The organism is Roseobacter sp. OBYS 0001, assembly GCF_019654895.1.
Classification (GTDB): Bacteria; Pseudomonadota; Alphaproteobacteria; order Rhodobacterales; family Rhodobacteraceae; genus Roseobacter; species Roseobacter litoralis.
In genome coordinates this window covers 1-100,341 of sequence record NZ_BPES01000015.1, presented here as the reverse complement: position 1 = coordinate 100,341, position 100,341 = coordinate 1, and the positions used below count along the sequence as shown (strand labels likewise).

Sequence of the window (100,341 nt, the reverse complement as noted above, 5' to 3'; positions counted from 1 at the left end):
GCTCTGGCTCTGGCTCTGGCTCTGGCTCTGGCTCTGGCTCTGGCTCTGGCTCTGGAGAATAGGTAACCGGCGCTTCCGGCGGATCAAGCGCTTCGACCGTCGTATCCGCTGGGCCCTCGTCAACGGCGGCCTGTTCAATCGGATCTGGTTCCAGCGCGCGGTCGTCAGAAGGTGCTGACAAGACCTCGATGTGCGCCTCCTCGGGGGGCACGACCTGCGCCGCCGCTTGCGCCTCTTGCGCAGCAACGGCGCGCGGTTTTACGTCAACCGTTTCCGCGACCCCGCCATCGTCAACGATCGCTTCTAGTCCTTCATCAATCTTGGACGACGACTTGAACAGTTTGTCTTTGAGTTTTTTGAAAAACGCCATGCGCGGGCCTGCCTCTTCACCGGTTAATGCTCATCTAAGAGGATTTGCCGCGAAACGAAAGGCCCGAGCCGTTTTGGGTCAGATTTCCTCGGGGAAGTGTTTCATTACCATGCGAATGGGGTTCGGTGCCGCCTGACCCAAACCGCAGATTGATGCATCTACCATTGCGGTGCTCAACTCTTCCAGCAACCCGGTGTCCCACTGGTCCGCCTGCATCAGTTTGACTGCTTTTTCGCATCCGACCCGGCATGGTGTACATTGCCCGCAGCTTTCATCTTCGAAAAACCGCAGCATGTTGAGCGCCGCCGCCCGCGCGGAATCCTTGTCAGAAAGAACCACGACCGCCGCGGATCCGATGAAAGAGCCAAGCGGTTGCAGTGTGTCAAAATCCAGCGGCACATCACTGATTGATGCAGGCAAAATGCCCGACGATGGCCCGCCAGGTTGATAGGCTTTGAACAGATGGCCGTCAGCCATGCCCCCTGCGGCCTCGATAATGTCAGTAATTGTTGAGCCTGCTGGCAATAGATAGACGCCGGGTTGCGCAACCCGTCCCGAGACTGAATAGCTGCGCAGTCCCTTACGGCCATTCTTTTCGGTTGCCGACAGAACCTCCGGACCCTCGCGGCAAATACGCGTCACCCAATGCAGCGTTTCGACATTGTGCACCAAAGTTGGTTGGCCAAAGACACCAACCTGCGCCACAAAGGGCGGACGGTGTCTCGGCATGCCGCGCTTGCCCTCGATGCTCTCAATCATCGCGCTTTCTTCACCACAGATATAGGCACCAGCACCACGCCGCAGGTCGATGTAACCCGGAGTGACAATCCCGGCCTCCTCCAGCGCTTTTATTTCACGCGCAAGGATTTCCAGCACCGCAGGATATTCGTCCCGCATGTAGATAAACGCGGTCTCGGCTTCGACGGCCCAAGCGGCAATCAACATGCCCTCAAGGAAAAGATGCGGCACGCGCTCAAGATAATAGCGGTCCTTGAACGTGCCGGGTTCGCCCTCATCCCCGTTCACCGCGAGGTAACGCGGCCCCGGATTGGCCCGCACAAAGCCCCACTTCTTGCCAGAGGGAAAGCCAGCACCGCCCAATCCGCGCAGCCCTGAGGCCAGAACGTCTTCTTGGACCTTTTCCCAATCGCCGGTTTCGCGCAGGGTTTTCAGCGTTTCATATCCGCCTTCAGCGGCATAATCGGAAAATGTCTCATAGCTCGGGATATGCGCGTGCGTATCGCCCGCCGCGATGGCAGCAGTGACCTTTTCCGGCGTGGCGTGATCGATATGGGCATGACCCAGTTCCAGAACCGGCGCCGTGTCGCAGCGCCCCATGCAGGGCGCGCGCAACACGCGGACTTCCCCCGGGTTCAGGCCATTTTCAAGGGCGGCCTTCAGTTCCTGCGCACCCGCCAATTCGCACGACAGGGAATCGCAAACACGAATTGTCAGGGCCGGTGGCGGCGTTTCGCCTTCCTTAACCACGTCGAAATGCGCATAAAACGTCGCGACTTCGTAGATTTCAGCCATCGACATGCGCATCTCTTCGGCCAGCGCACGCAGATGGGCGGCGGACAAACACCCGTGGGTGTCCTGAATTTTGTGCAAATGCTCAATCAACAGATCGGCACGGCGCGGCGCATCGCCCAAAAGCGCGCGAACCTCATCCCAAGCGGTGTCCTGCAGCTGGCGACCTTTCGTATGCCGCCGCCCTTTGCCCTTGCCAGACTTCCAGACACCTTTTTCGGGGGTCTTGTCGCTCGTATCGAGTGCCATCGGCATATCTCCCTGTCCGCAAACACCACGGAGCATGCCCACGTGATTTCCTGATGCCCAGCAATATCAGTCTGAACAACGCCACGGTAGTTTAAAACACGGCACCACAGGCAGCCATAAACGACACTTCTGTGTCCGATCCGAAACTTGCGTCATTAACCGCGACGCAACAAGCGCCTTGGAGGCGCGGCGACAAAGAGGTAAACAAAGAGTTAACGAATAAAGCCCACGTGAGGGCGGTGCCGGCGCGTCACGATCTGGCGAACTGTAGCACCACAGGCCCTCTGGCGTCAGAAGGCTTCCGTTTGAAACGTAGTATCCAAAGGTGAGTAAACATGCGAAAACGACCATTGTTCATTCCAGTAATTGCGGCCCTTTCTGCGATGCTTTCTGGTGGGATGGCTCTTGCGGCGGAACCAATGGACGGTCGGACTTTTGATGAATACACCCGCGGCAAAACGCTGTTTTATGGCCAGAATGGTGAGAAATACGGGGCGGAGGTCTATCTCGATGACCGTCGTGTGAAATGGTCGTTTCTGGACGGAAAATGCAAGGAAGGGTTCTGGTACGAAGAAGCAGGGCAGATTTGCTTTGTCTACGAGGATAACCCGACACCGCAATGCTGGGCCTTTACCAAAGAAGATGGCCGCCTTTCAGCCCGGTTCGAGAACCTGCCCGGCGCGACCGAATTATACGAAGCTGAAGACGTGAACGAAGAGATGATCTGCCTCGGCCCCGACGTCGGTGTCTGATCCCCTGGAGCGTCTGACAAAATACCTGAAACATCAAGTATCACGTAACGCGTTGAAATATTTGATTTCAGGCAGCGTTACATGATTCAGGTTTTTCGCATGATGCTTCAGAACAGCGACCCTTGTTCCGGTGGTTTGCCCGCTGACTTTTTAGACGCGGTCTTGCCGCCCACTGTCACGCGGCCATCGGCGAACTGGATTTCCAGACTGCTGGCCGTTTTCGCGGTCTTGCTGTCTGTCACCACGGCCCCATCCGATCGCACAACTGCAAAACCGCGCGCCAGCGTGGCCTTGTAGCTGAGTGTTTCATTCAGCCGTCCCAACGCATCGAGCTTGCGGCGGGCCGCATCGAGGTTTTGCTCGCCCACTTTGCCCAAACGCTGCACCACATCCTCGAAATGCTGTTTCTTGCGTCGATATTCCTGCTCAAGAACTGCCGGGCGATATCGCCGCACCCTTGTTTCCAGTTGCTCTTTGCGCGTCGCCAGCGCGCGCAACAAGGCCGGTTGCAGACGGCGCGCCTTTTCTTTGAGCTGCCGGTCCTCTGCCTGCACAGCGCGCGTCAGCATCGCCGGTCGCAGTGACCCGCTGACATCCGCCAGCCTTATCTTGCGCCGCTGCACCCCGGACATCAGCGCCGGGGCCAGCCGCGCGCCGCGCGTGTCGACCAGTTGACGCGGGCTCTCAAGCAAACTGTCCGGGCGCGGCAAGGCGCGGGCCACGTCGCGCAAACGCTGGTCCCGGCGGGTCAACCCCTGACTAAGCGCCTGACGCATGCGCGCATCCTGCTGCTCGACCCATGCAATAAGCTCATGGCGCACCGGCACGGCCAATTCAGCCGCAGCTGTGGGTGTGGGCGCACGTTTGTCAGATACGAAATCGATCAGCGTGGTGTCGGTTTCATGCCCCACCGCCGAGATCAGTGGAATGTCTGACGCCGCCGCCGCCCGCGCGACACTTTCCTCGTTAAACCCCCACAGATCCTCGACCGATCCGCCGCCGCGCGCCACGATGATCAGGTCCGGGCGCGGCAAAGCCCCGCCCGGTTCCAGCGCGTTGAACCCCGCGATGGCAGCCGCAACCTCGGGTGCACATTTCTCACCCTGAACAGCGACCGGCCAGATCAGCACCTTGCGCGGAAAGCGGTCCCTCAGGCGGTGTAGAATATCTCGAATCACCGCTCCTGTCGGCGACGTTACAACCCCAATGATTTCCGGCAGATAGGGCAGCGGACGTTTGCGCGACGTCTCAAAAAGCCCCTCCGCCTCCAGTTGCTTTTTGCGCTTTTCCAGCAGCGCCATCAGCGCGCCCTTGCCCGCGACAGCCACCTCATCCACATTCATGTTGTATTTGGACTGCGCCCCATAGGCGGTGATGCGCCCTGTCACGACCACCTCGAGCCCCTCTTCGGGGATCACGCTCAGCCGGGCGACCTGTCCTTTCCATGTGGTGCAGGACAGTTGGTTCCGATCATCCTTGATGTCGTAATACATATGGCCCGATCGCGCCTTGATCACGCGGCTGACCTCGCCACGCACCCGCACGCGGCCGAACTCTCCTTCCAGCGTGCGTTTCACCGCACCAGAGATTTCACTGACCGTAAATTCGGGCGTATTCTGACCCGGTGTGGGATCGTCAAGCAAGTCCATGGTGCCTCGGGTGTTGTCACAGGTTCCCCGCCAGCTTAGAACGCCCTGAACATAAGGCCAAGCAGATCGGGAGCCCTTCATGAACATTCTTATTCTCGGCAGCGGGGGACGTGAACACGCTCTGGCCTGGGCGGTCAAACAGAACCCTAAATGTGATCGCCTGATCGTGGCCCCCGGCAACGCAGGGATCGCGGGGATCGCCGAATGTGCGTCCCTCGAGATCGAAGATGGCGGGGCCGTCGCACGCTTTTCGGATGAAAACGCCATTGATCTCGTGATCGTCGGACCCGAAGCCCCCCTCGCAGCGGGTGTTGCTGATCGCTTGCGGGATGCAGGCATTTCCGTTTTTGGCCCCGGTCTTGATGCAGCAAAGCTGGAAGCATCAAAAGCCTTCACCAAAGCCATCTGCGATGCAGCCGGTGCGCCCACGGCCGCATATGCCCATTTCACTGACCGGGCTGCGGCACGGGCCTATGTCGAAGCACAAGGCGCACCGATTGTTATCAAGGCAGACGGTCTTGCAGCGGGCAAAGGCGTGATCATCGCCCAGACGGTCGACGAGGCACTGGACGCCCTTGATGACATGTTCGGCGGCAGTTTCGGTGACGCAGGCGCAGAAGTCGTGATCGAAGAATTCATGGAAGGCGAAGAGGCGTCCTTCTTTGTGCTGTGCGATGGCGAAACCGTGCTGCCCATCGGCACGGCGCAGGACCACAAGCGTGTGGGTGACGGCGACACCGGCCCCAATACCGGCGGCATGGGCGCCTATTCCCCTGCCCGGGTGATGACGCCAGAGGTAACGCAGGCGGCGCTTGAGCAGATCGTGCAGCCGACAATGGTCGAAATGGTGCGGCGCGGGACACCCTATCAGGGTGTGCTCTTTGTCGGCCTGATGATCCAAAACGGTGCGCCGCGTCTGGTCGAATACAACGTGCGCTTTGGCGATCCCGAATGTCAGGTCCTGATGATGCGCCTTGGCGCGCAGGCGCTGGATCTCATTCAGGCCGCCGCCGAAGGCAGGCTGGATGAAGTGCAGGTCAACTGGGCTGATGATCATGCTCTGACGGTCGTGCTGGCCGCGCGCGGATATCCCGGAAGCTATGAAAAAGGGTCTGTCATCGGCGGGCTGGACGGTTTTAAAGAGGACAGCAAGCATATGGTTTTCCATGCTGGCACAACCCGTAAGGACGGCCAGTACACCGCCAGCGGCGGGCGGGTACTTGGCGTTACGGCGCGTGCCTCATCGCTCTCCGAAGCGCGAGAGCAGGCGTATGGCATGGTGGATCAGATCGACTGGCCGGAGGGGTTTTGTCGCCGTGACATTGGCTGGCGGGCACTGGACTAGAAACTTGTCGTTAATTCGCGCAAGACAGAGCGGCGGCAAACGCGCCGCGTGAGGTGTCCGTCCCAAGACGTCGTGTTTCAAACAGGCCATCGCTATACCGGATGGCCTGTAATTCGGCCCAATCTGCACGCGCGAGAATCATTTCCGGAAAGCCATCACATTGCCTGATGCCACCGGCAATATCGCGCTCTCCGATGCGGTGATTGGTGACACCGCCAAGCGATGCAATTTCACTAAGCTGGCGGTTTTGATAGCGCCAGATGCGCAGTGTTTTCGCCAGATGGGGGCGGTCAACATAGGCGATCTCAACATACCCATCCCCGTCAATATCAGCGGCGCCCAAAGGGGCAAGCCAGCGAAAACGGGTGCCTATATAGGGGGTAGCCGTTACAAAACCAGAGGCGTCATAGATAACCAGCCGCGCGCCTCTTGATTGATCACTTTCGACAACGATGACTTCGGGCAAGCCGTCTGCGTCAAGATCAACGATCCGGGGGTGCGTATCTTCAATAACCGATGTTACAGGCAGTGTAAAACGTCGGATATCCCCGGTGGCCAGCGTGATGACGAGCGTCTCGTGCTCAACATCATCGCCAAGGACCGCATGGGCATATCGCTGCGTCGGACCTGCGTAGTCTGCCGAAATGATTGCCTCGGACGCCTCTGCCGCTCCCTGCAACAAGCACAACACTGGCAGCGCGCGGCGAACGAAACAGAGCAGGCGGCGCGCCAGAAGACGCCGCGCCCACGCCTTCATCAGATCTGTTTTTCGGGCATTTGTACGATGAGGCCGTCCAACGCATCCGTCACTTTGAGCTGGCAGGTCAGCCTGGAACGGGCCGGGTCAGGCTGATAGGCGAAATCAAGCATGTCTTCTTCCATATCGTCCTTGCCGGGCAGTTTTTCGATCCACGCGGGATCAACATAGACATGGCATGTGGAACAGGCACATGCGCCACCGCAATCGGCCTCAATTCCGGGAATGTTATTGTCGCGCGCGCCTTCCATGACCGTCAGGCCATTTGCGACCTCAACAACATGCTCCGTCCCGCCGTGTTCAATATAGGTGATTTTGGCCACGTTCATCCATTCCTTCTTGCCGTGTTCAATCCGTTCAACGTCGGCATATAGAGCGCGTGCGCCTGTTTTGCGACCCCCTTCGCAGAGGATTGTTTTTGATTTCTTTTGTTCTATATTTGTTCTTATGCAGATCATCACATCTCGTGCCGCCCCGGCAACTGATACGAAAACCGCTGGGAAATGGCCAAGCCCACCCGCCTGCCTTGTCGCGCGACAATTGACACAGCCGCCGCAAAATGCGCGTGTCGCCGTGGCCGGTATTGTCATTTTGAGACAACGTCCCGGCACGGCCAAGGGGGTTATCTTTCTCACGCTGGAGGATGAAACCGGCGTTGTGAATGTGATTGTCTGGCGGAATATCTATGAAAAGTTCCGCCGCGCCGTAATCGCAGGGCGCATGCTGCGCGTCACAGGCAGGCTTCAACGCGCCCATTCCGTAACCCATGTTCTTGCAGAAGAGATCGAGGATTTATCACCTTTACTGGATGGTCTTGTGCAGGAAAACCAAGCCTCCGAGTAAAACTACCTTTCCAGACAAGAAAAGGACGCGCCAAAAGCGCCGCTTTCAAAAACCTAAACGCGATTTCGCATCCACTGGCCGCAATCCATGTCGACGTGAAACACATTTCGGACCAACGCGGCTTGGAGTGGCGCAGCCCATCTGCTATCGTATATCCGTAGAACCCCTACCAAGATATTGAACGCACGACGTTATGCCACGGTCGCAAGTATGCGCATAATGAGCGCAGACGCTTTGCGTGGCACTGTCCAACTCTGAGGTGTTCGGTGCACCGATCCCTGGTTGGGTGAATGCCTATTTCCTACACCGCACCGCTGCGGTTCAGAAAGGCGTTGTGAGCGCACATGAGCAAAGCAAAGGCCACACCTTCGTTGAAAAACCGCGCCTGGTCACCAAGGCCCGAAACTCAGCGCAACACTGTCAGAACCCGCGCGCGTGCCCCGGCATTCATTCAACAATCAGAATGGACGACTTCGGAACGCAGCCGCGTGGCTGAGTTGCTTCGTCTGATGGCACCAGCCATTTGAGATACGTCAGACTACATGTTCGGCAAACCTCTGGAAATCTGCCGGTACTGCCGAACTATGCGCCAGCGCGGTGACCTTCTGTTCGAACTGAGCAGCAAAGTTCCGAAAGCCGTCACACTCAACGCGCATAATGGACAAGAGCAGGCCCAACGACGTTATCCCGCAAACAGACGGCCCTTTTGCACGTTGCCAAGTCCAAGCTATGCCTGTCGGAGCAACAGTACCACGCAACGCCGGTACAAATCGGCGGGGTGAAGAGCCACCATAGCGGAACAGGGAAACCATGCTTGCAAAGCTCTTGGAGCCGGTACGAAAACGGTCGCAGCATTCGAGAGGATCGACGCCCTTTCGAACGGTCCCTCAAAGCCTGTTCAAACGCCGCTACAAGCCTTTTTGAATACGTCCTTCAACGTCCCTGTGAATACAGGAACTCCTGCGCCGGCAACGCCCCGGACTAACAGCGCCCGGAAACAGTGGGTATTCACTGTGGCAATGATTACCACGACGACATTCAAAGCGCAGGAAAGCAAAGTTGCCAGTGCTTTCCCCCGGGGGTCACCGGATCGAGAAAATCGCCACCCGTAACCGGTGGGAACACTCCGTGAAACGCGTTCCCAAATCCGATCCGCAATCGCCCAAGGTCAAAAACAGGCGTCCGGTATCAAAACCAGTTCGACACCGGCAACGCCTGTTTTTAGCGGATCATTCAGCGAGGGACAGCGCCACGAAACGCGGATCGCCCGCACGTCGCACGAGTAACAACAGCGATTTGCGCCCTGCGTCCTTGGCTTCTTCGACACGGGTTTCAAGATCCGCGATGCTTGTCACTTTTTTCTGACCTGCTTCGGTGATGACATCGCCCGACCGCAGACCCTTCTCAAAAGCTTCCGACGCTTCGTCCACTTCCATGACCGCCAGACCTTCGGTCTCCGGTTTGGCACCAAGTTGCTCGCGCAGCTCATCGGTCAGCACCATCAAGGTGAGGCCCATCATTTCAGCAGAGGTCGGCGCGTCTTCCTGCGGGGCCTGCGCGACGGCAGGTGTCGCGCCTTCGGCTTCTTCACGGCGGCCCAGTGTCACAAGCAGGGTTTTTGTCTCATCGCCCCGCCGCACGACAACGCGCACCGCTTCGCCCACAGGCGTATTGCCGACCTGACGCACAAGACCGCGTGTGTCTTCAACGTCGCGCCCGTCAAAACTGATGATCACATCACCGATCTCGATGCCTGCATCCAGTGCAGGCCCCTCCAGCACACCGTTCACAGCAGCACCGTCGGTCGACGCAAGCCCCATGGCTTCGGCCATGTCCTCTGTCACGTCCTGAATTTGCACACCCAGCCAGCCGCGCCGCGTCTCGCCAAACTCCTGCAGCTGGTCAACGACGCGCGTCACAACATTTGAAGCCATCGAGAACCCAAGACCGATCGAGCCGCCGGTCGGTGACAGAATAGCGGTGTTCACGCCAATCACTTCACCGTCCATGTTGAACAACGGGCCACCTGAGTTTCCGCGGTTAATCGCAGCATCGGTCTGGATATAATCATCATAACGACCGCTGAGTTCCCGGTTGCGCGCCGACACGATCCCGGCCGAGACGGAAAACCCCTGCCCCAGCGGGTTGCCCATCGCGATCACCCAGTCGCCGACCCGCGAACTGTCACTATCCCCAAAGGACACAAATGGCAGTGGTTCGTCCGTTTCGACCTTCAGCAAGGCGATGTCGGTGTTCGGGTCCGTTCCCACGACCTCGGCAACCAATTCACCGCCGTCAAAAAATTCAATCAGAATTTCGTCAGCCCCTTCAATCACGTGGTTGTTGGTGACGACGTAACCATCTTCAGAGATGACAAAACCGGACCCCAGCGCGGACGACCGGCGCGGTGCCCCTTCGGGCCCATTGTTACGGTCCCTGAAAAAATCCTCAAAGGGCGAGCCTTCCGGCACTATACCTTGCGGTCCGGTCCGACGTGATACCGTGGTAGAGGTCGTGATATTGACCACCGATGGGCTGATTTTTTCAGCCAGCGGCGCTAGGCTTGCAGGCTGTGCCAGCACTGTAACGGGTGCAACAAGGGCGAATGCCATCGCCAAAATAGCAATCACCAAAAATCGAAACCGCGTCTGCGCCGGAACTCTATGTGGCATGGATACCGTCTTGGATGTCATGCGTCGTCTCCTGAAATACGTTGTTGCCTGTCATACTTTGCGCCTACTTTGCGCTTAAAGCCAGTCTGCATGTAGCCATATAGGCCTGAAGGGATAGATGGGCCACCCTCGCGCGGTTTCAACTCCCTGTGAACGTGCACGCGGTTTCAAACCCCGCCAAGCTGCCAGGCGGCCCAGACCAGAATAAGCCCGCTCACCGCGATCAGCCAGCCCATTTGCCGCACCGCCGTCTCCGGCAGGGAGCGCAGCATCTCAAGCATACGTTCAATAAGCGAAGGGGCCAGCGCATAGGCCAGCCCCTCGATAATCATAACCAACCCTAAGGCCAGAAGAAGCGTGCTCACCGGGTTTCGCCCTCGTCAGACCGCGATCCCTGATCGCTGCGCAGGTAGTTAAAGAACTCGCTGTCCGGGGACATGACGATGGATGAGTTGCCGCCTTGCAATGACCGTTCATAGGCGGTCATCGACCGTGTGAACTCAAAGAACTCAGGGTCCGCACCGAAGGCGCTTGCAAAGATGGCGTTACGTTCCGCGTCAGCCTGACCACGCACGATATCCGCTTCGCGTGTCGCCTCGGAAATCAGCTCGACGACCGTACGATCTGCCAAGGCGCGCACACGTTGGGCGGCTTCTTCACCGCGCGCAATCTCGTCCGCAGCTTCGCGTTCCCGCTCCGCCCGCATCCGCGCAAAGGTCGCGTCAAGGTTTTGTTCCGGCAGGTTCGTCTGCTTGAGACGCACATCAACAACCTCAAGACCAAGCGGCAGGGCACGCTGGCGTGCCTGCGACGTGATCCGGGCCATCAACTCTGCGCGATCCGCAGAGAGAATGGTGTTGGATGTCACCCCGTCAGAACCCAGAACCGCACGGATTGCCGGGTTCAGGATACCTTCCAGACGGTCTTCAGCGGCCCGCATGCCACCGACACCCACAGCCTGTCGAAACTGCACAACGTCAGAAATCCGGTAGCGTGCAAAGGCGTCGACGACCAGACGACGATCATCCGATGGCGTGACTTCGACGATGTCGGTATCGAGCGACAGCGTTCGGTCGTCATAGCGCACGACCTCTTGGATGAACGGGATCTTGAACGCGAGGCCCGGATCTTCCTTGACCGATTTGATCTGGCCGAATTGCAGCACAAGCGCTTTTTCACGTTCGTCCACAATGAAAACGGAACTCAGCACGCCTACAACCGCGATCACCCCGATCGGGATCAGAAATTTAGTTGCTTTCATCAGTTTGTTCCTCCAGTCGGACGGCGCAATTCATTGAGCGGAAGATAGGGCACGACGCCTTGTCCACCTTCTCCACCAAGACCACTTTCAAGAATGATCTTGTCGACGCCGCCAAATACACGTTCCATGGTCTCCAGATAGAGACGTTTGCGCGTCACATCAGGTGCCTTGACGTATTCCTCGAGAACAGATGTGAAGCGTGCCGCCTCACCCTGTGCTTCGTTGACCTGCTGTGCGCGATAGGCTTCAGCCTGTTCCAATCGGCTTGCAGCTTCACCGCGTGCGCCCGCCGTGACCCGGTTCGCATAGGCATCAGCCTGACGTTCCAGACGGTCACGCTCCTGCTCAGCCGCCTGCACTTCGCGGAAGCTGTCGATCACTTCGCGCGGCGGGTCGGCCTTGTCGAGGTTGAGACGAATGATGTTCACACCACTGTCATAACCGTTGAGCGTCGACTGGATCAGTTGCAGCGCTTCATCGGCAACCACCTGACGATCCCGGTTAAGGATCGGCGCAAGTTCGTTACGCGCAATCACTTCGCGCATCGCTGATTCAGACACCGCACGAATTGTTTCCTGTGGCTCAGCAAGGTTAAAGAGATATTTGGCCGGATCACTGATGTTCCAAACCACCTGAAAATCGATGTCGATGATGTTCTCATCCGTCGTCAGCATCAGACCACTGTCCGTGCGCGCACCGATGTCTTCGGTTTGTTCGCGCGTCACAGGAAGGACTTCTGCCGTAACAAGTGGCCATGGCGCAAAGTTCAGACCCGAGTTTCCTGTGGCCGAATACTCGCCGAGGAACAGTTCAACCGATTGTTCTTCGGGAGCGACCGTATAGAGGCTCGCCATCAGCCACGCACCAAAGGCTGCCAGAGCGGCCAGCCCGATTGTGCCACGCGTCAGCGCGGGTCCACCGCCGCCACCGCCACCGGTGCCACCGCCGTTACCATTGCCGCCTTTGCCGCCCATGAGGACGCGCAGACGTTCTTGACCCTTTTTGACCAGTTCATCTATCTCAGGAATTTGCGGCCCTTCGCCGCCGGGACCGCGCGGACCGCCGCCGCCCGACCCACGATTTCCACCGCCCGAACCGCCGTTCGGTTTATCATTGCCCGAATTTCCGCCGCCCCCCCAGGGGCCGCCATTGTTGCCAGCCATTAAGTTCTTTCCCTTCTAAACCGCATAACGTCACGATCAAACCAAGTCATAGGTACGTTGCCCTGCACGGAATTCAAGCCGTGCGCATGGGAGAACGCATCGTCACGATCTCTTCCGACATTGTGGGGTGGACCGCAACCGTTCGGTCAAAGTCTTCTTTCGTTGCACCCATCTTGATGGCGATGCCCGCCAGTTGGATCATTTCACCCGCATTTGGGGCTACAATATGACATCCAAGGACCTTTCGCGTCTTTATCGACACAATGAGTTTCATCAACACGCGGTCCGGTTTTCCGGCAAACGCAGTCTGCATTGGCCGAAACGATGTGCAATAAATTTCAACTGGTTCCTGTTCGCGGGCCGCTTCCTCGCCCAGACCGACCGTGCCCATTTCCGGTTGGGTGAAAATTGCGCTCGGGATCAGGTCGTGATCCACAGCCGTTGGATTGCCTTTGAAGACAGTTTCGACAAAGGCCATGCCCTCACGGATCGCGACCGGCGTCAGGTTGACGCGGTCGGTAACATCCCCGATCGCATAGATGGAGGGCACCCCGGTCTGGCTGTAGGCGTCAACTTCGATCTGCCCACGCCGACCCAGTTTCACGCCAAGCGCTTCAAGCCCCATGTCTTTGGTGTTCGGGTCCCGCCCTGTCGCGAAGAGAACCACATCAAAGACCCCTTCGGTGCCGCTGGTGGATTTTACCCAGACCGGGCCTTTTGTCGCAGCGCTGCTGTGCATTTGTGCAAGTTCTGCGCGATCCTGCGCCGTCCCGCCCATGGCGCCGCCTTCGGACATGCTGTCATGCTCTCCCGCAGGGGCCATCTCGAGGATGTTCGTGCCGACCTTGAGGTCGACGCCGCGTTCGCGCATTTGCTCCGCGACAAGGCCACGGGCCTCATCATCAAAGCCGCGCAATATCTGCGCACCCCGGTAGTATTGCGTGACCTTGACCCCCAACCCGTTCAGGATCCCGGCGAATTCGCAGGCGATGTAGCCCCCGCCAACGATCAGTACCGATTTGGGCAGGGTCTCCAGATGGAAAATATCATCGGACACAATGCCAAGATGGGCATTGGGCATATCTGGTCGCACGGGATGACCGCCGGTTGCTACCAGAATATGTTTGGCGGATTTGGTTTGCCCGTCTGACAATGTCACCTCATGCGGGCCGGACACTGTGGCGCGTGCATCAAATGTCTCAACACCTGATTCCGATAACAGCCTGCGATAGACCTGCTCAAGGCGGTCCAGTTCTGCGTTCAGCTTGGTTTTGAACCCCGGCCAATCAAAGCTGCCTTTTTGCATGTCCCAACCATAGGCCTGCGCTTCATCCGGCATGCCCGCATATTCCGAGGCGAATACCATCAGCTTTTTGGGCACACAGCCGCGGATCACGCAGGTTCCGCCGTATCTGTCTTCTTCTGCCAGAGCCACCCGCGCGCCTGCTTCGCTGGCCGCCACGCGCGCCGCTCTGACGCCCCCTGAGCCGCCACCAATCACGAAAAGATCATAGTCAAAGTCAGTCATGCGAAGGGCCTTTCTCTTTTGTGTATTCTAGTGGCCCTAGCCAAAGACCACTTTGGATGCGCTCGCCCGTGCATAGGTCAGGTCAGACAGGCGCTGGTCTGATCAATCGCTCAGATCGCTGAACAGATTGTCACTTTCGGCAAAAACCATGCGTTCGCTTGCAACCGTTCCATCATTGATGTCGCGCACCTCGACCTTTCCGTCCCCAAAGCCCAGAACGACCGTGTCGCAGATATCAATCAACAGACCGTTCTCAACCACACCCGGCAGCTGATTAAGCGTCATCGCAAGTTGCCGCGCATCGCCGATCCGCTTGAGATGCAGATCAATGATGTGGTTGCCTTCGTCCGTCACGAAAGGTTTGTCGCCATCCATCCGCAGGCTGCTGTCGCGCCCCAGAACGTCCATGGAGACGAGGGTTTCATCAACCAGCGCATGGGTCGTTTGCAATCCAAAGGGGATCACCTCGATCGGCAGCGGGAAGGCGCCCAGCGTCTCAACCTCTTTGCCCACATCGGCAATCACGATCATGCGATCAGAAGACGTCGCCACGACCTTTTCATGCAGCAAGGCACCCCCACCGCCTTTGATCAGATTAAACGCGCCATCGAATTCATCCGCACCATCAATCGTCAGATCCAGCCGCTTGGCCGCATCCAGTGTGATCACATCAATACCGACCTCACGGGCCAGTTCCGCAGTGCGCGTAGATGTCGGGACCCCTGTAATATGCAGCCCTTCGTCGCGCACCCGCTCCCCCAGACAGCGCACAAGCCAGGCCGCCGTTGACCCGGTGCCCAGCCCCACCCGCATACCATTTTCTACGAATTGTGCGGCCCGTTTGGCGCAGACAAATTTTGCCTTGTCGATCGGCGAGAGTTCTGAAGACATCGATGGCTCCTTGCGCGGCTTCAGGGGCCTTATAAGAAACATGCAGCCAAGGTGCGAGAGCGATTCTTGCATCCCCACCGAATAGTGAGGTGCAGCACCGCTTTAGTTATGTGCGTTTTCCTCTTGAGGAGGTCGCTTTTCCTGAGGTCCTTTGCCTTCGAATCCGCTATGGAATGGCTATGAGCACAGCGCGCTACATTCTTCACTATGCCCCGGATAACGCCTCTTTGGTGATCCGTCTGGCGTTGGAAGAACTGCGCCTTGATTACACCACGCAACTGGTGGATCGCCAAAATTCGGCGCAACACAGCCCGGCCTATCGCGCCCTGAACCCGAACCAGTTGATCCCGGTGCTGGAAACGCCGCAGGGTCCGATCTTTGAAACCGCTGCCATACTGTTGTGGCTGTCCGATACACACGGGCATCTTGGCCCGGGCGCTGATGATCCGCAAAGGGCGGAACTGCTGAAATGGTTGTTCTTTTTGTCCAATACCCTGCATCCTGCGTTGCGTATGTTGTTTTATCCCGGCGCTTATATTGGACGCGACGTGGATCATGTGTCGCAGCTCACAAAGATGACGCAGTCCAACATCCTGCGCCTGCTGGGCCTCATCGATCAGCGATGGGCAGATGATCGCCCGGGCATTTTGCTGGACCTTTATCTGGGCCCCATGATGCGCTGGCTGGCGCTTTATCCGACGCAGAGCGACAGAACATGGTTTGACCTCACGGCCTTTGGCGCGATACACGCAGCTCTGCGCAACCTTGAACAACGCCCGTCAGTTGAGACCGCTCAACAGGCCGAGGGACTTGGCCGCGATCCGTTTACGTCCCCTCGCCATCCAAACCCGCCAGAAGGAAGTGCCACTTAAATGTTTTTATCTGTCTTTGATATGTTCAAGGTCGGTATCGGCCCCTCATCCTCACATACGATGGGGCCCATGGTCGCTGCGGCGCGGTTTCTGGAGATGATGCGCGCGTCCCCCTTCGAATTTCACGGGATACGCGTGTCGCTGCATGGCTCACTTGCCTTCACGGGTGTCGGTCATGCAACGGACCGGGCCACTATTCTGGGCCTCGCGGGGTTTGTCCCCGACACTTATGACGCCGAGAAGGCCGAAGCGGCACTGGCCGAAATAAAAGCCACAAAAACCCTGAACGTTGAGGGCCTGCAACCCCTGCGGTTTGACCCTGCAACCGATCTGATTTTCGACTATGAAACCCCGCTCAGCGGGCACGCAAACGGTATGATGATCCGCGCCACAGATGCCCAAGGCGATGTCACCCTGCGCGAGGTTTTCTATTCCATCGGCGGTGGATTTGTGATGACCGAAGCGGAGCTTTCCGCGGGCAAAGATACCGATGAAACCGGCCCACCCATTCCCTACCCGTTCAAATCCGCCGCCCAGATGCTTGAGATGTCGACCGCCTCCGGCAAGAACATTGCCGAGATGAAACGCGCAAATGAAATTGCCCGTGGCTGTCCGACCAGCCTCGCAGAAGGCACCAAGCGGCTTTGGCAGGTGATGGATGATTGCATCACGCGTGGGTTGACGACCGATGGTATTCTGCCCGGCGGCCTGCAGGTCAAACGCCGCGCCAAAGGCATCCATGACGCGCTTTTGGCCGAACGGGGCATGAACCTCAACGCGCCCCACACGATCAACGACTGGATGAGCGTCTACGCGATGGCCGTCAACGAGGAAAACGCGGCCGGTGGTCAGGTGGTCACGGCCCCCACAAATGGTGCTGCGGGCGTACTGCCTGCCACCTTGCGCTATTATCTGGATCATGTCCCCGGCGCATCAGAGTCCCACATCGAGGACTTTCTGCTCACGGCTGCAGCCATTGGCGGCTTGGTCAAGTTCAACGCCTCGATTTCAGGCGCTGAGGCAGGGTGTCAGGCCGAGGTCGGCTCTGCCGCAGCCATGGCCGCTGCGGGCCTGTGCGCTGTAATGGGCGGCACCCCCGCACAGGTGGAAAATGCCGCCGAAATCGCATTGGAACACCACCTTGGCATGACCTGCGATCCGGTCAAGGGTCTGGTGCAAGTCCCCTGCATTGAGCGCAATGGCCTTGGCGCGATCAAAGCCGTGTCGGCAGCATCCCTCGCCTTGCGCGGCGATGGTACGCATCTTGTCCCGCTGGACGCCTGTATCGAAACCATGCGTCAGACCGGCATCGATATGTCAGAAAAATACAAGGAAACGTCGCTCGGCGGATTGGCTGTGAATGTGCCGAACTGCTAAGTGCGCAAAACAACCTCTGCTTGCAATGCTGTCCAGATCGCTTTAGGCTCCACCAATGACAATTGACCGGCCCTTTCTTGGCATCATGCTGATGCTGGGATTTTGCGTGCTTGCGCCTGTCGGCGATGCGATAGCGAAAATCCTCGGACAAACTGTGCCAATCGGCCAGCTGGTTTTGGTGCGTTTTGCGGTGCAGGCTTTGTTGCTGATCCCGTTGGTCTGGCTCACACGGCGACGCTGGCGCATGAGCAAACGGGTGACTTGGCTGACATTCGTGCGCACCATTCTTCATATTGTAGGTATCGGCGCCATGGTTACCGCGTTGAAATACCTGCCACTTGCAGATGCTGTTGCGATCGCTTTTGTGATGCCGTTCATCATGCTGGTGCTGGGTAAATACGCGTTGAACGAAGAAGTCGGTGCGCGCCGTATCATTGCCTGCGCGGTCGGTTTTCTGGGCACCTTGCTTGTGGTGCAGCCCAGCTTTGCCCAAGTTGGCTGGCCTGCCCTGTTGCCCGTAGGCGTGGCGATCAATTTTGCCCTTTTCATGCTGGTCACCCGCCAGATCGCAAAGGAAACCGATCCAATCAGCCTGCAGGCGGTCAGCGGCGTGATGGCAGTGTTTGTGATTCTCCCGGTTCTTTTGATCTTTCAAAACAGCGGTTTTTTACAGCTTCAGATTGTGCATGTGTCGTCCTATGACTGGACCTTGCTGCTGAGCATCGGCCTATTGGGCACGGTCGCGCATCTGTTAATGACGTGGTCGCTGCGGTTTGCGCCCTCGGCCACGCTCGCGCCGATGCAGTATCTGGAAATTCCCTTTGCAACGATCATCGGGTTCATGGTGTTTGGTGATTTTCCAAATCCGATGGCAAGCGTCGGTATTGTGATTACGATTGCGGCGGGTCTCTATGTGGTACTGCGAGAGCGGGCCATCGCTTTGTCGCTGACAGCCCGAGCAACGCCTGCACAACCGGCTGAAGGAACGCGCGCGGCATGATGCACAGCATCACCGGGGCATCCGTTTCAATCGAAAACGGTCCGGTTGTACGATTTGACGTCCCTGCCTGCAAACCGGGCGCGAAGTCGATACCGTCAATCGGCCAGAACAGCCCCTTGGACCGCCCCCGCACAGGCCCCATCGGAAACAGGGATACTCGTGTTCCTGCTGGGGTTGGCACATTGAACGCGGGTGGGCACAGGAATACGATGTCGGTTGCGCCCAACAGGACGATATGTCGGTCTGCCCGTCGTATTATCGTATGCAACGCCGCCAGCGCGTGATCAATCTGCCCCCCGCAAAACCCGACGGCAACCACCAACGGCGCAGAAACATGCCGTAGCGCCTTATCGAAATCGGTGCTGTCCTGCTCCGCGATATGATGAAACCGCTCCGCCGCGATGCGCACGCGCGCGCGGTCCGAGATCGAGTCCATATCCCCGATGACCGCGGCCACATCGATACCAGCCTCCAAGGCCAGATGCGCACCACTGTCGACAGCAACACATATCGGCGCCAGCGCCAGCGCGCTCGCGACATCATCCACTGTCGCCTCGCCCCCGCCAATCAGGGTTAACGGTTTAGTCGTTTCTACAATTGTATACGTCATGAAAGTTTATGGTTCATTAGGGACACACGCCACAATATTGCCATGATCTGGCACGATTAATAACACTGTCTGATGCTCCTTGGGGCTTAGCTAAAATGTTAGACACCTTGTTACCAAAACGCACGGGACGCGCATGAGATGACGAATGACAGCAAGGTCCTTACGGTATCCTATGGTACATTTTCCTGTACTTTAGAAGGGTTTGACGACGCCCTTGGCACGATGAAGGACATCGCTGAATTCTTTCGCGACATTGCGGCAGAGGACAGGTTCTTCGGGGCAGAGCCGCCGCAACCAGATGCAGAGGCGTTGGCGCATAAGATCCAGCAAACCCGGGCCCAGCGCATTGAGGCTGATAGTTTTGATGGCCAAATCATGCTTAAAGCGCATGATCAAACAGCAGCCGTTGCACAGGAGTCCGTGCTCAGGACAACGAACGCAGAACAATCAGCCCTAGACAGCGCAGCGGCTTTCTTCGCAAAACCAGTGACCACGCCCGCAATCGTTCAGGATGACATGGAAGCGGAAATGACGGCTCAGGCTTTCAAGACCGTGGCATCGTTGGCAGGTGTGCGCCCGGCATCTGAAACGTCGTTTTTGACAAAACAAAACGTTCCCGGCCAGACCACCAAATCAGCCGGTAGCTCTTTTGAGAAACGTGAACGTCTGCGCGCGGCGGTGTCACGACAAGAAATGCAGGCGCAGGATGTCGGATACGATGAAGACGCCGAAGCACCCAGCGAAGTTCTGGGTTTTGACGGGTTGAAAGCGCTGCGCACAGCGGAGGCACGCAGCCAAAGCAATGTGATCTCCAACGCTGCTCAAGACATCGAGGGCGCGCTGCAAGAAGATGCTGAACATGAGGATAGCGCGCGCAAGACTGTTGCAGAGGACGTTGACACAGACGACATTGATGCGGTCCTGCGCGCTCTTGAAGCGGGCAATAACGCAAATGCTGACGATCAGGTATCTGGTCTGACTGGGGAAACATACGACAGCAAACCGCACCAGCGGGATGAGGCAGCAGACCCTGAACCGCTTATGTCGCAAACTCAAGCCAAGCCTGTCGATGTGCCAATCTCTGGATCAGGTGCCGCGCGCAAAGATGCATCCCAAATCAAACAAGACGCAGAAGACGACCTGTCACGCTTGATGGCGGAGGCGGATCACCAGATGGAACAACCAGATGGTCAAACGCGACGCAGCGTTTTTTCACAGTTGCGCGCCGCCGTTGCCGCACGCCGTAACGACCAGTCACTTGAAAACGAGACCGCAAAACGCGCCAAAGACGTACAAGCCTACCGCGGCGACCTTGCAGATGTTGTACACCCGCGCCGCGCTGTATCCGCCGGGGAAAGCTCCGAGCGCCATTCAGGTGCCCGCCCCGCCCCGCTGAGGCTCGTGGCAGAACAACGGGTAGATCACCGTGTGCGAGAGACCACCGCTCTGCGCCGCACGGACGACACGTAGAAGGAAAGTACCAAAGCTGGCAAGGGCAGCGTTTTCGCCACCCGTGCGGCCGCGCATGGGGCACAAACCTTGCCAAAATTACAGGAAGCGGCGGCTGCATATGTCAGCCTTGTCGAAGGACGGGCAGAACTCTCGTTCCAGCAGCTTATGTCGCGCAGAAGACAAGTCTTTAAATGGGGTTTCAGCCGTGAGGATGGCCTGCGGTACTTTGATCACTTGCTGCGCGCAGACAAGATAACAAACGTCAAAGGCGGCTGGTTTACTGCGTCTGACAAAAACAGATAGCCACCGGACCGACACGCAACGGTTTAACGCGATCCAACTGAGCTGCGCGCCGAAAGGGTCGTTCAGCCTTCGGGTTGATCCGGGTCTGCCTGACCGACGCCTTTGAAAATAAACTTGAACGGCAAGGCCCAGAACACCCCAAGAACCACATATACCAACAATTCGACCCAGAGCGAGGGGCGTTCAAGCCAGTTGATCACGGTAATGCAGGACACAATATAGACCGGCAGCCCGATCAAAAGGATCAGCAGTGCAAGGCGGCGTCTGGCTTTGTAACTCAGCGACATGGGGTTCCTTATCAATCGGCGAACGGATCCGTGACGAGGATGGTGTCTTCCCGCTCCGGCGAGGTAGAAAGTAGGGCGACGGGGCAGTCAATCAACTCTTCAACGCGGCGCACATATTTGATGGCGTTGGCAGGCAAATCCGCCCAACTGCGCGCGCCTTCGGTGGATTCCGACCACCCAGGCACTTCTTCGTAAATGGGACGGCAGCGCGCCTGATGATCCGCTGCGGTCGGCAAGTAATCCATGCGCTTGCCATCCAGCTCATATCCAACACAGATCTTGAGCGTCTCGAACCCGTCCAGAACATCAAGCTTGGTCAGGGCAATCCCGTTGACGCCGGATGTCGCACAGGTCTGGCGCACCAGCACGGCATCGAACCAGCCACAGCGCCGTTTGCGCCCTGTCACCGTGCCGAACTCATGCCCACGTTCCCCAAGTCGTTGGCCATCGGCATCGTCGAGTTCTGCCGGAAAGGGACCTTCACCCACCCGCGTTGTGTAGGCTTTAACGATCCCGAGCACATAATCGATCGCGCCGGGGCCTACACCGACACCGGTCGCCGCCTGACCTGCAATCACGTTTGATGAGGTTACAAAGGGATAGGTGCCAAAGTCGATATCCAAAAGCGCGCCCTGTGCGCCCTCAAACAGAATACGCTTGCCCGCGCGCCGCTTTTCGTTGAGCACCTTCCACACGGGCGCTGCGTACTTGAGGATGTGGGGTGCGATCTCGATCAGTTGCGCAACCAGCGCGTCCCGGTCCACCGGCTCAATCCCGAGGCCTTTGCGCAGCGGATCGTGGTGCTGCAGCGCACGATCCACCCGCGCTTCGAGCGTGGCAGTATCGGCCAGATCCGCGACCCGGACCGAGCGGCGACCGACCTTATCCTCATAGGCGGGGCCAATACCCCGGCCCGTCGTACCGATCTTGGTGCCTTTGCTCGCGGCTTCCTCGCGCGCACGGTCCAATTCGCCATGAATGGGCAGGATCAGCGGTGTGTTTTCGGCGATCATCAAGGTCTCGGGAGAAATATCGACGCCCTGCCCGCGGATAATGTCGATTTCCTTGATCAGGTGCCAAGGGTCCAGCACAACGCCATTGCCAATAACAGACAGTTTGCCGCCCCGCACCACGCCGGAGGGTAACGCGTTCAGCTTGTAGACTTTGCCATCAATGACCAGCGTATGTCCGGCATTGTGACCGCCCTGAAAGCGCGCGATCACATCCGCGCGTTCAGACAGCCAGTCGACAATCTTGCCTTTTCCTTCGTCGCCCCACTGAGCGCCCACAACGACGACGTTTGCCATATCTGGTCCTTTTGTATTCGGATGAAACCCGCGCCGGTATAGCGAGGCATGCGCCGGGGCGAAACCTCAAAATGTACGCCGCTCGATTGACGCAGCACCTTGGAAGGGTAATAGACATTCCCGGGCCGCAAGCATCGCTTTCGGCGCAGTGCAGCAACCGGACGGAATGAAAGACATGGGTATACTTACACGTTGGATGGGCGCGTTCGTGCTCTTGGCGGCCACCTTCAATCCAACCCAGTACAACTATATCACGTGGCTACAGACATATGGTGCGCAAAACCTGTCGATTGCCGTCCTTGTAGGGCTTGTTCTGGCCGTCGCTTATATCATTTTCCTGCGTGCAACGCTGCGATCCATCGGCCCCCTTGGCATGGGCCTTATCCTTGGGATATTCGCAGCCGCGGTCTGGGTCCTGCATGACTTTGGCGTTTTGGCGCTGGATAACCAGAATCTGAATGTCTGGCTGGCGCTCTTTGCCTTGTCTGCCGTTTTGGGCATCGGTCTGGGGTGGAGCCATGTGCGGCGCGCTCTGTCCGGTCAAACAGATGTGGACGACATTGACGACTAACCATCGGCAAATGCGCGCGTTCGACAGACCCGCGCGCTTCGGCCTTTCAGTTATTCTGTCAAGTGAACAGGCTGACCATGCGGTGTGTTCAGATAGGCCGTTTCCCAAGCTGCTTTGATCGCGGCAATGTCGGATGTTTTTGCCATGCCCTTGGACACCAGTGTGTTTTCCAGTGTTTCGAGCCAAGCCAGAAAATAGTCGTCACCGCCATCCAGTTCTTTGCTCAACCCGTGGCGCTTGAGTGTACGCGAAAAAGCCGCCGCCCAATCGGACCAAGGCAAATGGCCCGTTTCGTTCAAACGCACGGTGACGGCGAAAACCTGCGCGTGCCAAGGTTCTGAAAACACAGGTTCCGGTGGTGTCATGTGTCCGCCACCAGATAGCTTTGCCACAGGTCCAGCACGACTTCATCGTCGGGATGCTCGGGATGCGCCCAGAGTTCGGCAGCACGAAAGGCGACCGCATAAAGCGGTTCCGGCGCTTCGCCAAGGTGATGCGCGGCACTGTCAGGCAAAACATGCGTGCCGTGAAAACGGACGATGCGTCCCCGCATACCCGCCGCATAGCGCGGCAGGCGCGTGTGGCCCCCATCGACAAGGCAGTTCGCCGCAATCTTGCGCGTTTTGACGGTGTCGCCGACACTGAAAAGCTGTGGCACCTGCGACGGTCGGTCTGCTGGACCGCCACGGGCAAGCACGCTGTCCACGTGTTCGGCGCGCAACGCACGCTCTGCCAGTGGGCTCGGCGCCGGATCTGCGGCGGCGTACTCACGCGCATCCACTACCCCGGTTTCAACCAGCAGGTCTGCCAGCCCGGCCATCCATTTTTCGTAATAACTAAAGCGCGCATAATCCGTGGGTGACAATTTTTCGCGCGCATGACGCGAGATATCGATGTTCCACTGCCCCAGAACGCCAGAGGCAAGGGTCACTGCCAAAGCGCGCGCGTGCCAGTCCTCTTTGAACTTCACGCTCTCGTTTTCCGGTATCACGGCACCATCGCCATACCGCCCCCCCATGTCGTGCGGACGGGTCATGTCGTGCGCGCCTCGGGGCTGTGCACAAGGCCCGTGCCGATCATGCTGTCGCGGGTTACAAGGTCCATCAAGGCTTCTTCATCCCAGCCGTCCGTCCCCTTAGGGCGTTGCGGAATGACCAGATACCGGACTTCGGCGGTGCTGTCCCAGACGCGCACGGCCCTGTCGGCGGGCAATGCGACCCCAAAGTCGGCCAGTACCTTGCGCGGCTCACGCACAGCGCGGGCGCGATACGCATCTGATTTGTACCATGTCGGCGGAATGCCCAGCAAGGGCCACGGATAACAGCTGCACAAGGTACACACGACCATGTTGTGAACCGTGTCCGTGTTTTGAACGGCCACCATATGTTCGCCCTGACGGCCATAATATCCCAGTTCGGACACGACCTTTGTCGCATCCTCCAGCAAAGCGGCGCGGAAGGCAGGCTCCAGCCACGCCTTTGCCACCACATGCGCACCGTTACGCGGGCCGATCTTGTTTTCATAGGTATCGATAATCGCATCCAGCGCCTGCGGATCGACCAGACCTTTCTTGGTCAGCAGCGTTTCCAGCGCTTTGATGCGCAGTACAGGGTCGCCGGGCAGCAACGAGTGCGGGTGATCGTGGTCATCATGGTCATGCGGCATAGCACAAAGATGCGTCCAAGCGGGCATGTTTGTCCAGCCGCTTTGGAACGGAAATTTTCAACAAGACAGATCCGCCTGCCACCGAAAGTACCGAGGCACATGGGTTTGCATGCCAATAGCAAAGCCGAAATGCGACAGGATTACACCCCATTTCACACCCGCAATCCAAGCCGCAGGCAGTCGTATTTCATCGCAGCCCGTAACGTCGGTTTGAATCCTCCCTTGCGGGTGGGGGCAAACTTGCCTAGATACGCCCAAAGTTGCTCTGAACCATACAGGTCCTTCATGGAAAACGTCGTCCTGATCATACACCTTATCCTCGCCTTGGGGCTGATAGCCGTCGTGTTGCTGCAGCGTTCCGAGGGAGGGGGCCTTGGCATGGGTGGCGGCGGTGGTGGTGCCATGACCGGTCGCGCCGCGGCGACAGCCTTGGGCAAGGTGACATGGGCGTTGGCGATCGCCTTTATCTGTACGTCGATGACACTGACGATATTTGCAGCCGAGAACGCATCGGGGTCTTCGGTGATTGACCGCCTCGGCGTCACACCACCCGCAGCGGATCGCAGCGACACACCCGGCGTGCCGGAAAGTGATCTGCTGTTGCCCCCATCCGCGGATGAGAACGCCCCCTTGGTTCCAACGCTGGAATAACAAAAACACTACAACACCTTGAGAGCTGTCAGGATTTTGCAACATCATATTGCGAGTGGCCTTGCCTTGCCGGTCCGAATCCTGCTAAACTTTACTCCCGTGGTGCTGCGACTTTTCGCAGTCGAAAAATCGCGAAACTGACACTATTTCGCGGCGACGCACGGGAGCAGCTCAAGCAATGGCACGATATATTTTCATCACCGGAGGTGTGGTTTCATCGCTTGGAAAAGGGCTGGCATCCGCCGCTCTGGGCGCTTTGCTGCAGGCGCGTGGTTTTTCCGTACGGTTGCGCAAGCTTGATCCCTATCTGAATGTTGACCCCGGAACGATGTCGCCCTTTGAACATGGCGAGGTCTTTGTGACCGATGATGGCGCGGAAACAGACCTTGATCTGGGCCACTACGAGCGTTTCACCGGCGTTGCGGCGCGCTCCACCGATTCCGTGTCCTCCGGCCGCATCTATTCCACCGTTCTGGAAAAGGAGCGGCGCGGCGATTACCTCGGCAAAACCATTCAGGTGATCCCGCATGTCACGAATGAGATCAAGGATTTCATTGGTATTGGCGATGACGAGGTCGACTTCATGCTCTGTGAAATCGGCGGGACGGTCGGCGACATCGAAGGTTTGCCGTTTTTCGAAGCGATCCGGCAATTCACCCACGATAAACCGCGCGGTCAGTGCATCTTCATGCATCTGACGTTGCTGCCCTATCTGGCCGCGTCAGGCGAACTGAAGACCAAACCGACGCAGCACTCGGTCAAAGAACTGCAATCTATCGGCATCGCGCCTGACATTTTGGTATGCCGCTCCGAACATCCTATCCCGGAGAAAGAACGCGAGAAAATTGCGCTGTTTTGTAATGTGCGCAAAGAATCCGTTGTGGCAGCCTATGATCTGAAAACCATCTACGACGCCCCTCTTGCCTATCACGAACAGGGGCTCGATCAGGCCGTTTTGGATGCGTTTGACATTTCCCCCGCGCCCAAACCCGACCTGACGGTCTGGCGGGATGTCTCGGATCGCGTGCATAATCCTGAGGGCGAAGTCAAAGTAGCGATCGTTGGTAAATATACGCAGCTCGAAGACGCGTATAAGTCCATCGCAGAGGCCTTGACCCATGGCGGTATGGCAAATCGCGTCAAAGTTACTGTTGAATGGGTGGACGCAGAAGTGTTCGACACCCAAGATGTCGCCCCGCACCTTGAGGGCTTTCACGCGATCCTCGTGCCCGGAGGTTTTGGCGAACGCGGAACCGAAGGCAAGATAAAAGCGGCCCAATATGCCCGCGAGCACAAGGTGCCCTACCTCGGTATTTGTCTCGGCATGCAGATGGCCGTGATCGAAGCGGCACGCAATGTGGCGAACATCAAAGCCGCCGGGTCCGAAGAATTTGACCATGAAGCCGGCAAAAAGCGGTTCGAACCTGTTGTCTATCACCTCAAGGAATGGGTACAGGGAAATGCCAAAGTGTCCCGCAAGGTTGGCGATGACAAGGGCGGGACCATGCGGCTCGGTGCATATGACGCGACCCTGACCGCGGGCACGCGCGTGGCTGATATCTACCACACCTCCGCCATTGATGAGCGGCACCGTCACCGCTACGAGGTCGACATCAAGTATCGCGCGCAACTCGAAGACGCCGGTCTGGTGTTCTCCGGCATGTCCCCTGACGGGAAACTGCCCGAAATCATCGAATGGCCCGATCATCCCTGGTTTATCGGCGTGCAGTTCCACCCCGAGCTGAAATCAAAGCCGTTCGATCCGCACCCTCTGTTCAAGGACTTCGTCCGCGCGGCAAAGGACATATCGCGGCTGGTGTGAGAAGCGCTGCAGTTTATACGTTGCCGAAGTGCATCAGCACGACAGTACCGTTGTTGCGCAATAGCAGGATTACCGCACCTTTCCGGTTGTCCGGGACAAATTCGTCTTTTCCGCGTCTGCTAACCTTTTTAACCATGTACTTCTGTTCGATCTCTGCACGAAACGTCCCTGCCATAGTGTTTCTGTATTTCTGTTCGCCAGTGCACTTGAATTGATCAACCTTACCTTCGAGGTAGGTGTAGACCTCATCCCTTGTGGCAAAGGTCACAAGTTGCTCCGGTTTTCCTTTGATGTGGGCAAATGAGCGACCCGTTGTTTCATATGTGCGCGTCCGGATCTTGTCCTTGAGATCATCTATACGGGCACCCCATTTAACTGCCGCTACTGCCTGCTTGTCGCGCGCCTCCTGTTCTTCTCGCTCCAGCCTCTCAGACGTGGTTTCGACGTGCTCTGCGGGTTCCGCTACAGCACCTTCCGGCGCCAGAACTAGCGCGCCATCCACGATATCATAAAGTTTATCGGCAGCGAGCTTTTCCTTATAGTCCACCGTTCCCTTGAGCAGTTGGTGTGCCTCGAAGCCCTGGCCGGTGCGCATCAATCCGCTTACGCTGTTGTAACTCTTTCCTTTAATAAGGATTGCGCGTTGCAGCGGCGCCGGGCCGTTACTTTGGTCCGCCATCCGCTGAAGAGCCTGCAAGCGCGCAACCACAGGACTGATCTCTGCGGCTTCATGCATCCGCGCCAATGCGCGGTCGGGCCCGGTCTGTGCCTCTCCCCGCTTTTGCGCCCTTGCCAACTGCGGGGTGGGTGCCGCCGCCTTGGGTTGCTGCGTCGTGTAGGACATGGGGTTATGCACTCTCTGGTTTGCGCCACTCGCTTCTAAAGCGTAGGCGTAACCCGTTTTGCAATCAATGGTTTTGCAGCAGCAGCGCTTTCAGGCGCAATCCCGTGGTCAATGGCACGCAAAAGCGCCCCACGACCGGCAGGCCGTCACATCGTTACCTTGCAACAGAGCACCAATGCGAGACCAGTCGACCGTCAGAATGGCTTTTCCCGTTGCGCGCAGGCTTGGCTTCGGTACATCGTCACCCATGCTGAGCTATCAACATATCTATCACGCAGGAAACCTCGCAGATGTGCACAAACATGTGCTGCTGGCGTGGATTCTGTCTTATATGGTGCGTAAGGAAAAACCTGTTTCCTACATCGAAACGCACGCTGGGCGGGGCCTTTATGACCTGCAAGACCCCGCAGCACTGAAAACAGCGGAGGCTGCGGAGGGCATATATAAAGCCAGCGATTTTTTCGACGACGCACACCCGTTTGCTGGCGTCCTGACCCAAATCAGGCGAGATTTCGGGGCGTCGTTTTATCCCGGTTCCCCGCTGATCGCCGCATCCCTGCTCAGACCCGGCGACCGGATGCACTTTGCCGAACTTCACCCGGCCGAATTTGATGCGCTGGATTTCAACACGTCCTCCACCGGCGCGAAATGCTACCAGAAGGATGGGTTTGAATTGGCCCATTCCATTTGTCCACCGACCCCGCGACGTGGCGCGATGCTGATCGACCCGAGCTACGAAATTAAGACCGATTACACCAAGATCCCGCAGCAAATCTCCAAATTGGGGAAATCCTGGAATGTTGGCGTCATCTGCCTGTGGTACCCGATCCTGACAGTCAGCCAGCACATGGGCATGTTGCGATCCTTGCAACAGGATCATCCCTCCGCTTTGCGTCATGAGGTTCGTTTTCCGCCCGCGAAAAAGGGGCATGGCATGATCGGTTCGGGCATGTTCGTGATCAATCCACCCTACGGTCTGGCCGAAGAAATGGCCCGTCTCGGGGCGCATTTTGGACAGTCACACAGCCCTGCCAAGTAGTGCTTTGAAGCGCATCATCCCCTCTGCACTGCGTAAAAACACGGATTGATCTGGTCACAGCAGTGTTATTAAACAATCGGACGGCTTATGCCCATGATGTCCGTGCATATCTGGCCGACCTCGCGTGAATTGAGATAAAAGATGTTTGAGCGATTGTTTCCCCGCCGAAAAGCCAAGGCGACCCCCCTGCCGCAACCCAATGCCCAGTTGGCGCTTGGCGCATTGCTTGTGCGGGTTGCCTTTGCGGATCGACAATACAGAGCGTCCGAAGTGGGGCAAATCGACCGTATTCTAGCGGCGACCTTTGGGCTCAAACCGCTTGAGGCCGCAAAATTGCGCGCAACCTGCGAGGCGTTGGAGCGTGACGCCCCCGGCACACCGGAATTTGCGCGCATTCTGCGCGATGAGGTGCCTTACACCGACCGCCGCGCCCTCGCGCAAGCCATGTGGTCGGTTGCGCTGGCCGATGGGGAACGCGACGCCGATGAAGAAGTCATGCTTGAAAACATCGAAGAGGCATTGGGCCTGAGCGCGGATGATATCGCCGACGCGCGTAAAACAGCCCTGAATGACGATTGAGATTGGCACGCCCGAGAAAGGTATTTATATCACTCTCATGTTTGCTGATTTCCTGAAAAGACTGACCCAGTCTGACGCCGAAGACTTTCCCGATGAAGACGCACGTCTTGCATTGACCGCGTTGCTGGTGCGGATCGCTCGTTCCGACCATGACTACAGCACTGCGGAGCGTGAGCGCATCGACAGAATTAATGCGCGCAGATACGGTCTTGGTCCGGGCGCGGTCAGCGCCCTGCGCGAAGAAGCCGAAGCGCTGGAAGCCGAGGCGCCCGATACGGTTCGATTTACCCGCGCGATCAAAGATGCAGTCCCCTATGAGGACCGTCTGTCCGTCGTCAAAGCCCTGTGGGAAGTGGTGCTGGCGGATGGTGCTCGGGCACAGGAAGAAGACGCGCTGGTCCGCATGGTCACGAATTTTCTGGGCATCAGCGACCGCGACAGCGCGCTGGTCCGGCAGGACATAAACCCTCAGGCATGATTGCCAGTTTGCCAATGTATGAAACCCCGCACACCCGTGCGGCGCATGATATATATTGGCAAGCCATCCGCGATACCTACGGACGCGGCCCAAAGCACCTAAGCCGCGATTTGGACCCGCATGACTGCTGGGAACGCCACGATCTCGTTTTGTCACAAACATGCGGGCTTCCCTATCGCAGCGGCCTGCACGCGTCGGTCTTGCTGGTCGGGACACCGGACTATGGGGTGGCCGATTGCCCACCCGGTTACTATCGATCCCATTTCATTGTGCGGTCATCTGACGAGCGTATGCAGATCACGGATTTTGCCAGCGCGCGTTTTGCGCGCAATGATGTGCGGTCTCAATCCGGATGGGCAGCTGCTGAACAACACCTGATTGACCACAAGGCCGGTTTCAGCTTTGCGACCAACTGCGTTGATACAAGAGCACATCGCGCCTCTGCCGAAGCCGTCAGCACGGGCATGGCGGATATAGCGGCGATTGATGCGGTGACGTGGGCCTTGTTGGAACGCGACACGGACCTGACCGCCGCCTTGCGGGTGCTGGTCTCGACCGCGCCAACGCCGGGCCTGCCCTATATCTGCGCGCGCGGACAGGACCCTCAGGCGCTTTTTGCCACAATATCGAAGTCAGTTGCAGGCTTGGAACCGCATATTCGCGCAGCATTGATGATCAAAAACATCGTGCATATTCCCGCGTCCGCGTATCTCGCGGTGCCGCTGTCACCGACATCAGGATAAAATAAGTGGCGCTAATGCGCATATTGACCTAGCGGAAACTGAAAATACACACTTTCAAAGTTGCCAAACCAGCAAATTTCCTTCCTTATGCCTTAGCGAAATAAGCAAGAGATCACATACGTGAAGCCGCAAGCGCCCGTCATTGAGATGAAAAACCTGCACAAGGCCTATGGAGCGCTTGAGGTGATCAAGGGCGTCGACATCACAGCACCCAAAGGACATGTGATATCGCTGATCGGGTCTTCGGGCTCTGGCAAATCGACGCTGTTGCGCTGTTGCAACCTGCTGGAGGACAGCCAGCAAGGTGACATTCTGTTCAAAGGGGAACAGGTCACGTGGAAGGGCGAGGGTCATGCCCGCCGCCCCGCTGACAGCGATCAGGTTTTGCGCATTCGCACAAACCTCAGCATGGTGTTCCAGCAGTTTAACCTTTGGGCGCATATGACCATTTTGCAAAACGTCATGGAAGCGCCGGTGACTGTCCTCAAGCGGGACCGTGATGAGGTCGAAAAAGCGGCGCGCGGCTATCTCGACAAGGTTGGTATCGGCGACAAATGCGACGTCTACCCTGCGCAACTGTCCGGTGGCCAACAACAACGCGCAGCAATCGCGCGTGCACTCTGCATGGAGCCTGAAGCGCTGCTTTTTGATGAACCAACCTCGGCGCTCGATCCTGAACTCGAGCAAGAGGTGATCAAAGTCATCAAGGACCTCGCCAAGGAAGGGCGCACCATGCTGATCGTGACGCATGACATGAAACTGGCCGCTGATGTGTCAGACCATGTCGTCTTTCTGCATCAAGGTCTGGTAGAAGAACAAGGGCCGCCGGAAACGCTGTTCGGCGCACCCAAATCAGAACGCCTGCGCGGGTTTCTTTCGGCAACCCAAGCAGCGTAAACAAAAATAAAAATTGGGAGTACTGATATGAAAACACTTATCCTGACGACTGCCACACTGGCCCTGACAGCTGTTATGGCGCTTGCAGATGGTCACGGAAAAACCGTGCGCATGGGCACTGAAGGTGCCTACCCTCCGTATAATTTCCTCAATGACGCCGGCGAAGTCGACGGATTTGAGCGCGAGCTTGGGGACGAACTCTGCGCGCGCGCAGAACTGACCTGCGAATGGGTCACAAACGAGTGGGACAGCATCATCCCCAACCTCGTTTCCGGCAACTATGACGTCATCATCGCAGGCATGTCCGTGACCGATGAGCGTGATGAAGTCATTGATTTCTCTGAGCAATACACCCTGCCAGATCCTTCTGCCTATCTGTCCGCCTCTGCGGATGTGGACCTTGAGGGCGGCGTGATCGCGGCACAGGCCAATACGATCCAGGCAAGCTTTATCGCCTCCTCCGGTGCGGTACTGGTTGAATTTGCGACCCCGGAAGAAACCGTCGCCGCCGTTAAAAACGGTGAAGCGGACGCGGTTCTGGCGGACAAAGCATTCCTGTCCGAACTGGCAAATGCCGATCCGGACCTGATGTTGCTGGAGCAAAACGTCATGATTGGTGGCGGCATTGGTCTGGGCCTGCGCGAAAGCGATACGGAGCTGAAAGAAAAGTTCAACGTGGCGATCCGGTCCATGAAAGAAGACGGCAGCCTGAATGCCCTGATCGGCAAGTGGTTGCCCGATCTGGAACAGTTCTGATCCATTCAAACCGGCGCGCGCCACCGCGGGCGCCGGTTATTTAAAGCGAGACATATTATTTTCAGCTTTTGCACAGATCCAAGTCTTCTGCCTGACTGGCAGTGGATGTCGTGCTATCTGACGACGCCAAAACACATGTCGCTCTATTGGTCCGTGCTGACCGTTTTACTGCTGCTGGCGATCACAGCACCCGTGGCACTGGCCTTTGGGTTTGGCGGCGCATCCGCTGCGCGCTCAAACATCGCGCCGCTGCGTTGGTTTGGAAAATCCTATATTGCAGTGGTGCGCGGCGTGCCCGATATCGCGTTTTTCCTGTTTTTCGTCATCGCGTTGGATCAGGGCATCGAATACCTCAGACACAAGGCGCTGTGCCCCGACTGGTCGGAACCGATCCGACAGGGGAATGATTTTGTCGTCTGTCAGGCGGCAAAAATGCCCTTGGGCTCGGCCCCGCAGTGGGTCCATGAGAGCTATGGGTTCGCTTTGGCTGTCCTGACATTTGCCCTTGTTTTCGGCGCTTTCGCAGCCAATGTCCTCTTTGGGGCCATGCGGGCCGTGCCGCGCAGCCAACTTGAAACCGCCGAAGCCTATGGCATGTCGCGGCGCCAAACCTTTTGGCGCGTGTTGGTGCCGCAGATGTGGGTCTATGCCTTGCCGGGTCTGTCCAACCTCTGGATGGTACTGATCAAAGCCACGCCGCTGCTATTCCTGCTGGGTGTTGAAGACATCGTCTATTGGGCCCGCGAATTGGGTGGGACCAAGACGCCCCGCTTCACGGATTACCCGCATGGCGACTGGCGCATGTGGTATTTCCTCGCGCTGCTGGTCTTTTACCTGCTGTTCACGCGCGTCTCCGAGGTCGTGCTTGAACGGGTCATGGCGCGCCTGACCCACGGTCAGGCAACCGCCGCTGGCGAAGCCCAGAGAAAGGCCGCCGCATGAGTTGCTGGCAAACCATTCAGGATTATGGCCTGCGCGCGATCGGTATTGGCGAACGGTTGCTGCCCCGCGATGATTTCACGCTGTGCCAACAGTTTACGCTGATTGGGTCTGGCATGATCTGGAACATCTATTTCGGTCTTGTGGCGCTGATCTGCGGGTTTTTTCTGGCGACAGCCGTAGCCGTCGGCAAGGCATCCCCTCGCAGGATTTTCCGCAAGCCATCTGAGTGGTTCATCTTTATCTTTCGCGGCTCACCGCTCTTTATCCAGTTCTTCTTCGGCTACTTCCTGTTCCTGAGCCTCAAGTCCGTATCGCCCATATTCGACCCCTTCACAGCCGCCTGGCTCGGGGCGTTGATCGTGCTGTTCTTCAATACGGCCGCTTATTCAGGTGAGATCTTTTACGGCGCGTTGCAGTCCATACCCAAAGGCGACACCGAAGCCGCAGACGCATACGGGATGACCGGATGGGCCCGGTTCCGGCGAGTCATCTGGCCAACCATGCTGCGGCTGGCCTGGCCTGCTTACACCAATGAGGCGATCTTTTTGTTTCATGCAACTGCGCTGGTCTTTCTGTCCGGGTTCCCTGCCTGGCAACAGCGCGGCGATGCACTCTATTATGCCAGCTACTTCGCAGACAAGACGTTCAATCCGTTCGTGCCCTACCCGATCCTCGCGGGGTACTTCATCCTGCTCACGCTGATCGTTGTGGGGATATTCGGGCTGGTCAACGCGCGGCTGAACCGTCATTTGCCGCAAGATGCCAGACCTAAATTGAGGTTGCGTCCCAACCTGATCCGGTAGTATCCATAATTTGATCAAATTATCCGTGGCGCTGGCCGTGGTACGGGAGGCCGCACCGTTGTTACCAGCCCATAAGACTGGTGCTGTATGAAGAACTGGCTTCGAAAAAATCCACAGGTCCGCACGATCCGGGTGGCGGCTTCTGACCTGAATGGTCAGGCGCGCGGCAAACGCATCCCGTCGCGCTATGCAGATAAAGCGGTCGAGGGTGGCACGCGGTTTCCCATGTCGGTTCTGAACCTCGACATCTGGGGCGAGGATATCGACGACAGCCCGCTGGTCTATGAAACCGGCGACCGCGACGGCGTGCTAAAACCAACCGAGCGGGGGTTCATGCCGATGCCGTGGCTCGATGCGCCCTCGGCGCTTTTGCCGATCTGGATGTTTCACGAAGACGGGCGACCCTATGCAGGTGATCCGCGCCACGCGTTGAATGCGGTGGTTGAGCGCTACAAAGCGCGCGGGTTGACGCCGGTTTGTGCTGTGGAACTGGAGTTTTTCCTGATTGACGATTCCGGTCGCACACTGCAGGTGCCGCCGTCGCCGCGCTCTGGCAAACGCCGCGTGGCAGGAGAAATCCTGTCCCTGCGCGCGCTGGATCAGTTCGATGCATTTTTCACCGACCTCTATGATGCCTGTGAAGAAATGGACATTCCGGCAGACACAGCGATTTCCGAGGCTGGGCTCGGCCAATTCGAGATTAACCTGATGCATTGCGATGATGCGCTCAGGGCAGCGGATGATGCGTGGTTGTTCAAGATGCTGGTCAAGGGCATGGCGCGGCGGCACGGGTTTGCCGCCAGTTTCATGGCCAAACCCTATGAGGATTATGCCGGGTCCGGCCTGCACATTCATTTCTCTGTGCTGGATAGCGCGGGCAACAATGTCTTTGACGACGGGGGCGAGGCAGGCACCGATGTGCTGCGCCATGCAGTTGCGGGGTGCCTCAAGGCGATGCCGGGCTCGGCCTTGGTGTTTGCGCCCCATGCCAACAGCTTTGATCGGATGGTGCCGGGGTCACATGCGCCCACAGGCATCAGCTGGGCCTATGAAAACAGAACCTCTGCCATTCGCATCCCCTCTGGCAGCCCTGCAGCGCGGCGCATCGAACACCGGGTGGCGGGCGGCGATGTGAACCCCTACCTGATGCTTGCCGCCGTCTTGGGTGCTGCCCTTAATGGGATCGAAGACGCGCAGGACCCCTCTGCCCCGATCACCGGGAATGCCTATGCCGCAGACCTGCCGCAAATTCCGGGCGACTGGGAAAGCGCGATTAATCAGTTTGAAACCGACGAACAGGTGGCGCGTATTTTTGCCCCCGACCTGATCCGAAATTTCGTGCTTACCAAACGGCAGGAGATGAAATATATGGCCGAGCTGTCGCCGCAGGAACAGGTCACCATCTATCTGGACACGGTGTAGGACATGAAAATTGGTATTCTGATCACCGGACACCCGCCTGAAAACATGATGGAAGGCGGCAGCTACGACCAGTATTTTGAGCGGTTGCTCGAGGGGCAAGGCTTTGACATGCAGGGCTGGGCCGTTGTGGATGGCATCTTTCCCGAAAGTGTCATGGATGCGGAGGGATGGTTGATCACCGGGTCAAAACATGGCGCTTACGAACCCCACGACTGGATCCCGCCACTGGAAGACTTCATTCGCGAGGCTTATGCGGCGGGCCGTCCGATGATTGGCGTGTGTTTCGGCCATCAGATCATCGCGCAGGCCATGGGAGGACGGGTTGAAAAATTCGACAAGGGGTGGTCGGTTGGACTGACCGAGTATCAGATGGACGGTCGCACCTATGCGATCAATGCATGGCATCAGGATCAGGTCGTGCAACGCCCTGAAGGTGCCAAAGTGATCGCCCAATCGGATTTCTGCGAAAACGCGGGGCTTTTATACGGTGATCGCATCTGGACCATACAGCCGCACCCGGAATACGATTCAACCTTTATCAAGGGGTTGATCGAAACACGCGGAAGTGGCGTTGTTCCTGAAGACCTCTTGGCACGTGCGATGTCAAAGCTCGAGCAGCCGAGCGACCGCATGGACGTCGCCAACAAAATGGCTGCATTCTTCAAGAAAGAGAGGGCCGCATGGCCGACTGGATAACAAACCTGCCAAATGCTGCGCGCGCCTATCTGGAGGGGCACCGGCTTGACGAAGTTGAGTGTATCATTTCCGATTTGCCCGGCATTGCGCGGGGCAAGGCCGTTCCTGCATCGAAGTTTCAACGGCAGGATTACTTTCACCTGCCCGACAGTATCTTTTACCAGACCATTACCGGCGGCTGGGGTGAAGCGGCGGGGGACGACGGATTTATCGAACGCGACATGATCCTCAAGCCTGACATGAGCACCGCAACCGCCGCCCCGTGGACGGGTGACTGGACGTTGCAGGTGATCCACGACGCCTTTGATCGCGCGGGCGAGCCTGTGCCCTTCAGCCCGCGCAATGTCTTGAAACGCGTCTGCAAGCTCTATCAGGAAAGAGGGTGGTCCCCCGTTGTGGCCCCTGAGATGGAGTTCTTTCTTGTGGCGCGCAACATCGACCCGGCCCATGACATCAAGCCGATGATGGGCCGGTCCGGCCGCCCGGCTGCTGCGCGGCAGGCCTATTCCATGACAGCCGTGGATGAATTCGGCCCGGTCATCGATGACATTTACGATTTCGCCGAGGCGCAGGGTTTTGAGATCGACGGCATCACGCAGGAAGGCGGCGCGGGGCAGTTGGAGATTAACCTTCTGCACGGTGATCCGGTCAAACTCGCCGATGAGGTCTTTTATTTCAAACGACTGATCCGCGAAGCGGCGTTGCGTCATGATTGCTTTGCCACTTTCATGGCCAAACCCATTGCGGATGAACCCGGCAGTGCCATGCATATCCATCACTCCGTTCTGGACACAAAGACCGGGCAAAACGTCTTTTCCACGCCGGACGGCGGAGAAACCGACCTGTTCCGCCACTTCATTGCCGGTCTGCAAAATCACATGCCCGCAGCGCTCGCGGTCTTTGCGCCTTATGTGAACAGCTATAGACGCTATGTGAAAGATCACGCAGCGCCGATCAACCTGAACTGGGGACGGGATAATCGCACCACGGGCATCCGCATACCACTGTCCAGCCCCGCCGCGCGGCGCGTGGAAAACCGGCTGGCCGGGATGGATTGCAATCCCTATCTGGGCATCGCGGCCAGCCTCGCCTGCGGATATCTCGGCATGGTCGGTCGCGAAGAACCGCAGCCGGAATTTAAGGGCGACGCCTATGACGGGGATGGGGATATTCCGCGTGTTCTGGGCTCTGCGCTGAACCTGTTTGATGAGGCTGACGCGATCCACGACGTTCTGGGACCAGACTTCGCCCGCGTCTATTCGATCGTGAAACGCGCGGAGTACGAAGAGTTCCTGCAAGTGATTTCGCCTTGGGAACGCGAACACTTGTTGCTCAACGTCTGAGCGTTATCTGAACCGCAAATGGATCTGCTATATACAAACGACACTGCCGGCCAGTATCCGCCAAGCTGGTACGCGGCAACGGCGACGCCGCCTGAACCGTTTCCCAAACTGGACGGGGGGCACACCGCAGATGTGTGTGTCATTGGCGCGGGCTACACCGGGCTATCCGCCGCGCTGCACCTCGCAGAATCTGGCCGCCGGGTCATTCTGGTGGACGCGCATCGGGTCGGCTTTGGCGCATCAGGCCGTAATGGCGGTCAGCTTGGCAGCGGGCAACGGGTTGATCAGGAAGCGCTGGAAAGCATGGTCGGGTTTGAGCGCGCGCGTATGTTTTGGGAATACGGCGAGGATGCCAAGGCGCTCGTCAAATCCCTGATCACAGAACACAAGATCGACTGCCACCTGAAACCCGGCATCGCGTGGACCGGATCAACCGGAAAAGATGTCGCGCATCTGCATGACTACGCGGCGCATCTGCAGAACAAATACAACTACACGCAAATCGCAGCGCTTTCGGCTGAGGAATGTCACGTACTTTGCCCCTCCCCTGACTACAAAGGCGGGTTGCTGGATAGGGGGGCGGCGCACCTGCATCCGCTGGCCTTTGCCTTTGGGCTGGCGCGGGCCGCTGTGGCGGCTGGTGTCACCATTCACGAAAACACGCGGGTTACAGAGCTTGAACATGGTCAAGCCGTTAAGGTCAAAACCGAGGGTGGCGTCATAACCGCCGGTCATGTTGTGCTGGCCTGCAATGGCTACCTGTCAGGATTGGCACCCAAGGTCACCGCGCGCGTGATGCCGATCAATAACTTCATTGTTGCCACCGAGCCATTGGGCGAAGACGCGAACCGCGTGCTGACACAGGATGTCGCAGTCGCGGACAGCAGGTTCGTGGTCAATTACTTTCGCCTGTCCCATGACAAACGGTTGCTGTTTGGCGGGGGCGAAAGCTACGGGTATCAATTCCCGAAAGACATCGCATCGCTCGTGCGTAAACCAATGCAGGTTGTTTTTCCGCACCTCAAAGACGTGCGCATCGACTACGCATGGGGCGGGACATTGGGCATCACCATGAAACGCTTTCCCTACCTTGCGCGCGTGGCCCCGAACATCTTGTCCGCCTCGGGATATTCCGGCCATGGGGTCGGAACGGCCACGCATGCGGGACAGTTGATGGCCCGCGCAATCGAGGGTCAGGATCAGGGATTTGATACAATGGGCTGCATCCCCACACCGGCTTTTCCGGGCGGGGGTGCCTTGCGCACGCCCTTGTTGATCGTTGCGATGACCTGGTACGCCATGCGCGACCGTCTGGGCTTTTAACCCAGACCGGGTCCTTGCGAACTACTTTAGTTTCGACAGTTTATCCTGCAATTCAGAAAGCTGCTGCTTGATGGAATCGAGGTCTTCGCCCGGTTCTTCAGCCGCCTCCTCGGAGTCGGCCTCATCTTTGCTGTTCCACCCGGATGGGTTGGCCAAACCACCGGTCATCGCTTTCATGAACGCTTTCTGTTGAGCTTCCATCATCTCAAAGCCCGGCATCTTTGCCATCGGGTTCATCGAACCCATCTGATCCAGCATCTGGCTTTGGCCACTACGCAGCATTTCAAAGGACGCTTGCAGAAACTGCGGCACAACACTGGCACCGGGGGTCATGTAGCTGCGCACCAAATCGTTGAGAACGTCAACCGGCAGGACACTTTCGCCGCGGCTCTCGTGCTCAGCGATGATCTGCAACAGATATTGCCGGGTCAGATCGTCACCAGATTTCAGATCGAGGATCTGCACTTCGCGCCCTTCACGAATAAAGCCCGCGATATCTTCAAGCGTCACGTAATCGCTTGTCTCAGTGTTATAAAGCCGTCTGCTGGCGTAGCGCTTTATGAGCAATGATTTTTGTTTTTCCGCCACGGGGTGCCTCCGAAAAAATAGCGCTGCACTGCAGCTTAAGACACTGACGCACAAAAAGAAAGGGCGAGCTTTTACAAGCTCGCCCAACCTCATTGCGCCTTACAGGGAGGATCCAGCGCAAATCAGATTTCTGGTTCAGTTGGTTTTTGCAGCTTTCTTGACAACTGCAGTCGCCTCGTTTGTGGCTTTCTTGACTGCGGCTTGAGCGTCTTCGCTCATGTCTTTGCCAGCGGCCATCATCAATTCAACTGTGTCCATTTGTGCTTTTTTCGCGATTTCAGCGAAAGCAGCCATGTGCTCTGCAGCTGTTTCGGAATACGCGGAAGCGAAATCTGTCATCGCTTTTGCGTAGTCAGCAGGCTCTGCTTTGGCTTTGGCCATGTCCGACATTTTGGCAAGCGTGTCTTGCGCCCATTTGTTGGAAATGTCTGTGGATTTTTCTGCGGCGCTCAGCGCGACGGAAGAGAGCTTTTCATTCAGCGTGGCTGATGTTTTGAAAGCTTCGTCGAATGCTTTGGTGTCTACCGGAAAAGCGCCCATTACATCTTTGAACATTGCGGAGAGATCAGGTGTCTTGCTCATATCTAATTCCTTTCGTCGCCTTCCGAGATGATCCCGGTCTGTTGCGTCTGAGGAATATATAGATGCCGCACTGCAGCATTGCAAGCTTTTTCTGCACTGCAGCACAAATAAATGCTGCAGTGCAGAATTACGTTGAAAATCAGACCGTTGCTTTTATCGCAACATAGGTTCCGGGGGCATCACACAGAATTTCATGCGTAGAATCGCCGGGGATACGCGCTTTAACCTTGCGGCCCGATCGCTTTTTCAACCAGTCGCCCCACAGCGGCCACCACGATCCGTCATGAAAGTCAGCGCCCGCGTGCCAGTCCTGGTACTCCAGTTTCATGTCGGGGTTCGTGTAGTGACCGTATTTGTTCCGGGTCGGCGGATTGACGATGCCGGCAATATGCCCTGACTGGGTCATAATGAACGTCTTATCCTTGGACCCCATCTTCTGGACACCGCGGTAGCTGTCTTTCCACGCCGCGATGTGATCTGTCTCGCAAGCCACGGCACAGAGCGGCACGTCAACATCCGCCAGCGTCAGCTTGTGGCCCAGCAGTTCGAACCCATCCCCCGCCAGTTCGTTGCGCTGGCACAGGCCCCGCAAGTACTGCATCGCCATTTTGCCCGGCAGGTTCGCGCCATCCCCATTCCAGTAGAGCAGATCAAACGCGGGCGGGGAGTGCCCCATCATATAACTCTTGATGGCAGGGCCGTAGATCAGATCGTTTGACCGCAAGAACGAAAAGGTGCGCGCCATGATCACCGAGGGTAACATCCCCTTGTCTTCAATCTCCGCCTCGATCCCATCAATGAAATCATTGGTCAGAAACGGTGTGAATTCACCCTGATCCGAGAAATCCGTCAAGGCGGTAAAGAAGGTGGCCGACCTGATGGATTTGTCGCCGCGTTGTTTCATCAAGGACAGCGTTAGTGCCAGAGTGGTCCCTGCGATACAGTACCCTACGGCATTGACTTGTTTTTCGCCGCAGATCTTCTTGATCTCGCGAATTGCGGCAAGATATCCCTCCTCGATATAATCCTCCATACCGACATCGCGATAGGTCGGATCCGGATTGATCCACGAAACGACAAAGACGGTCTGGCCCTGTTCAACAGCCCATTTAACCATGCTGTTTTGCTCTTTGAGGTCGAGAATATAAAACTTGTTGATCCAAGGGGGAAAGATCACCAGCGGCGTTTTATAGACCTGTTCCGTTGTTGGCGTATATTGCACCAACTCCATCATGCGGTTGCGGTAAACGACTTTGCCGGGTGTTGTGGCGATGTTGCGGCCCAGTTCAAACGCGTTTTCATCCGCGAGCTTGACCACCAGTTCGCCGTTGTTCGCCTCCAGATCACTGATCAGGTTCTCAAGACCCTGCACAAGGCTCTGGCCCTCCGTCTCGATCGCTTTTTCGAGGGCATCCGGATTGGTTGCCAGAAAGTTGGTCGGCGACATCATATCAACGATCTGTTTGGCGAAATAGTTCAGCCGGGTCTTTTCGAGATCGTCAAGCTCTGTCACATCCTCGACCGCGGTCTGCAGAGCTTGTGCGTTGATCAGGTATTGTTGCTTCACGTAGTTGAAGTAGGGGTGTGTGTCCCACAGCGGGTTGGCAAACCGTTTATCCTTGGGGCCCGGATCTTCGGGGGCTGCCAGCTTGCCTTGTGCAAGCACTTGCTGCGCTTGCACAAAATGCTTCATCGTGTCGGACCAATAGGACATTTGATGTTCCAGCACCTTGGCCGGGTTGTGCATCATTTCGGCCCAATAGGCTTGCGCCGCCCTCCCGAACAACTCTTGATTCGGGCCATCCAAGGCGGCGTTGTGGCCTTGTTTTTGGGTAAGAACTCTCTGCAAACGTTCTGACAACACCTCTACTTTTTTGAGGTTTTGGGTCATTTTTTCGAGTGTTTCGCCGCTGGGGACAACACCTTCGTCACTTTTTGTTGTCATCGGAACCTTTACTCCCTATGTTTGCACCTGCAGCATTACGTCGTTGGCTTTCAGGGGGCGATGCGACTGTCTGTCTCGGCAATCCGGGCAATGGTCAAGGAGACCCCTTATGCGATACATGGCGACATACGACCTTATGGAAACGATCCGTAACACGAACCAATGGCTTGGTGCTTCTGCATTGGCTATGGGATCATACCCTGCATTTTCCCTAATTCCCAACCCTGCTTTTGCATGGATGACCGCATGGGGCGAAGTGACGGAACGCACATTCCAACGCATGATCGTAAAGCCAGACTGGAACATCCCGCCTGTCCCTTCTTTGGACGCGCAGGATCATCTGGTTTCCACCGAAGTCGTCGTTGAAAAGGATTTTGGTGATCTGCTGCATTTTGTCGTCGCTGACCGTCCCGTGCCGAAACGCAAGGTTTTGCTGGTTGCACCGATGTCCGGGCACTATTCAACCCTGTTGCGTTCCACCGTGATCAGCCTGCTGCCTGACGCTGATCTTTACATCACGGACTGGCACAATGCGCGGGATATTCCCGTGAGCGCTGGCAAGTTCGATATTGAAGATTACACCCTATATCTCGTTGATTTCCTGCGCGAGCTCGGCCCGGACACGCATGTGATTGCCGTCTGCCAGCCTGCCCCGCTGGCCTTGGCTGCAACCGCCTATCTTGCCGAGGAAGACCCAAGCGCACAGCCGCGCAGTCTGACGCTCATCGGTGGTCCGGTGGATCCCGATGCGACACCGACGGATGTGACCGATTTTGGCCGCCGCGTGACGATGGGCCAGCTGGAAGAAATGATGATCCAGCGCGTTGGGTTCAAATACCCCGGTGTAGGTCGCATGGTCTATCCCGGCCTGCTGCAACTCAGCTCGTTCATCTCAATGAATGGCGAAACGCACAGCAAAGCCTTCATGAACCAGATCACGCGCGTCGCGCAGGGCGACGCCGAGGAGCACGACAAGCACAACCGGTTCTACGATGAATATCTGGCTGTTATGGACATGACGGCTGAATTCTATCTCTCGACTGTCGAACGCATTTTCAAGAATCTTGAAATTGCCAAGAACGAGTTCGTCGTTGCAGGTAAGAAGGTCGATCTGGGCAAAATAACAACCGTCGCGGTTAAAACTGTCGAAGGGTCGAAAGATGATATTTCGGCGCCGGGCCAATGTGTTGCCGCACTCGATCTGTGCACCGGCCTTCCGGACGACAAGAAGGCAAGCCATCTTGAAGACGGTGCCGGGCACTATGGCATCTTTGCGGGCAAAAGCTGGCGGCGCAACATCCGGCCACTGGTTCTCGATTTCATCGATGCCAACAGTGGTGATGACAAGCCGACAAGCAAAACCAAGCGGGCCGCGAACAAGAACGCCGCCGCCTGAACGCACCTTACGTCAAGACGTAAGGCTGTGACATCCATTCCCTGAGCGCCTGCGTCGTTTGTGCGGGTTGCTCAAGGGGGGGGAGGTGTCCTGCGTTTTCCAGCACACGCAACACGGCCGACGGGATCAGTTCCGCCATGAATTCATGTCGCTTGACCGGGCAAAGCGCGTCATGCGCCCCACAAAGCACAAGTGCAGGCACTTTGCATTTGCGTAGCGTCGTCTGCTGATCAGGGCGGCGTTGAAGGGCGCGCGACTGTCTGACGAACACCTCTGGCCCGGCGGCTGCGGCCATATCCATCACCAAATCCAGCACCTCGACCTGTGCAGGCCCGGGGGCGAGGTATTTCGGCTTCATTTCTTCGCGCATTACATCCAGCATCCGACCGGTGCGGGCTGCAACAATCTGCGGTTCCCGCCCGGCGGCCACCTGCGGTGTTTCAGCCAGCGGATTGGTGTCCATCAGGGCGATGCGGGTCACCCGCTCCGGGGCGCGCCGCAGGATTTCCATCGCCACAATCCCGCCCATGCTCAGCCCTGCAAGGGCAAAGCGTTGGGGCAATTCATCCAGCAGGCCCGACGCGATCTCCTCGATGCATTCTCCCCGTGTAATTGGCGCGATCATGACGGCCGTATCAATGGAAAGTTCAGCGATTTGCGGACCGAACAGCCGCGCATCACACATCATTCCGGGCAGCAACACCAGCGGTTCAGCCATCCCGCCCCTCCAGCATTTTGAAAGAGTAACAATTTTTCATTGCGGTTTTTTGCACCTGAGAGACACCGACGTCGCAGTTGTGACCGGCAGAGCGCGAAAGCACAAGCGCCACGCTTTGCGCGGGCTGGCCCACACGCGGGACATCGCCCATCACCTCAAGACGCTGCCAGCGCGAGCACCTCTTCAACCGCAGCGTCGATCAGACCAAGGCAAGGCCCATCCGAAAACCGGTGATCCGCATCTTTGACAAGCAACAATCGCATATCCGGGCTTTGGGCATGCTCCAGCAACCTGATCGCAGTTTGCGTGCTCACCGCAGTGTCTGCGGTGCCTTGCAGACATCTGACCGGAAAATCCAAAACCAATGGTTTACGCAGGACCAGTTTTTCCCTGCCATCCTCGATCATGCGGCGGGTGATGATATAGGGCTCCATGTAGTCAGAGGGTATTTCAATCTGGCCCTCCGTCTCAATCTGCGCTTTTTGCGCCTCACTGAACGAAGCCCAATACCCGTCTTCGGTAAAGTCTGGCGCCGCTGCGATGGTAACCATGCCAATGATGCGATCCGACATCCGCCGCGACAGCAGCAATGCTTGCCAGCCCCCCATGGATGAGCCGACGGGCAGTACAGGACCCGTCGTCAGCGCGTTAAGGATATCGAATGTGTCCTCTGACCAATCCCCAATGCATCCCTCCTCAAAGGTACCCGATGACAGACCATGGCCTGAGTAGTCAAACCTCAGAAAGGCTCTGCCGCTTTGCCGGGCCCACGCCTCAAGGTGCACCGCTTTGGTGCCTTCCATATCGGATTTCAGGCCACCGAGGAAAACAATCAAAGGTCCTGCACCCGGCGTCAGGTGATAGGCCAGCCTGCGCCCGCGGGCGCTATCAAAATGCTTCGGATCAGACATCTCAACCTCTTTTTGGCCGATGATGCGCCGAACCCTTCGGAACCTACAATCCCCGAAACACAATTTGTCGAGCTTACTATGTTTTTTGAATGAGTAAGGTTCGCGCCGCTTGGTTAAAGGCCGTGCGACCGGTCGCACATGCCGCGAAGGGCTATAGGCGCCTGAACTGATTTGGGATCATCTTGCATTGCCCGAAGACCGCCGCCCATCTGGGAAGCGATCAACCGGATGGCAGGTGATCAGCCGCTGACGTATGTCTGCGCGCGGGGGCGATAAAAAACCTTTTGGTTATGGAGCCTGCCCAGAAGTTCTTCGCTCTCGCGCAGATCTCCTTCGATGACCATGATCGATTCGAGTTCGGCCGGGTTCTGATCCGACAACGCACGGCGCATCTTGCACAGTTCGCGGGACCGCGCACGCAGCGCTTCTTCGATGACATCAACGTCGTGAATGCTAAGTTCGAAAGTTCTGTTGAAACGCGGCATCTGAAAATCCCTCACATTTGGACGTTTCGCATTGGAAACATATGTCGGATTTAACACGTAAGGTGTCGCAGTCAACGTATTCTTCGGTATACAATTTCTGCCCCGCTTGACACGAACTGTATAGGGGTTCATCAGCCAAGCACCTAAACCCGCAACCGGGCGTCTCGTAGGCGCCAAACTGACGAGGAGCGCCCAAGATGGCCCAGATCTCTCTCACCTTCCCCGATGGCAGCGCACGCGAATTCGACGCAGGCGTCACCGCTGGCGATGTCGCAGCCAGCATTTCAACCTCCCTGCGCAAGAAGGCGATCAGCGCGACCGTCGGCGGCGAGCACTATGATCTGGCTTGGCCAATCAGCGCAGACACCACCATCGCTATCCACACGATGCAGGACGAGGCACAGGCAAATGAACTGGTGCGCCACGACCTAGCTCATATCATGGCGCGCGCCGTGCAGGAAATCTGGCCAGAGACCAAAGTGACAATCGGCCCTGTAATCAAGGATGGCTGGTATTACGACTTTGACCGCGCTGAGCCGTTCTCGCCCGAAGACCTTGGCCTTATCGAAAAAAAGATGAAAGAGATCATCAACAAACGCGACCCAGTGCGCACGGAAGTGTGGGACCGCCCGCGTGCAATCGCCTTTTATGAGGCGAACAACGAACCCTATAAGGTCGAGTTGATCGACGCCATTCCGGGCGATGAACCCTTGCGGATGTATTGGCACGGCGACTGGCAGGACCTGTGCCGTGGCCCGCATCTGCAACATACCGGGCAAGTGCCCGGCGATGCGTTCAAACTCATGTCCATCGCAGGCGCGTATTGGCGCGGTGACAGTGACCGCGCGATGCTGCAGCGTATTTACGGCGTGGCCTTTACGGGCAAGGAAAAGCTAAAAGCGCATCTGACCATGCTGGAGGAAGCGGCCAAACGCGACCACCGCAAGCTGGGCCGCGAAATGGACCTGTTTCACATGCAGGAAGAAGCCCCGGGGCAAGTATTCTGGCATCCAAACGGCTGGTCCATCTATACAACGCTGCAGGACTACATGCGCCGCAAACAACGCGCGGCGGGCTATCAGGAGGTCAACACCCCTCAGGTGGTTGATCGCAAGCTGTGGGAAGCCTCGGGCCATTGGGACAAGTATCAGGAGCATATGTTCATCGTCGAAGTGGACGAGGAACACGCGCGCGAAAAAGCGGTCAATGCGCTGAAACCCATGAACTGCCCGTGCCACGTGCAGATTTTCAACCAGGGGCTTAAATCCTATCGCGACCTGCCGTTGCGCATGGCTGAATTCGGGTCCTGTAACCGCTATGAACCGTCAGGTGCACTGCACGGGATCATGCGGGTGCGCGGGTTTACTCAGGACGACGGCCATATCTTTTGCCGCGAGGACCAGATCGAGGCGGAATGCGCGGCCTTCATCACCTATCTGTCGTCCGTCTATCAGGATCTCGGTTTTGAGAAGTTCGAGATCATGTTTGCCACACGGCCCGAAAAGCGCGTGGGATCTGAGGAAAGCTGGGACCACGTTGAGGCCGCACTGGAAAACGCGATCAAGGCGACAGGTCATCCTTATACGCTCGACGCAGGCGAAGGGGCATTTTACGGGCCCAAGCTGGATTTCAAACTCACCGACGCCATTGGCCGCGAATGGCAGTGCGGCACGTTTCAGGTTGATCCGAACCTACCGGAACGGTTGGACGCCACATTTATCGGAGAGGATGGGGCAAAACACCGCCCTTACATGCTGCACCGCGCCTGTCTGGGTTCATTCGAGCGGTTCATCGGGATTTTGATTGAAAATTCCGCCGGGAAACTGCCGTTCTGGCTGGCCCCGCGGCAGGTGGTTGTGGCGTCAATTATCACTGACGCGAATGACTACGTGATGCAGGTGGTTGATCAACTCAAGGCCGCTGGGGTGCGCGCGGAAGCCGATCTGCGAAATGAAAAGATCAACTACAAGGTGCGCGAACACTCCGTCGGCAAGGTCCCTGTTATTCTGGCCGTTGGCGCGCGCGAGGTCGAAGAACAGACAGTCACCCTGCGCAGGCTCGGAGAGAAAAAGACCACCGTTGAGAGTCTTGAGGCTGTAACACAAGCTTTGGGACGTGAGGCAACGCCGCCCGACCTTTTGTAACAAAAACGCCTGTTCTCAGCCGTTACACAGAATACGCCGCAGTTTTTGAAACATTTCTGCGGCGTTTTATGTGTTTTTCTGCCCCTTGGTCACCATTTGCTGACGCATGTGTGACACACAGGCTCGTGAATGGTATGTTTTGCGTGCTTTGATACAAATGAGGCACAGATGGCCAGCAGGTCAGTTTAAAAAGGGAAAATGATATGTCCAACACGATGAAAACCGTCGCAATCGCAAGCGCAGTCGCTGCCGCCTTCGTCGCGCAGACAACAACTGTTCAGGCCGCCGCCAAGGAAAAATGCTATGGGATCTCGCTTGCAGGCGCGAATGATTGCGCTGCTGGCCCCGGCACAACATGCGCCGGTTCGTCCACTGTCGATTATCAGGGCAACGCATGGACGCTTGTTGACAAAGGCACATGCGCAGAGATCGAACTGCCCGCCATGGCAGACGGCACGCCACGCGAAGGGTCGCTCGAAGAGCTGGACCGCGACCGGCCCGCATAACTAATCCATTCCCGCGCCCGGCATTTTCGATGTCGGGCGCTTTTCAGGCACCTCCCGGCTGGCCGCAATTCTCGGAGAGCCCATGTTAGACACTTCCCCACACGCGCCCCACCTGCCCCCTGCGCCGGGTGTTGGTTACAAACCACAGCATTTTAGTGACCTGATGGAACGGCCCGGCTGCGTAGAGTGGCTAGAAGTTCATGCGGAAAACTACATGGGCGATGGCGGTCGCCCACACGCCCAGTTGCGGGCATTACAGGACCGCTTCTCATTATCCGTTCATGGTGTCGGATTGAGCATTGGTGGCACCCAGCCACTGGACAAAGCGCACCTAGCGCGGCTCAAGACACTGCTGGATCGCACAAATCCAGCGAGCTTTTCAGAACATCTTGCCTGGTCAACCCATGGTGCAGAGTTTCTGAACGATCTGCTGCCCCTGCCCTATACGAATGAAACACTCGCGCATGTCGCGGATCACATCAACGAGGTTCAAGAGGTCATTGGGCGGCAAATGCTGCTAGAAAACCCGTCAAGCTATCTGGCGTTCGACGAAAGCACGTGGCGCGAAACCGATTTTCTGGCGGAACTGGTCAAGCGGACAGGATGCGGTCTGTTGCTGGACGTGAACAACGTTTTTATTTCTGCGACCAATCTCGGCTATACCCCGAAAGACTACATCGACGCCTATCCGCTTGCAGCGGTGGGCGAAATTCATGTTGGCGGTCATGACGAAGATGCGGACGATCATGGCGCGCCGCTGTTGATTGACAGCCATAGCAAACCCGTTGTGGACCCGGTCTGGGATTTGCTGGCCTATACGATTTCCAAAACCGGTCCGCGCCCCGTTCTTGTGGAATGGGACAACGACGTGCCGGACTGGCCGACCTTGCGGGCAGAGGCCGAGCGCGCCGCGCAGGCTCTCGAATCCGTCGGATGACAGTTGAACAGACCCAGTTTCGCGCAGCCTTGCTTGACGCTCAGGCAGTGGTGCCGCCCGGATTGACGGATGGCGCAGGGGATCCCGCTGGCAACCGGTTTTCTGTTTATCGCAACAATGTGCTCGTCTCGCTGACAGAAGCCCTGACGGTTGCTTTTCCTTTACTTGTCAAGATCTTGGGTGCGCGGGGTTATGCACAACTCGCCGAAGTTTACGCAAGGCAAAACCCGCCGCGATCCCCCCTGATGATGCACTATGGCGCCACGTTGCCTGCGTTTCTGGAGACCTTTGAGCCCCTCGCCCATCTGGGGTATCTCGCGGATTGCGCGCGCCTTGATATTGAAATGCGACAATCCTACCACGCAGCGGACGCACCAGACCTCAATCCGGAGGTTTTCCAACAGGATGAGGCGGCGCTGATGCAGCTAAAGTTGCGCCTGAAGCCCTCTACCAAAGTGTTGCGTTCACGCTGGCCACTTTACGACATCTGGGCATTCAACATGACCGAAAACGCCGACAAGCCGCGTGCCATCGCGCAGGATGTGATCATCACGCGCCCCGAATTCGACCCCGCACCTCACCTGCTGGCACCCGGTGGCGCGGACTGGCTTGAGGCACTGCATGCGGGCGAGGAATTTGGCGCCGCCTGTGAAAAGATCGCCCGTACACACCAAGCCTTCGACCTTACAGCCTCGCTGACGCAAGCGATCGCCACGCACGCCCTGACAGAATACACTACAAAGGAAACACCATGATTACCCTTTACACCGCCATTTCGGATCGCCTGACGCGGGCAGAATGGCTCTTGCCAACTCTGGCGCGTTTGGTTTTTGCAGGCACGTTGCTGATGTATTTCTGGGTATCCGGCCTCACCAAATTGGGCGACGGTTTCATGGGGTTGTTTCAACCATCTGTCGGCGCTTATGCGCAGATTTTCCCCAGGGTGATGGAGGCCGTGGTCTATGACACATCACAGCTTTCCATATGGCATTGGGCTGTGGTCGTCGCAGGGACATGGGCAGAGTTCATTCTGCCTGCGCTGATCGTGGTCGGGCTTTTCACGCGGTTGAGCGCTTTGGGCATGATCGGATTTGTGATCGTACAATCGCTGACCGATTTGATCGGTCATGGCGGTCTGGAACATGCTGAAACGTTCGGCGCGTGGTTTGACCGGTTTCCCGACAGCATCATCATGGACCAACGCGCGTTCTGGATCTTTGTGCTGCTGGTTCTGGTGGTCAAAGGCGCCGGGCCGCTGTCGCTCGACAGGGCGATTTCACGGCAGGTTCTGCCCCGAGAGATGTGAAACTGCTCAGGCTGCGCCCAACGCGGCCTGAGTTTCCTTGCTCCAGCCCAGATACAAGGTGTCGCCCTGCTGTATCAGCGGTCGTTTCATGAGTGCAGGGTGTTCCTTTAGGAGTGTCAAGGCGGGCCTGCCGCGCGCTTCTTCATCCAAGGAGCGCCACGTGGTGGACCGTGTGTTCACCAGTTGATCCCCAAAGGTCTCGTGTGCCCGCGCCAATACGCTATCCGGAACGCCATCACTGCGCACATCTACCAACACAGCACCCGGCAAGGCTTTCATAGCTTTCCGGCAAGTATCGCAATTTTTCAAACCATAAAGTTGCATAGTTTTTCCTCTTTTTTCGCTGTGGTTAACGTAGTTTTAAGCAGTTTACACCTGATACTGCTTGATTTTTTCATGAGAAGCCCAATCTGATAAAGCAAGGTCAAACTTGGGGTAATGCGCAAGTGCAGCCGAAAACTGGAAGTTCACGCCGCTTTTATCAAAGGCGGTGTAAAGAGACAAAGGAGGCACGGAAAAGATGCCAACTGGCACCGTGAAATGGTTTAACACCACCAAGGGTTATGGGTTCATCGCCCCCGAAGGTGGCGGCTCGGATGTGTTTGTGCACATCTCTGCTGTAGAACGGTCAGGCCTGACGGGTCTGGCGGACGATCAGAAAGTCGACTTCGAACTTACGGAGGGGCGAGACGGACGTCAGATGGCGAGCGATCTGAAACTGCTCTGATCCGTAGAAAATTTTACAGCGCTTGGGCCAAGATGTCTGGCCCGGGCTGTCGCTTTGTTCCGCTTGCTGTTTTATCCATATGACGGTGACGCGTGACAGACGCGCCCTGAAACGAACCATCCAAAACCGGCTCGGTTTGGTCGCAATAGTGGCGCATAGTTAGTATCCGTTCCACAGTTGATAGGTGCGAATGGTTTGGTATGAACTCCGATCGTGACCAGCATTCGGAGCGCAAGTTGCCCGGCAACCGCAGGCGTCGGCAACATACCTGTATACACCGGCGCGCTTAGAGCTGATTTCGCCAAACGACACCCTGCTGAACCGATCGCACCGCGCAGGAAGCTACATCAACCTCAGATACTCATGCACAGAACAGGCAGGCGCCTGCCCGCGCAGCGGACGCGTGTCGATTGCCTTCCAAACCGCTACGTCAAAATTTGGGAAAAACGTATCGGCATCAGGGACGTCGATCTGCACTTCAGAAATCAGCAAGCGATGTGCCAATGGCAGCATTTCCTGGTAAATTGCCGCTCCACCGATACCATAAATTCGCTGATGCCCGTGCTCTATCGCAAGCTCAATGGCAACCTTTACACTGGGTGCAACCACTTCGGCGATATCCGAATTCGATGAAACCACGACGTTAAAACGTCTGGGCAGAGGCTTCACCGGGAGGCTCTCCCAAGTGTTGCGCCCCATTATCAGCGCGCCGCCCAAGGTTTCGCGCTGAAAGAACTTAAGATCCTCAGGGACATTCCATGGGATTGTCCCGTCACGTCCGATCGCGCCGTTTTCTGCACGGGCCACAATGAGAGTAATCACTGCTCAGACCGCCACAGGTGCCCGGATCGCCGGGTCAGGGTCATAGCCGATCACTTCAAAATCTTCGTAGCGGAAGTCAAAAATGGAACTCACCTCACGATTTATACGCAGTGTCGGCAAGGGTTTGGGCGTGCGCGTCAGTTGCAAATTCACCTGATCCATGTGGTTGTTGTAAATATGCGCATCCCCCAGCGTGTGCACGAAATCACCCGGTTCATAGCCGGTGACATGCGCCAACATCACAAGCAGCATCGAGTATGATGCGATGTTGAAAGGCACCCCAAGGAACATGTCTGCGGAACGTTGATATAGCTGCAGATGCATGCGACCGTTCAGCACGCGCACCTGCCAAAGCGCGTGGCACGGCGGCAGCGCCATGCGCGGCACATCAGCCGGGTTCCAGGCGGACACGATCAGACGACGGCTATCGGGACTGGATTTGATTGTGTCAATCAGATTGGCTACCTGATCAACTCCCCGACCAATGTGCAAAGGCTCATCATCTTTTACGTCCCCTGTCTGCGCGCCCGCAGAGAACGCCCGCCACTGGTGGCCATAGACCGGCCCGAGGTCGCCGTTTTCATCGGCCCATTCGTCCCAAATCTTTACACCGTTTTCCTGCAGGTAACGGATGTTTGTGTCACCGGACAGAAACCAGAGCAGTTCATGAAAGATAGAGCGGAGGTGCAACTTCTTGGTCGTGACCAGTGGAAAGCCGTCCGAGAGACGGTAGCGCATTTGCATCCCGAAGTAAGAGGTCGTGCCGGTGCCCGTACGATCCGTTGATTCTTCTCCGAACTCCAGAATGGTGCGTAGTGCGTCGTGATACTGCTGCAAATCATTCCCCATCATTCGATCTTGTTGCATTGAGCCGACAAGTTGCGGCTTGCATCTTGGTTTACAAGAAACAGGTCACGCGGTGTCCAGACTTTTGATTTACGCCGTGGGCGTGCGAATTGAAATACCTTGTTGGAATTCCTTTCGTAGAACACGAGGACCGGGTGCGCCGCTTTTGTAACGTCTATGATTCCAACTGACCCTACGAGACGGCGCGATGACCGGGACACACGCAATCTGCTCTGGCCTCAGATGTGTAAATCGACCTCTGGAAGACATCTCGACACTCTTCGCAGGCACGACCTTTGTAAATTTCCGCAGACCTCCAACCCGCGCGTTCACGTCTGCGGGATGGTGCTGGCGTCCAAAGCTGGGCATGTTAGGCTGCACTTGTAACCTCACAAAACGGAAACCCTGATGACATTAAAATATTTGCACACCATGGTCCGCGTAAAGGATCTGGATAAATCCATCGCTTTTTACGAACTGTTGGGCCTAAAGCAAACGCGGCGTATGGACAGCGACAGCGGTCGCTTCAGCCTTGTGTTCATGGCGCCTCCCGGTCAGGAAGAGTGTCCCGTTGAACTGACCTATAATTGGGACGGTGACGAAGGCCTGCCCAGCGACAGCCGCCACTTTGGACACCTCGCCTACCGGGTGGGCAACATCTATGAGGTGTGCCAGCATTTGATGGACAATGGCGTGACAATCAATCGCCCCCCGCGCGATGGTCACATGGCCTTTGTGCGCTCACCTGACAACATTTCAATCGAAATCCTGCAGGAAGGCGACCACCTTGCCCCGGCTGAGCCATGGGCAAGCATGGAAAACACGGGGCATTGGTAAGAGCAGCCACTCTTGCCGGGCTCATGCTGTTATCTGCGCCAGCCGCTCTGGCGCAGAATTGCCGCTTGGCGCTGGTCCTTGCGATGGATGTGTCCAGCTCCGTTGACGCCGCAGAAGACACCCTGCAAAGAGGCGGTCTGGTCGCAGCGCTTACCGCCCCAGAGGTTCAGGCCGCCTTTTTTGCGACAGATCAATATGTTGCGCTTGCTGCTTTCGAATGGTCCGGGCGCTACAATCAGGAAATTCTGTTGGACTGGACGCTCATCGACAGCCCGGCAAAGCTGCTTGGCGCAGCGCAAACGATTGCAAATAGCACGCGCAGCCACAATGATTTTCCCACCGCAATGGGATACGCCTTGGGGTACGGTGCGGGCATGTTGGAGCGGGCGCCTTCCTGTTTGTATCAAACACTCGATATGGCAGGAGATGGTCAGAACAATGAGGGGTTCAGCCCGGCTCAGGCTTATGCGGCGTTTCCCTTTGACGGCGTTACAGTGAACGGATTGGTCGTCAACGGCGCCGATTTTGAAGCGGAAACAGGCTTGATCGCCTTCTACAAAGGGCAGGTCATGCGCGGTCCCGCTGCTTTCGTGGAGATTGCGCAGGGTTTTGAAGACTATGAACGGGCGATGCGTCGCAAGCTGGAGCGCGAATTGACGCCGCCCGTTATCGGCTCAACATCGTCGCCCCATTCCCCCCGGGGTTAGCGATGCGGCGCATTTTATTTTTCATCCTATGTGCACATTTCGTGTCGCCCACTGTCGCCTTTGCAAACTGTCGTCAGGCACTTGCGATTGGTCTGGACGTTTCCGGATCGGTTGATTTGCGGGAATACAGATTGCAGATCGATGGCCTCGTGGCAGCCCTTAATCACCCGGAAGTCACCAAAATTTTATTGGCGATGCCCTCTGCACCGGTTTCCCTTTTGGTCTATGAATGGAGCGGCCCGGATGACCAAGAGCTGCTTGTTGGCTGGACACCGATCACAGGGCAAGACGCATTGCAAAATGTCAGCAAAACTTTGGCACAAACGCAACGGCGCGAGGCAACCCCCGGCACGGCACTTGGGACCGCCATGCAGATCGGCGCGGATTATCTGGACCAAATGGCGTCCTGCTGGAAACGTACGCTAGATTTATCCGGAGACGGGAAATCCAATCTGGGTCCGCGGCCACGGCATGTAAGAGAGACCCTCATGTCCAGCGAAATTACAATCAATGCCCTTGTGATCGGATCAGACGCGCCAGCGGCCACAGATCGCAGATATGTCGAAATTGGGGAGTTATCCGCTTATTTCGCCGCAGAAGTCATCATGGGCGCGGACTCCTTTGTACAAACAGCGCTGGGGTTTGAGGACTACGCCAACGCGATGACGCAAAAATTGAAGCGCGAACTTGCAGGAATTGCCGTGAGCGCGCTTCAATAATTATCAGTAGATGTAGCGGATCTGGTCCGTCCAATACCGCTCCATCCGCTTGAGAGACCGCGTGATGTCATCAATACCTTCGGGGCCCAATACACCCTTTTGCTCCAAGCCTTCGGCATGGCGTGAAAACAGCACAGTAACCACGTCACGGATTTTGCGGCCCTTTTCAGTCAGCTTCACGCGCACCGAGCGACGGTCAATTTCGCAGCGCTGATGGTGCATGTAGCCCATTTCAACAAGCTTTTTCAAATTATAGCTCACGTTGCTGCCCTGATAGTATCCCCGGCTCTTTAGTTCGCCTGCTGTTACCTCGTTTTCACCGATGTTGAACAGCAGCAGCGCTTGTACGGCGTTGATCTCAAGCACCCCGACACGTTCGAATTCATCTTTGATGACATCGAGTAAAAGGCGGTGCAATCGCTCAACCAGCGACAGCGCCTCCAGATAGGCGATCATAAAGCCCTGGTTCTGACCGGGTTGATCTGCTTCGGACTTAATTGGATCAAGAATACTCATACACGCGCTCCGACATTGCTGATTTGTTCAGAAATTGCGCCGGAAAGCCCAATATTTCGTTAAAAATTAGTTTTGTGATCGTTAAAACTGTATAACATATTGAAAAACAATGCCTCTTTTGATTTTTTATTGCATTGCAAGGGCTTTGAGGCCCCTTCGCCCGCTGTTTGAGTTATCAGCACCCCTGCATCATTTTGGGCAGCCACAAGACTTAGACGCGTGTAATTACACCCGTCGGGGCGAAAACAAACAGTTTATGCACTGGAATGATCGCGCAGAACCCGTCGGAGAATCTTGCCAGATGCAGATTTGGGGATTGCATCAACAACACTCAGCCTTTGCACTTGCTTGAAGGGGGCCAGACGTTCCGCGAGATGGGCTTGAACCTCTTCCAATGACAGCGTGTTGCTGTCTTCAGCGACCACAATGAAGGCCGCGGGCAACTCCCCTGCTTCGTCATCTGGCACGCCGATGACTGCGGCATCAAGGATCGCGGGATGCGAGACCAATGCAGCCTCCAGTTCAGCCGGTGCCACCTGAAAGCCCTTGTATTTAATGAGTTCCTTGAGGCGGTCCGTGATGTAAACGAAGGAATCGGAATCGATTCTGGCGATGTCACCTGTCCTGAGCCATCCATTTTCGGCGATTGTCTCTTTTGTGGCCCGAGGATTGTTCAGATAGCCCGCCATGACCTGCGGCCCACGCACCCAAAGCTCTCCATCCTGTCCAGGTGCTACATCTTTGAGGGTTTCTGTGTCGACGATCCTGCACTCGGTATTTGGCAACGCAGCACCCGACGACCCGTCCTTGCCTTTACCAAAGGGCGACGCGTGACTGGCCGGAGACAGTTCGGTCATGCCATAGGCTTGCGTCGTGTGCGTGCCCAGTCGCTGGCTGATGGCCTCGGCCACGTCCGATCCCAAGGGGGCAGCTGCAGAATTGACCTGCTCGAGACAGGACAGGTCATACTTGTCGACTATGGGATGTTTGGCCAAGGCCAATGCCACTGGCGGAACAATCCAGAGTTTCGGTGTTTGATGCGTTTCGATCAAACTCAGAAAAAGCTCAAGATCAAAGCGCGGCATGGTCACCAGACAGCCACCAGCCGCAATGTACACATTCTGAAGAACCTGCAGGCCATAAATGTGAAAAAACGGCAAGAAGGCAATGGTCGTCTCGCGCGCGCCCGAAAGGCCGGTTACCGCCAAAACCTGATCTACATTCACAACGAGGTTCTGATGGGTGAGCATGACGCCTTTGGGCAGACCAGTGGTGCCCGAAGAATAGGGCAACACCACCACATGGGTCGTCACATCTACAGGGATTTGTGCGGTCATCGGCGGCCCCATCAGTTCATGAAGGGGAAGCATTCCCGCAGGGGCCTCATCAATGATGACGATGTCGTTGATGCGCGTACCCTTGATGGCCTCTTTGGCGATATCGGCAAACATCGCGATAGTAATCAGGACCTCGGCGCCGGCATCTTCAAGCTGATGTTTGACCTCGGGTGCGGTATAGGTCGGGTTGATTGTTGTGATCGTCCCCCCGGCCCAAGCGGACGCATGAAAAATGACGCAGAACTCTGGTATGTTCGGCGCCATCAACGCAATGGTTTTTCCAGCCCCCCACCCTCGCGCCGTCAAACCGCCCGCCAGAGATTTCACGTCATGAATGAATTGAGCCCCGGTTCGTTTCCGCCCCGTCGGTCCGTCAATCAGAACGGTCATCTTGGGGTCAATATTTTCAAATACGCGTTGCGTAATAGTGTCTTGGGTTAATGCGACATCGGGAAACGTGCTTTTGTAAATTGTCATTGTTTGATCCTCAGCCTTCCAAGAGCTTTTGACGTGGTCTCAAGTCTTTTGTGGGAAATTACACCTTAGCCAGGGTGTATGGGGTTTGGGTATAATGCTGCTATTACTCATTTTATGCTTGAACACTATGTTACACCGGGCACCTTGCAATCAAGCGCCGAATGGGGCGCGGGTGATTGGTGGCATGTGATCCAGCCTTTGCTGAAGCCGTGATTGATTTCTTGGAAATTGATCGCTTCCTGAAACGGCAGCCACCACAGCCTTTTGCTAAATATGTTGTCGAGGTGGCGTCTGCGCCCAAGCTGATTGGCCAGTATGTCCGTTGTCATTCAACAATGGGATGTCGCAGCAACTTGATCAGTTCTCTTTCTCCATGGCCTTCATCTCACTGAACATTGACGCATCGACGCCGCCGAGCTTCGCCCGACACTTACAGCAACACGCTTTGCTCCGCCCCTGTTCAAGGACAAGCTCAGCCACCGGCACCCTGCGAACCGTCACAAGCTGTGCCGCTTGGCGCTTTTTTGACGGACCCTCCGGTCCGCCGCGCGCAACCACAACGACAACCCGACGTTGACCAATGAAATATATCACGCGAGACCGCGCCGCCGCCGCAGTTCGGCTTCGAGCCTAAAGAAGAAAACTTGATTTCTCGCTGCAGGTGAACAGTTTGCTACGCCGCGCGGCCGTCGAAAAAGCCACCTATTCTGGTGCATTGGCTACTGCGTCGCAGCAGGCTTATTTGGTTTTTGGTCAACGAAGCGTTCAGGCTGCCCAGATAGGGTTTGCACTTCAATCAGTTTTTCGAAGACTTCCGTCATGACCGGGTCAAAGCCGAACACAAAAAACGTGCCCCGGGTCGGCCACGACCAAGTCAAACGCCGATCACGGTGCCAGTGTTCTGCGAAGTAAGAAGCTCAACCGCAAGACAGTCATACGCATCCGTTTGAATCGAAATATCTGCCGCCATGTTCATCAGGTGCACACTCTACAAACAAAGGGGCAGGTTTCCCTGCCCCCGGAGTTGAACGTTGCCTGATCCGTACGACGCTGAACCGGCCAGACGCGTTTCAAGGTGCTTAGAAGCCCAGCACCAACGACAGGCCCAGTGTGTTGTCGGTCGATTTACGGCCACCCGCAGGGTCGGTATTGTACTCTGTTCGATAGCTAACACGGGTTGACAGGGTATCGGTCACTTTGAAGTTGATGCCAGCGTCATTGGTGAGAACTGTGTTGACATCAGACCCAAGGACATCGGTATCGAGGGTGAACGATACTTGCTCATTAAAGCCGTAGTAGTACCGCGACGACGCGATGAAGCCGATTTCAGTATCGGATTCATCAGTGATGTCACTGAAGTACCGAACACCTGGACCTGCCTGCACACGCCAGGTGTGGTTTTGGTCGTTCAGCACCCGGTACCCCGGGCCGAAGCCGATGAAAGCGTCCTGTTGGTCGCCGTCCAGCACGTTGCCGTCGTCATCCACAGACACGCCGTCAAACTCGTAGCGGGCAAGGCCAAACGCGTAGAATTCGTCAGTGAAGTAGCGGTTGCCTTCGTAAGTACCAAAGAATTTCTCTTCGTTCTTTGTGCCGTTGGCTTCGCCATATTCGACCGCAAATCCGATCAGGTGGTTCCACGAGCCAATGCCGTAGGTCAGACGACCTGCAGCCGAGAGCTCACCGGTGTCCGTGTTGCCATTGGCGGCCGATCCTGTCAGTGCAAATGATCCGCGCCAGCCCTGCGGCACGTTATTCGGGCCAAAACGACCATCGTCGCTGCCATCTTCCAGATTGTCCTGCGCGTCTTCGGCGATGTCATCGATACGATCATCCAGATCATCGATACCGACCAAACCAGACTGTGCAAATACAGGAGACGCAACCAACAATGCGATCGCGGAAACCGAAGCCAGTTTCAAAAGTGTGTTCATGGGTCATTCCTTTCCCAACAAGGTGACCCGCCCTCATTGAGGAACGGGAGCATCTCTGCTGAGATCGGATATAGAGAACGGTTTGTCTTGAGTGAAATTCGAAATAATCGGGTATGAGACGAGTATTATTTACTTGTAATAGGTGAATGATCTTCAGCATCGAAATTTTTCATTACCTCAAGCTGATCAACCACGGATTTCTGTTCATCTTCAGCACTTTGCACCACTTGCGCCAGAGTCGTGCGCATCAGCTCCGTCAGATCGTCATCCAAGTCATCCCGAAATACGACCCAGGATGGATAGGGAAAGCGTGGCGCGTCCGCAACAATGTGCAGTCTTCCTGCATCCAAATGACGCTTTACAGACCGCGCGGGCAGGAAAGCAGCTGCCTTCCTGTTGACGACATAATCCGCTGCCAGCGCACCAAGCGCCATGGACCGCCCAGAATCTGTCAGATGCGGCAAGGCGATGGTCAGAGCATGGGTGAATTCAGGCCCCCAATCCACAGAGACGAATTCCTTCTTCATATCCACGGTGGCGTCAGGATAGGAGGCCACCAAGATCAGCTCATCATCCAGCGCATGCTCTACGATCAACCCCGGGCGCAATTGCGGTGTATAAAGAAGCGCAGCTTGCACCACGCCTTCGATCAAAAAGCGCGTTATCCTATCTGTCATGCCTAGTTCAGCATGCACGCTGAGTTCGGGCATCTGCGCCTGCATTGCGTCCAGCCAGCGAAAACCCAGCCGGGGCCACAGCGAATATTGCGCGCCGATAGACAAGGCACGGCTGTAGCCTTCCGGAATGGCGATCTGCTGGCGGGCCTCTTCCCAGATCTTGAGCAGGCTGAGCGCGTATCGTTCAAACTGTTTGCCCTCGGACGTCAACACGGCACCCGCCTTGGAGCGGATAAAAAGGGGATGGCCCAAGCTGTCTTCGAGCCGCTGGATCCGCAGACTCACGGCCGATTGCGTTACGAACAGACGGTCGCAGGCGGCGACGAAAGAGCCGGTGTTGGCGACTTCGATGAAGGTCTTGATGAGGGTGATGTCCATATTAATCCATGAGCTTTACGCGTTTCATATACAATTCTTATTCGTTTTTCTTGTCTGATGGAATGTCCTAAATCTTCGCTCGTGGAAGTTGATGTGGCCGAGACTGCATTTCGCAGATGGCCAACCGGGACGAGCGTCCCAACGCGCATCATCGCGGGATCAGCTTCCACGCTGGCTAAAACCCATTTGTTGGGAAAAGGAGACTGAAAATGAAACTGTTCACGACACGCAAGGCACTTGTGGTAACTCTTTTGGCCGCATCGCTCAACATCGCGGCCTGTTCCACCGACCAAGTCATTGATAACTCGGTCGGTGTCGCCGCCGGAACAACAAAGGTTGTCGCAAAAGGCGCGGTTGGTGCTGGAAAACTGGCCGTGAAAGGCGTCAGGAAAGTGGCTGGTTCCGACGGATGATCAGGCACTAACGTTCAGCTGAGACCGGGTGACCGGCGCGAAGGTCGCGCCGGTCTTTGTATTTTAATCGCGAGCGGTCCATTTCAGGCTGGTTTTGTCTCAGGCGGATCGTTTAATTTTTCCATGTGGACAGGCCGTGCGTAAATTGGACTGGCCAAGATGTGGTGGACGTGCCCGCGGTCAAACCCAAGGGCATTTCAACGCGAGGGAAGTACAGGCCGACTATTCCCGGGGAACGCGCTGAATCGGAATGTGCGCGATGCTCCCGCCGCTGATGTTATTGCAACCGCTTTCGCCTCGAATGCGTTTCATTGGTGCAAAACAGTGAGTGGCGCTGGGTTAAACCATGCACCGGCTAGGCTAGCGCATCGGGCGCATGACATCTGCAAAGTAGCCACGGAATGACTTGTCACAGTCCGTTTCCTGCGCCACGTCTACTCGATTGGATTTCTTAAGCAGAAGACCGAGAAAACAAACCCACACCCAATTGCAAAAGTCAAGTATTGCAAGCACCCGAAACCGACAGCACTTGGGATGCCTCCGCGGACTCTGCCATGGAGGTTTTTTCTTTGGGTGCAGAAACCTGCCACATTTTTGGTACAGTCAGATCTTTCTCAAAATGTCTTTCAAAACGACTTTTTCGAGCATCATAGTTGGGGCGGCTTCAACGTGATGACAGATGTTTTTCAATCGTTGGAACGACGCACTGTCCAAGACGTCAGTGCGAGATCATCCATGGTCTCTTCGTTGGGAAAGACTTTGCGCCATTGGCGTGATGCAGGGTCTTTGATGGGCGCGCCTTGCCAGACGTGCAACAAGAGCATCCCGGCCCATGACTGGATCTCTTCGGGCTGTCAGCGCTGCGTTCATTTGTTTCATGTGCGCGACGTGTGCTACCTTCCAAAACAGCAAGCCGCGGTGCGTTCAACAAGACCCGGGGTGCGCTGGTTGAGCATTCCGGGCAGTCACAGGGCGCTTTGAACCGTTCCAGAGACGCAAATGCGGTAAAGGGACCGCAGTCCTCGCAATAATAGTCGTATAGAGGCATATCCTGCTCCTTTTTTGGTTGGCAACCGGACGGCTCGAAAACCGCCCGGTGTTTTTTCAAAGATCTGGCGCAATCGGCATATCAACGGAGCCATCAAGATACTTCTTTGGACCATCCGCGTTGGGCATCATGTCCCACTCGAAGATATCGTTCGGCAACCAAAGCGTGGCACAGGCGTTGGGAATATCGACAACGCCAGAAATGTGCCCCTGCACCGGTGCAGTCCCCAGAATTGAGTAAGCCTGCGCCCCGGTGTAGCCAAATTTTTTCAGGTATTCTATCGCGTTAAGGCAAGCCTGCCGGTAGGCGATATGAACATCAAGGTAGTGCTGCTCGCCGCTCTCATCGACAGAAATCCCCTCAAAAATCAAGAAATCATCGTATTGAGGCTTGATCGGGGATGGTTTGAAGATCGGATTCTTGACCCCATACTTCGCCATACCGCTCTTGATGACCTCAACCTTGAGGTGCAGCCAACCGGCCATTTCGATCGCACCGCAGAAAGTGATCTCACCATCACCCTGGCTGAAATGCAGATCGCCCATCGACAGGCCCGCGCCGTCCACATAGACCGGAAAGTAGATTTTGCAGCCCCGGCTCAAATCCTTGATGTCGCAGTTGCCGCCATGTTCGCGCGGGGGCACGGTGCGGGCGGCTTCCATGGCGGCCTTGTCGCGGGCCTCGCCCTGCATGGCACCCATATGCGCGCTTTGTGTGTTGGGCAGGGCGGCCAGCGGCGGCACACGCTCGGGATCCGTGTTAAAGAGCTTGGTCTCGCGGCTGTTCCACATGTCGAGCATCTTGCGATCCGGCAAGCACCCGATCAGGCCGGGGTGGATGAGCCCCGCGTATTTCACGCCGGGCACATGGCGGGATTTGGTGAACATGCCGTCGAAATCCCAGATCGATTTCTGCGCCGATGGGAAATGATCGGTCAGAAAACCACCGCCATTGTTCTTGGAAAAGAAGCCGTTGAAGCCCCAGTTCATTTCTTCCTTGGCGCCGATGTCCAGAATTTCGACGACCAGCAGATCGCCGGGTTCCGCCCCTTTCACGCCAATGGGTCCCGAGAGGTAATGCACCTGTTCAAGCTCTACATCACGCACATCGGAGGCGTCATCGTCGTTCTTGATCTGCCCGCCGGTCCAGTCATAGGTCTCGATCTTAAAGTCGTCGCCCTGCTCGACCCAGATGTTGATGGGGATGTCGGGATGCCAGCGGTTGTGGATGTTCTCGTTCGTGTGTGGGCTTTCGCTCAGATCCACAGAAATCAATGTGTCTGCCATGGGTTAGGTCCTCTCCTTCTTAGTTTCTTGACGTCAAACAGATAGAAATTTCGATACGCGGTCGGCGTCGATGCCATCGCGGGGGCTGTCATGCACAAAATTCCCGTTTTCGATCACGATCACCCGGTCGGCCACATCCAGCGCAAAGCTCAAAACCTGTTCTGACACGACAATCGTCAGGTTTTTCTCGTCTCGGATACGGCGCAGGGTGCGGGCCATTTCGCGGATGATCGACGGCTGAATGCCTTCGGTCGGCTCATCAAGCAAAAGCACCTTCGGCGCGCTTGCCAGAGCGCGTGCGATGGCCAGCTGCTGTTGCTGCCCGCCAGAAAGATTGCCCCCCCGGCGCGACTTCATTTCCAACAGCACCGGAAAGAGTTCGTATATGTCCTCGGGGATATCCTTGGCGCCGGTCGTCGTGAGCCCGGTTTCGATGTTTTCGCGCACGGTCATGGACGAAAAGATCATCCGACCCTGCGGCACATAAGCAAGGCCTGCGGCCACGCGCTGGTGCGGTTTCATGCCATAAACGGAGGTCTTGCCCACCCGCGCGTCGCCGTCCCTTTCGGGCAGGATCCCCATGAGCGTTTTCATCAGCGTGGTCTTGCCCATGCCGTTGCGCCCCATGATGGCGACAATCTCGGCCGGTTTCACGTCCAGATCCAGACCATGCAACACTTCGGATTCGCCATAAGCCGCGCGGAGATTCTTGATCGAAAGCATAGGCGCTCCTTTTCAGTGGCCGAGGTAAACTTCGATGACTTTTGGATCGTTTTGCACGCGCTCCATCGAGCCCTCAGACAGGGTCTTGCCCTGATGCAACACGGTCACCCTTGTGGCGATATCGGCGACAAAGCCCATGTCGTGCTCGATCACGATCACCGACCGGTCCTTGACAATCGTGTTGAGTAGTTCTGCTGTCTTTTTGCGCTCGGCCACGGACATGCCCGCAACAGGTTCATCAAGCATCAGAAGTTCGGGATCCTGGATCAGCAACATGCCAATCTCCAGCCATTGCTTTTGCCCATGACTGAGATACGCGGCTTTTTCATCAAGCAAAGTCTCAAGGAAAATCGTCTCAGCGATTTCCTTGATCAGGGACCTTACCGTGTTGCTGCGCCGAAACGTCAGGGCGCCAAAGACGCTGTAGCCATGCGGGTAGGACAATTCCAGGTTTTCGAAAACCGTGAGGTCTTCGTAGACGGAAGGCGTCTGGAACTTGCGACCGACACCGGCATGCACGATCTGATCCTCGCGCATGGTCAGAAGTTCCTTACCCTTGAAGTTGACGGATCCATTTGTCGCCTTGGTCCGCCCGCAGATGAGGTCGAGCACGGTTGTCTTGCCGGCCCCATTTGGTCCGATGATGACGCGGCATTCATTGGGCTCAACGTAAAAGCTGAGGTCATCGACCGCCTTGAACCCATCAAAAGAAACGGTCAGCCCTTCGACGGAGAGGACGAAATTGGGGTTCTGGTCCAACATGGGTCTGTCTCCTATTCCGCCGCTGCGCGGGTGGCGTCGTCAGGTTTGCTGGCAGCGTTGCCCGGTCTTGCCAAAAGCTTGTTGATGCGCGGGGCGACATGGTCGGCGTAGAGCCCGGCCAGCCCGTTGGGAAAGAGCATCACGACCGCGATGAACAGACCGCCAAGACCAAACAGCCACAATTCCGGAAAGCTTTCGGACAATGACGTCTTTGCCCAGTTCACCAGCAGTGCGCCATAAACCGCGCCGATAATGGACAGCCGCCCGCCCACAGCACAGAAGATCACCATCTCGATGGAGGGCACGATGCCCACAAGGGTCGGTGACATGAAACCGACCTGAAGCGTGAACATCGCCCCGCCGATTCCGGCAAATGCGGCACCGAGGCAGAAGATAAAGATTTTAAAACTCGCGACGTCGTAACCTGAAAAGCGCACCCGGTCTTCCTGATCCCGCATTGCGATGAGCAGCCGCCCCAGTTTCGATTTGCGCACAAATTGCGCGATGAACAGGCAGATGAAGAGCAACACGCCATTTACATAGTAAAGCGTCTCTTTTGCAGCCTCGGTCCGGATGTCCCATCCTTGCAACGTGCGCAGGTCGGTAATCCCGTTGACGCCGCCCGTGAAGCCCTGTTGACCAATGATAAGGATCGTCAGGATCGCGGCGAAAGCCTGTGTGATGATCGCAAAATAGACCCCTCCCACGCGCCTGCGGAACATTGCCATGCCAATGATGAAGGCGAAAATCACCGGAACCGCGACAACAGCGAAGAGGGCGAAGGCCAGATTGGCGAACGGTTCCCACCACCATGGCAAGGCACTGAGCTGGTTCCAATCCATGAAATCAGGGATGCCAGGCGTGGATTGGATGGCCGTGTTTTCAGGCGTTGAGGCTTCGAGCTTGAGAAACATCGCCATGCAGTATCCGCCCAGCCCGAAGAAGACGCCCTGCCCGAGGCTGAGGATGCCCCCTGCCCCCCAACACAGCACCAGACCGACGGCAACGAAAGCGTAGGTGAGGTATTTGCCGAACAGGTTCAGCCGGAAGCCGTCCAATGCCAACGGCAGAACAATGAAGATGATCCCGGCAAGGATGGCAAAGCCAACGATGTCTTGCCGGGTGAAAAGGCGGTTGGAAGCGATGCTCATCTTTCCGGCTCCTTATTTACGCAGCTTGAGAGTGAACAGACCCTGAGGACGGATCATCAGGATGCCGACGACGATCAGCAGCGTCAGCACTTTGGCCATTGAGCCGGAGAGGAAGAATTCCATGATCGACTGTGCCTGGCTGATCGAAAAGGCGCTGGCGATAGTACCGAGCAGGCTGCCTGCGCCGCCAAAGACCACGACAAGGAAAGTATCCACGATGTAGAGTTGCCCCGCCGTGGGTCCGGTCGATCCGATCATCGTAAACGCCGAACCGGCCACGCCCGCGACCCCGCAGCCGATGCCGAAGGTCAACCGATCGGTCCAGGCGGTGTTGATCCCGACCGCATCGGCCATCACGCGGTTCTGGCTGATCGCACGCACCTGCAAACCCCATGATGAGCGAAACATCAGATAATAGACGGCCAGCGAGATCGTGACCGCCAACACCATGACAAAAATACCATTGATCGGTATTTCGACCAGATCGGTCAGCGGCAGCGATCCCATCATCCAATCCGGGATGCTCACCCCGACTTCACGCGCGCCGAAAACGCTGCGATAAAGCTGCTGCAAGATCAGGCTCAAACCCCAGGTGGCGAGCAACGTGTCAAGCGGGCGTTTGTAAAGATGCCGGATCATCGCCCATTCAACGAACAGACCCAATAAGCCGGACGCGAAGAATGCAATGATCATTGCGATAAAGAAATACATGCTGAAAAGGCCAGGCAGATAGGCCTCAAACAGATTTGACGTCAGATAGGTCATGTAAGCGCCGAGGATCATGAACTCGCCATGCGCCATGTTGATCACGCCCATTTGGCCAAAAATGATGGCCAGACCCAAGGCCATCAGCACGAAGACCGAGAACAGAATAAGGCCGGCAAAGCCCTGCATGGCGAAAATCGCGCCTAGTTCGCTCATTGAGTAGTCGGCAAACATTCTGTGCCTCCGTGTCATGTTGGGTGAGAAAAGCGGGAGGCGTATCCTCGCAATACGCCTCCCCCTGCAGTGCTTACTGGTAGCCTTCCGGGAACGGATCCGGCTCCACCAACTCCGCAGTCTCAAACACCACTTCATATTGCCCATCCGCCTGCGCACGGCCCACGCGGGTCTTGGACCACAGATGGTGATTTTCGTGTATTTTCACGTATCCCTCAGGCGCGGTTGTCATCTCGATGCCCGGGCTGGCCTCGCGCACTTTATCCACATCAAAGGACCCGGCCTTCTCAACCGCAGCCTTCCACAGCCATGGACCAAGATATGCCGCCTGCGTCACGTCACCGATCACGATGTCCTCGCCCCACATGTCTTTGAAGGCCTTGACGAATGCGAGGTTGTTTTCGTTCTGAAGGCTCTGGAAATACTTCATGCAGGCATAGGTGCCTTCGATGTTTTCGCCGCCGATGCCGCGGATTTCATCCTCGGTCACGGAGATAGTCAGCACCATCGGGCTTTCGCCTGCCGGATCGATCCCCGCAGCTTTCAACTGCTTGTAGAAGGCGACATTGGAGCCCCCTACGACGATGGCATAGATCACATCGGGCTTACGCAGACGGATCTTGTTGATGACGGAATTGAACTGGGTATGGCCCAGCGGATAGTATTCCTCGCCCACAACCTTGGAATCCGGCAGGAAGTTTTCGATGTGCTTGCGCGCGATCTTGTTGGAGGTGCGCGGCCAGATGTAATCGGACCCCAACAGGTAGAACGATTTGGCCCCTTTAGTCTCAGAGACCCAATCAAGGCCCGCGATGATCTGCTGGGTGGCTTCCTGACCCGTGTAGATCACGTTGGGCGACTGTTCGAGACCTTCATAAAAGGTGGGGTAATAGAGGAACCCGTTGTGCTGCTCAAAGACAGGCAGAACCGCCTTGCGGCTGGCGGATGTCCAGCACCCCATGACCGAGGCGACCTTGTCATTCACCAGCAATTTGCGCGCTTTCTCGGCGAATGTGGGCCAGTCAGACGCGCCGTCTTCCTGAATGTATTCGATTTTGCGGCCAAGAATGCCGCCTTGGGCGTTGATCTGTTCGATGGCCAGTTTTTCGGCCTGAACGGAACCTGTCTCCGAAATTGCCATTGTACCGGTGACCGAATGCAGAATGCCGATCGTAACGGTGTCATCAGTCACGGCGAGGCCGGTTGTATTGACCTGTGCTGTTGGAAAATCAGCAGCGTGCAGGCTCTTGGGCAAAAACAGTGACGCCGTCATCGCGGCGGTACCGGCCATAAAAGCACGGCGGCTCGCGCCGGTCATTTTTGCGGGTAACTTCTTGTCAGACATGGACAATCCTTTCGGTTGATTGCGGTAGATGTGCAGAATCTGTGCAGGTTGCCCTAATCATCTGTTAATCATTGCCTGCCGCGAATACGTCGATTGACGTATGCCACTGCGCGTAACTACGCTGTATCAATGCTCCAGCAATGGATGTGACGGGAAATGGAGGGCCCGCTGAGCTGACGTCTTCAGCCAATCATCCTTTTCAGGGTTAAGGCTGTGGGACTGGGGATGCAGATGGCGACGACGTATCGCGCGACAAAGGAAAAGCGGCAGTACAATCGTTGGGTAGCCAACGAGACCAAGGAAGACTTTGCCTTGCGCTTTACGGCCCACCGGGCCCGGCGCTGGTCTTGCGCACGCGTGGCCAATACCGCCATTGGCTCGATATCTTTCCTTGCGCTTGAGGCGATCGGTGCTGCGATCACGCTCTCTTACGGGTTTGATATCGCTGTGACTGCGATCATGCTGGTGGGGGCGGTTCTGTTTCTCACAGCGCTGCCCATCAGCTACTATGGTGCGCGCTACGGTGTGGATATCGACCTGCTGACACGGGGAGCAGGATTTGGCTACATCGGCTCGACAATCACCTCACTGATCTATGCCACCTTCACCTTCATCTTTTTCGCTCTTGAGGCCGCAATCCTTGCGCTGGCCTTGGAATACAGCCTCGGGATTCCATTGGTCATCGGCTACTTGATCAGCGCGGTGGTTGTTATCCCGCTTGTCGTGAATGGCTTCTCCAAGATTTCCTCTTTTCAAGCCTGGACACAGCCGCTCTGGGTTTTGCTGCACATCACGCCCTTCGTCATTCTGGGCGTTGTGGGGTACGATATCCAAAGCTGGTCCAGCTTTGAAGGCAACGCGGCACAAACCGGTGAGAGCAGCAGCAAGCTGATCATGTTAGGCGCAGCCTCTGGCGTCATCTTCTCTCTGATCGCGCAGGTCGGTGAACAGGTCGACTACCTGAGGTTTCTGCCCGTGCCACACACGCCATCAGAAAAGCGCCGCTGGTGGGCGTCGCTTTTGATGGCGGGACCGGGATGGTCCATTCTGGGCATGCTCAAGATGCTCGCCGGGTCCTATCTGGTGGTGATTGCAATCGCGAACGGAGTTCCCGAAGCGCTGGCCACCGACCCGACGCGCATGTACGAAACCGTTTTTGACATGGCGCTGGAGCAGCCCTGGGCGGTTCTGCTGCTCACCAGCAGCTTTGTCATTCTCAGTCAGCTCAAAATCAACGTGACCAACGCCTATGCGGGCTCAATCGCTTGGTCGAACTTCTTTTCCCGACTGACCCACGCACATCCTGGCCGCGTGGTCTGGCTGGTGTTCAATGTCGGCATTGCCCTGATGCTGATGGAACTGGGCGTTTTTGGTGCCTTGGAGGCCACATTGGCGCTTTATTCGCATGTTGCGTTGGCGTGGATCGGTGCGTTGGTTGCTGATCTGGTCATAAACAAACCACTTGGCCTCAGTCCCCCGGGCATCGAGTTTCGCCGCGCGCACCTTTACGATTTCAACCCTGTCGGCATCGGTTCCATGGCGACGGCATGTCTGTTCTCCCTACTCGCCTTTGGCGGTGCGTTTGGTGCGATGATGGAGGCCCTCTCCAGTTTTATCGCACTGGGTACGTCGTTTCTACTGGCCCCTGTGATCGCATGGGCGACGGGTGGGCGTTACTATATCGCCAGAGCCGCACCGGCAGATGTGGCCGGGAAATGTATCATGTGTGATTACAGCTTTGATCCGCCCGACATGACCCATTGTCCTTTTCATGCCGGTCCGATCTGCTCGCTTTGCTGCACGCTGGACAGCGCTTGCAGAGACAGCTGCAAACCACACGCCCGTCTGGATAACGTCACGCGGGGCGTGCTGACGCGGAACTTGCCCCTATCGGTAGCGCAAGCGCTGATGTCGCGCATGTCACGGTTTATCCTCATCACAGCTTTCATCGGTTTGGGCTTTGGAGGACTATTACTTTTTGTACGCGATCTGCGCTATGCAGAGAACTTTGACGCGATCCTCTGGGTTGTTTTTACGATGGTTGTCATTGTCAGCGGCATCACGGTCTGGATGTATCTGTTGGTTTCCGAAAGCCAGCGGCAGGCGCGTAAAGAGGCTGAAAAACAGACGGAACGGCTGCTTTTTGAGGTACGGGCGCACGAACGCACGGACTTGGAACTGCAACAGGCAAAGGAAAAGGCGGAAGCCGCAAATCTTGCTAAAACGCGCTATATGACTGGGCTCAGCCATGAACTGCGAACACCGCTTAATTCCATTTACGGGTTTGCACAAATCCTTGAACGCGACGAAGACATGCCTGCCCGCAGGCGCAATTCGATCATAACCATTCGGCGCAGCAGCGAACATTTGGCTGGCCTAATTGAAGGGCTGCTCGATATATCAAGGATCGAGGCCGGGCGCTTGAAAATCAGCCGGGACCGTATAAATCTGCGGGTATTCTTACAACAGGTCAGTTCGATTTTCGAGGAAGCAGCGCGTGAAAAGAACCTCCGGTTTAGGATGGAGACAAGCAGAGTCCTCCCGGTGTGGATCACATTTGATGAAAAGCGCCTGCGTCAGATCATCATCAACCTGTTGTCGAACGCTATCCGCTACACAGACAACGGCGAGGTTTCAATGCGGATCAAATATCGCAATGAAGTGGCTGTTATAGAAGTCAGCGATACCGGATGCGGCATCCGTGAAGAGGATCGCGCGCGGATCTGGGAGCCGTTCGAGCGTGGAAGCGGGACGCAGGCGCAGGGGTCGGGTCTCGGTTTGACCATCACCAAGTTACTGGTAGAGATATTGGGTGGCGACATCGAATTGGAAAGCACTGAAGGAAAAGGCAGCCTTTTCCGGGTCCGCGTGATGTTGCCTGCAGTGCCGGCAGATGCGCGCGACAACCTGTCTGGAACGGTCGTTGAAACTGAGCCGGTGTCCGTTTCGCGGGTTTTGGGCGCACGCAAGACCCTGCTTGTCGTGGATGATGATCTCAACCACCTGAATCTGCTGGACAGCTATCTTGCGCCCTTGGGATTTGCGGTTCTCACTGCGCCAAGTGCAGAGCACGCGCAGGCGATGCTAAAGGATATCACACCTGATCTGTTTGTACTGGATATCGATCTGCCGGGTCTGGATGGGTATTCGCTGGCGGAAAAACTACGACAGGGTGCGCATCGTTCCTCCCCGATCATTATGATCTCCGGACACGCGATGGATACACAGGCTCCCGCGTCTCAGGTGCCACTATGCGACGCATTCATCACAAAACCTTACAATCTTGACGATCTTCTTTTGCGCATTGCCGAAATTCTGCGCCTTGAACTTTCGTACAAGGAAACCGCGGATCTCAAAGTTAAGCCCAAAGCTCCGTTTTCCGAAGCAGAGCGTACCGAACTGATTGAACTTGCGCGCAACGGGATGGCCCGGGCGTTGACAGATCGCATCGGTGAGCTGGCCAAAAAAGGCAGCCTGCGGGGTTCCATGCTGGTGCGGCTCAACAAGATGGCCTCGGTTTTCGATCTGCCGGGCATTGCTGATATTCTCGAGGAGATGGTCGATGCCGACCGTTGACAGCAAGGACCGTCACATCGCGCTGGTCGTGGACGACAGTCCGGAAACCTTGAGCATGATCAGCGCGGCGCTGGAAGAAAACGGCATCAGTGCCGTTGTGGCCACCAATGGTCGCACGGCCCTAGATCTGGCGCAACGTATCCTCCCCGACGTCATTCTGCTGGATGCCATGATGCCGGGCATTGACGGTTTTGAGACCTGTTCCTTGCTGAAAGCAGACGAGCGTCTGGCCTATGCACCAGTGATCTTTATGACCGGTCTGACCGAACCGGAGCATATCGTTCGTGGTCTTCAGGTCGGAGGTGTCGACTATGTCATGAAGCCCGCGGTCATCGACGAATTGATAGCCCGGATCACCACCCACATCATAAATGCAAAAGCGATACAGAGTGCGCGGCAAGCGCTGGATACGTCAGGGCGCTCCGTTATCGCGGTATCCTCAGAGGGCGCGCTGCTCTGGGGAAGTCCAAAAGCGCTTCGTTTTCTTGGGGAAACCATGAAATGTGATGAAACGGCCCTTGCGGGAAACCAGCGGTTTTTGCGCTGGCTGTCTTCAAGTTCTCAATTGCCTGCCTCAAAAGCGAGCAGCTTTGCCTTTGAAACCTTTGTCCTCGATTATATTGGCACGTCGCCTTCTGGTGAGAATTTGCTGAAAACCAATCAAAAACGGGACGCTCATCCTTACCAGCAACTTGAAGAGGTATTCGGCCTGACCCCAAGGGAAGCGGAGGTGCTTTACTGGCTGTCTCTTGGCAAACCCAATCGGGATATTGCGCAAATCCTCTCTCTGAGCAGCAGAACAATCAACAAGCATCTTGAACAGGTATTTCAGAAAATGGGCGTGGATAACCGCACCGCGGCAGCGGTGGCTGCAGACCGTGTAATGCATCAGGTGTGACGCAACCTTGCCCTCAAGCTCTGGGTGATGTTGCTTCCGGTTTCGGGGGGCCTCTGGGTCTGCGGTCGTGCCCGCTGCCCACTCTGAAAGCATGAATTATACGGAACCAATTTCCGCTGGTAGCATCGGCTTGGTTCGTGCAGCATCGTCGACGACACTTTGATTTGTGTCGATCAGAAAATCCATGAAGTAGGCAAAGAAAGCGGGTCATTTGCGTGTAGCTCCAATCGACGTGGGGTCTGGTCTCGCACCATCTGAAACAGAGAGGCACATGAATCCAGAAACCCGCCCTACCGGGCAGGCGAGCCATGCGAATACTTATCGCGCGCGCCGAGACAACCGCTCTGCCAGCCGCTGAAGTCCAGTCCGTTTGGGAAAAACCTGGATAAGGGTGCGGAACGCAATCATTCGCTGCAAGCCAGATTTTTTTAAGCCAAATCTCGAAAGCGGACTCGTATTGAAGGCTGCCAAGGGCAGTCTGATCAAACGGAATCACCTAATTCGTGCCGCGCGCCCCATTGCTCTAGGGGCGGTCAAGGTGAAGGAGAACTCCATCCAATTCTATGACTGACCGGTAAGGGCTTTTGGCCTGATCAACTCATCGCAGATTGTTGAAACGGGAAGCAGCACTTTGATGCTGCACCGATTATCGATTGACGTAAGGGAGTTTCTCGCCTCTTATTAAAGTATTATTTTCATTGGTGTATTCCCGTATGAAGAGAATTTTTGCGCTGGCGGCGATGTCATTGCTTTTGTCTGCCGATCTCGCAAAAGCACAATCCTTCTTTGCCGATTTTGCTGCCGACCCGGCAACGGGTGTTGACAAAGGTTCAACATCACGGCTTCGGAAGGTGGAAGAAAATACCGGTTATTTGACATTCACCTCAAACGGCGCTGAAGAACTCGGGCCTTACAATGCTGCTGTTGGTATGTCCCTTCCTGACTTTGCGGCGGCGGGTGATCAATTCGACGCGGTGCTGTTCATAAGCGGTCTGTCGGAGAATGACGAAATTGAACTTGCCGCGCTCGGTCTGGGTTACCGCCTTCAAGTGCCGGATACCGGCGTTACTCTTTTTGCTTCCGCTGATCATGGCGAATACCGTCTTGGGTCCAGCGAGGGCCTCGCGCTGGACATCAGAGGGGAGCAAACGAATTTTGCCATCGGCGCGAGGCGGCTTGCCGCATCGGAAAACAGCAGGGTTTTGGCGAGCCTCGAGTTTGCTCTACGTGACAGTTCGGCCGAAGCACTCGGCAGGACAGTTGTGGAGGAAGACTTGCGACTGGTCCGGGCGGCGCTGCAACGCGACACCGGGCAGCTATTTAGGTTCAGGACGCGGCTGGCAATTTCCGCAACCAAAGGGTTGGGCGGGTTTGGTGCATCGGCAGAGAACAGTCTGCTTGGATCAGCACCGGGGTCTACCGCTAACTTTCTGCGTATCGCCTTCAGTGCTGAAGCTTCAGTGCCGGTTTCACGACGGGTATTGGTCAATGCCGGCATCGTTGGCCAATGGACGGAGGACAGTCTACCGATCTCGCAGCGCTGCGGGTATGGCACCAACACCTATGCGCGTGGTTTCGACCAGAGTTTCGTCAATGGAGACCGCTGCCTGGGTAGTCGGGTCGAGCTTGCCTACAACTTCAAACTTCCATCTTTGGAGGCAAAACGGCTGGACTTGCGGCAGGGATTTTTCGGGATCGACGGGGGCTGGACCGAAGACCTTGGCAACGCGGTTCTGACGGGGAACACCGATAACTGGTCAAGTGCTTCTATCGGGTACAGGACCGCTATTGGTGATTATCTGGGCGAACTGTCCGTCACCCATATTCTGGACGAACCGGTTGGCGCAATTGAGCAGGATGCGACCCGGGTATGGTTCCGACTTGCACTCAGGTTCTGAAATCCGTTCTGGCTGAGCCGACGGCGGCGGCTGATCTTGACCCTGCCTTAAGAACAAGGCGCAGGATCGACACCAGCATCAATGCCATGATGCCGGAAAAGGGCACCGCGCCCACGATCATGATGTCACGCACCGAAGCCACCCCCCCGACAGCCATGACAGCGCCCGTGATGCCCGCGATAACGAGCGCCCATATCATCGAATGCAACGGTGTTTCCGATACAGTGGCGCCTGACGCCCCTATTGATTTGATCGCGATGATGGCAGCCGATGTAGACGCCACGATGAGAATGAGAAAAAGGAACACGATCACCCCTTTCATGATCGTTGCCCACGCCGGGTCCAAGACCAAGTCAACTGTCTGGTAAATTCGAAAGGCGTGGGCTGCGTTCACGATTTTTCCTTGTGCGATCCCGTCGGCCTCAAGCAGCAGCGCGGACCCCCCAAGGGTTGAGAACCAGATAAAACACATAACTGTTGGCATAATCACCGCGCCAAGGATGAATTCACGCACAGTACGCCCGCGCGATATCCGCGCCAGAAAGAGCCCCACAAAGGGCGCAAAGGCAATCCACCACGCCCAGTAAAAGATCGTCCAATCTGCCTGCCACTGTGCTTGCTCAGCTCCGTTTGGGCCGCTTGACGGCCCGTATACAGTGAAAACCTCGGATGGCAGGCGGCGCAGATAGGTCAGACCGGCATCCGCAAACCCGCCCATCAGTCGCCCAACCGGCCCCGTCAAAAGAAACACGAGCAAGACACCAAAGGCGACGAGGAGCCCGAGATTGGAAATCCATTTCACGCCGCGATCAACGCCGGACAGGATTGATGTCGTTACGATAGACAAGGCGACAAGCATGGCCGTGAGAAGAGCGACAAGGGGCGGATCACCGGCGAAATCTGCGAAAAAGGTGCTGCCGGTCAAAACGGATAATCCCGAACATATCTGTTCCAGACCCAGAACAATTGTGGTCGTGATACCGGCGATGATGGCGAGGATGGACAGGATGTCGACCACATTCCCAAGCCAACCTTCCAAGCGCGCCCCAAACAGTGGCACAAGGGCGGACCGCATCGTCATCGGTTGGTCATTGCCATGACAATTGAGGCCAAGCGAAAGGGCGACAATCGCATAGCAACTCCAAGCGGACACCCCCCAATGCAGATAGGTAAAGCGCATCGCCGAAGTGATCGTCCCGCTGCCCGTTTCACCAGCCAGAATATCAGGGTTGATGACAGAATGAGCCACGGGTTCGCTGACCGAAAAGACGAGGATGCCGATCCCGATCCCGGCGCAGACCATCATCGAAAGCCACGACTGCGTGCTGTATTCGGGCACGTCGCTGGGTTTGCCCAGTTTCAGAACGCCCGATACCGGCAAAACCACCAGAACGGCACAGGCGATAACGAACACACCAAGCAGGTTGATGTACCATGCCGCAAAGATCGTGAGTGTCAGTGCCTTGAGTGCCTGCAACTGCGTGGCGGCGGCGGTTGGGCTGGCGATAAGTGCCAAGACCAGAAGCGTCACAATGACCTTTGAAATCAAAGAGACCGTTGGGTTGAAGCCTTTATAGAACCCTTTTTGAACGGTGCGAATTTCGAGTCTGTCCGTGATTGGGGAGTTTGCCACAGGTTACGCCTCCGATTGCCCTGACACGCAGGATCGAAGCGCATTGTTGTAGAATTGTTTGCTTTCCTACTTTTTGCTGTTGGATCGCTGCAGCTGGGGCAGATGAAGAGCGGTCTCTTGCGGCACGACCTCTGGCCCGAAGCGTCGGACAAGCAGATTGACCGGTGTCAATAAAGAGTTCTGTCGATGCTCGGGGTTCTCAAAAAGGCGCGCGCTCAGGTATGTGACGAACTTGAGTAAACCCGTTGCGCGTTTGCGTGACATGAGCAGTGTTATGGCCTTGGCACGTAACGAGGGCGAGATGGGGTCGCTAAAGAGCGGTTCGAAAATGAGCATTGTGGCAGGCCGCGCTTTGTGCATTCGCTTCATCGTCGCGGCGAGCCGGGTGTGGTTGCCGGATGCCTTGTAGGCCTGACACAGCAGGGTAAGTGCATAAATCTGAAAATCAGATTTTGGTGTACTCAGTTGCTCGGCCTGCAATAAATAATTCTCGGCCATTTCCATGTCGCCGGTGAAGGAGTGTAGCTGTCCAACGATGGCGAGGGACGAGGCGATTGCGGTGTTTGATTTGTGCGCTCGGGCTGCCAGTTCCAACGCCAGATCCCGGTAACCCTGATCGACGAAATACAACAGCTTTGCGGCCATCACCGCTAGTTCCGGCCTCGTTTGTGCATAGTCCAGAGCGTCCAGCACAGATTGTTCAATCTCGGCCTCGTCTGCGGCGCATGTGTCTTCGCCATTGGTAAAAAGGTCGTATCCGTTCAGCACATATTTCGTGTGCAGATGTGTGGCCCACATCATCTTGAGCGCGGGGTCGTCGGGTTGCTCTGTTCTGAGATCCGTCAGCCTGCGGTTCGCAATCTCCCACGAATTACTGTCTTTGGGCAGTTCAGCCGCATGGTGCATTGCGATGGGCAGGGGTGCTTCACCAATGCCTTTCTGGGCGATGTCCTGCCAGTAATTGGCCATAATCAAACGCGTGAGCGTGCGCGATTGAACCGACAGGTTCTGATACCCCTCCGGTCCGGCCTCAATGGGAAAGCGACGCACGACAAAGATGTGGCCGCCGGGCAATCGGCGCGCGGATACGACACATTCAACACCTGAACCGTATTGGAAAAAGCTGATCTGAACGTCGATCTTCTGCCCGCGGGCGACGCTTGCAGAAACCCCTTCAACGTCTTGGGCGATCATAACTGTTTCATCTGGTGGGATCTGACTGCGAAAATCTGCCTGCAGGAATGGGACCAAGGCCAGACCGTTTTCCTCGAATTCACCAAGGGTGGCGAGGCCCTTAAGCGGCGCTATGACGATGAATGCGGCCTCGGCATCATTTGATGCCGACGTTCCGGTAAAGAGCCAGACGTAGCCCTCGCCATATCGTGTCTCAATGAACTTCGGGTTTTTGGCGCTGTCGCGGAGCTTGGCCCGTATTCGGTTGATCAGAAAATCAACGTTTCGATCGCTCTTCTCTGACCCATGTTCGCTGATTGCATCCAGAAGGTAATCGCGGGATAGCACACGGCCAGCGGAGGTAGAAAAAACCGCCAGTGCACGCTTTTCCATCCGGGTGAATTTGACCTCGGTGCCGTCCTCAAACCGCACTGCCGAAAAGTCCGGCTCGAAAATCAATTGTTGCGACAAAGATACCTACGTCAATGATGGATAATCTGTTGGTTTCTTTATCGTAAAGGCGAATTTCTCTTTGTCGAGGATCTTGTCCGGTTCCGGGATTTAAACTTTTACCCCAAGTCATCCTGCCGCGTAACTGAGACGTTCAATAAACCAGCCGATCAGTCAGGTGCCTGCGTATTGTGGAACGGGCTAGTTCAAAGGACGCTGCCCGCTTTTACGCGTGCTGACGAAAATCTCCCAGATATGAAACAGGTTTATTGGCAACAGTATTGCATGCAGAATGAAAATCGGTCCAAGGCCAGCCATCTGGGCGTACACGAGAAACGCGACATTGCTGGCCAGTGCGAAAACCCGGAGCCAGAGTATCGACCGCATCATGAAAGTCGCAACGACCAAAGAAGCTGCCAGATAGCCGACTAAATCGTTCTGTATCTCGAACCACCCAAGTTCTGCCATAGCCGCTCCCCTCAAGACGTTGGCGGTGCGTCCAAGACATCGGGCCCCACTGCTCTAACGCGGTTTTCACCGACGAATGTTGCAGAATTATTTGAGCGTTCATTTGCATCCCATAAAGAGTCACAAGCAGTTACACCGCGCGCAGGTTGCCCGTCTTTTTGTATATCTAAGTGACCTTTGTCCGCCGCATCGAATGCGAGCCCTATACGTTTGCTTCCAAGCCAATCGACGTAATCCAGTCGCGAACAAGGCGCACATACTGCCGGGTGGAGATGTGCAGCCTGTCATGGAAACGACCGGGCTAAAGGTAGCCTCGTTTATCACAACCGTCCGCTGCCGGTAAAAGCTGCCGCTGAAGTCGTAGCCCGTTTACGGGTCCAGAGCCTCATCGTTTTTGTCGACAAACGCAGCGAAGGCATCAGAATAGTCAGGATGCCACCGACTAAGTGCCGGACGGTTTTCTATGATGTCGCCCATGGCCCAAGCCATGCGTTTTTCATCAAGCTCGCGCGGCACATCGTTGTCGGGACAAAGGATATAAAAATCCCCACGATCCATGCTCTTGACGAAGAAATCCGCAGTCTGCTCTGCAGTCCATGCGGCGGGCGGTTTCTCAGAAAGTCCTGTGATGCCGGTAAAGACAAAGCCCGGGATCAGGAGATGCGCCGAAAGCTGGCATCCTTCTGTATTGCGAAGTTCATGTGCCAGCGCCTCGGTGAAGGCTTTGAGTGCGGATTTAGATACATTGTACGCGGGATTTCCGGGCGGTGTCGTGATGCCCTGCTTGGAGCCCGTGTTAATAATCGCACCTGGACGGCCGCGGCTCACCATTCCAGGCGCGAAGACCTGAGTCCCGTTAATAGCGCCCCAGAGGTTGACCGCGAGTATTGATTGCCATGCGTCAAGTGGACCAAGGCAAGAAGAGCCTGCGCCAATCCCTGCATTGTTCATCAGGATATCCGCACCACCGAAGCGGCCGGTTACTTCCGATTCCAAAGCAACAATCTGCTCCCTGTCAGAGACATCTACCGAAGCCACCATAACGTCCGCAGCACCTGCATCCCGAAGGTGTCCTGCAAGGGTGTCCAGCTTGTCCTCGGCGAGGTCAACAATCACCAGCCGCATTCCCATGCCTGCAAACTTCGTCGCCGCAGCCAATCCGATCCCCGAGGCTCCACCGGTTATCACGGCAACCGACTCTGCAGAAAGTGCGGGATGGGTCATAGTGTATCCTCCATTGGTCCGTCATCTTAACCGGTGACGCAAGCGGCGCAAGTTCGGAGCGGTGCAGCGGGCCATTCTCCAACGCCTTCCTGAAAGCGGTCGTTCTCAAATTGCAGAAGCTTATTTCTTTCAAACCAGATGATCCTGAGACCGGAGGTTTGACTGTCGGAAGAGGTCATAGAGTGACCGGGCGTTAAGCACCTGCCTTGAGCCCAATGTTGCTGATGCTGTAATTGGCGCGATTTCTCTCTTCGTCGAGCGCTTGCATCCGTGAAATCAGGGACGCATCCATGCTGCCATACTTCGCCCGCCACTTATAAAAACTGGCCGTACTCATCCCATGTTCACGGCACAGATCAGCAACAGGTACACCGCTCTCGGCTTAGTTCAAAGTACCCATGGTTTGGGCTTTCCTGGACCTGGATTGTTTCTTCAGAGTTACCTCGTTCATTATTGATAAAATTATAATGAAAACAGCTATTTAAAGTCAGGGGATGCACCCTAGCACCGAGGGCAGATAGCGGACGTCCGGTGCAGCTGGCTTCATCGTCTGGTTCAGTGCTCAGGAAAATACGTCACTGGTTTCTGAGCTTTCAAGTTCTGCGCCCTCCGCTCTGGCTATTTCGGGATGCTGATCATATTTGCCACCTTTTCTGTTCCGAAATTCGTATCGGACAGGTGCTGGTCTATCCGTTGTCAGACCCTCTTTGCGAGATCGACAATGCCCATTTCAGGAAGACCTACCTCAGGTACTTCTGGGCGGGGTTTGATAACTCCGTGGTCCTGTGCGAGCCAGCTAGATGCAAAACGAAGCGTGGTTAAACGGTCTGGCGAGCGCGTCGTTGTCGCGGAAATATCGGACAAGTCCTAGGCGCTGGTTTACGGGTTAGATTTGGCCGAGGCGCAGATAAAAGACGAGATCCAGAACGCAGATGAAAACGTGTTTAAGCGCGGGTTTGTAGTTGATCTGAATCTAGTCTTCTCTGGGCCGCGTCCAGTCGCTTATTCAGTAATTCACTTGCACCAAGTTATTGATATTGAGTACGAAAGCTAGAGGCGCAACTCTGAAAGACCAATTGCTGCAAGCGACCGCGACAAGAACGCAGCGCTAAACTTTCCTCGTGACAGCTTGTTGCGAATATTCACCTCTTTTTCGTCAATTAAATCGGCGAGCTGAGCATACGTCACCCCCTGCCGCTTCAATTCCGCCTTCAACATATTTGCTGCTTTGGTTTCCCATTCGTTTTGATCTGGCATGTGTCACCTATGTAAGCAAAAGCATCACAAACATTACATAAGTTATTTATTCAATACCTCCACATACTGTATTCATTACTTAGGTAATGGTTAAGACACAAAAAGGCACAGCACTTTCTCCTATCAGCGGCATCACGCACACTTAGCCTCCGCAGCATCTACAAGGCTGGCGAAGAAGCGGCTCACAAAGTGTTCTGTGAAATGCGCTGACCTGAGACAGAAGGCGAAGCGGTTTGCCCGTGCTGCGGTTTTGACGAAGCGTACAAGATCACCACGCGCCGCAAGTTCAAGTGCAAGGCGTGTCACCTCCAGTTCAGCGTTACATCCGGCACCATCTTCGCATCGCGCAAAATGGACTTTGTAGACCTGCTGGCTGCGATCTGCATTATCGTGAATGCGTCCAAGGGCGTATCTATGGTGCAGTTGTCGCGTGATCTGGATTGCCAATACCAAAAGGCTTTCGTGCTGGGCCACAAGCTGCGTGAAGTGATGGCGCTGGAAGTCCACACGGGCCAGGTTCTGGAAGGCCATATGGAGATTGATGGCGCATATTTCGGTGGTCATATCCGCCCCGAAAACGCCAAGGCCGACCGTAAGGACCGTCGCTTGAAGCGCCACTCCTCACTGCCCTGTTTTCGGTGCCAGAGACTTGTTCTTTTCAGCAGCCGCAATCGCGGCCCCTAGCAAGACCAAGGGCAGTGCGAACAGAAAGCTCGTTGAAAGTGACAACCTGAAGATCAAAAGGTCAGCCAAAATTGGCCATATGATCGCGATGTACTCAAATGGGGCAAGCCGTGTCGCTTCGGCGTAACGGAATGCAAGTGTCATTGCGATATGTGCAAAACCGCCAAACAGACCGGAGCCGATCAGCAAGAAAACTGTCCAGCTGCTCGGCATGATCCACCCTGATGGCACAGTAAGGAGAGCGCCGATCATTGACGCCAGCACAAAATAAAGCGCGATTGCCCCCGGGCTTTCAGTGCGGTTGAGGCTGCGCACCATAATCAACGCAATTGCGGCAAGGGCCGCAGATAGAATGGCGAAACCAAAGCCGATGAGGCGTGCGCCGGATGCACCACTATGGCCCAGCTCTGGCCAGACCATGACGATGACTCCGGCAAAGCCAAAGGCAAGCCCGCTGATCCGCCATACTGTCAAACGCTCGCCCAGCAGTACCACTGCGGCGATAGCCATCAGAATTGGCGAGAGTTGCGCAATCAATGTTACTTCGGCAACGCCTAATCGCGCGATGGCGGCGAATGATGCAAACAAAGCGAGCGCTCCAAAGCTTGCGCGGACCAGATGACCAATGGGACGTCTGGTTGCCAACCCTTGTGGGAACTCGCTCCTTAGCCAGAGGAATACGATCAATGGAATCAGCGCAAAGGCGGATCTGAAAAAGACGATTTCGCCAAGTGGCACGTCCTCACTGACGGCTTTGACGCAAATCACCATGCCTGCGAAGAGGACGCCGGACAGGATGCGCAACCCGATCCCGAGCCGTGGGCGATCTGTGTCGGTCATGCCTTGTGGTCCTGCTCTGCCAGTGCATCGCGCAGCTTATCGCCAGCCAGATTGATGGCAAGGACACAGACGACAACCGCGAGGCCGGGCCAGATCATTTGAAGGGGCGTTGAGCGCATATGGATGCGCGCATCCAGCAGCATCGTCCCCCATTCGGGCATCGGCGGTTGCACCCCAAAGCCCAGAAACCCAAGCGTAGATATGCCAAGAATGGCCCGTGCAAACATGCCCGTCCAGACCACCGTCAAGGAAGGCAGCAACGACGGCAGGTAGTGACAGCGCGCAATGCTCAAACTGGACACACCTGCTAGACGGGCCTGAACCACATAGCCGCGTGTCTTTAACGATAATCCAATGGCGCGCGCAACGCGCGCATAGCGCATCCAGCTTGTGACGGTCAGCGCGAAGATCAGGCTGCCTGTGCTTGCCCCCAACACCCCTGCGATCACGACGGATGCGACAAGTTCCGGGAAGGCAAGAAATGTATCCGTGGTGCGCATCACGATCCAATCGACCACCTTGCCGCCAAGAGCTGCGAGCAGGCCCATCAATGTGCCGATAACCAGCCCTAGGACAGAGATTACGAACGCCAGCCCAAGCGACCAGCGCGCGCCGTGCAGCAGCCGGGATAAAATATCGCGGCCCATGGCATCTGTCCCCAACCATGCTTGCGGATTTGGCGGGCTGAGACGATTTGGAATGTCGATCTGCGTTGGGTCATGCGGGGCAAGCATTGGGCCGAACACCCCCAGCCCAACAAGGATCAAACCAAGCAAAACGACGCTACGCATCATGCTCTCCGATGCGTGGATCAAGGGCGCGATAAAGGAGATCAATCAACAAGTTGACGACCACGAAGACCACGGCCGTGACCAGCACCGCCGCTTGCACCTTTGGAAAGTCACGGGCACCAATTGCGGACACGAGGAAACTGGCAAGGCCGGGGCGGGCAAAGATGACCTCAACCACCACCAGCCCCTCCAGCAGGAACGCCAGCTCTAGTCCTAAGACAGTTACAAAGCGGATTGCTGCGTGGGGGGCCACATGATCGCGTTCAATGTCGCGGTGGATCACACCGCGTCTGCGTATGGCTGGCAGGAACGGCTGATCGCGTGCTTCGAGAATGCCAGATCGCAGGATGCGGGTGAGCGATGCCGCGACGCCCAAGCCGAGCGTCAAAGCGGGGAGGATCATATGTGCAGAGGTGCGCGCGCCCATCGCGGGGAGCCAGCCCAATTGCACCGCAAAAAGCAAGATCAGCAGAAGGCCCAACCAAAAGGCCGGGATCGCCACGCCAATGGACGCCACCGCCACAGCGCCGCGATCCAGCCAGCCGCCGGGGTTGCGCGTGGCAATCAGCGCCAGTGGCACCGACACCGCCAAGCCAATAAACAGCGCCGCCAATGCGAGCGGTACAGTATAGGAAATCGCCGTCACCAATTCTGGCCAGACATCGCGCCCGGTCACTGAGGATTGGCCAAAATCGCCGACCAGCAGCGGCATGATCCATGCTTTGAAGGCGGGCAAGAAACCAGCGTCTAAACCTGCCTCTGCACGGACCAGATCAATCACTTCCGTAGAGACAATCGCATTGTGCCGAGCCATCGCGATCGCCAATGCAGGATCACCGGGCGCATGCCACAGCAGAGCAAAGGTCGCGAGTGCCGTTCCCGTGAGGACGACAACAGCGCGCAAAAGGAGGCTCGCCATGATCCCGATCATGCGACGCGTTCCAATGCGCCAAGGGCAAAGGCGGCGTCACGCAGGGTCTGGCCATAGGCGGTCTGCGGAGCGTGCACAAAGGCGCGTGCGGGTGTGATCTCTTCGAGACGACCTGCCCGCAGGACCGCAATGTCATCTGCGAAAGCCGCAGCATAGCCGAGGTCATGCGTCACGATGAGGGCGGCAAACCCTTCCTCGCGCTGCATCTGCGCGATCAGACGTGCGGTGTGTTTTTGGGTGACCGCATCCAATGCGGAAAGCGGTTCATCAAACAGGACCAACGGCGGGGCTGCGATCAGCGCGCGCAAGATGCCAACCCGTTGCGCTTGTCCGATTGAGACCTCCGTGGGGCGGCGATCTAGAAGGTCAGGCGCAATCTCCAGACCTGAACACAGACGTGCGAGACGGTCTTCATGCAGCGCCCGCACGGGCTCCATCACAGAGTGGCGGAGCGACATGCGGGGATTGAACGCGCTGCGCGGTTCTTGCATGACAAGCGCGGGGCGGCAATTGCGCACTGGTTTCGCGTCCCACGTCATTTGCCCGGTCGCGCATGGAACGAGCCCCAGGATCGCATTGATCAACGTCGATTTGCCTGCACCACTTTCGCCGACAACAGCGAGCGTTCGCCCTGAGGCGAGCGACAAGGATACATCTTTCAACGTCACAACTGAACTGCGTCTGACACAGACCTGATCGACCTTTAGCATGGCAGTTGCAGCCAGTTGCGATGTGCACAAAGCGCCTTGGCCGCCTGTGTCGTCGGAGCCATCAAAAACCGGTCGGTCGGGGCGTCTTCGACAATACGTCCGTCGTCCATGACCATCAAACGGTGTACCCTGCGGGCCGCGAGGCCAAGGTCGTGGGTGATCAGCAAAAGCGCCGTTTGACGATCCTTCAGATACGCATCCAACAAATCCATCGTGCCTGCCGCCACAACCGGATCAAGCGCCGACGTTGGTTCATCCATCACCAGCAATTCCGGCGTGCCGATCAAGGCCATTGCGATAACAAAGCGTTGTTGCATGCCCCGGCTCCACCCCCATGGGCGCTTGCGCAGATCACCGCCTTCAATATGCAATGCACTGAACAGCATCTGTTGGCGGATTGGGTCAGAGGAAAGTTTCAGCGCGCGTTCCGCTTCGCGCCAGTGAAAGGCCATTGACCGCAAGGGATCAAGCGCCTCGTCGGGGCTTTGCGGGACATGCGCGACGCTGCCACCTTCGGCGCGCAAATTATCAATCAACACATGGCCCAGCGTCGATTTTCCTGACCCCGACGCGCCAACAAGCCCGACGCGTTCGCCGGGCCTGATGACGATATCAGTAGGATGAAGAATGGTGCGACCCGAGCGGATAACGCTCAGGCCAGTTGCCGTGATGGTCATTCGGTCATTTTCGTCTCATGCGTGATCCAATAGGTCTCTGTCGGGTGAACCGCATAGCCGGTCAAGCCCGCGCGTGCGACATTGGTTTGACTGACGTGAAAGACTGGGATCATAGCCGCATCAGATGCGATGATCTCTTGAACGCGGTCGTATATCGCTTCCCGCCCCTCTTGATCAAAGATCGTGCGGCCGTCGGCCAGCAACTGGTCCAGTTCTGCGTTCTCGTACCCTCCGGCGTTTGACCCACCGGTGGATTTCAGCAACTCCTCAAGGACCGCGCCGGGGTCACCTTGTGGTGTCGTCACCCAAGCCTGCAGGAACATGTCCGCATTGCCTGCCGCAATTGCATCGGAACTGGCCCCGTATTCGCCAACGCTGATCGTGGCTTTGACGCCGATGGCTTGCAGAAAGGCTTGGGTCAGCTCCGCCGTTGGCGGCAATGCAGCCCGGGAGGAATACGTCACGATGTCGATTTCCAGCGGCGCACCATCGAGCATCCATGTACCGCCCTCTTTGACAGCGCCTGCTTCGTCCAGCAGGTCCTCGGCCAAGGCCGGGTCAAAAACCGGATCAATGTCTGCCGCCCATCCCATACCTGCCGGATACACCGTACCCGCGGGGACGCCACCGACGCCAGAAAGGGCGGCTTGAACGATCCCGTCACGGTCGATCGCGGCAGACACCGCGCGCCGGATCAACGGGTTGGACATAGGGCCGCTGGCCGCATTTACTGTGTAGAAATAAAGCCGCGCAGTTGGGGCCGCAAAGCCCAGTGCGCCGGTTTCCTGAATGCGCGCGAAATCCGTTTCGGGATAGTTGATCACCATATCAACTTCGCCTGCCTCAAATGCCAAAGCGGATGCGCCGGGATCGGGGATGCCGACGACGCGCACTTCTTCAAAACCCGGTACACCAAGGCGGTAGTCGCTGTTTGCCGCGACGCGGTAAAGCTGATCAGGGATTGCTTCCTGGAAAACATAAGGGCCGGTGCCGTTAATTGGGTAATCCTCTGATGCAGCCCCAAGAATGGCAATGCCTGGCTCTGACAATGTCCATGGGAAGGCCGCATTGGGGCTGTTTGTCTCGAACACGACAACCTTATCGCCGTCCGTCGACATGGACGCAAGGTCAAGCAGGTTCGCGATACGCGCGTTGTAGCCCGTGTGACTCTCGACAGAGATCGGTGTGATCGCATCCACCACGGATCGCGCAGTCACGGGGGTGCCGTCATGAAAGGTCAGCCCTTCGCGCAATGTGACACGCCAGGTCGTTGGCGAGGATTGCGCGATCCCCGCTGCCAAGCGGGGATAGAGGTCCAATTCATAATCGATCCCCATCAGGGTTTCGGTCACGCCAGTTTGGTTCGACATCCAGCCATTGTAGCCAGCCCGGGGGTCCGGGACAGGATCACTGGAAATGAAGCCGACGGCAATATTGAAGGTCCCTTCCTGCGCAACGGAAGGCAGGGCGGTTGAAAGTGAACAAATGGCAACAGCGGCGAGCCGTGTCATGAGAGACATAGAGAATTCCTTATTTTGTTGGGAGGGTCGCGCGCTTATCGCGGGCGAGCGTTTGAGCCTCAGAGCGGTGTAGCAAAGCAAGTGCGTGATCAGTGGTGAGCCCTTTCGCCTGCGCGCGCTGCCAGATTTTACGCGCCGAAGTGGGCGACCACGGCAATGCCGCTTGGGAAAGCCAATGTCGCAGCGGTGTAGGTAATGCGTCGTAGGTGTGCATGGGATCAACAGACCGGCGCCGCCTGCGCAGTGACGTTTGACCAAGATTGCGGTTCATGCCGCCGCCTCCGCACGCCGCCAAAGCGGAAAGGGATCAACATAGTCTGGCAACGCATCGAGGCTGCTGGCGACCAACTCCGGCACAAGGCAAGCATCAAGTCGCGCCTTTATCGTTGCCCAATCTATTCCCGCCCCAATGAAGACAAGCTCCTGTCGACGGTCGCCCCAAGGCTCCTGCCAGTGGGCCTGCATATAGTTTCGCGCGCTTTCGTCCTCGGGCCAGCTATCCTTTGGAACTGTCGCCCACCACGTCCCAAGTGGCTTGACGCTCGACAGGGATCCGGCGAGCGAAAACTCGGCGACCCATTCCGGGCGCGTCGCAATCCAAAAATGCCCTTTGGCGCGGATAACACCGGGAAGATCGCCGTTCAGAACCTCCAGTACCTTTTCTGGAATGAACGGTTGCCGGGCGCGATATACATACGACGCCACGCCGTATTCCTCGGTTTCAGGCGTGTGATCGGCAAAACCGTAGAGTTCTTTGGCCCACATCGGGTGCTCATGCGCCTGTACGAAATCAAAAAGACCGGTATCGAGGATCGCTTCAGCGGCGACATCTGAATGATCCGTTTCAATGATCCGCGCGTCGGCGTTGAGGCTACGAATAATCTTGCGTGCCGCATCCACGCGTTCAGGGCCTGCATCGGTGACTTTATTCAGGACGACGACGTCAGCAAATTCGATCTGATCGGTGAGCAGGTGGACCAGAGTACGTTCGTCCTCATCGCCCATTGTTTCGCCGCGATCGCTCAGGAAATCATGGCTGGAATAATCATTCAGCAGGTTCACCGCATCCACCACCGTGACCATTGTATCCAGACGAGACACATCAGCGAGGCTATCGCCGCGCTCATCGCGGAAATCGAAGGTTGCGGCGACAGGAAGCGGTTCAGAAATACCCGTGGACTCTATCAGTAAATAATCAAAGCGCCCTTCCGCTGCGAGCCGCCGGACTTCGTCCAATAGATCATCACGCAGCGTGCAACAAATGCACCCGTTCGACATTTCGACCAGCGTTTCATCCGTCCGACTTAGTTCCGTGTCAGCTCGCACAAGGTCTGCATCGATATTCACCTCAGACATATCGTTGACGATCACCGCAACCCTGCGGCCTGTCCGATTGTTCAGCACTCGGTTGAGTAGCGTGGTCTTTCCCGCGCCCAGAAAACCTGAAAGTACCGTGACGGGAAGGCGTGTATCTGACATGTTCGGCTCCATTCGCTGCTCTACAAGTCAGGTAACTTACTCAGTTACTAGATTGATGCAACAGAGAATGTTACGTTAACCTCCATATTGGAGAACACCCGCCTATGAAACGCAACTCACGTCTGTCGCTCGCACTTCACACCCTTGGCCATATGGCAGGTGATCCCGCGGGAGTGCGGACCTCAGCGGATATTGCTGAGCATGCCGGGACAAATCCAGTTGTTGTGCGCCGCGTCCTTGGAAAGCTGCGCGAGGCGGGTTTGCTAACCTCTGAAAAAGGACATGCGGGAGGATGGCGTCTTGCACGTGAGCCCCATGAGATCACCTTGGCCGATGTTTATCTGGCGCTGGATGAAAGCCTTGTTGCGACGGGTGAACAAGAGGTTGCCTCCTCGTGCTCGGTAGAGAATATCTTACAAAGAAAAGTGGCGTCGGTCTTGGAAGACATTGAGCGCAGTTTGGTGGAACGACTGGCTGCAACCACAATCGCCGAAGTGCGAGAAACTGGACCCGTCAAACACGGCTGATCCGCAGGGAAATCCAAAGTAGGGGACTGTTGCGTTAAAGTTCGTGGGCCAAAATTATACAACTGAACGCTGATTTTAGGCAGCCTCCTGAAAGAGTTTATGCATGAATGCAATCTCGCCTTTAACGCGTGGCTGCTTGTTGTGAATGTGGTCTCTCTTGAGTGCCCTTATCGTCTCGATCCCCGCTAACGTCGCCTGCGCAGATCGCCTTACGATATGTCGGTGCCTTGCCCGTGCAAATAGATACGGGTCGATGCAAACGCACCCGTTCAATGGCTCTATTTAGAAAGGCTTTGGCGTCTCGTCTTGCTGTGAGGCGAAACTCCACCAGTTGATCGTTCGCATCAATTGCGCGCCACAGGTACCGCCATTTTCCACCGGCCCGTATGTAGGTTTCGTCAACATGCCAATCGAGGCTGCTGCGTTTATGGTGCTTCTCAGTTCGCTTGACCAATTCAGGGCTAAACTTTTGAACCCAGCGGTAGACAGTAGACCGATCTACGTCCAGGCCCCGTTCTGCCAGCAGATCAACGAGGTCTTGGTAGGACAACTGATATCGCAGATACATCCGCACGGCACGCAGAATAACTGCAGCCGGAAATCAATGTCGCTCGAACGGCTGTTTACGCGGCACGATAGGGTCCTTTCGCTACGCTCACTCTGACAAAACTAGGTTAATGCAACAGTCCCGTTTCAACAGACTGCGACAAGCTCTTTTATGTGGTCAATATACCCACAAAACAGGCAGCCAAACCGAAAGCGGTCAGTAAGGCTCGGTACAACCAACGGGGTTTCCCGATCAGCGCGTATGAAAGACATGTAAGTCCGATGCCGACCATCAAAAATGCGCTCAATGCACCTGTTGTGTTGGTTGAAACGCGGATCAGATCGGGGTTTGCAATCATGGCAAGCGGAATGATGTAGAGCCCGAGGCCGAGCGCCATAGCCGTCAGTGCAACCCTGAGCCAGTTTTCCCCAATCATCCCCGCGGCTATGAATACCGCGCCACAGACAGGGGGTGTGATTGTGGATAACAATGCGAACCAGAATACAAACAGATGTGCCTGCAACGGCTCAAGCCCCAGTTCGATCAACGCAGGTCCCGCAACGGACACGCAAATGACGTAGGCTGCCGTGGTGGGGACCTCCATTCCGAGCAAGAGGCATGCCAGCGCGGTAAGGAACAGCGCGGGCCAAAGCGAACCGCCGGACCCCGAGATGATGACGGAAGTGATTTTGATCCCCAAACCAGTGATACCGAGCACGCCGATGATAATCGATGCGCAAATAATAATCGCTGCGATCATGGCCACCTGTTGGCCGACAGCCAGAAAAGCGTGACCCATACGGTCAAACCCCTGGGCGATGTTCATGCGGGGTGTTGCGTCGAAAAACAGCGCTGCCGCGCCAGTAAAAATTGCCAATACGGCCGCATATTGCGGCGTAAACCCTGCAACAAACATAGCCGTGAGCAGGACCGAGAACGGCACCAGAAAAAACCCGGAGGTGATCAGCACCATGCGCGCGCCGGGGCGTTGGTCCTTTGGCACTGCCTGCAAATCGAAACGCTGCGCATAGGCATTGATGCCCATCCATACGGTCAGAAAATAGAGGATCGCAGGCAGGAGTGCTGCCAACATGATCTGCGTGTAGGGCACTCCGGTCAGTTCAACCATCACAAAGGCACCAGCCCCCATAAGAGGCGGCATGATCTGACCGCCTGACGAAGCCACAGCTTCGACTGCAGCGGCGAGGCGCTTGGGATAGCCCAGTTTGGTCATCGCAGGTAATGTAATCGCACCTGTTGAGGCCACATTGGCGGAGGCCGAGCCCGAGATGGACCCGAAAAGTGCCGACGAAATAACCGATACTTTGGCCGCACCACCCGTCAGGCGGCCCGCAGCGGCAGAGGCCACATTCATGAATCCCTGTCCCGCTTCGCCCGCGTTCAGCACCGCACCAAAGATGACAAAGATTGCGACAACACCAACCGATACACCTGTGAGGCTGCCCCAAAGACCGCCTTCAGCAACAACAAGAGTGCCGAGAAAGCTGCGCAAGGGCGTACCGGCATGGCCAAATTCACCGGGGATATGTTGCCCGTACAAACCGTACATCAGCGCGCAAAGCGCCACCGCGGGCAATGGCCAGCCAATCATACGCCGCGCGCCCTCCATTGCGATCGCCAAAAGTGCGATCGCCAGCGCGACCTGAAATCCGTTTTCCAAAAACCCGTATTGGTTGCGCAGGACCTGGTGGTTCAGGGCGATCCAGATACAGGCTGACACACCGATGAGCGTGATGACGAGACCCGACCACCAGCCCGCGTGTGTCTTGGCGGCGTATAGAAACACCCATGGCAAAATGAGCGCCATGTGCAGGGGACGCGCTATGAGGTTGGGCACCAATCCGTAAAAGATCAACCCGATATGGAACACGGCGGTGACCATGCCAAGCACGATCCACACGCGGCCAGCGCTGGGGGAAAAGGATGTCATGGAACCAAAGAGCCTTATCCCCATTTACCGTGGGAACAAGGCCAACCTGCTACATATGTGCGTCGTTCAGCGACACACCGATTTCTTTGTAGTACCGGATCGCACCGGGGTGAATCTGCGTCGTAATATTGCTGAGCATATCGGCGGAGACCCCGGCCCACCACGCCGTATCCTTGGCCATGTTCTCGCGCGTTTCCCAATAGGTTTTGGTGAGCATATACGCGGTATCGTCGTCCATTTTGGTCGTGGAATAGGCGACAACGGGCAAAGACGTCGTTGTGATGTCTTCAGTCTGGCCGGTATACGTCCCGGCTGGAATTGTCAGGCGCGTGCGCTTTGACTGCGCGATCTGTTCATCATTGAGCGACAGGACGGTAACGCCGGTAGAGGCCGCCGCTTCGATGACGTTCGGTGCTGGGAAGGAACCCGCCGTGACAAAACCGTCGATTTGTCCGTTTTTCAAGGCGTTTACAGCATTCGACAATTCTGAATCGGCGACCGTTACCTTGCCTTCAAGGCCAAACAGCTCGAGGTACTTCGCGCCCTCACGTGCTCCGAATGAGCCACTGCCCAAAAGGATCGTCTTGCCTTCCATCTCGGCAAAGCTGGTGACGCCGCTGTCCTGCGACATGACAAAATGCATGGTCAGGGACGGGATTGGGAAAAGCGCGCGGATCTCTGCAAAGGCTGGATCGCTCTTGCCCTCGAACATGGCCTTGCCGCCCTGCGCCAGACCAACCAACGCAGGCGGCGTGGTAAACACATAATCACCACCGCGCGCGCGGACCTCCATCACATTCTGCACCGAGCCTTGGCTCTCTTCGACGGTCACGGAAATATCGCCGCCCGTACCTGCCTTCATCGCTTCGGCGATTTGTACAGCCATCTGGAAATACGATGAACCCGCTTTGGCGGATTTATAGGTCACGCGCGTCTCGGCCGAAGCGGTTGTGGTTAGTATCAAAGCAACGGCAGCAGCCGCGCCGATAGATTTCATAAGTGTCATTTGATATCGCTCCCTGTTTCCAGCGAGACAATATTGTTTGGCAAGGTAATTGCAAGCTAAGCCATCAGAGTTTGTCCCGCGTTCGTTTACTGCATGAAATCTCAAGCCGCCTGAGCGTTTTTTCCAGAAAAAAGGGCATTTGCAAACCGGGGGGGGAGTATGACCGTGGCTTACGCGCGCCGTGTTCGGTGACCATTGTCATAGCTTCCAACTCAAAGAACTCACGCGGGCCACCGATATAGCCACCCTCGCGGCTTTTGAGGGTTGGCTCTGAACCAGGCATCAGCAAGCTGCGGATCTTGTCGGCCGTCATGGCAATACGCACCTGTTCCAGCGGAGTGCCTTCGCCAGGACCGTAAAAGCTGAGGGCCCCGCCGAGGGGACGGAACCGTGCTTCGGTGCGAAAGGCTTCCGAGTTGTCGCGAATTTGGCGCTGAAATTGTTTTCGTCTGCGGCTTTCGCGAAACCAACAGAAGCAGGTCCCGAACCGAGACCAAGACCAAGACCAAGACCGCCGGTAGACACACCGTGGTAGTGTCGCAAAGTATTCGCTAGGTTAAGAACGCTCCTTCGCTGAACACATTTATCCAGCGAGTGTTGCGAACTGCGCGAAGCCAGATTGCTCTAACTGGTCAAACTGACCTTTCCGGATCATGTGTGCTACTTCAATCCCCGCAAGAGTAGCCGAAGCTTAATTCAGCGATTTGAGGGTCTGCATAGGTCGGTCCAGTTTCTCAATGAAACGGTGATCCTGCTTGATGATATTGTTGAGGTATTTCGTCCGTCGATCCGTGTTGAACCAACACCAGCCGCACATCACCAGCAAGCAATTCATATTGAATAGTCCCGTCGTGTTCGATCCGCTATTGTCAATGACAACCTTGTCCTGCCAGCCGTTGTTGCCAATGCCCTTTATGAAAAACGCGGTCGCTGCGGCCTCGTCGCGCCGCTCAGACAGCATGAAATCAAGGGTTTTTCCTTCCTTGTCGATCGCTCGGTACAAATATGTCCACCCGCCTTTCACTTTAGTATACGTCTCATCTCTCACCTGGCATGGCTTTGCATAGCAACGTCCCGTCGAAGCTTTCTAGCGATGCGCTTCTTCGGCAATCGCACTTGCGTATTTCTCGATCCGCCGATTGAGTGTCGCATGATCCAAATCGACACCGCGTTCGGCTGTGATTTCTTCGAGGTCACGATATGATACTGGAAAGCGAACGTAGAAATATACGGCATATAGAATGAAGGATTTCGGGTACTGTGCGCCGTTAAAAATGATCAGATCTATCAGCCTGTTACCGTGTTCGAAAAACGAGGCTGCTAGACTGCGGCGCAAGGCAACGCAACAAAATTCAGAAACTTTGCGACACTACCGGTGGCAGCCCGTAGAAGACATTGCCGTCATTCATCTTCAGCGGGATGAATGCCCTCGCTGTACGTGCAAGGACATTATGCAGTGACACAAAAACGGACATCATGAGAGCTTGAAACGGCTAATGTCCCGAACTGTCCCACGCGCTTTAAGCAAGCTTCAAAGCATGTCGCAAATCTGAAATTGACCTTGCAACTATGTCATGTCTCGCGTCAGCGACCAAGAAATTGATCACTTCGACAATACGAAGCGGGTTAGCGTTAGCCAGTCTTGCCTTGCTTTGGTATTTGCACAGCTGTTTCTAAAAATTCATCCCTGAATGGGGATGGTTTACCGTAGAAAAAACCTTGCAAGGTGTCACACCCCAGATCTGACAAGAATTTTGACTGCTCGGCTGTCTCGACACCTTCTGCGGTAATTTTCATATTCAGCCTTGCCCCCAGCATCACTACGGACTCGATGATTTCTCGTGACCTTTCGGAGTTCCCATCTAAAGCAGCCACAAAGGACCTATCAATTTTCAAGCGATCAAAGCCATATTTCCACAGATAGCTAAGGCTGGAAAATCCAGTGCCAAAATCATCCATGGCGATCCGGACGCCCATGTCACGCAGGCAATCAATTTGCATTTCCACAGACATACTGTCCTCAAGCAGTAAAGACTCTGTGATTTCTAACTCCAGCTGGTGCGCTGGAAAGCCTGTATCCTTGAGCACAGTACACACGGTGTTTACCAACTCTCCACTTTTGAACTGGATTGGTGATAAATTTATGGCCAGCATCTTGTCGCTCTCTGCTTCAGCGACTTTTTGGATGGCGGTTTGAATTGTCCATCGACCTATTTCTTCAATTAACCCAAGGTCTTCTGCAACGGGTATGAACACTGAAGGTGGTATAAAATTATCATTGTCGTCCAATAGGCGGAGCAATGCTTCGTGGCCAATGATCTGCTGATCTTTGCTGGACACCAGTGGTTGAAAATAAATCTCAAATTCGGAATTTTCAGTTGCATGGCGAATACGTGATTCCAGCGCGTAGCGCTGCTTAAGCTCCTCTCCCATTTCGGTTCCGTACACCGCAAAGTTGTTTCGCCCAGACGTCTTTGCGTGGTACAAAGCGGTGTCGGCGTTTTTTAGGATCACGTCTAAACCGTCTTCTGCGTTGATTTCGGCGAGGCCAACGCTGACAGAACCGGTGATGCTGGCGTCTTCGATGTCGATTTGTTTTTTGCACATTTGGACAATCGACCTGACCCGATGCGTCGCGTCCTCAATTGAGAGGTTCTGAAAACCAATCACAAACTCATCCCCGCCGAACCTTGCGATCAGATCTTCTTTTCGGCAGTTTTCACGAAGTACGTCCGCTACATTTGCCAAAAATGCGTCACCTATTGAATGGCCGTGCGTATCGTTGATTGCTTTAAAATGATCTAAGTCCAGATAGCAGGCCACCGACAAGTCATTGTTTTCGATGTGTCTTTTTGCCTGCATCGAAAACTCCCTTCGATTCAGCAAACCAGTCAGGGGGTCGAAGCGGGATAAAAACTCGGCATCCTTGCGCGACCGCTCGGTCAACGTACGTTGCAAATAATATGCTGAACATGGCACCGCAAAGATAAGGCCACAAAACAACATGAGCATAAGCCCAAAAGTTTGAAAGCTTTCTCTGAAATATGCAGCGGTAGCGGTTTGATCAACGTATACTTCGACAATCGCAACGACCTGGCCGTTGCCATCAAATAGAGGAATATATGCTTCAGCATAGAGGTCAGGACGGTTGGGTTTATTGGTGCCGTCGAAAACATCGACAATTGGCGCTCCGGTTGCGGCCACTTGCATTGGCTCCAAGTCCATCACATCTGCCGTTCCCATATAACGACCCGTTGATACATCGTCTGAAATCAACGACAGACGACCATCTGCCGTGAACAACTTGAATCTAAATACGTCACCAATGTTTCGAATATCTTCAATCGTGGCTCGCTGTTTTTCGGTGGGCATGCCGCTCTCTGCCAAATCCTCGATATCCGGAATTCGCGACGCCATGAATTGTCCCCATTGCGACGCCTTGTCTACTGACTCTCGAAAGATCACGTTGTCTACCGCCCTGCCTACTCCATAGGCAACCGAGATCCAGATCGCTGCCGCCGCAACAACACCAAATACAACAAAACGAAAAACCAACATGCCAGTACTCCGGAAATGGTAAGAACTCAAAGACCAGTTCGCGTTTTAAAAAGTGTAAATCCGGGTCATCAAAGTAATTGGAATTTTAGTTTCATCTCTCTGCAATTGTTCGAGCGAATTTGAACAAAGCCTCTGGCATTCTGCAGCTCCCGGCAACTGCCGTGAGTGTCCCCTTTGGTCGTACAACGCAGATCTGAAAATGCCGTTTTTTCTCCCGAAGGGCCCGCTATCGAAACTTTGCAAAGTCCGCATCCTGCGCTTAGCTGCCTTTGATGCACACTGCAGCAAGCGCCACTGCGGATTTAGCTCGATGAACGACCGCTTTTGCCAAGTTGAGGCTTGATCCTTGCCGATGCAGCGAATGCGCACTTTCCGCCCTGACAACCTATCGTAGTGACCATGAGCCGATCACAGTCGTAAGTACCAACCAAAGTACTTATGGCACAACCGTGAGGTCGAAGAACTTCAAACAGACTACGCCCGAGGGATGCTTTGGGGGATACATCTTCTCGAAAACCCTTCAAGATAATGTAATATATGTATTTTTACTGAATAAGTGGTGCCCGGGGGCGGAATCGAACCACCGACACGAGGATTTTCAATTTTCCTAGGTTCCCATTCAAACTCTAGCAAGCTGGTTCAAGCCGACGCAAAAAGTGTTTAGCTTCAATACGATGTGGTCTTCAATCAAGATCAGAGCGACCCAAACCATTTCACTGTAGCCCGGTATTTTTGGCACCCACGATGCACCCAACGACTCTGCAAATGCTAATCAAGGAATGTACGAAGACCGCTATGAAATGGTACGGTGCAATCCGTAGCATCGATACTGGACAAGTTGCAGCCTTTGGAGCACTTTGTCGCCATTCAACGACAACCATGAGGAAGAGATGTTGCGTTATTTTAAATTGCTAACGACAGGCTTTGTAGCCGCTTTAGGACTGACTTGCATTTCCACCAGCGTTGCCGCGCAGGCGCTTACTGCTGAAGAGATATCCCGGATGCTGGATGAGCAGGCGGCGACGCCCAATCCTTATGCCGCGCTTCTGAATGACCCTGACCCGCAGCGCAGTATGGGCGCGATGAAAATCATGATGGAAAGCGGCGATCCGCAGTTGATTTCCTTGGCAAAGGAATTTGGCCTTCTTTCATCAAATCCTCGGGTTCAAAAAGAAGCTTTGGGGTACTATCTTGCCACGCGCCCCAATCTTGCTGTTCAATTTGATCTGTCGAAAGAAGATGGGGTGAGCTCTTCATTTTTGAATGCGTTTAGAGCTACGGAAAACCTTCAACAACAAGCTTTCACCACGTGGCGCATCGGAGAATACGATAACAAACAGCAGTGTTTCGTATGGGATGGAGACGACGATTGTATGTTCAAGATCAACGCAAACGGTGTTTTCATCGAAGGTTCTCATATTAAAGCGCAATTGAGTATAACGCCAGAGGGCGCGTTGTTGGGTGTGGCAAGGCTGGGATGGATTGATAACCCATCCCCGATGCAGATCACGCTATTAGAATAACTTTCATTGTACCGAAACTTGGTTCAGTGCCAGATCACCATCGTTCCAAGCGCTTCGGATGGTGATTTGGACCCACCGCGCGTTTCTTGGTGCCAGCCGACCGGTGTCGAAAAAACCGTCCGGTCGCATTTCTCCTTCAGTCCATGGGCGAAAACGAGTTCCTTCTGGGTCAACAGCAAGAGACACGGAAATCACCTTGGGAACAGCGTACGGCCCGTTGCTGGGTGAGGTTATTCGAACACGCGAAACCGGCGTCGTAGAGGATGCTTCAAGACGAAACATCAAGACGACCGGTCCGGACGGGTCTGTAACAAAAAGCCCGTCCGAAGTTACGTTCCTAAGACCATATTGAGGCAGGCTTGCCGGACTATTGGTTTTGAATTCAGCAAACGGCAGACCTTGAAAGGTACCACTTTCTTGACTGAAGCTACCACTGCTTTGAGAAGAGAATGCGCGCCCTTGCTCTGATAAAAAACGGTTGATGTTGAGGAATATCTCCTCTGATCGAATGAATGTGGCAAACGCCTCCCCGTCCGATTCAATTGCCATTCCAATGGGCTTATCATTGACGAAGGCGAAACTTCCAGACGTGCCCTGCGCAATGGCATCCCTATCTTCGACAAGTTCGCCCGTAAAGTATAGATAGTCGCGGTTAATGACCCTGATAGGAAGTCTTTCGTCTTCGCCACGAGCATTTACCCTCAGCATCAAGGCGAGCGCAGCGTTCCGCGTCGTCGCTGTTGGATTAAGGTCTCCCAATGACGCAGTACATCGCTCATCAATTGCCCCTTTGTCGATAAAGGCTAAAGCCAAATCCATTCCTTCCCAAAAGGGCGTTTGAACATTTGCTTGGTCGACTTGAACAGGCGCCGACGTGCTGACCGATATCCTAGGCAGGTCGCCTGCAACGTGTTTTGGCAAGGCGGCATAGCAATTGCCAGCGTGCTGGAACATCCAACCAAACCCCCACTCACCCTCACCGTTTTGAATACGGACTGACTGTGCCCAACCTGCATTGGCACAGAGAAAAAAAACGACTATCAATAGCCTTAGCGTGGGGAACTTTATGCCAAAATCTAACTTACTCAAAGCAATCATGTTTTTTTCTCTTGTGTTCACGTCTTCAGGGCATGCTCAATCTGTCGAGCTCGCAACAGCACCGGATCTCAACGAAAGCCTTCAAAGCACCGCAAAGATATCCGGCAGTATCGTGAGTGGATTGCAAGTGCAAAAAGGCCCAACTTCGGAAATTGTGATAGAAGCCTTTGTGCCGTCCACATGGTCCGGCGAGACCATTTGTCTACGGGTCGTAACGGTAGATGGTCATTACGAAGCATCGAATGAATATCTCGTAAGTGATGATTGGCAGGGCGGCATTTCCAAGCTGTTTTACCCGACGAGACATGCGGATGTTTTGGCACCGAAACCGACAGACGCGATAGGTTTGCGGATGACACGTGGCGCATGTTTGTCAGAGATGCAGGAAGCAACCGTCGCCTATTGGGACGGCGCAAGAGAAAGACCCATCTCCCTCCTCGTGAATTCCTTTCAGGCGGAAGCCGTCTTTGCCTATTTCGGAGACAGCACTTCGCCGGTTAAGTGTGAACCCATTGATTTGGACGGAAAGTCGGCATTTGATTGGAACTGCATGTTCGATTCAAGCGTCGGGAGCGGTCCGGTCGACGTGCAAGTGTTAAGGATAAAAAATGGGCAAGCCGCACCATCAACCAAATTGGTGATTTGGTTGCCAGAACAATGAACGGATGTCGTGGTGGGTTACAATAGCTTGAAGGGTGTTCATGTCGTTCTCCCAACTGGCTTCGTCGCGAGGATGAAGTCGCCGGCTCAGCTCGTTGTTTTCGTTATCCTTGCGGCGATCATCTTCCTGATGATCCTCGCGGTGTTCAGCCAAAGTCGAAGCTATTTAATTGAGGCAAACACGGGTGCTGCGTCAATAATTTTTGGAGACGGAGCCAACGAGTGGTCTTTGCCGGATAGCGTAATGTGTGTTTCAGCAGAGGTTCCAACCATTGCAGACAAAGGCGAAAATAAGCCTTGCAATGTAATGCAGCGGAAACAGGGCGACAGGCGCGAGATCATAGTCGATTGGGAGAGCAATACTGAAGTAAGGCTAACTGTTCACTCGGTAGATGGATTGCGGATCGAAACCATTTCCAGCGAGCAGAAGTTTCCTCCGCAGGGAAGCGTGATCATTGTGCCCAAAGATGCTTGGACCACTGCTGGTGCTCTTACCTTTCGAGCTATCGTCACCCTGGGCGACGACATGCGAACCGGTGTTCAACAGTATTTAAAGGGGGGGCGCTGGGAAGCACGAGATGCTGGATTAGCCACTGGCTTGCTGCGAAAAACTACTGAGGTGGTAAAGTCCGGCGAGCTTTCTACTGGGGCCAAGGTGAGGGTCTTAGTTTACGACCAGCCTGCCAGGACTGTACGAGCAGCACAGACGTACGGACACCTATTACCCACTGCAGCATATGACTCCATGTCGATCACTCTGGTATCTGAACTTGGTGATACATTCTTGTCAGTTCGGCATTTTGGAGTAGCTGAAGCAGTCACACTTAAGCCCGATTGGATCGACATCGCTATATCGAGTTCATTGTTTTTGACCGCCACGATAATGCTGACAATTCTAGGTGCGGCAGTTCAAATTGCGTCCCAACTGGGCTCGAAACGTGGGACTCAAGAGGTTGGCCAGCGGTCAGAAAATACAGACAATCGAAAAGATTAAGCAGAATTAGATCAATAAAATATTGGTTTTGCGCTGCTTCCAGCACAGGTCGAGAAATCTACAGGGCCTATGCCACGCTCACACCGCGCAGCAGGACAAGATGTGCCGCCTTACCGCATGCTGCGACTAGCATGAAGGTCCGATGTAGCGCGAAAGTTACCCACAGAACAGTTGATTTTCAGGTTCCTACCACCCACACTTTCATTGCCGCAATATCGGTTCAAGGGAGTATGGATCACAATGAATGATGAGAAAAAGATGACCTGCTCCCCTTTGAGTCCGCTAATTTACGTTAGCTCTGTTCGGGTTTTGGT

The 100,341-nt window shown here is 55.9% G+C and carries 96 protein-coding genes and 7 pseudogenes; 41 read left to right on the top strand and 62 right to left on the bottom strand.

Features of this window, described 5'->3' with window-relative positions; translation table 11 throughout:
- A pseudogene (locus K5Q35_RS20135) lies at positions 1-370 on the bottom strand (signal recognition particle-docking protein FtsY); the annotation flags it as partial.
- Positions 371-448: 78 nt separating this feature from the next.
- A complete protein-coding gene (locus tag K5Q35_RS20130; RefSeq protein ID WP_220801127.1) occupies positions 449-2,149 on the bottom strand; it encodes an NAD(P)H-dependent oxidoreductase subunit E in 1,701 nt (566 codons plus the stop codon).
- A 335-nt stretch (positions 2,150-2,484) separates the two neighbouring features.
- Here K5Q35_RS20130 and K5Q35_RS20125 point away from each other — a divergent pair, with 335 nt between their 5' ends.
- A complete protein-coding gene (locus K5Q35_RS20125; protein WP_220801126.1) occupies positions 2,485-2,901 on the top strand; it encodes a hypothetical protein in 417 nt (138 codons plus the stop codon).
- A gap of 107 nt (positions 2,902-3,008) precedes the next feature.
- On the opposite strand, the gene xseA is transcribed toward K5Q35_RS20125, so the two are convergent.
- Positions 3,009-4,550, bottom strand: coding sequence for an exodeoxyribonuclease VII large subunit (xseA, locus tag K5Q35_RS20120; RefSeq protein WP_220801125.1), 1,542 nt, complete (start codon positions 4,548-4,550; stop codon positions 3,009-3,011).
- A gap of 79 nt (positions 4,551-4,629) precedes the next feature.
- Here xseA and purD point away from each other — a divergent pair, with 79 nt between their 5' ends.
- Complete coding sequence (gene purD, locus K5Q35_RS20115; RefSeq protein ID WP_220801124.1) at positions 4,630-5,895, top strand: phosphoribosylamine--glycine ligase; 1,266 nt, start codon at positions 4,630-4,632, stop codon at positions 5,893-5,895.
- 10 nt (positions 5,896-5,905) lie between these two features.
- Here the strand turns inward: purD and K5Q35_RS20110 are convergent, their stop codons facing one another.
- Positions 5,906-6,652 carry a VCBS repeat-containing protein gene (locus K5Q35_RS20110; protein ID WP_220801123.1) on the bottom strand — a complete coding sequence of 249 codons (747 nt, stop codon included), beginning with the start codon at positions 6,650-6,652 and terminating at the stop codon, positions 5,906-5,908.
- Entirely contained in the window at positions 6,652-6,975 is a 324-nt protein-coding gene (locus K5Q35_RS20105) for a 2Fe-2S iron-sulfur cluster-binding protein (RefSeq protein ID WP_013960971.1), read from the bottom strand. Before K5Q35_RS20105 ends, K5Q35_RS20110 begins: the two co-directional genes overlap by 1 nt.
- Before the next feature lie 124 nt (positions 6,976-7,099).
- On the opposite strand from K5Q35_RS20105, the gene K5Q35_RS20100 reads away from it, so the two are divergent.
- Complete coding sequence (locus K5Q35_RS20100) at positions 7,100-7,495, top strand: OB-fold nucleic acid binding domain-containing protein (RefSeq protein ID WP_220801122.1); 396 nt, start codon at positions 7,100-7,102, stop codon at positions 7,493-7,495.
- A gap of 1,229 nt (positions 7,496-8,724) precedes the next feature.
- Here the strand turns inward: K5Q35_RS20100 and K5Q35_RS20095 are convergent.
- The 6 genes from K5Q35_RS20095 to rpiA all read right to left on the bottom strand — a co-directional run bounded on the left by K5Q35_RS20095 (position 8,725) and on the right by rpiA (position 15,010).
- A complete protein-coding gene (locus K5Q35_RS20095; RefSeq protein WP_220801121.1) occupies positions 8,725-10,188 on the bottom strand; it encodes a Do family serine endopeptidase in 1,464 nt (487 codons plus the stop codon).
- A gap of 146 nt (positions 10,189-10,334) precedes the next feature.
- Complete coding sequence (locus K5Q35_RS20090) at positions 10,335-10,532, bottom strand: DUF2065 domain-containing protein (protein ID WP_044025210.1); 198 nt, start codon at positions 10,530-10,532, stop codon at positions 10,335-10,337.
- Positions 10,529-11,428: a protease modulator HflC gene (hflC, locus tag K5Q35_RS20085; RefSeq protein ID WP_013960966.1), complete on the bottom strand. Its 900-nt coding sequence runs from the start codon at positions 11,426-11,428 to the stop codon at positions 10,529-10,531. The genes K5Q35_RS20090 and hflC overlap by 4 nt, the downstream gene beginning before the upstream one ends.
- Positions 11,428-12,591, bottom strand: coding sequence for an FtsH protease activity modulator HflK (hflK, locus tag K5Q35_RS20080; RefSeq protein WP_220801120.1), 1,164 nt, complete (start codon positions 12,589-12,591; stop codon positions 11,428-11,430). The genes hflC and hflK overlap by 1 nt, the downstream gene beginning before the upstream one ends.
- Before the next feature lie 73 nt (positions 12,592-12,664).
- Positions 12,665-14,119, bottom strand: a complete 1,455-nt coding sequence (locus K5Q35_RS20075) for an FAD-dependent oxidoreductase (RefSeq protein WP_013960964.1) — start codon at positions 14,117-14,119, stop codon at positions 12,665-12,667.
- A gap of 102 nt (positions 14,120-14,221) precedes the next feature.
- The gene (gene rpiA / locus K5Q35_RS20070; RefSeq protein WP_220801119.1) at positions 14,222-15,010 is read right to left on the bottom strand and encodes a ribose-5-phosphate isomerase RpiA; all 789 of its coding nucleotides are present in this window, start codon (positions 15,008-15,010) and stop codon (positions 14,222-14,224) included.
- Between the two features lie 179 nt (positions 15,011-15,189).
- Here rpiA and K5Q35_RS20065 point away from each other — a divergent pair, with 179 nt between their 5' ends.
- From K5Q35_RS20065 to K5Q35_RS20055, 3 genes are read left to right on the top strand one after another with little or no spacing between them, the layout of a single operon-like run.
- Positions 15,190-15,882, top strand: a complete 693-nt coding sequence (locus tag K5Q35_RS20065; RefSeq protein WP_220801118.1) for a glutathione S-transferase family protein — start codon at positions 15,190-15,192, stop codon at positions 15,880-15,882.
- Entirely contained in the window at positions 15,883-17,259 is a 1,377-nt protein-coding gene (locus tag K5Q35_RS20060; protein ID WP_013960961.1) for an L-serine ammonia-lyase, read from the top strand. It begins immediately after the preceding gene.
- A 55-nt stretch (positions 17,260-17,314) separates the two neighbouring features.
- Positions 17,315-18,259, top strand: coding sequence for a DMT family transporter (locus K5Q35_RS20055; RefSeq protein WP_220801117.1), 945 nt, complete (start codon positions 17,315-17,317; stop codon positions 18,257-18,259).
- Here K5Q35_RS20055 and K5Q35_RS20050 read toward each other — a convergent pair.
- Positions 18,150-18,869, bottom strand: coding sequence for a thiamine diphosphokinase (locus K5Q35_RS20050; protein ID WP_220801116.1), 720 nt, complete (start codon positions 18,867-18,869; stop codon positions 18,150-18,152). The genes K5Q35_RS20055 and K5Q35_RS20050 overlap by 110 nt on opposite strands.
- Before the next feature lie 138 nt (positions 18,870-19,007).
- On the opposite strand from K5Q35_RS20050, the gene K5Q35_RS20045 reads away from it, so the two are divergent.
- Complete coding sequence (locus K5Q35_RS20045) at positions 19,008-20,339, top strand: hypothetical protein (protein ID WP_220801115.1); 1,332 nt, start codon at positions 19,008-19,010, stop codon at positions 20,337-20,339.
- Positions 20,340-20,686: 347 nt separating this feature from the next.
- Here K5Q35_RS20045 and K5Q35_RS20040 read toward each other — a convergent pair whose 3' ends face one another.
- Both K5Q35_RS20040 and K5Q35_RS20035 read right to left on the bottom strand, forming a co-directional pair.
- On the bottom strand, positions 20,687-20,911 hold the full coding sequence (locus tag K5Q35_RS20040) for a DUF2842 domain-containing protein (protein WP_220801114.1): 225 nt from the start codon (positions 20,909-20,911) through the stop codon (positions 20,687-20,689).
- An 11-nt stretch (positions 20,912-20,922) separates the two neighbouring features.
- Positions 20,923-22,218, bottom strand: a complete 1,296-nt coding sequence (locus K5Q35_RS20035; RefSeq protein ID WP_220801113.1) for an adenylosuccinate synthase — start codon at positions 22,216-22,218, stop codon at positions 20,923-20,925.
- 175 nt (positions 22,219-22,393) lie between these two features.
- Here K5Q35_RS20035 and K5Q35_RS20030 point away from each other — a divergent pair, with 175 nt between their 5' ends.
- A complete protein-coding gene (locus tag K5Q35_RS20030; RefSeq protein WP_044025542.1) occupies positions 22,394-22,789 on the top strand; it encodes a DUF6524 family protein in 396 nt (131 codons plus the stop codon).
- A 50-nt stretch (positions 22,790-22,839) separates the two neighbouring features.
- Here K5Q35_RS20030 and K5Q35_RS20025 read toward each other — a convergent pair whose 3' ends face one another.
- Genes K5Q35_RS20025 through nthA form a run of 3 tightly spaced genes read right to left on the bottom strand, consistent with a single transcriptional unit; the run spans position 22,840 to position 24,454 of the window.
- Complete coding sequence (locus K5Q35_RS20025; RefSeq protein ID WP_220801112.1) at positions 22,840-23,154, bottom strand: nitrile hydratase accessory protein; 315 nt, start codon at positions 23,152-23,154, stop codon at positions 22,840-22,842.
- Positions 23,151-23,825, bottom strand: a complete 675-nt coding sequence (gene nthB / locus K5Q35_RS20020) for a nitrile hydratase subunit beta (RefSeq protein WP_013960954.1) — start codon at positions 23,823-23,825, stop codon at positions 23,151-23,153. Before nthB ends, K5Q35_RS20025 begins: the two co-directional genes overlap by 4 nt.
- On the bottom strand, positions 23,822-24,454 hold the full coding sequence (gene nthA, locus K5Q35_RS20015; RefSeq protein ID WP_220801111.1) for a nitrile hydratase subunit alpha: 633 nt from the start codon (positions 24,452-24,454) through the stop codon (positions 23,822-23,824). The genes nthB and nthA overlap by 4 nt, the downstream gene beginning before the upstream one ends.
- A 285-nt stretch (positions 24,455-24,739) precedes the next feature.
- Here nthA and secG point away from each other — a divergent pair, with 285 nt between their 5' ends.
- Together secG and K5Q35_RS20005 are read left to right on the top strand one after the other, a co-directional pair.
- Positions 24,740-25,105, top strand: a complete 366-nt coding sequence (secG, locus tag K5Q35_RS20010; RefSeq protein ID WP_044025208.1) for a preprotein translocase subunit SecG — start codon at positions 24,740-24,742, stop codon at positions 25,103-25,105.
- A 178-nt stretch (positions 25,106-25,283) separates the two neighbouring features.
- Positions 25,284-26,927 carry a CTP synthase gene (locus K5Q35_RS20005; RefSeq protein ID WP_220801110.1) on the top strand — a complete coding sequence of 548 codons (1,644 nt, stop codon included), beginning with the start codon at positions 25,284-25,286 and terminating at the stop codon, positions 26,925-26,927.
- 13 nt (positions 26,928-26,940) lie between these two features.
- Here the strand turns inward: K5Q35_RS20005 and K5Q35_RS20000 are convergent, their stop codons facing one another.
- Positions 26,941-27,771 (bottom strand): hypothetical protein, encoded by an 831-nt coding sequence (locus K5Q35_RS20000; RefSeq protein ID WP_220801109.1) that lies wholly within the window; start codon positions 27,769-27,771, stop codon positions 26,941-26,943.
- 247 nt (positions 27,772-28,018) lie between these two features.
- On the opposite strand from K5Q35_RS20000, the gene K5Q35_RS19995 reads away from it, so the two are divergent.
- The 12 genes from K5Q35_RS19995 (at position 28,019) to K5Q35_RS19940 (ending at position 38,792) form a co-directional block, all read left to right on the top strand.
- Positions 28,019-28,810 (top strand): 23S rRNA (adenine(2030)-N(6))-methyltransferase RlmJ, encoded by a 792-nt coding sequence (locus K5Q35_RS19995; RefSeq protein ID WP_220801132.1) that lies wholly within the window; start codon positions 28,019-28,021, stop codon positions 28,808-28,810.
- 141 nt (positions 28,811-28,951) lie between these two features.
- On the top strand, positions 28,952-29,389 hold the full coding sequence (locus K5Q35_RS19990; RefSeq protein WP_220801108.1) for a TerB family tellurite resistance protein: 438 nt from the start codon (positions 28,952-28,954) through the stop codon (positions 29,387-29,389).
- 37 nt (positions 29,390-29,426) lie between these two features.
- Positions 29,427-29,867: a TerB family tellurite resistance protein gene (locus K5Q35_RS19985; RefSeq protein ID WP_013960947.1), complete on the top strand. Its 441-nt coding sequence runs from the start codon at positions 29,427-29,429 to the stop codon at positions 29,865-29,867.
- Positions 29,864-30,610: a phosphate/phosphite/phosphonate ABC transporter substrate-binding protein gene (locus tag K5Q35_RS19980; protein ID WP_220801107.1), complete on the top strand. Its 747-nt coding sequence runs from the start codon at positions 29,864-29,866 to the stop codon at positions 30,608-30,610. Before K5Q35_RS19985 ends, K5Q35_RS19980 begins: the two co-directional genes overlap by 4 nt.
- A gap of 120 nt (positions 30,611-30,730) precedes the next feature.
- The gene (locus tag K5Q35_RS19975; protein ID WP_282059571.1) at positions 30,731-31,507 is read left to right on the top strand and encodes an ABC transporter ATP-binding protein; all 777 of its coding nucleotides are present in this window, start codon (positions 30,731-30,733) and stop codon (positions 31,505-31,507) included.
- A 27-nt stretch (positions 31,508-31,534) separates the two neighbouring features.
- Complete coding sequence (locus tag K5Q35_RS19970; RefSeq protein WP_220801106.1) at positions 31,535-32,263, top strand: transporter substrate-binding domain-containing protein; 729 nt, start codon at positions 31,535-31,537, stop codon at positions 32,261-32,263.
- Between the two features lie 57 nt (positions 32,264-32,320).
- A complete protein-coding gene (locus K5Q35_RS19965; RefSeq protein ID WP_220801130.1) occupies positions 32,321-33,205 on the top strand; it encodes an ABC transporter permease in 885 nt (294 codons plus the stop codon).
- Positions 33,202-34,008: an ABC transporter permease gene (locus K5Q35_RS19960; protein ID WP_013960942.1), complete on the top strand. Its 807-nt coding sequence runs from the start codon at positions 33,202-33,204 to the stop codon at positions 34,006-34,008. The genes K5Q35_RS19965 and K5Q35_RS19960 overlap by 4 nt, the downstream gene beginning before the upstream one ends.
- Positions 34,009-34,095: 87 nt before the next feature.
- Positions 34,096-35,430: a glutamine synthetase family protein gene (locus K5Q35_RS19955; RefSeq protein ID WP_220801105.1), complete on the top strand. Its 1,335-nt coding sequence runs from the start codon at positions 34,096-34,098 to the stop codon at positions 35,428-35,430.
- A 3-nt stretch (positions 35,431-35,433) separates the two neighbouring features.
- Positions 35,434-36,126, top strand: a complete 693-nt coding sequence (locus K5Q35_RS19950) for a type 1 glutamine amidotransferase (protein WP_220801104.1) — start codon at positions 35,434-35,436, stop codon at positions 36,124-36,126.
- Positions 36,111-37,469, top strand: coding sequence for a glutamine synthetase family protein (locus K5Q35_RS19945; RefSeq protein ID WP_220801103.1), 1,359 nt, complete (start codon positions 36,111-36,113; stop codon positions 37,467-37,469). The genes K5Q35_RS19950 and K5Q35_RS19945 overlap by 16 nt, the downstream gene beginning before the upstream one ends.
- Positions 37,470-37,487: 18 nt before the next feature.
- Positions 37,488-38,792, top strand: a complete 1,305-nt coding sequence (locus tag K5Q35_RS19940) for an FAD-binding oxidoreductase (protein ID WP_220801102.1) — start codon at positions 37,488-37,490, stop codon at positions 38,790-38,792.
- A gap of 21 nt (positions 38,793-38,813) precedes the next feature.
- Here K5Q35_RS19940 and phaR read toward each other — a convergent pair whose 3' ends face one another.
- The 3 genes from phaR to K5Q35_RS19925 all read right to left on the bottom strand — a co-directional run bounded on the left by phaR (position 38,814) and on the right by K5Q35_RS19925 (position 41,907).
- Positions 38,814-39,380 carry a polyhydroxyalkanoate synthesis repressor PhaR gene (gene phaR / locus K5Q35_RS19935; protein ID WP_013960937.1) on the bottom strand — a complete coding sequence of 189 codons (567 nt, stop codon included), beginning with the start codon at positions 39,378-39,380 and terminating at the stop codon, positions 38,814-38,816.
- Positions 39,381-39,515: 135 nt separating this feature from the next.
- Complete coding sequence (locus tag K5Q35_RS19930) at positions 39,516-39,962, bottom strand: phasin family protein (RefSeq protein WP_013960936.1); 447 nt, start codon at positions 39,960-39,962, stop codon at positions 39,516-39,518.
- A gap of 139 nt (positions 39,963-40,101) precedes the next feature.
- Positions 40,102-41,907: an alpha/beta hydrolase gene (locus K5Q35_RS19925; protein ID WP_220801101.1), complete on the bottom strand. Its 1,806-nt coding sequence runs from the start codon at positions 41,905-41,907 to the stop codon at positions 40,102-40,104.
- Positions 41,908-42,016: 109 nt separating this feature from the next.
- On the opposite strand from K5Q35_RS19925, the gene phaZ reads away from it, so the two are divergent.
- Positions 42,017-43,303, top strand: a complete 1,287-nt coding sequence (phaZ, locus tag K5Q35_RS19920; protein ID WP_220801100.1) for a polyhydroxyalkanoate depolymerase — start codon at positions 42,017-42,019, stop codon at positions 43,301-43,303.
- 7 nt (positions 43,304-43,310) lie between these two features.
- Here phaZ and K5Q35_RS19915 read toward each other — a convergent pair whose 3' ends face one another.
- From K5Q35_RS19915 to K5Q35_RS19905, 3 genes are all read right to left on the bottom strand, one after another.
- Positions 43,311-44,021, bottom strand: a complete 711-nt coding sequence (locus tag K5Q35_RS19915) for an alpha/beta fold hydrolase (protein ID WP_220801099.1) — start codon at positions 44,019-44,021, stop codon at positions 43,311-43,313.
- 155 nt (positions 44,022-44,176) lie between these two features.
- Positions 44,177-44,932: an alpha/beta fold hydrolase gene (locus K5Q35_RS19910; RefSeq protein WP_220801098.1), complete on the bottom strand. Its 756-nt coding sequence runs from the start codon at positions 44,930-44,932 to the stop codon at positions 44,177-44,179.
- Positions 44,933-45,171: 239 nt separating this feature from the next.
- Positions 45,172-45,417 (bottom strand): hypothetical protein, encoded by a 246-nt coding sequence (locus tag K5Q35_RS19905; RefSeq protein ID WP_013960930.1) that lies wholly within the window; start codon positions 45,415-45,417, stop codon positions 45,172-45,174.
- A gap of 197 nt (positions 45,418-45,614) precedes the next feature.
- On the opposite strand from K5Q35_RS19905, the gene thrS reads away from it, so the two are divergent.
- The 5 genes from thrS to K5Q35_RS19880 all read left to right on the top strand — a co-directional run bounded on the left by thrS (position 45,615) and on the right by K5Q35_RS19880 (position 50,310).
- Positions 45,615-47,561: a threonine--tRNA ligase gene (gene thrS / locus K5Q35_RS19900; protein WP_013960929.1), complete on the top strand. Its 1,947-nt coding sequence runs from the start codon at positions 45,615-45,617 to the stop codon at positions 47,559-47,561.
- A gap of 203 nt (positions 47,562-47,764) precedes the next feature.
- Positions 47,765-48,067, top strand: coding sequence for a DUF2282 domain-containing protein (locus K5Q35_RS19895; RefSeq protein ID WP_013960928.1), 303 nt, complete (start codon positions 47,765-47,767; stop codon positions 48,065-48,067).
- A gap of 82 nt (positions 48,068-48,149) precedes the next feature.
- Positions 48,150-49,004 carry a DUF692 domain-containing protein gene (locus K5Q35_RS19890; protein ID WP_220801097.1) on the top strand — a complete coding sequence of 285 codons (855 nt, stop codon included), beginning with the start codon at positions 48,150-48,152 and terminating at the stop codon, positions 49,002-49,004.
- On the top strand, positions 49,001-49,759 hold the full coding sequence (locus K5Q35_RS19885; protein WP_220801096.1) for a DNA-binding domain-containing protein: 759 nt from the start codon (positions 49,001-49,003) through the stop codon (positions 49,757-49,759). Before K5Q35_RS19890 ends, K5Q35_RS19885 begins: the two co-directional genes overlap by 4 nt.
- Positions 49,756-50,310 carry a DoxX family protein gene (locus K5Q35_RS19880; RefSeq protein WP_013960925.1) on the top strand — a complete coding sequence of 185 codons (555 nt, stop codon included), beginning with the start codon at positions 49,756-49,758 and terminating at the stop codon, positions 50,308-50,310. The genes K5Q35_RS19885 and K5Q35_RS19880 overlap by 4 nt, the downstream gene beginning before the upstream one ends.
- A gap of 6 nt (positions 50,311-50,316) precedes the next feature.
- On the opposite strand, the gene K5Q35_RS19875 is transcribed toward K5Q35_RS19880, so the two are convergent.
- The gene (locus K5Q35_RS19875) at positions 50,317-50,634 is read right to left on the bottom strand and encodes an ArsC/Spx/MgsR family protein (RefSeq protein ID WP_013960924.1); all 318 of its coding nucleotides are present in this window, start codon (positions 50,632-50,634) and stop codon (positions 50,317-50,319) included.
- Between the two features lie 196 nt (positions 50,635-50,830).
- On the opposite strand from K5Q35_RS19875, the gene K5Q35_RS19870 reads away from it, so the two are divergent.
- Positions 50,831-51,037 carry a cold-shock protein gene (locus tag K5Q35_RS19870; protein WP_011568104.1) on the top strand — a complete coding sequence of 69 codons (207 nt, stop codon included), beginning with the start codon at positions 50,831-50,833 and terminating at the stop codon, positions 51,035-51,037.
- 342 nt (positions 51,038-51,379) lie between these two features.
- Here the strand turns inward: K5Q35_RS19870 and K5Q35_RS19865 are convergent, their stop codons facing one another.
- Both K5Q35_RS19865 and K5Q35_RS19860 read right to left on the bottom strand, forming a co-directional pair.
- Positions 51,380-51,859, bottom strand: a complete 480-nt coding sequence (locus K5Q35_RS19865; RefSeq protein WP_220801095.1) for a dihydrofolate reductase — start codon at positions 51,857-51,859, stop codon at positions 51,380-51,382.
- A 3-nt stretch (positions 51,860-51,862) separates the two neighbouring features.
- The gene (locus K5Q35_RS19860) at positions 51,863-52,696 is read right to left on the bottom strand and encodes a thymidylate synthase (protein ID WP_308443356.1); all 834 of its coding nucleotides are present in this window, start codon (positions 52,694-52,696) and stop codon (positions 51,863-51,865) included.
- Positions 52,697-53,113: 417 nt separating this feature from the next.
- Between K5Q35_RS19860 and K5Q35_RS19855 the strand changes: the two genes are divergently transcribed.
- From K5Q35_RS19855 to K5Q35_RS19845, 3 genes are read left to right on the top strand one after another with little or no spacing between them, the layout of a single operon-like run.
- On the top strand, positions 53,114-53,542 hold the full coding sequence (locus K5Q35_RS19855; RefSeq protein ID WP_013960919.1) for a VOC family protein: 429 nt from the start codon (positions 53,114-53,116) through the stop codon (positions 53,540-53,542).
- On the top strand, positions 53,509-54,249 hold the full coding sequence (locus tag K5Q35_RS19850; RefSeq protein WP_259650610.1) for a DUF1194 domain-containing protein: 741 nt from the start codon (positions 53,509-53,511) through the stop codon (positions 54,247-54,249). The genes K5Q35_RS19855 and K5Q35_RS19850 overlap by 34 nt, the downstream gene beginning before the upstream one ends.
- A 2-nt stretch (positions 54,250-54,251) precedes the next feature.
- A complete protein-coding gene (locus K5Q35_RS19845) occupies positions 54,252-54,968 on the top strand; it encodes a DUF1194 domain-containing protein (RefSeq protein WP_220801093.1) in 717 nt (238 codons plus the stop codon).
- 3 nt (positions 54,969-54,971) lie between these two features.
- On the opposite strand, the gene K5Q35_RS19840 is transcribed toward K5Q35_RS19845, so the two are convergent.
- From K5Q35_RS19840 to K5Q35_RS19825, 5 genes and pseudogenes are all read right to left on the bottom strand, one after another.
- On the bottom strand, positions 54,972-55,484 hold the full coding sequence (locus tag K5Q35_RS19840) for a MarR family winged helix-turn-helix transcriptional regulator (RefSeq protein WP_013960916.1): 513 nt from the start codon (positions 55,482-55,484) through the stop codon (positions 54,972-54,974).
- A gap of 254 nt (positions 55,485-55,738) precedes the next feature.
- Positions 55,739-57,298: an AMP-binding protein gene (locus K5Q35_RS19835; protein WP_220801092.1), complete on the bottom strand. Its 1,560-nt coding sequence runs from the start codon at positions 57,296-57,298 to the stop codon at positions 55,739-55,741.
- Between the two features lie 360 nt (positions 57,299-57,658).
- Positions 57,659-57,784: pseudogene (locus K5Q35_RS22975) on the bottom strand (IS3 family transposase); the annotation flags it as partial.
- Between the two features lie 593 nt (positions 57,785-58,377).
- Positions 58,378-59,232, bottom strand: coding sequence for a YdiY family protein (locus K5Q35_RS19830; RefSeq protein WP_220801091.1), 855 nt, complete (start codon positions 59,230-59,232; stop codon positions 58,378-58,380).
- Positions 59,233-59,357: 125 nt separating this feature from the next.
- Positions 59,358-60,287, bottom strand: coding sequence for a LysR family transcriptional regulator (locus K5Q35_RS19825; RefSeq protein WP_220801090.1), 930 nt, complete (start codon positions 60,285-60,287; stop codon positions 59,358-59,360).
- Between the two features lie 209 nt (positions 60,288-60,496).
- Between K5Q35_RS19825 and K5Q35_RS19820 the strand changes: the two genes are divergently transcribed.
- A complete protein-coding gene (locus tag K5Q35_RS19820) occupies positions 60,497-60,700 on the top strand; it encodes a hypothetical protein (protein WP_220801089.1) in 204 nt (67 codons plus the stop codon).
- A 686-nt stretch (positions 60,701-61,386) separates the two neighbouring features.
- On the opposite strand, the gene K5Q35_RS22755 is transcribed toward K5Q35_RS19820, so the two are convergent.
- From K5Q35_RS22755 to urtA, 8 genes and pseudogenes are all read right to left on the bottom strand, one after another.
- Positions 61,387-61,524 carry a hypothetical protein gene (locus tag K5Q35_RS22755; protein WP_259650611.1) on the bottom strand — a complete coding sequence of 46 codons (138 nt, stop codon included), beginning with the start codon at positions 61,522-61,524 and terminating at the stop codon, positions 61,387-61,389.
- Positions 61,525-61,619: 95 nt separating this feature from the next.
- Positions 61,620-61,748, bottom strand: a pseudogene (locus K5Q35_RS22750) (FmdB family zinc ribbon protein); the annotation flags it as partial.
- 56 nt (positions 61,749-61,804) lie between these two features.
- Positions 61,805-63,034 (bottom strand): formamidase, encoded by a 1,230-nt coding sequence (fmdA, locus tag K5Q35_RS19810; protein ID WP_013960909.1) that lies wholly within the window; start codon positions 63,032-63,034, stop codon positions 61,805-61,807.
- A gap of 33 nt (positions 63,035-63,067) precedes the next feature.
- The gene (gene urtE, locus K5Q35_RS19805) at positions 63,068-63,757 is read right to left on the bottom strand and encodes an urea ABC transporter ATP-binding subunit UrtE (protein ID WP_013960908.1); all 690 of its coding nucleotides are present in this window, start codon (positions 63,755-63,757) and stop codon (positions 63,068-63,070) included.
- 12 nt (positions 63,758-63,769) lie between these two features.
- The gene (gene urtD / locus K5Q35_RS19800) at positions 63,770-64,519 is read right to left on the bottom strand and encodes an urea ABC transporter ATP-binding protein UrtD (RefSeq protein WP_013960907.1); all 750 of its coding nucleotides are present in this window, start codon (positions 64,517-64,519) and stop codon (positions 63,770-63,772) included.
- An 11-nt stretch (positions 64,520-64,530) separates the two neighbouring features.
- Entirely contained in the window at positions 64,531-65,670 is a 1,140-nt protein-coding gene (gene urtC, locus K5Q35_RS19795) for an urea ABC transporter permease subunit UrtC (RefSeq protein ID WP_220801087.1), read from the bottom strand.
- A gap of 12 nt (positions 65,671-65,682) precedes the next feature.
- A complete protein-coding gene (gene urtB / locus K5Q35_RS19790; protein WP_013960905.1) occupies positions 65,683-66,609 on the bottom strand; it encodes an urea ABC transporter permease subunit UrtB in 927 nt (308 codons plus the stop codon).
- A 73-nt stretch (positions 66,610-66,682) separates the two neighbouring features.
- The gene (urtA, locus tag K5Q35_RS19785; protein ID WP_013960904.1) at positions 66,683-67,954 is read right to left on the bottom strand and encodes an urea ABC transporter substrate-binding protein; all 1,272 of its coding nucleotides are present in this window, start codon (positions 67,952-67,954) and stop codon (positions 66,683-66,685) included.
- A 231-nt stretch (positions 67,955-68,185) separates the two neighbouring features.
- Between urtA and K5Q35_RS19780 the strand changes: the two genes are divergently transcribed.
- The 3 genes from K5Q35_RS19780 (at position 68,186) to K5Q35_RS19770 (ending at position 74,326) form a co-directional block, all read left to right on the top strand.
- Positions 68,186-71,530, top strand: a complete 3,345-nt coding sequence (locus K5Q35_RS19780) for an ATP-binding protein (protein WP_259650609.1) — start codon at positions 68,186-68,188, stop codon at positions 71,528-71,530.
- Positions 71,517-72,428 (top strand): DNA-binding response regulator, encoded by a 912-nt coding sequence (locus K5Q35_RS19775; RefSeq protein ID WP_013960902.1) that lies wholly within the window; start codon positions 71,517-71,519, stop codon positions 72,426-72,428. Before K5Q35_RS19780 ends, K5Q35_RS19775 begins: the two co-directional genes overlap by 14 nt.
- Positions 72,429-73,141: 713 nt before the next feature.
- The gene (locus K5Q35_RS19770; protein ID WP_220801086.1) at positions 73,142-74,326 is read left to right on the top strand and encodes a ShlB/FhaC/HecB family hemolysin secretion/activation protein; all 1,185 of its coding nucleotides are present in this window, start codon (positions 73,142-73,144) and stop codon (positions 74,324-74,326) included.
- On the opposite strand, the gene K5Q35_RS19765 is transcribed toward K5Q35_RS19770, so the two are convergent.
- From K5Q35_RS19765 to K5Q35_RS19740, 7 genes and pseudogenes are all read right to left on the bottom strand, one after another.
- Positions 74,316-75,959 (bottom strand): BCCT family transporter, encoded by a 1,644-nt coding sequence (locus K5Q35_RS19765; protein WP_220801085.1) that lies wholly within the window; start codon positions 75,957-75,959, stop codon positions 74,316-74,318. The two genes, K5Q35_RS19770 and K5Q35_RS19765, sit on opposite strands and share 11 nt — an antisense overlap.
- Positions 75,960-76,025: 66 nt before the next feature.
- Entirely contained in the window at positions 76,026-77,603 is a 1,578-nt protein-coding gene (locus K5Q35_RS19760; protein WP_220801084.1) for a helix-turn-helix domain-containing protein, read from the bottom strand.
- Positions 77,604-77,783: 180 nt separating this feature from the next.
- Positions 77,784-78,050, bottom strand: a complete 267-nt coding sequence (locus K5Q35_RS19755; protein WP_220801083.1) for a hypothetical protein — start codon at positions 78,048-78,050, stop codon at positions 77,784-77,786.
- 169 nt (positions 78,051-78,219) lie between these two features.
- Positions 78,220-78,351: pseudogene (locus K5Q35_RS22745) on the bottom strand (integrase); the annotation flags it as partial.
- A gap of 68 nt (positions 78,352-78,419) precedes the next feature.
- Positions 78,420-79,274 (bottom strand): SDR family oxidoreductase, encoded by an 855-nt coding sequence (locus tag K5Q35_RS19750; RefSeq protein WP_013960897.1) that lies wholly within the window; start codon positions 79,272-79,274, stop codon positions 78,420-78,422.
- A gap of 238 nt (positions 79,275-79,512) precedes the next feature.
- Positions 79,513-79,674, bottom strand: a pseudogene (locus tag K5Q35_RS19745) (transposase); the annotation flags it as partial.
- Positions 79,675-80,324: 650 nt separating this feature from the next.
- Positions 80,325-80,531: a DUF6471 domain-containing protein gene (locus tag K5Q35_RS19740; protein ID WP_220801082.1), complete on the bottom strand. Its 207-nt coding sequence runs from the start codon at positions 80,529-80,531 to the stop codon at positions 80,325-80,327.
- A gap of 156 nt (positions 80,532-80,687) precedes the next feature.
- On the opposite strand from K5Q35_RS19740, the pseudogene K5Q35_RS19735 reads away from it, so the two are divergent.
- Positions 80,688-81,155, top strand: a pseudogene (locus K5Q35_RS19735) (transposase); the annotation flags it as partial.
- Here the strand turns inward: K5Q35_RS19735 and K5Q35_RS19730 are convergent.
- The 8 genes from K5Q35_RS19730 to K5Q35_RS19695 are packed head-to-tail and all read right to left on the bottom strand — an operon-like array spanning position 81,153 to position 88,163.
- The gene (locus tag K5Q35_RS19730; RefSeq protein ID WP_220801081.1) at positions 81,153-82,055 is read right to left on the bottom strand and encodes a DMT family transporter; all 903 of its coding nucleotides are present in this window, start codon (positions 82,053-82,055) and stop codon (positions 81,153-81,155) included. The pseudogene K5Q35_RS19735 and the gene K5Q35_RS19730 sit on opposite strands and share 3 nt — an antisense overlap.
- Entirely contained in the window at positions 82,052-82,846 is a 795-nt protein-coding gene (locus tag K5Q35_RS19725; RefSeq protein ID WP_220801080.1) for an ABC transporter permease, read from the bottom strand. The genes K5Q35_RS19730 and K5Q35_RS19725 overlap by 4 nt, the downstream gene beginning before the upstream one ends.
- Entirely contained in the window at positions 82,839-83,765 is a 927-nt protein-coding gene (locus K5Q35_RS19720; RefSeq protein WP_259650608.1) for an ABC transporter permease, read from the bottom strand. The genes K5Q35_RS19725 and K5Q35_RS19720 overlap by 8 nt, the downstream gene beginning before the upstream one ends.
- A gap of 8 nt (positions 83,766-83,773) precedes the next feature.
- On the bottom strand, positions 83,774-84,487 hold the full coding sequence (locus K5Q35_RS19715; protein ID WP_220801078.1) for an ABC transporter ATP-binding protein: 714 nt from the start codon (positions 84,485-84,487) through the stop codon (positions 83,774-83,776).
- Entirely contained in the window at positions 84,481-85,164 is a 684-nt protein-coding gene (locus K5Q35_RS19710; RefSeq protein WP_220801077.1) for an ATP-binding cassette domain-containing protein, read from the bottom strand. The genes K5Q35_RS19715 and K5Q35_RS19710 overlap by 7 nt, the downstream gene beginning before the upstream one ends.
- Positions 85,161-86,684: an ABC transporter substrate-binding protein gene (locus K5Q35_RS19705; RefSeq protein ID WP_220801076.1), complete on the bottom strand. Its 1,524-nt coding sequence runs from the start codon at positions 86,682-86,684 to the stop codon at positions 85,161-85,163. The genes K5Q35_RS19710 and K5Q35_RS19705 overlap by 4 nt, the downstream gene beginning before the upstream one ends.
- A gap of 10 nt (positions 86,685-86,694) precedes the next feature.
- Entirely contained in the window at positions 86,695-86,955 is a 261-nt protein-coding gene (locus K5Q35_RS19700) for a DUF6525 family protein (protein WP_220801075.1), read from the bottom strand.
- The gene (locus K5Q35_RS19695; RefSeq protein WP_220801074.1) at positions 86,952-88,163 is read right to left on the bottom strand and encodes a GTP-binding protein; all 1,212 of its coding nucleotides are present in this window, start codon (positions 88,161-88,163) and stop codon (positions 86,952-86,954) included. The genes K5Q35_RS19700 and K5Q35_RS19695 overlap by 4 nt, the downstream gene beginning before the upstream one ends.
- 104 nt (positions 88,164-88,267) lie before the next feature.
- Between K5Q35_RS19695 and K5Q35_RS19690 the strand changes: the two genes are divergently transcribed.
- Positions 88,268-88,690 (top strand): Rrf2 family transcriptional regulator, encoded by a 423-nt coding sequence (locus K5Q35_RS19690; RefSeq protein WP_220801073.1) that lies wholly within the window; start codon positions 88,268-88,270, stop codon positions 88,688-88,690.
- Between the two features lie 121 nt (positions 88,691-88,811).
- Here the strand turns inward: K5Q35_RS19690 and K5Q35_RS19685 are convergent, their stop codons facing one another.
- The 6 genes and pseudogenes from K5Q35_RS19685 to K5Q35_RS19660 form a co-directional block, all read right to left on the bottom strand.
- Positions 88,812-89,258: an IS6 family transposase gene (locus tag K5Q35_RS19685; protein ID WP_259650607.1), complete on the bottom strand. Its 447-nt coding sequence runs from the start codon at positions 89,256-89,258 to the stop codon at positions 88,812-88,814.
- Between the two features lie 148 nt (positions 89,259-89,406).
- Positions 89,407-91,188: a TRAP transporter fused permease subunit gene (locus K5Q35_RS19680; protein WP_259650606.1), complete on the bottom strand. Its 1,782-nt coding sequence runs from the start codon at positions 91,186-91,188 to the stop codon at positions 89,407-89,409.
- 49 nt (positions 91,189-91,237) lie between these two features.
- Positions 91,238-92,194 (bottom strand): TAXI family TRAP transporter solute-binding subunit, encoded by a 957-nt coding sequence (locus tag K5Q35_RS19675; protein ID WP_220801071.1) that lies wholly within the window; start codon positions 92,192-92,194, stop codon positions 91,238-91,240.
- Positions 92,195-92,258: 64 nt separating this feature from the next.
- The gene (locus K5Q35_RS19670; protein ID WP_220801070.1) at positions 92,259-92,507 is read right to left on the bottom strand and encodes a hypothetical protein; all 249 of its coding nucleotides are present in this window, start codon (positions 92,505-92,507) and stop codon (positions 92,259-92,261) included.
- A gap of 270 nt (positions 92,508-92,777) precedes the next feature.
- Positions 92,778-93,476: pseudogene (locus K5Q35_RS19665) on the bottom strand (IS6 family transposase).
- Between the two features lie 350 nt (positions 93,477-93,826).
- Positions 93,827-95,752 (bottom strand): bifunctional diguanylate cyclase/phosphodiesterase, encoded by a 1,926-nt coding sequence (locus K5Q35_RS19660; protein WP_220801069.1) that lies wholly within the window; start codon positions 95,750-95,752, stop codon positions 93,827-93,829.
- Between the two features lie 857 nt (positions 95,753-96,609).
- Here K5Q35_RS19660 and K5Q35_RS19655 point away from each other — a divergent pair.
- Entirely contained in the window at positions 96,610-97,275 is a 666-nt protein-coding gene (locus K5Q35_RS19655) for a hypothetical protein (protein WP_220801068.1), read from the top strand.
- Between the two features lie 3 nt (positions 97,276-97,278).
- Here K5Q35_RS19655 and K5Q35_RS19650 read toward each other — a convergent pair whose 3' ends face one another.
- Positions 97,279-98,373 (bottom strand): hypothetical protein, encoded by a 1,095-nt coding sequence (locus K5Q35_RS19650; RefSeq protein WP_220801067.1) that lies wholly within the window; start codon positions 98,371-98,373, stop codon positions 97,279-97,281.
- Here K5Q35_RS19650 and K5Q35_RS19645 point away from each other — a divergent pair.
- On the top strand, positions 98,342-99,034 hold the full coding sequence (locus K5Q35_RS19645) for a hypothetical protein (RefSeq protein ID WP_220801066.1): 693 nt from the start codon (positions 98,342-98,344) through the stop codon (positions 99,032-99,034). The genes K5Q35_RS19650 and K5Q35_RS19645 overlap by 32 nt on opposite strands.
- 12 nt (positions 99,035-99,046) lie before the next feature.
- Entirely contained in the window at positions 99,047-100,027 is a 981-nt protein-coding gene (locus K5Q35_RS19640) for a hypothetical protein (protein WP_220801065.1), read from the top strand.
- Positions 100,028-100,341: the final 314 nt, after the last annotated feature.

Bases quoted from the DNA above. Each gene is read 5' to 3' on its own strand.
- fmdA (WP_013960909.1), bottom strand. From the start codon at position 63,034: ATGGCAGACACATTGATTTCTGTGGATCTGAGCGAAAGCCCACACACG.
- thrS (WP_013960929.1), top strand. From the start codon at position 45,615: ATGGCCCAGATCTCTCTCACCTTCCCCGATGGCAGCGCACGCGAATTC.
- K5Q35_RS22755 (WP_259650611.1), bottom strand. From the start codon at position 61,524: ATGCTCTTGTTGCACGTCTGGCAAGGCGCGCCCATCAAAGACCCTGCA.
- K5Q35_RS19700 (WP_220801075.1), bottom strand. From the start codon at position 86,955: ATGAACCGCAATCTTGGTCAAACGTCACTGCGCAGGCGGCGCCGGTCT.
- K5Q35_RS20095 (WP_220801121.1), bottom strand. From the start codon at position 10,188: ATGACATCCAAGACGGTATCCATGCCACATAGAGTTCCGGCGCAGACG.
- K5Q35_RS19710 (WP_220801077.1), bottom strand. From the start codon at position 85,164: ATGACCATCACGGCAACTGGCCTGAGCGTTATCCGCTCGGGTCGCACC.
- K5Q35_RS19980 (WP_220801107.1), top strand. From the start codon at position 29,864: ATGATTGCCAGTTTGCCAATGTATGAAACCCCGCACACCCGTGCGGCG.
- rpiA (WP_220801119.1), bottom strand. From the start codon at position 15,010: ATGTCTTCAGAACTCTCGCCGATCGACAAGGCAAAATTTGTCTGCGCC.
- K5Q35_RS19775 (WP_013960902.1), top strand. From the start codon at position 71,517: ATGCCGACCGTTGACAGCAAGGACCGTCACATCGCGCTGGTCGTGGAC.
- K5Q35_RS19680 (WP_259650606.1), bottom strand. From the start codon at position 91,188: ATGACATCCTTTTCCCCCAGCGCTGGCCGCGTGTGGATCGTGCTTGGC.
- K5Q35_RS19955 (WP_220801105.1), top strand. From the start codon at position 34,096: ATGAAGAACTGGCTTCGAAAAAATCCACAGGTCCGCACGATCCGGGTG.
- K5Q35_RS19950 (WP_220801104.1), top strand. From the start codon at position 35,434: ATGAAAATTGGTATTCTGATCACCGGACACCCGCCTGAAAACATGATG.
- K5Q35_RS19825 (WP_220801090.1), bottom strand. From the start codon at position 60,287: ATGGACATCACCCTCATCAAGACCTTCATCGAAGTCGCCAACACCGGC.
- K5Q35_RS19650 (WP_220801067.1), bottom strand. From the start codon at position 98,373: ATGATTGCTTTGAGTAAGTTAGATTTTGGCATAAAGTTCCCCACGCTA.
- K5Q35_RS19970 (WP_220801106.1), top strand. From the start codon at position 31,535: ATGAAAACACTTATCCTGACGACTGCCACACTGGCCCTGACAGCTGTT.
- K5Q35_RS19985 (WP_013960947.1), top strand. From the start codon at position 29,427: ATGTTTGCTGATTTCCTGAAAAGACTGACCCAGTCTGACGCCGAAGAC.
- K5Q35_RS19850 (WP_259650610.1), top strand. From the start codon at position 53,509: ATGGGCAAGCATGGAAAACACGGGGCATTGGTAAGAGCAGCCACTCTT.
- K5Q35_RS19945 (WP_220801103.1), top strand. From the start codon at position 36,111: ATGGCCGACTGGATAACAAACCTGCCAAATGCTGCGCGCGCCTATCTG.
- K5Q35_RS19695 (WP_220801074.1), bottom strand. From the start codon at position 88,163: ATGTCAGATACACGCCTTCCCGTCACGGTACTTTCAGGTTTTCTGGGC.
- urtC (WP_220801087.1), bottom strand. From the start codon at position 65,670: ATGAGCATCGCTTCCAACCGCCTTTTCACCCGGCAAGACATCGTTGGC.
- K5Q35_RS20065 (WP_220801118.1), top strand. From the start codon at position 15,190: ATGAGCACAGCGCGCTACATTCTTCACTATGCCCCGGATAACGCCTCT.
- K5Q35_RS19840 (WP_013960916.1), bottom strand. From the start codon at position 55,484: ATGAGTATTCTTGATCCAATTAAGTCCGAAGCAGATCAACCCGGTCAG.
- K5Q35_RS20050 (WP_220801116.1), bottom strand. From the start codon at position 18,869: ATGACGTATACAATTGTAGAAACGACTAAACCGTTAACCCTGATTGGC.
- K5Q35_RS20055 (WP_220801117.1), top strand. From the start codon at position 17,315: ATGACAATTGACCGGCCCTTTCTTGGCATCATGCTGATGCTGGGATTT.
- K5Q35_RS19740 (WP_220801082.1), bottom strand. From the start codon at position 80,531: ATGCCAGATCAAAACGAATGGGAAACCAAAGCAGCAAATATGTTGAAG.
- K5Q35_RS20060 (WP_013960961.1), top strand. From the start codon at position 15,883: ATGTTTTTATCTGTCTTTGATATGTTCAAGGTCGGTATCGGCCCCTCA.
- K5Q35_RS19725 (WP_220801080.1), bottom strand. From the start codon at position 82,846: ATGCGTAGCGTCGTTTTGCTTGGTTTGATCCTTGTTGGGCTGGGGGTG.
- urtB (WP_013960905.1), bottom strand. From the start codon at position 66,609: ATGTTTGCCGACTACTCAATGAGCGAACTAGGCGCGATTTTCGCCATG.
- K5Q35_RS19660 (WP_220801069.1), bottom strand. From the start codon at position 95,752: ATGTTGGTTTTTCGTTTTGTTGTATTTGGTGTTGTTGCGGCGGCAGCG.
- hflC (WP_013960966.1), bottom strand. From the start codon at position 11,428: ATGAAAGCAACTAAATTTCTGATCCCGATCGGGGTGATCGCGGTTGTA.
- K5Q35_RS20130 (WP_220801127.1), bottom strand. From the start codon at position 2,149: ATGGCACTCGATACGAGCGACAAGACCCCCGAAAAAGGTGTCTGGAAG.
- K5Q35_RS20035 (WP_220801113.1), bottom strand. From the start codon at position 22,218: ATGGCAAACGTCGTCGTTGTGGGCGCTCAGTGGGGCGACGAAGGAAAA.
- nthA (WP_220801111.1), bottom strand. From the start codon at position 24,454: ATGCCGCATGACCATGATGACCACGATCACCCGCACTCGTTGCTGCCC.
- K5Q35_RS19915 (WP_220801099.1), bottom strand. From the start codon at position 44,021: ATGGCTGAACCGCTGGTGTTGCTGCCCGGAATGATGTGTGATGCGCGG.
- K5Q35_RS19675 (WP_220801071.1), bottom strand. From the start codon at position 92,194: ATGACACTTATGAAATCTATCGGCGCGGCTGCTGCCGTTGCTTTGATA.
- K5Q35_RS20075 (WP_013960964.1), bottom strand. From the start codon at position 14,119: ATGACTGACTTTGACTATGATCTTTTCGTGATTGGTGGCGGCTCAGGG.
- K5Q35_RS20040 (WP_220801114.1), bottom strand. From the start codon at position 20,911: ATGTCGCTGAGTTACAAAGCCAGACGCCGCCTTGCACTGCTGATCCTT.
- xseA (WP_220801125.1), bottom strand. From the start codon at position 4,550: ATGGACTTGCTTGACGATCCCACACCGGGTCAGAATACGCCCGAATTT.
- K5Q35_RS19960 (WP_013960942.1), top strand. From the start codon at position 33,202: ATGAGTTGCTGGCAAACCATTCAGGATTATGGCCTGCGCGCGATCGGT.
- K5Q35_RS19780 (WP_259650609.1), top strand. From the start codon at position 68,186: ATGGCGACGACGTATCGCGCGACAAAGGAAAAGCGGCAGTACAATCGT.
- K5Q35_RS20110 (WP_220801123.1), bottom strand. From the start codon at position 6,652: ATGAAGGCGTGGGCGCGGCGTCTTCTGGCGCGCCGCCTGCTCTGTTTC.
- urtE (WP_013960908.1), bottom strand. From the start codon at position 63,757: ATGCTTTCGATCAAGAATCTCCGCGCGGCTTATGGCGAATCCGAAGTG.
- nthB (WP_013960954.1), bottom strand. From the start codon at position 23,825: ATGACCCGTCCGCACGACATGGGGGGGCGGTATGGCGATGGTGCCGTG.
- K5Q35_RS19715 (WP_220801078.1), bottom strand. From the start codon at position 84,487: ATGCTAAAGGTCGATCAGGTCTGTGTCAGACGCAGTTCAGTTGTGACG.
- hflK (WP_220801120.1), bottom strand. From the start codon at position 12,591: ATGGCTGGCAACAATGGCGGCCCCTGGGGGGGCGGCGGAAATTCGGGC.
- K5Q35_RS19835 (WP_220801092.1), bottom strand. From the start codon at position 57,298: ATGACAATTTACAAAAGCACGTTTCCCGATGTCGCATTAACCCAAGAC.
- K5Q35_RS20125 (WP_220801126.1), top strand. From the start codon at position 2,485: ATGCGAAAACGACCATTGTTCATTCCAGTAATTGCGGCCCTTTCTGCG.
- K5Q35_RS19910 (WP_220801098.1), bottom strand. From the start codon at position 44,932: ATGTCTGATCCGAAGCATTTTGATAGCGCCCGCGGGCGCAGGCTGGCC.
- K5Q35_RS19890 (WP_220801097.1), top strand. From the start codon at position 48,150: ATGTTAGACACTTCCCCACACGCGCCCCACCTGCCCCCTGCGCCGGGT.
- K5Q35_RS19990 (WP_220801108.1), top strand. From the start codon at position 28,952: ATGTTTGAGCGATTGTTTCCCCGCCGAAAAGCCAAGGCGACCCCCCTG.
- K5Q35_RS20005 (WP_220801110.1), top strand. From the start codon at position 25,284: ATGGCACGATATATTTTCATCACCGGAGGTGTGGTTTCATCGCTTGGA.
- K5Q35_RS19930 (WP_013960936.1), bottom strand. From the start codon at position 39,962: ATGAGCAAGACACCTGATCTCTCCGCAATGTTCAAAGATGTAATGGGC.
- K5Q35_RS20000 (WP_220801109.1), bottom strand. From the start codon at position 27,771: ATGTCCTACACGACGCAGCAACCCAAGGCGGCGGCACCCACCCCGCAG.
- urtD (WP_013960907.1), bottom strand. From the start codon at position 64,519: ATGTTGGACCAGAACCCCAATTTCGTCCTCTCCGTCGAAGGGCTGACC.
- K5Q35_RS19685 (WP_259650607.1), bottom strand. From the start codon at position 89,258: ATGTATCTGCGATATCAGTTGTCCTACCAAGACCTCGTTGATCTGCTG.
- K5Q35_RS19750 (WP_013960897.1), bottom strand. From the start codon at position 79,274: ATGACCCATCCCGCACTTTCTGCAGAGTCGGTTGCCGTGATAACCGGT.
- K5Q35_RS19880 (WP_013960925.1), top strand. From the start codon at position 49,756: ATGATTACCCTTTACACCGCCATTTCGGATCGCCTGACGCGGGCAGAA.
- K5Q35_RS19875 (WP_013960924.1), bottom strand. From the start codon at position 50,634: ATGCAACTTTATGGTTTGAAAAATTGCGATACTTGCCGGAAAGCTATG.
- K5Q35_RS19830 (WP_220801091.1), bottom strand. From the start codon at position 59,232: ATGAACACACTTTTGAAACTGGCTTCGGTTTCCGCGATCGCATTGTTG.
- K5Q35_RS19905 (WP_013960930.1), bottom strand. From the start codon at position 45,417: ATGCCGCGTTTCAACAGAACTTTCGAACTTAGCATTCACGACGTTGAT.
- K5Q35_RS20045 (WP_220801115.1), top strand. From the start codon at position 19,008: ATGACGAATGACAGCAAGGTCCTTACGGTATCCTATGGTACATTTTCC.
- K5Q35_RS19895 (WP_013960928.1), top strand. From the start codon at position 47,765: ATGTCCAACACGATGAAAACCGTCGCAATCGCAAGCGCAGTCGCTGCC.
- K5Q35_RS19690 (WP_220801073.1), top strand. From the start codon at position 88,268: ATGAAACGCAACTCACGTCTGTCGCTCGCACTTCACACCCTTGGCCAT.
- K5Q35_RS19870 (WP_011568104.1), top strand. From the start codon at position 50,831: ATGCCAACTGGCACCGTGAAATGGTTTAACACCACCAAGGGTTATGGG.
- K5Q35_RS20025 (WP_220801112.1), bottom strand. From the start codon at position 23,154: ATGACACCACCGGAACCTGTGTTTTCAGAACCTTGGCACGCGCAGGTT.
- K5Q35_RS19995 (WP_220801132.1), top strand. From the start codon at position 28,019: ATGCTGAGCTATCAACATATCTATCACGCAGGAAACCTCGCAGATGTG.
- K5Q35_RS20030 (WP_044025542.1), top strand. From the start codon at position 22,394: ATGGGTATACTTACACGTTGGATGGGCGCGTTCGTGCTCTTGGCGGCC.
- K5Q35_RS19925 (WP_220801101.1), bottom strand. From the start codon at position 41,907: ATGACAACAAAAAGTGACGAAGGTGTTGTCCCCAGCGGCGAAACACTC.
- K5Q35_RS20100 (WP_220801122.1), top strand. From the start codon at position 7,100: ATGCAGATCATCACATCTCGTGCCGCCCCGGCAACTGATACGAAAACC.
- K5Q35_RS19705 (WP_220801076.1), bottom strand. From the start codon at position 86,684: ATGTCTCTCATGACACGGCTCGCCGCTGTTGCCATTTGTTCACTTTCA.
- K5Q35_RS19820 (WP_220801089.1), top strand. From the start codon at position 60,497: ATGAAACTGTTCACGACACGCAAGGCACTTGTGGTAACTCTTTTGGCC.
- K5Q35_RS19755 (WP_220801083.1), bottom strand. From the start codon at position 78,050: ATGGCAGAACTTGGGTGGTTCGAGATACAGAACGATTTAGTCGGCTAT.
- K5Q35_RS19845 (WP_220801093.1), top strand. From the start codon at position 54,252: ATGCGGCGCATTTTATTTTTCATCCTATGTGCACATTTCGTGTCGCCC.
- K5Q35_RS19730 (WP_220801081.1), bottom strand. From the start codon at position 82,055: ATGACCGACACAGATCGCCCACGGCTCGGGATCGGGTTGCGCATCCTG.
- K5Q35_RS19645 (WP_220801066.1), top strand. From the start codon at position 98,342: ATGCCAAAATCTAACTTACTCAAAGCAATCATGTTTTTTTCTCTTGTG.
- phaZ (WP_220801100.1), top strand. From the start codon at position 42,017: ATGCGATACATGGCGACATACGACCTTATGGAAACGATCCGTAACACG.
- K5Q35_RS19770 (WP_220801086.1), top strand. From the start codon at position 73,142: ATGAAGAGAATTTTTGCGCTGGCGGCGATGTCATTGCTTTTGTCTGCC.
- secG (WP_044025208.1), top strand. From the start codon at position 24,740: ATGGAAAACGTCGTCCTGATCATACACCTTATCCTCGCCTTGGGGCTG.
- K5Q35_RS19720 (WP_259650608.1), bottom strand. From the start codon at position 83,765: ATGGCGAGCCTCCTTTTGCGCGCTGTTGTCGTCCTCACGGGAACGGCA.
- K5Q35_RS19855 (WP_013960919.1), top strand. From the start codon at position 53,114: ATGACATTAAAATATTTGCACACCATGGTCCGCGTAAAGGATCTGGAT.
- purD (WP_220801124.1), top strand. From the start codon at position 4,630: ATGAACATTCTTATTCTCGGCAGCGGGGGACGTGAACACGCTCTGGCC.
- K5Q35_RS19885 (WP_220801096.1), top strand. From the start codon at position 49,001: ATGACAGTTGAACAGACCCAGTTTCGCGCAGCCTTGCTTGACGCTCAG.
- K5Q35_RS19940 (WP_220801102.1), top strand. From the start codon at position 37,488: ATGGATCTGCTATATACAAACGACACTGCCGGCCAGTATCCGCCAAGC.
- K5Q35_RS19670 (WP_220801070.1), bottom strand. From the start codon at position 92,507: ATGACGGCCGACAAGATCCGCAGCTTGCTGATGCCTGGTTCAGAGCCA.
- urtA (WP_013960904.1), bottom strand. From the start codon at position 67,954: ATGTCTGACAAGAAGTTACCCGCAAAAATGACCGGCGCGAGCCGCCGT.